A 115,343-nucleotide genomic window follows, 5' to 3' on the forward strand; every position below is an offset into this window, starting at 1 on the left:
AATGAAATTATACTGATTTGAGTATGGTCCAAACTGGATAATTTGATTGAATTTCATAACGTTATGATAAGTAGATCATGATTTTTACGGATGATATTCACAAGGATGACGGACTACTGACAATATCAGACACTGAAAATGAACCCACTGTTATAAAATACCCATTGAATGCTCTTGGTATATTGATGTTAATTATCATCACTATCCAGAACGTATTTGAGAGAACCTTAATAACTGGAGTGGAGAGATGCCAACAACCGATCAAGCGATAGCCATTACTTTGCCTTCTTTGATTCATCGTATAGGTAGCGATACCGTTAAGCGATTGAAACTGCAGGCACAGACTTTTGATTGCGAGTTAAAGCGTATTCGTCGCTCGCGAAATTGGCAGTTATTAGGTGAAGCTGCCTCGATGCAGAATTTTGTTTTCCAAATCAAGCAGACCGAATATCAAGTTGCTGAATATCTGATTCGACGCGTGGAAGCCGGTTTAAGGCTGCCGAGCGACAAGATTGAATCCATCGAAGTCCAGTTGCAGCGTTTAGTTCAGCAAAATCCGTCCATAACCTTAGCGGAACTCATGGCAGCTACACATTGCAGCTTGATGCAGGCGCGAGCGGCTCGTTTTGCAGAGGAGAGCTTTGAGTGACCCTTTTGATGAAGTAAGATTCAATAGAATCTTTGCTTTATGTGTCGAATATAACTAGTCTTTAATGAGTCTATAATTAAGGCATAGTCAAATGCATATTATTCCTGTGGCGTCAGATCCCAAAACTTGTTCATGTGGTGTGAATGAAAATTCGCTCGATTTTGATTTTACTATGGCATTTCAACCTATAGTAAATTGCAGAACGCAAGAAATATTTGGCTATGAAGCTTTAGTGCGAGGTTTAAATAACGAATCGGCTTATTCGGTTATTTCAAGAGTTAATGAAGATAATCGCTATTTATTTGATCAAATGTGTAGAGTTAAAGCGATTGCTCTTGCCGCCAAGTTAGGACTGACCAGTAAATTAAGTATAAACTTTCTCCCCAACGCTATTTATGTGCCAGAGCGTTGTATTCGTACTACGTTAGAGGCCGCGAAACGTTACCAGTTTCCGATCGAAAATATTATGTTCGAATTTACCGAGGCTGAGCGGGTAGAAGATGTTAATCACATAAAAAGGATTGTCGAATACTATAAATCTTTGGGTTTTCAAACAGCAATTGATGATTTTGGTTCTGGCTACTCAGGGTTAAATTTATTGGCTGATTTTCAAACCAATATTGTAAAAGTGGATATGGGGTTGATTAGAAATATCCATGCCGATCAGGTTCGTCAGTCGATCATGAAAAACTGTTTAAAGCTGTTTAGTGATTTAAATATTCAACCGCTGGCTGAAGGTGTGGAGAGTCATGCTGAGTTTGCTTGGTTAAAAGCGGCAGGCGTTGAGTTAATGCAAGGCTATTATTTTGCAAAGCCCGGCTTTGAGAGCCTACCAAGTGTCAATCCTGAGTTCAGCGAAGCGTGAATTGTAAATTAGATTGGTTCTAAAACGGTGAAACCCCGACAGTTGGTAGCTATCGGGGTTTCGAATTTTTAGATTTCTCGGTTGGTAATGCCGATGATCTTATTTATGCAAAAGGCTGGATTTAATCCGAGTAATTCCTTGGTAGGGAATTAGATACGGATGAAGTCCATGTGCTCAACTTTTGGCTTGTACGCGTGGCGTTGAACGTCTTGAGGCTTCACTTTCACTTCTTGGCCGTCGATAACCAGAACGATAGCTTCGTAAAACTCAGGCTTGTCCATTTGGTTCATCACGTCATCGTGGTTCAGTGAGATAGAAACTGGAGCTGCTTCACCACCGTAAACGATCGCTGGGAAGTAACCAGTGTTACGTAGGCGGCGGCTCGCACCTTTACCTAGATCAGTACGTAATACTGCTTCGAATTTCATAGTATTTACTCTCAAATTAGTAAAAAACAGAGTGACAGGGCAATGCGACCTTGCCCGTGTCGTAGAGTTTCCAAACCTATAGGAGGGTCAGAAACGAGCGCGGATACTAGCATTCATTGCTCTCTCGGGCAACTGAAAATCCGTTTTTGCACCGCATTTAATAGGATTTGACGGCTTTGGCAGGGCGAGTGAGTTGTTTTAAGGTCAGTGTGGCTTTTAAGCCGCCTAACTGACTCTCTCCCAAAGCCAATGCTCCACGATAACTGTGCGCCATTTCACTCACAATATTAAGTCCAAGCCCAGTGCCGGGCGTGGTTTCATCCAAGCGCACTCCGCGTTTGAGGGCTTTTTCGCGGTTCGTTGCGCTGATGCCTGCGCCATCGTCTTCCACGCAAATCTGTACCCAATCGTCACTCAGTATTTGGCTGTGTACACGAATTAAGCTGTTGGCCCATTTGTAGCTGTTTTCCAGAAGGTTACCGATCATTTCATCTAGGTCAGTCGGTTCAACGGCCACTTCTAAGTCCGAATCCAGCTCATTCACCAAGGTGATTCCACGTTCAGCGTAAACCTTATCAAATGCTTGTGAAATAGCATCGACTCGCGCACTGGGTGCGGTTTTGACCGAAAGAATATTGGCGGAACCCGCCATACGAGCACGCCCTAGATGGTAGTCAATTTGCTGCTGGATCTGCTCAACAGAAGGCTGTAACTGGCTTCTGAGCTGGGCATCATTCAACTGAGCGACTTCGTTTTTGAGCACAGAAAGTGGTGTTTTTAATGCGTGGGATAAGTTTCCCGCATGGTGTCTGGCTCGCTCAAGCAGCTCTTGGTAATGAAAGAGGAGAGCGTTGAGATCATTGACTAGCGGTGAAATCTCTTGTGGGTAATCGCCATTCAACGCATTTTGCTGGCCATCTCGCAAGGCTGAGAGTTCGCGCTGCATTTTCGAAAGTGGGCGGAGTGACCACGTCACTTGTACGCCGGTTAAAACGAGTATTCCGCTGAACAATAGAGCCAGAATCATCCACAACTCTTTGCTCACGCGCTGTAGCGTGGCTTTTAGCGGGGCATCGTCTAAGCCTATCGTGATTGTGATGGGTTGTGAAAATTCGGGCAGATAAACCGTACGCTTTAATACAATTAACGATTCCTCTTTCGCGCCAAGATAAATCGTACCGTGAACATGGGTTTCTTCGGTCAAAAAGCGATCCCACAACGAGCGTGAGCGAAGCGTTTGATCGCCTAAAGTGGCTGACCAGTAAAGGCCACTATAAGGCTGGGTAAAACGGGGATCGGCAAGTCGAGTGGTGAGGGTTAATTGTCCTTGTGGATTGGCTTCCAAGTTGGCGGTGATCTCATCCATCGACAGTTGCAACTGGTTTTGCACATCTTCCAGCAAATATTGATGGATGAGATTGGGGATCAAATAACCGGCGGCCAAGATCATCGCGCCTAGCCATAGTGCCGCAGCAAGAAGCAAGCGGGTCTTTAGGCTGAGATGACGTAACGCCCGAGATTTAATTGGCATGCAGCTGATACCCAAGACCGCGCACGGTTTTGATCACATCCGGCGCAATTTTCTTACGAATGCGCCCGATGAATACCTCAATGGTATTGGAATCGCGGTCAAAATCTTGCTTATAGATATGTTCGACAAGTTCAGTGCGTGAAATTACTTTCTCAGGGTTATGCATGAAATAGGCGATCACTTTATATTCGAGGGCGGTGAGGCTAACCGCTTGCCCTTGCCACATTACTTTGGAAGTGCGCGTATCTAAACTCAGGTCACCGACTTGCATCACCGGGGAGGCATTGCCAGACGCACGGCGCAGTTGGGCGCGAATACGAGCAATCAACTCAACCATTTCAAAGGGTTTGGTGAGGTAATCGTCCGCTCCTGCATTCAAACCTTCGACCCGTTGAGTGAGGGTGTCGCGTGCACTCAAAATCACCACAGGAGTGTTGATGTTTTCGTCTCGAATGCCTTTAAGTACGGTCAAACCATCCAATTTCGGTAGGCCGAGATCGAGTACGATGACGTCCCACTCTTCCGCGGTGGCGCGGTATAAGGCATCGATACCATCTTGTGCCAGTTCGGGAACCCAACCTGTTTGCTCTAATGCCGAGAGGATCTGCTGGCCTAACTGAACATCATCTTCAACAACTAATATTTTCATGGTCTGCTCGATTATTTTTTGATGGCACGAATCACATTACGCCCGCGAATGGACATCAGCTCCAACGTAGCGGCGTTGTATTCGACACGAAAGACTTGATTGTCATACACCAATTTCAGCTCATAAATCCACTCATCGTCATCTTCGTCAAGCTCGACTTTGATCAAACGCCCATTCAACTGCTGATCGACCGTGGCATAGAGTTCGGCAAAAGGACGAATCAACCCTTTTTGGACGGCGCGATAAACGTCATCTTGGTCTTCATCAATTTCAATTTGCGTCCCTTCACGATACGAGCCTTGTTCCCAGTCTCGCACCTTGTTATCAGCGTGAGTGGGCAGTGCAAACCCTAGCAACAACAATAGGAGTAGGAGGCTGGCTTGCGGTCTTTGCTGCATACGAAAAATCTGCATAGTCAATACCTGAATGTTGAATCTGTTGCCGAGTATAACGAGATAAAAATGAACAGAAAGTGAATTGTGAAACCCCCATCGCTATGGTTTAAATGATGAACGTCTGCTTTGGGTTTGCCTAGTCTCGCCTTTCCCACTCTCTGTCTAATTTTGGTTTGTCTATACCAGAACTACTTAGAGTTGCAGGTAGGCGGCAAGAGAGTGAATCCCCATGAGCATAGATAAACTATGTGATTGGGGTGAGCGAACGTAGCTAACACCGCTGCAGCTTCAAGTAGGAAGGGTATAAGCTCGGTTTGATAAGTGAACGTCGGTTGGGGAGGCGAACTCATCGGCAAATACTTTGTCTCGAATGGCCCAAAAGCGGCCCGATTTTCGCGCAATCACAAACAGGGGTGGACGAAAACGGTGCTGATGATCCACGACTTTGGCGGGCGTTGCTGCCTCAAAAGGCCGATGTTTGTCAGCCAGATGTGGACGTACAAATTGGTCGTGAAATTGCTGCTTTTGGCGCGGCGTATTCAGTGGCCAAAACTGGTGTACTTGCACCGCATCTTGCCCGTGGTAAGTCACTTGAAGCTGGCTTTTCCCTTTGGCGTCTTTATGAACTTTTAGGCTCATGTCGGTACATTCAAACACCAGCGCATCTTTCAGGTTGAGTGCCTCTTTGAGTTTCTTATCGGGGTCCACTAACGTGGCGTCACACTCATGGCAGATGCGAGCGGCGATGTCGTTATCCGCACCACATTCATTGCAGTATTTGGCACGAAAACGGTAGCCACAATGCTCGCGCTCACCCGTCTCATCATCGGTGAAATAGCCTTGGCAGCGGCGGCCATAGTGCTCAATCAGAAAGCCGTTCGCATCGAGCTTGCCCCAGAAGTTATTGTTAAAACCGCAAGCGGGGCAGGGAATGGTGATGATTTCGCTGTCTGAATCGGGTTTCGGATCGCCCACTTCAGGTTGATACAGATCGTACTGATTACCCGCATAGTCGAGCACCAAACAGTCGGATTTGCCCGCCGCAAGGCGTAGCCCGCGGCCGACAATTTGTTGATAGAGACTGACCGATTCCGTTGGCCTTAAAATCGCAATCAAATCGACATGCGGCGCATCAAATCCGGTGGTGAGTACGGAAACATTGACCAAAAACTTAATCTGTTGCTGTTTGAACGCTTGGATAATGCGATCACGCTCTGGCGTCGGGGTATCCCCGATCACTAAAGCAGCGTGCTCGGTAGGCAGTAAACGGTAGATCTCTTCGGCGTGACGCACGGTCGCCGCAAAAATCATCACCCCTTGTCGCGCTTTGGCAAGCTCGATGATCTGGGCAACAATTTGCGGAGTGGCACGCTGTGACTGCTCAATCACCAAATCGAGTTCTGATTCACGATAGCGCCCGGTATTGGCCGGTTTCAACTGCGAAAAGTCATAGCTCATGACGGGGGTATCAATCAATTGAGCGGGGGTGAGAAAACCTTCATCCAATAAATAGTGAATGGGTAGCTCAAAAATACAGTCGCGGAAAAAACGCGGCTCTTCACTGCGCACTAAACCACGGGTGTGATACTGGTAAATCCATCCCATCCCGAGCCGATAGGGAGTTGCGGTCAGTCCGAGCACTTTCATGCCCGGATTGAGTTCCAGCAAATGGGTGATCACTTTTTGATAACTGCTGTTTTTGTCATCGGGGACGCGGTGGCACTCATCAATCACCAATAGAGAGAACTGATTTTGGAACTCGGATAAGTTGCGCACCACCGATTGCACTGAGGCAAACACCACTTGTTGATCGGTTTCTTTGCGCCCCAAGCCTGCGGAAAAAATCGCGCCGGTTAAGCCATAGCCTTCATATTTGGCGTGGTTTTGCTCAACCAACTCTTTGACATGGGCCAACACCAATACGCGGCCACGGGCAAGGCGCGCAAGCTCTGCGATCACTAAGCTTTTTCCTGCGCCGGTCGGGAGCACAATCACGGCCGGGGTAGAGTGCTGGCGAAAATAGTGCACGACGGCTTTCACTGAGTCGGCTTGATAAGGTCGTAACGTATACATCCGCTGGGAGTTACCGAGGTTATCTGGGCAATTGACGGCTTTTGCATCGTTTGATGTCGGCCGCAAACAATTGCGCTGGGTAATTATTGTGTGAGGTCTGTATAATAGCCGACTTCCAGCAGATGAGGTAAGCATGCGTTTAGACAAATTCCTGTGTGATGCGCTCGGTACAACGCGCAAAGAGGCCACTCAACTTCTCAAAAGTGGTGAAGTGACCGTCGATGATGTGGTGCAAAAAAGTGGTGCATTCAAACTCAAAGAGACGTCGTGCGTTGAGTGGCAAGGCCGTGAAATTACGTTGCATGGCCCGCGTTACATCATGATGCATAAACCGGATGGTGTGGTCTGTTCACATGAAGATGGTTTTAACCAAACGGCGTTTACCTTGCTTGATGAAGTGAATGTTGAAGATTTGCACTTTGCAGGCCGCTTGGATGTCGATACCACAGGTTTACTGCTGATCACTGATGATGGGCAATGGTCGCACCGAGTCACATCACCAAAACATAAGTGCGAGAAGACCTACCGCGTGTGGTTGGCGGATCCCATTCAAGCTGATTACGCAGAGCAATTTAACCGAGGTATTGAATTGCGTGGTGAACGTGAGCTGACTTTGCCTGCGCAACTGGAGGTGATCAGTGAAACGGAAGTGCTATTGACCATCCATGAAGGAAAGTATCACCAAGTGAAGCGTATGTTTGCCGCTTTAGGTAACAAAGTCATAGGGTTACATCGTGAACGCATTGGTCAGATTACCTTAGATGAAACCCTTGAACCGGGGGAATACCGCTATTTGACGGAAGAAGAAGTGGCCTCAATCTGGAAATAAACCAAGATTTAGGAAATAGATTGTTTCTGAATTAGCACTAGTTAATCGCGGCGATTATTAAGATCATATACCCAAACAACTTGGAGTTGCAGGTAGGCGGCAAGTGAGTCCCCATCAGCATAGAGAGACTATGTGATTGAGGTGAACGAACGTAGCCAACATCGCTGCAGCTTCAAGTAGGAAGGGTATAGACCGATAGGGCTTAGCGCTGAATTTAAGCGTTAAGTCCTCCCACGTTTTATTGCCTCATCAAGCAATCTCTAATTCGCATACACTTATGGTGGTACGCGAAAAACCCAATTTAACTCTACGGAGAAGTATGTCTACCTCAACCGTGAATACCCAACAAACACCGCAAATGAGTTTGTTGCTTTATATTGTGCTCGGTGCGCTCGGTGCGTTGACACCGCTGGCGATCGATATGTATTTGCCAGCCATGCCGACCATTGCCCGTGATTTCGGCGTTAACGCTGGTGCGGTGCAGATTACTCTAACTGCCTATACGGCAGGCTTTGCCATTGGCCAATTGCTGCATGGTCCGCTGGCCGATAGTTATGGTCGCCGTCCGGTGATGCTGTGCGGTATCTTCCTCTTTGGTATTGCTGCTATGGTGAGCGCGACGACCAATGGTATTGAAGCCTTAACCTACATTCGTGCCGCGCAAGGTTTTGCGGGTGCGGCGGCGGCCGTGGTCATTCAAGCGGTGGTACGCGATATGTTTGACCGCGAAGATTTTGCGCGGGCGATGTCGTTTGTCACTTTAGTGGTGACGCTGGCTCCTTTGGTTGCGCCTATGATTGGCGGGCACTTGGCGATTTGGTTTGGCTGGCGTTCTATCTTCTGGGTGCTGGCGCTGTTTGCGGCACTCGTTATCGCGATGGTGATGTGGAAAATCCCAGAAACGCTGAGCCCTGAAAATCGTCAGCCGCTGCGTTTTCGTAGCACCATGCGCAACTATTTTGATTTGTGCAAAAACCCTGTAGCTATGGGGCTGATTTTCTCTGGCGCATTTTCGTTTGCGGGTATGTTCGCGTTTTTGACAGCCGGCGCGTTTGTGTACATCGATATTTATGGTGTTAGCCCAGACGGTTTCGGATACCTGTTTGGCCTTAATATTGTCGCGATGATTGCGCTGACCACGATCAATGGCCGTTTTGTCAAAAAAATCGGCTCACACAACATGCTACGCTTCGCACTCTTTTTACAGTTGATGGCGGGGATTGGTCTGTTTGTTAGCTGGGTTCTGGATTGGGGATTATGGGGAACCGTACCATTCGTGGTGTTGTTTGTCGGTACAATCTCAACCATTGGCAGTAACTCGATGGGGTTGTTGCTGAGTAAATACCCGCGTATGGCGGGAACCGCATCATCATTAGCGGGCACATTGCGTTTTGGTACGGGCTCAATCATCGGCGCTGTCGTGGCAGCGTTGCCGGGTACTGAAACATGGCCAATGATATTTGTGATGGCGGCTTGTTCTGTGTTATCAGGTGCCTTTTACTGGACGTTAGGAAGAAAAGCGTAATGGCGAATTACCATTTAGAAATTCAAAATGTGGTCAATACTGCACTGGCAGAATTAGAGGCCGAACATAAAGCGGGCAAGCTTGCCAATGCGCCAGTGGCTAACAACCATTTTTTAGTGCATTGGGTGACGAAAGCGCTGAAAGCACAACGTTTTCACCGCTGCGTGGGTGATGATTTAACTCAGTGGCAGAAAGCGGGGCGCTCAAAAGGAACAGAATCACAACTGTTACCGACCTTTCAACGCATCTCCGCGTATTACGCGCATTTTTTTGCAGAGCAAGAGCACACACCGATCACGGATAAACAAATAGAAGCGTTTTTGGATGAGATGGAGCAAGCAGGTTGGGAAGTTTCCACCTCTGAGCCGTTAGTCAATGCAGGAAAAGTGCAGATTTTTACTGACGGCCAGAATTCATTGGCTCTTTGCTCTGTGCAGTGTGAAGCTTGTTTTGATGGTGAACGGTTAGTGAAACCAATGAACTGGTTTGTGCGCGGTCACCACGCTGGCTTTATTGAGAAAGCCTTTGCGGCGGGATTTATGGTACACAAGCAAACCGATTACAAATCGAATGTGAAATACCATGGTGAGTACCTGATTTTCCCCGCCAACCAAGGTACTCAGTTGGCGGAAATTCCGATTTCTTTTCGTGCTAACTAACTTTTCGTGCTAACTAAATAGCTCAGTTAGATCAGTTTGAAAAACGGCGCTCAAAAGCCTGACTGCAGGAAAACCTCATCCCGTCGCTTAATCTCGGCGGGATTTTTTTATGATGGCTTTTACCATGCCACGAAAGATAAACAGATGCGCTGGCATCATGGCATACCAGTACATCAAGCCGAGAAAACCTTGTGGATGCCACCACGCCGTTACATTCAGGCGTCGCTTATCGCCCAAATCATCAATGGTAAATTCCAAACGTCCTAGCCCCGGGCCTTTCATACCAAACAGTAAGGACAAAAACTGCTGTGGTTGGCAGCGGATCACCTTCCAAGAGTCGATATAATCTCCCACTGCGAGCTCAGCACCAGCGGGATAGCGACGAATCGGCTTACCACCACCAAACAGCACATCCAACCATTCACGAGTACGCCACAGAATATTGGCAAAAAAATACCCTTGATCGCGGCGGCCTATGGTGCGGATCACTTTCCACAGCTCGTAGCTGCTTAACTCGGTTTCGATGCTGGCCCCCGCTTGCTTGGGGTAATAACCAAAACCCGGTTGCCAACGGACAATCGCGTGAGGGTCAAATCCCCATACTTGGCTACGCACAAAGGTTCCTTCACTGCTGATCGCCGCTTTGACCGCCTCTCGATAGGCGATCAAGGGCTGTGGATAGCGTGCTTCAATCGCTTGGGTGTCGGCAATAAAATCATGTGTTAACCCTTCCAGCAGCGAGCGTCCAATTGAGCTTGGCACCGAAGTCACCATACCGAGCCAGCGTGCAGCCATGCTTGGAGTGAGAAAGCGCGTCGACCATAAGCGATAGGGTTTCCCGGTCAATTCACACAGAATCTGAAACTGTTCGCGATAGCTTAGAATATCAGGCCCGCCAAGCTCAAACGTCTGATGCATCTTTGGCTGCTCTTCGGCAAATTTCAGTAAATAGGTGTTGAGATTAGCTAGAGCAATCGGATTGGCTTGGGAGTCAACCCATTTAGGCGTAATGAGTACTGGCAAGTTGTAGACAAAATCGCGCATGATTTCGAATGCAGCCGAGCCAGGGCCGATGATAACCCCCGCTCTCAGCTCCGTTATCGGGATCCGTGACTGGCGCAGTATCTGCCCAGTAGCGTAACGCGCTTGTAAATGAGGGGAGCGACCAGACTCCGGTTGGAGCGAGCTTAAATAGATCACATGTTGTACTTGGCTATGCGCAAGATCGAGCGCGTCTTTTACGTTTTGTGCCAATGAAAGCTCGTAATCGACAAAATCCCCGCCATGCGCCATGCCATGAACCAAGAAAAAGACCAAATCATAATTGGGGATGGTGGCGAGCGTTTTCTGACGATCCGCTAAATCCAGAGTGAGCCGAGTTAAGTTGGGATGAGTGGGCAAGCGCGCATGCAATGTCTCGATATGACGAGAGGCGGCCGTGGTATGGTATCCCGCATTCAGTAGCAGTGGCAGCAACTGCGCCCCTACATAACCTGATGCACCTAACACTAATACCTTTTTCATCCGACGGTCCTTTTTAATCGTTTGTTGTGCTTATGCGTGCGTGAGTATAATAGCGGCTGTTTTTTCTGCCTACTCTGTCCTTAACCTTAACAGGTAATAGGGAGTCCTCACACTTTGGAGTGATACTGTGTCTGTTGTCTCTCAAGTTTTATCCCACATGAGAGGGGATTTCTTCCGCCGCTTGATCGCGATTGCTCTGCCGATCACGCTACAAAATATCATGTTCTCCAGCCGCGGTTTGGTCGATGTGCTAATGCTCGGACAACTGGGAGAGGCCGAAATTGCCGCAGTAGGTGTCGCGGCACGAGCGACCTTTGTGACTACGATCATGCTGGTGGGCGTGACCACAGGCGGCGCACTGCTCACGGCGCAATATTGGGGCGCGGGCGATCGCAAAGGTGTGCGTGAAAGTACGGCACTGACTTGGTTAGTCTCTAACTTCTTTGCCTTTTTCACGGTATTGCTGTTCCTGTTTTTCCCACAGCAAATCATGTCGTTAACCACCGATTCCGAGCAAGTTAATGCGCTGGGTAGTCAATATCTGATCATCACCTCGTTCACCATGTTTGCGGTGGCCTGTGTCAGCAGTATGGCAGTCGGACTTCGCGCGATGCACAAGCCCGGGGTAAGCACGTTTTTCAGCGGTATCGGCATTGTGTCTAACGTGGTACTGAACTGGATCTTAATTTTCGGTAAATTTGGATTCCCAGCGATGGGTATTCAAGGGGCGGCGATTGCCACCGTGTTGAGTGGCGCGATTGAAATTGCTTGTTTGTACAGTTACTTGTATGGCAAAAAACATTTGATTGCCTTTGGTCTTCAGGACATCAAAGCGGTCATCGATTGGCCGAAAATTAGCCGTTTTCTGCGTTTGTCATTACCCACCACCTTTAACTTTTTGATCTGGGCTGCCGGTTTATTTACCTACCACGCTATCATGGGGCAGACGGGGGTTCAGGGGCTTGCTGCGCTATCCGTCATGACGCCGGTTGAATCGATTTCCCTGAGTTTACTGATTGGCATGTCTACTGCGGCTGCAGTCTTGGTGGGCAATCAACTTGGCGCGAAAAACTATGAAGCGGTGTACTACCAAGCGATAGGTGTAACCACATGCAGTGTGCTGGTCGGTATTGTTGTCGCGATTGGTCTGTATCTGGTGCAAATTCCGGTGCTTGGTGCGTTTACGGCGTTAACACCTGAAACGCGCGAGTTATCAGAAAAATTCATGCTGATCTTGTGCTTAGGCATCGTGCTGCGTTCATTCCCGATGACCGCGATCGTTGGCGTGTTGCGCGCGGGCGGCGATGTAAAATTCTGTCTCGGCCAAGACATCGTCGCGCAGTGGTGTATTGGTATCCCGTTAGCCGCCTTTGCTGCGCTAGTGTTAAAGGTCGAACCGGAGTGGATTTACCTGCTGTTTTTGACTGAAGAAGCGGTGAAGTGGTTTGGTTCACTACACCGTATGAAAAGCAAGAAGTGGATGAAGAATTTGATTGAAAATTAGACACCCATCGTTCGGTTGCAGCAAATTAATGCATATAGTGTGATCTGCTAGCCAAAATACTTTCTACGCTTAGGGTTTTGGTGTAGATTCTGTGTCCGGTTTCATTTTCGGCAATGAGTGGTTCGATGTTACAGCTAATAGACCTATGCAAAGGCTATGTAGATGGTGATGAATTTCATCCTGTTTTGCAGGGAGCTGAGTTGACGTTGAACCAAGGCGATCAGTTGGCGCTCATGGGCGAGAGTGGATCTGGTAAAAGTACTCTACTGAACTTGATCGCCGGTCTGGATAGTGCTGACTCGGGGGAAATCTGGTTTCCCGGATTTCCCATGCATCACACTTCTGAGCACCATCGCACGGCATTTCGTCGTGACAATATTGGCCAAATCTTCCAGCAATATAACTTGCTACCCACACTCAACATTGCCGATAACATTCGTTTCTGTCGTCAACTGAAAGGCTTACCTGAAGATGCCAGTTTGTGGCGACAAATTCTGTCGGCTCTCGATCTTATGCCTTTGTTGGGTCGTTACCCAGAAGAGGTGTCTGGTGGTCAACAACAAAGAGCGGCGATTGCGCGCGCTTTGTATATGGAACCGAAAATTTTACTTGCTGATGAGCCGACCGGCAGCTTAGATGAACGCAATGCCGAAGCGGTAATGCGCTTGCTCACGACTCTGACTCGTCAGCTCAATTGTGCTTTGCTTTTGGTGACGCACAGTGAAAAAGTTGCGCAGCATATGGATGGCTGTATTCGTCTGCAAGGAGGACAGCTGCATGTTATGGCCCGTAGTTAAGGCGCTATTGGGTCATTATCGTCGCTATCCATTACAGATTTGTCTGGTCTGGCTTGGTCTGACTCTCGGTGTCTCTCTATTGGTGGGCGTTACAGCCATTAACCATCATGCCAGACAAAGTTATGAGCATGGTGAGAAGCTATTTTCTAATCCTTTACCCTATCGTATCCGCTCCAAGCATATTGCTAATAAAATTCCGCAAGGCTTATATATTCAGTTACGTCGTGACGGTTTTCAGCAGTGTGTACCTTTCGATGATTACCGTTTTAGTACTACCTCAGGTTTAGATCTGATTTTACAAGGGGTTGATCCCGTCGCTCTACTCTCTCTCGACAACGGCAAGCCTTTAGCTCAACAAAGTGGTTTGCAACTAATGAACTCACCATATCCGGTGATGGTGAGCCAAGAGCTAGCCAAACTGCAAGATTGGCAAGAAGGGGGCTACATTGCGCTGACGGATGGTTCTCAGCTTGGCCCGATTGTGATTGATAGACATAACCAAGTCACGGGAATGCGAGTAGTGGCCGACCTATCTTTGGTCCGTATGCTCAAAAAAGGCTCTGGATTGACGGTGATCGCGTGTGCGGATATGCCACCGGCCAAGCTCGATAAACTGAAAAAAAGCTTGCCCAATGGCTTAACGCTCACCCGAAGTACACGTTCAGAGTTGGAGTCTTTAACGCAAGCTTTCCATCTCAACTTAACCGCGATGGGCATGTTGGCCTTTTTAGTCGGTATCTTTATTTTCTATCAAGCGATGTCACTGTCCATGGTGCAGCGTCAGCCTTTGGTGGGCACGCTAAGACAAATTGGTGTTAATGGTTGGCAACTGGCCAAAGCATTGCTGATTGAACTGTTGGTATTGGTATTGGTGAGTTGGGTATGCGGTAACGTCTTGGGTTTACTGCTTGCCAATCAATTAATTCCATCTGTCGCGAGCAGTTTGGGTTATCTGTATAACGCCAATGTGGACTTAGCGATTGGTTGGGATTGGTCATGGAGCAGTTACAGTCTTTTAATGGCACTATTGGCGGCCTTTGCTTCTTGTACATGGCCTTTGGTGCGTTTGTTGCGTTCTCAACCCATTCGCTTATCGGCACGCCTGTCACTGGTTCGCTTTGCGGGGAAAGAGTTTAAGCTACAAGCGCTATTGGCCTGTGCTTTGTGTGTGGCGGCGGTCGCGATTTATCAAGCCCCGAAAAGTCAGCAATCAGGGTTTGCGATTATTGGCTTAATGCTGCTGAGCGTTGCGCTGTTTACTCCCTACATTATCTGGACGTTATTCACCAGCTTTTCTTACACGCTGCGCTGGGTCAAAGTGCGTTGGTTTTTTGCCGATGCCGCCGCGAGTATGAGTTATCGTGGTGTCGCCACGATGGCATTTATGGTCGCTTTAGCGGCCAATATTGGTGTTGAAACCATGGTCGGAAGTTTCCGAGACACCACAGATCGCTGGCTGAGCCAGCGCCTTGCGGCCGATATCTACCTTTATCCGAGTAACAGTGTCGCTTCTCGTATGAGCCAATGGCTTGGCCAGCAACCTGAAGTTGATGCGGTTTGGTGGCGTTGGGAAAAAGATTTCGCATCGCAACACGGGCCAGTACAAATCGTCAGTACGGGCGCTTCGGATGGTGAGCTAGACTCACTCACCGTCAAACTGGGAGTGCCTAATTATTGGTACCATTTGCATCATGCTCGGGGGGTAATGATCAGTGAATCGATGGCGTTGAAGCTTGGGATTCGCCCCGGTGACCTGATCGATTTACCGGAGCCGATGGGCTCGGGGTGGGCGGTTTTTGGGGTCTATTACGATTACGGCAATCCTTATCATCAAGTGATGATGTCCCATCAAAACTGGATGAAAGCCTTTGCCGGCACTGGCAACGTGGCTTTGGCGGTTGTGCTCAAAGAAGGGCTCACCGGAGAAAGCGTCAAAAAACGCCTTGATACCATTTTCAGGCTGGATGCGGATCGTATCTTTGATAACACCAATATTCATAGCCATGCGATGCGGGTTTTTGATCGCACGTTTTCGATTGCGGGAACGCTGGGCAATATCACCTTATTTATCGCCGTCTGTGGCATTTTCTTCTCAACTCTAGCGGGAGAAACATCGCGTTTACGCCATATCTCTTTGTTGCGTTGCCTTGGTGTGTCAGGCAAAGAGCTGGTGCTGATCGGCGGAATGCAGTTATTTGTTTTCGGCGCTATCTCTTTATTGATTGCACTGCCTTTGGGATTAACTTTGGCCAAATTAGTGATTGATGTGGTGATCAAACATTCGTTTGGATGGACTATGCAGTTGCAAATGGTGCCGGGAGAGTATGTGTACACAGTGGTGTGGTCTATGATGGCTTTAATTTTGGCGGGCGCTTTGCCGATTATTCGCTTGGCAAGAAAATCACCGATGAAATCACTGCGAGAGGCTTTGTAAATGCGCCGCTTTCGTTTGCGCTTGAAACCTTGGGTATGGCTCTGCCTTGGCGCTCTGTTTTTTATGGTGGGCTTTATTGGCTATGAGCAGGATGAGTATCACAGCATGTTACTGCACTCGGCTGATCCTGAACACTCGACGGTACAGGCAGTGTTTGAACCCGTTTTACCCAATCATCCCGTTCGTTTACCGGCTGATTTTGCCTCTCGCCCTGAATTTGAACAAGAGTGGTGGAAGCTATACGCGTTGCTGGAGGATGAACAAGGCAATCCGTTCAGTGTGCAATGGAACTTGTTGCGTTTGGCGCAAGATGAGCGTGATACGTTAGGATGGCAGACGCCTCAGCTTTATTTTTCTTCTATCGTGATTAATGGCAAGAAAGTGAGCCTACGCGATCAAAAAATAGCTCGTGGCGGCATTGGTCAAGCCGGAATGGGCGATCAGCCTTTTCGGATGTGGATTGATAACTGGACTTGGCGTTCATTGGGCATAGGGCCTTTACCCGGTAATTTGCACCTCAGCGCCGATCACTTCGCCCTAAATCTGCAACTGCGTGCGCTTGGTCCTTATGTGTTATCGGGGGAGCGCGGTTATCAGGTCAAACAAGAACTGCTTTCTCTTGCGAGTTACCAGTTTCAACTGCCCTATATCGCAGTTCATGGCGATTTGGTGGTAAGTCCTGAGCTACCCGCATTGAGAGTCCGCGGACGCGCTTGGTTGAGTAAAGAGTGGGGCAGTGAGTTAGTCGCTAACGATCTGGCGGGCACGGATAGTTTCGTCATCCCACTCAATGATAAGCAGTGGTTGACGGTGAATCGCTTTCGCCACCGTGGAGTGCCAGATTCTGTGTACGGCATGCTGCATAACCTCAACGGTAAGAGTGTCGCGTTGTTGAATCAGGATATTCAACTCGAAGCGCTTTCTTCCTCTTCATTGAGTAATGGAAAGCGAGTCCCTCTACGTTGGCGGTTAGCGATTCCTAAGTATCAAGTGAATGTATCTATTGAGCCATTGGATCGTGACGCTTGGCAGACATTCTTAATTCCGTATTGGGAAGGGCGTATTAAAGTGCTTGGAAGCCACAATCAGACCGGTTTTATGCAGTTATCAGGCTATTAATTTCCTGTGATGATTATTTAGGGTTTGACAAAAAGGCGCGTTAAGCGCTTTTTTGGTTATGAGAACAAGATAAAACAATCAGTTACTATTTTTGATCTTGGTATGAAACTGAGACTGTCTATACTCAATTAAGGTGAAATTCGCAGTGAAATACTCATGGATTCGAAAAAACCGAAGTAAATCCTCATTACAATCGATTTTTCCATTACACTAAGCCTAGCTACACTCTGGAACATTCTTTTGTTAATCAATTATTAACATAATTTAAGGACAAACCTATGTCTGACATGATTCGAGATTTCTTCAAGATGGAATCTGCGGGGGGCATTCTGCTGGTGATTGCGGCGGCCATTGCTATGGTCATTGCCAATTCAGCAATGGGTGAAGGGTACCAAGCATTTTTACATACCTATGTCTTTGGTATGTCGGTTTCACACTGGATTAATGATGGCCTAATGGCGGTGTTTTTCTTATTGATCGGTTTAGAGGTCAAACGTGAACTGCTGGAAGGGGCGCTGAAATCCCGTGAAACGGCGATTTTCCCTGCGATAGCGGCGGTAGGCGGTATGCTCGCTCCTGCATTAATCTATGTAGCCTTCAACTTTAACGATCCGGCTGCCATTCAAGGTTGGGCGATTCCTGCGGCCACCGATATTGCGTTTGCGCTCGGGATCATGGCGCTACTGGGTAAGCGTGTGCCTGTGAGTTTGAAAGTGTTTCTGCTGGCGCTGGCGATTATTGATGACCTTGGCGTAGTAGTGATCATCGCTCTGTTTTACAGCAGTGATTTATCAACCATTGCACTCACCATCGGCTTTATCATGACGGGTGTGCTGTTTATGCTTAATGCCAAGCACGTCACTAAATTGAGTATTTATTTGGTGGCAGGTCTCATCCTATGGATCGCCGTATTAAAGTCGGGTGTTCACGCCACATTGGCTGGAGTAGTGATCGGTTTTGCTATCCCGCTGAAAGGCAATAAGGGTGAGCATTCACCGTTGAAACACCTTGAGCATGCACTGCATCCTTATGTTGCCTTTGCGATTTTACCTGTGTTTGCTTTTGCGAATGCTGGTATCTCACTGCAAGGCGTGTCATTAGCAGGGCTTACTTCTATGCTGCCACTGGGTGTAGCGCTGGGTCTGCTCCTTGGTAAACCACTCGGCATCTTTAGCTTCAGTTGGGCCGCGGTCAAACTCGGGGTAGCAAAACTGCCAGAAGGGATCAACTTCAAGCATATTTTTGCAGTATCGGTACTGTGTGGTATTGGTTTTACTATGTCGATCTTCATTTCATCACTGGCCTTTGGTCAAGCGAATGAAGCTTATGATACTTATGCGCGCTTAGGTATTTTAATGGGGTCAACCACCGCGGCATTACTTGGTTATTCTTTACTGCGACTCTCTCTGCCGCTCAAAAAAGCGTAATCATTTCATCAGGCTTTGAACAATTCTAGCCTCCGCAATGCGGGGGCTTTTTTGTAGTTTCACACTATGACAGTGTGCTGAGTTTGCAACTCAATTGAGAACCTAGAGTGAAGTTAAAGTGCAGAAATTCTTATAACCATTCATATCAATAAGGCTATGCAACCGATGCGAATAATTATTAAAAACGATTGCGCTTGACTTTCTTTTTATGATAAGGTTCGCGCCAATCTCGGACTGAGCTTCTGGGGGACACGCGTGGTGACCATTCAGGCTGATTGTGACACCACGTAGGGTAGGTATCGACAAGTCCTTTTGTCGATAGACGGGATACTCTTGCTGCGGAGCGGCATGTGAATGGGAAACCCAACATTGAACTCACTTAACTTATACACATTAATCAGCTTTGTACTTCCTTTATGCCCTGTTCAACAGGACAGTAGCATTACTGAACCTTGATTCTCTGATTTAGCAATTCGTCATCCAAGCGATGACCCACATTCCGGCTTGCCTATGCGCAAACGCGGAGCATTTTGCTATTCGCCATTTCCATAACCTAAACCGGAAAGGCGGAAACGAATCATCTCAAGGGGAAAAAAGATGAGTACAGCCTTTGAAGTCGATAACCAAATCGCAACTCTGTTTTCAACTCAAGTGCCGTTGCTAGACGGTCTTTACGATCTCACTCCAGACCAAGTGCTGCTTGATCAAGCTGCGCATGAATCTGAAGTGCGTTCTTATCCACGCCGTATTCCTATTGCCATTAAGCAAGCCTATGGCTGTTTGGTGGAAGATACGCGTGGGCAGATTTTCTTGGATTGCTTAGCCGGTGCAGGTACTTTGGTGCTCGGTTATAACCATCCAGAAATCAATCAAGCACTGAAAGCACAACTCGACTCTGGTCTGCCATACCAAACTCTGGATATTGCAACCGAAGCGAAAACCCATTTCATCAAGACCGTGAAAGGCTTTTTGCCTAAGGCCTTGGGTGAAGATTGTGTGATCCAGTTCTGTGGCCCATCGGGTGCCGATGCGGTTGAGGCTGCAATTAAGCTTGCCAAACAAACCACGGGTCGTAACACCATGTTTGCCTTCCGTGGTGCCTACCACGGTATGACTAACGGCACGATGGGGATGATGGGTAACCTCAATACCAAAGCGCGCCGTACGGGCTTGATGTCTGATGTGCACTTTATGCCTTTCCCGTACAGCTTACGCTGTCCGTTTGGTTTAGGGGGTGATGAGGGGGCGAAAGCCAGTATCCGCTACATCGAACGTCTGCTGAATGATGATGAAGCGGGGATCATGAAACCTGCTGCGATCATCGTTGAACCCGTACAAGGTGAGGGTGGTGTTATACCTGCGCCAGCATTCTGGTTGCGCGAACTGCGCCGCATTTGTGATGAGCATGGCATCCTGTTGATCTTTGACGAAATCCAATGTGGTGTAGGCAAAACAGGCCACAACTTTGCATTTGAAGAGTCCGGCATTATTCCTGATGTGCTTTGCTTATCAAAAGCGATCGGCGGCGGTTTACCCATGTCGATTCTGGTTATCAACAAAAAGCACGACACATGGCGTCCGGGCGAGCACACCGGAACCTTCCGTGGCAACCAGCTTGCAATGGTATCTGGCGCTAAAGCGCTTGAAATCATTCAGCGTGATAACCTCGTTGAGCACGCGCGTATTGCGGGTCAATACCTACGCGCTGGCCTAGAAAAAATCCAAAGCCGAGTCAACTGTGTTGCTGAAGTACGTGGTAAAGGCTTGATGCTCGGTCTTGAGATTAAAGATCCAAGCGGCGAACTGAACAAGTTTGGTGAGCCAAAATCAGCACCACAACTGACACTGGCAATTCAACGTGCGGCACTTGAGCGCGGCTTGATGGTAGAAAAAGGCGGCCGTGATGGTTCCGTGATTCGTTTCTTGCCACCAGTCATCATCTCGTTTGAACAGCTCGATTTCGCGTTACGCGTGCTTGAAGAGGCGATTCTTGCTGCAGGCGGCGGCAAAAAAGATCCTGAGCAAGTTAACCAAGAGTGGAAAAAACACTTTATTCACACTGGCCACATGGGCAGCCAAGAGTTCTCACAAGTGATGAACCATACGACCGCTGCGATGAAAGCCGTGTTTGAAGAGGTGAAAGCACCCTATTCAGGCCTTGATCCTAAAGTGCTGGAAGAAGCGATTTACGCGGTGGATCTAGATAACAAAAATGCTTCACTAAAAGAAGTTATCTCTGAGACCGCAGAGTTGATCGCGAAGAACTCCATCATGGTTCAACACCCTGACTGTATCGCGCATTTGCACACGCCACCCTTAATGCCTTCCGTTGTTGCTGAAGCCATTATTGCGTCATTGAACCAATCCATGGACTCATGGGATCAATCTTCTGCAGCAACCTTTGTTGAGCAGAAAGTGGTGGATTGGATGTGTGAAAAGTATGAACTGGGCGCGCAAGCGGACGGTATTTTCACCAGCGGTGGCACGCAAAGCAACCAGATGGGCTTAATGCTCGCTCGTGACTGGATCGCCGATAAGCTCAGTGGCCATTCAATCCAGAAATTGGGTCTACCTGAGTATGCGGACAAACTGCGTATTGTGTGCTCGAAGAAATCACATTTCACGGTACAAAAATCGGCATCTTGGATGGGCCTCGGTGAGAAAGCCATTCTTGCTGTTGACGCACTACCTAATGGCACGATGGATATGACTAAGCTCGAAGCTGTGGTTGAACAAGCCAAAGCTGAAGGGCTGATTCCCTTTGCCATTGTGGGTACCGCAGGCACTACCGACCACGGTGCGATTGATGATCTGGTGACGATCGCCGATGTGGCTGAGAAGCACGCACTGTGGATGCATGTGGACAGTGCCTATGGTGGCGCGCTGATCCTGAGCAGTCATAAAGATCGCCTCAATGGCATCGAGCGCGCTCAATCCATCAGTGTGGATTTCCATAAGCTGTTTTTCCAAACCATTAGCTGTGGCGCATTGCTGCTCAAAGACAAGCATAACTTTAAGTATCTGCTGCACCATGCAGATTACCTAAACCGTGAGCACGATACGCTGCCAAACCTAGTCGATAAATCGATTTCGACTACTAAACGTTTTGATGCCCTAAAAGTGTTTATGACCATGCAAAACGTGGGACCTAAACAACTGGGCGCCATGTACGATCACCTGCTCGCTCAAACATTGCAGGTGGCGGAACTGGTACGTCAGCATCAAAGCTTCGAGCTTTTAGCTGAGCCATCTTTGTCTACCGTGTTATTCCGCGCGGTAAATGAACAAGCTGCTGATCTGGATGAATTGAACAAAGCCGTTCGTCTACAGGCGCTGGTACGTGGTGTCGCTGTGCTTGGCGAAACCATAGTGGATGGCAAAACGGCCTTAAAATTCACAATCTTGAACCCATGCTTGACGATGTCGGATTTCGACTCTCTACTGGCTAAAATTGAAGCTCTAGCTGCTGAGCTAGCGAACTAAAGGTAAAGGAACTATGTCTATTCTACAGATTGGTGCAGGCGGTGTTGGTTGGGTGGTGGCGCACAAAGCCGCACAAAACAACGATGTGCTGGGTGATATTACTATTGCGTCTCGCTCGATTGCGAAGTGTGAAAAAATCATTGAGTCGATTAAGGGTAAAAACAACCTTAAAGACTCTTCCAAGAAACTAGAAGCGCGTCAGGTTAACGCGGATGATATCGAATCACTGGTGAAACTGATTAATGAAGTAAAACCAGATTTAGTCATTAATGCTGGGCCACCATGGGTCAACGTCGCCATTATGGAAGCGTGTTACCAAGCGAAAGTTTCCTATTTGGACACCTCCGTTTCGGTCGATCTCTGTTCCAAAGGCCAGCAAGTACCTGAGGCGTATGACGCACAATGGGCGTTTCGCGACAAATTTAAGCAAGCCGGTATCACCGCGATTTTAAGTGCAGGTTTTGATCCGGGTGTAGTCAGCGTATTTGCGGCCTACGCAGCGAAATATCTGTTCGATGAAATCGACACCATTGACGTTTTAGACATTAACGCTGGCGATCACGGCAAGAAGTTTGCGACGAACTTTGACCCTGAAACCAACCTATTGGAAATTCAGGGTGACTCCATCTATTGGGATGCAGGGGAGTGGAAACGCGTACCTTGCCATACTCGGATGTTGGAGTTTGATTTCCCTAAATGTGGCAAATTCAAAGTGTACTCCATGTCGCATGATGAGCTGCGTTCGCTGAAAGAGTTCATTCCTGCCAAGCGCATTGAGTTCTGGATGGGTTTTGGTGATCGCTACTTGAATTATTTCAATGTGATGCGTGATATTGGCTTATTGAGCCCTGAGCCTCTGACTCTGCAAGATGGAACGGTTGTTAAGCCCCTGCAAGTATTGAAAGCGATGTTGCCCGACCCCACATCGCTTGCGCCGGGATACAAAGGTCTGACCTGCATTGGTACTTGGGTACAGGGCAAAAAAGACGGTAAAGCGCGTAGCGTTTTCATCTATAACCATGCTGATCATGAAGTGGCTTACCATGATGTGGAGCACCAAGCGATTGCCTATACAACGGGTGTGCCTGCGATTACCGCGGCATTGCAGTTTTTCCGTGGTGAATGGGCAGAGCCGGGTGTATTCAATATGGAGCAGCTTAATCCTGATCCTTTCCTAGAAACGATGCCATCGATCGGTCTAGGCTGGGATGTGATGGAACTGGAGCCCGGACAGCCAGATATTCAAGTGGTGAAATAATGCACACTGAGAGTGAAAACCTCAGTGATTAACTCTATACCCTTCCTACTTGAAGCGGCAGCGGTGTTGGCTACGTTCGTTCACCCCAATCACATAGTGTATCTATGCTCATGGGGATGAACTCACTTGCCCCCTACCTGCAACTCCAAGTAGTTTGGGTATAAACAGCTATAACCGAAGGGTTATGGCTGTTTTTCCATTCTTGTTATCGAGATATTTGCCATCACAAGCATGAATGGAAACATTGCAGGATATAGGAACAAACATGCTAAAAGACGAATTGAAAACCCCATACTTCATGATTGATGAAGCAAAACTCATCGCTAACCTAGAAATTGCTAAGCACCTGAAGGAAATTTCGGGTGTGAAGATGGTGTTGGCACTGAAGTGTTTTTCAACTTGGGGGGTTTTTGACATCATCAAACCCTATCTGGATGGCACAACCAGTTCGGGTCCGTTTGAAGTGAAACTAGGCTATGAAACTTTCGGTGGTGAAACTCATGCTTACTCAGTAGGTTACAGTGAAGAGGATGTAAAAGAAGTCATTGATATTTGTGACAAAATGATCTTCAACTCACAATCGCAACTGGCCGCTTATCGCCATCTTGTGGAAGGCAAAGCATCGCTAGGTTTGCGTATCAACCCCGGCGTCAGCTATGCAGGTCAAGACCTTGCTAATCCCGCGCGTCAGTTTTCACGTTTAGGGGTACAGGCCGATCATATCGATGAAAGTGTCTTCGATTCGATTAATGGCGTGATGTTCCATATGAACTGTGAAAATAAAGACGTTGATGCCTTTATTGGCTTACTGGATGCCATTTCCGAACGTTTTGGTCGTTATCTCGATAAATTAGACTGGGTGAGTCTAGGTGGGGGCGTCTTCTTTACTTGGCCAGGTTACGATGTTGAGAAATTGGGCGCAGCACTGAAAGCGTTTGCTGAGCGTCACGCTGTTCAGCTCTATCTTGAACCGGGTGAGGCGATCATTACCAAAACCACGGATCTTGTGGTGACAGTGGTAGACATTGTGGAAAATGGGATGAAAACCGCGATTGTCGATTCCGCAACGGAAGCGCACCGCTTAGATACGCTGATCTATAAAGAGCCTGCATCGGTGTTGGAAGCCAGTGACAACGGACAGCACGAATATGTGATTGGCTCTTGTTCTTGCTTAGCGGGCGATCAGTTCTGTGTGGCTAAGTTTGATGAGCCGCTTCAGGTCGGGCAGAAACTGCATATCCTGGACAGCGCGGGTTACACCATGGTTAAACTCAATTGGTTCAATGGCCTGAAAATGCCGTCGGTTTATTGTGAGCGCAAAAATGGCCAAATCCAGAAGATCAACCAGTTTGGCTATGAGGATTTCAAACGCACCTTATCTTTATGGTCAATTGAGTAGCGAGTACATATTTTGTCTGGACTCGAAGCGGTGAGGTTAAGCGATTAGGATTACTCACCCTTGGTGGCGATAGCCAATAAAAAACAACAAAAAAGCCGTGAGTAATCACGGCTTTTTGATGTGTGAAGATAGTGATTACATAGGAAGTGTCGTAAAAATCGTCCACTCTTTGACCACTTCACCTTTGTAGCCAACAACCGTTGCAGTAACACGACGGTTACGAGCGTGACTCACATCATCGGTACCTTCTACTTCCAAAACGCTATCCCCGTATCCGACAATGTTCACGCGCTCTGGCGCTACGCCATAACGCAGTAATTGGTCACGAACCGCTTCTGAACGCTGCTTAGAGAGGGCAAGGTTATGTTCCGCGCTGCCTACTTTGCTCGCGTAGCCTTGTAACTCAATAGATGTTGAAGGATAGGTTTGCAAAAACTCAGCCATTTGACGGATTTGCGTTAAAAACGCAGGCTCAATCGAGCTCGAGTCATTAGCAAACAGAATATGTAATTGCTGCATCTGTGATGATTTGACAAAGGTGCCACAGCCATCATTATCGATTTCAGAGCCTTTGGGTGTATCAGGGCAAAGATCGCGAGCATTGATAACACCGTCTCTATCGTCATCTTGCAGATCCGCAATCTGATTCGCGAGTGGAGTAGGACGATAGTCGTACTCATCACCTTCGTGCTTTGTATATTGACCTTGATTTGCCAATGCCGACGTGGTTACAGTGCAAAGAAATAGTGGCAGAGCCCATGATTTGATTGACATATTAGTACTCCACCTTAGCTGTCCATTCCTGCGGGATATCGACTCTTAAGGCATCTAACAAGTTACCAGATGCATTCATGACACGATATTTTGCATATTGTTCAGCATATCGTGCATCGAGGTAGTCCTTGCGTGCCTCGAAAAGCTCATTCTCAGTGTTGAGGAGATCGAGCAATGTACGCTGGCCGATTTGATACTGTTTACGATACGAAACAACCGTTTTGGATGCAGAATCAACGTGATCTGCCAAAAACTGTTTCTGTTGCAGAGTGAGATCCAAGGCACTCCAAGATAAGCGAAGCCCTTCCTCAACGGTACGGAAGGTTTTTTCACGCAGATCCTTGGAACGATTGAGTTGATAAGCCGCACTTTCTGTACGATCACTGTCACTGCCGCCATTGTAGAGATTGTAACGCAAACGGAGCATCGCACTGAGCTCATCACTGCTGCCCTCAATACCGCCTGCATCATTACGCCAGCTTTGAGCCGCTTCGAAAGAGAGTGTGGGGTAATTTGGCGCTTTAGACTGCTTATACTGGAAGCGTGCTGCATCCACATCCGCTTGAGCAACCTTAATCACAGGATGATTTTCTTGCGCCATATTTAAAGCATTTTCTAATGACGGAGGTATCGCATTTTGATCGGCACGAGGAAACTCTAAGCTCACAGGTTCTTGACCCACTAAGCGGCGAAACTGAGTGTAGATGTCAAAAAGATTGTTTTGTGCAGCCACCAAGTTGCTGTGCGCTTTTGCTAAACGAGCCTCAACTTGAGTCACATCGGCTGTAGAGCCAATCCCTGAATCGGCGCGCTTTTTAATATCGCGGTAGATATCTTTATGAATAGCCAGATTGTTTTCTGACAGCGTTAGAATTTCAGAAGCTTTGGTTGCGTCCAGATAAATCTTGGCGACTTCCAAAGCCATGTTAGAGGCATCGGCTAATAACTGATAGCGATCCGCCTCAGCTTCCGCTGCCGTTCTATCCATATCATTCAGTGTGGCAGACCCATCCCAAATCAATTGAGTGAGGGTAAGGGTGGCATCTTTACGGGTTAAATCTGTGTTTCTATTACCACTAGATTCTGCAGGATTAATCGCCTCATAACCGATACCTGCATCAAGATCGATCTTCGGTAAGTAAGCGCCTGACGATGCCTCTGCATCATATTCACGACTTTTAAATTGATTAAATGCGCTTTTTAGCTCCGGGTTGGATGCCAACGTGATGGATACAGCTTGCTCCAACGTTTGCGCAGAAACCGGATTGCTCAATGCGATAGCGAGCGCAATCGCCTTTAATGGTAATCCTTTCAAAACGTTCTCCCCAGTGTGGGCCATTACTCAATGAATGACCTTTAGTCTAATCCAGATTCATTATCATTTATAAGACATATAGGATATTTGACGTCAACAATATGACGCACGCGAGAATCGTATCACATATTTACTTAAATAAACCCCTGTGAACCAGTCATAACGATGTAAACTAAAAGTATTAAATCATTTCAGTTGTGGATGATTTTGGAATAAAGTTAACACTTCCAAAGTGTTGTGATGTGACTTTAGTTCAAGATTTATGTTGTTGCTAGATGAGACAGCATAAGCGGTACGTCTGTGATGTAAAGATTTAAACATGTTTTTAACTAAAGTTAGCGTTTATCTGAACTGATTTTGTGGCGAAGGAAGAGTGTCAATTATCAATACACTCAAAAGTATTAGGGTCTGAGGCTTTATATGGGAATTCATGCTTTGTTGTCTTTAACAAATCTAGCAGCAAATCAGCTGCTCGTGATTGATAAAAACGGAAATATCGCGATCATCAACGCAGGAGAGGCGGTTCCTGAAGGTGCGATTATCCTCGACCCGAATAGTAACAATTTGATGCCTGAGCAGGAGCCACTGCCCGTAGCACAACTGGTGGATGCTGAGGGTAACGTCCAGCCGATCACCGACGATATAGAGCAGATTTTAGCCGCATTAGAAGAAGACGCAGACCCGACTGCACTAGATGATCTCGCCCCAGCAGCAGGTGGCCTTCAAGGGTCATCCATCACGGGTAGCGCCTCCATTGAGCGTGATGGTGTTGAAACCATCGCGTCAACACAATTTGATACATCCGGCTTCGAAGCCATTGGCCTATCAAGAACGCAAAGCTTGAGTTTGCTGAACCTACTGCAAGCTCCTACGGCTCCAATTACCCCTATTCCACCAGTTGATCCAGAAGAGCCTGTCTCTCCCATTGTAATTAGCAGTATTACAGGCGATAACGCAGCCGAAGGTAGCAACAATACCTTTTCCGTGAGCCTATCAGGTACTACTGCCGCGGAAACTACAATTGTGCTGACACTGGCTGGTGACACTGCGACCAAAGGTGTCGATTTCAATGGTACGTCAGTTATTGTCGTTATTAATGGTGTGAGCCAGACAGTGCCAGTTAATGAAGATGGCACCTTCCAAGTAACAGTGCCGACCAATACAAACAGCTTTAGCGTTCAAGTCTCTACCATAGATGACAATATCTACGAAGGAAATGAGACCTTCACCCTAAGTGGTGCGGGCACAAATAGCATAGTCACAGGTACAGCGACCATCACTGATGATGGCAGCAACGGCGGCACAGACGATCGCCCAGCGGTATCGGGCATCAGCAGCCCAACCGTATCAGAAGGGGAAAGCGCCACGTTTGACGTTAGTCTGAGCAATGCGAGCACGATAGCGACCACCGTCACTTTGACATTGGCGGGTGGCAGCGCGACTGCAGGCACAGACTTCACTAGTAGCGAAGTGACCATCACTTATCAAGATGGCACCACACAAACCGTGGCCGTCAATGGTGATGGTACCTTCGAAGTGGCGATCCCAGCTGGTGATACTACGTTCAGCATCTCGGTTCAAACCACCGATGATAATGTTTTTGAAGGCGATGAAAGCTTTGCATTGAGTGGCAAGACCGCGACGCAAGAGACGGCGATTACCGGCACGGCGACCATCACAGACGAAGCGACGCCGAGCCCCGAAGACACGGTGACGGTGACGTTAACTGGCCCAGACAGCATCGTTGAAGGCGAAACGAGCGGCGAGTACACCGTGACATTGAGTGACGCGGCGCCAGAAGGCACGATGATCACCTTAAGCTACAGCTACACCACGGCGTCGGGCGACGACATTGTAGAGACTGCGCAAGCGGTGGTGGGCGCCGACGGCAAGACGGCGACCTTCACCATCGCGACGGTGGATGACAAGTTAGCGGAAGGCAGCGAAGCGTTCACAGTGAGCGTGAGTGACGTGCAAACGCCAGAGGGCGAGGCGGTGTTCGAGGCGCTGAACCTTGACAACGCGAGCAAGCAGACCACCATCACCGACGAGACGACAACCGACCCAACGGATCCAAACCCGAGAGACACGGTGTTTGCGCAAATCAGCGTAGACCAAGCGAGCGTGACGGAAGGTGGCGAACTGACGTACACCATTACGTTAGTGGACAAAGACGGCAACGCGGTGAGCGTGCCAGCGGGTCAATCGGTGGAAGTGGCTCTGAACTGGAGTGGCGCAGCGGCAGGCGGCGCGGACACCAGTGCGTTGCCAAGCAGCGTAACGGTGATGGGCGGCAGCAGCAACGCCAGCTTTAAGGTGCAGACAACCGACGATGCGTTGAATGAAGGCAGCGAAGCGCTGAACGTTCAAGTGACGGGCGTGACCGACACCAACAACAGCTTCGAGCACGTGGCGGCGGCGACAGGCAACGCTGGACAAGCGAGCAGTGTGATCACCGACGAGACGACAACCGACCCAACGGATCCAAACCCGAGAGACACGGTGTTTGCGCAAATCAGCGTAGACCAAGCGAGCGTGACGGAAGGTGGCGAACTGACGTACACCATTACGTTAGTGGACAAAGACGGCAACGCGGTGAGCGTGCCAGCGGGTCAATCGGTGGAAGTGGCTCTGAACTGGAGTGGCGCAGCGGCAGGCGGCGCGGACACCAGTGCGTTGCCAAGCAGCGTAACGGTGATGGGCGGCAGCAGCAACGCCAGCTTTAAGGTGCAGACAACCGACGATGCGTTGAATGAAGGCAGCGAAGCGCTGAACGTTCAAGTGACGGGCGTGACCGACACCAACAACAGCTTCGAGCACGTGGCGGCGGCGACAGGCAACGCTGGACAAGCGAGCAGTGTGATCACCGACGAGACGACAACCGACCCAACGGATCCAAACCCGAGAGACACGGTGTTTGCGCAAATCAGCGTAGACCAAGCGAGCGTGACGGAAGGTGGCGAACTGACGTACACCATTACGTTAGTGGACAAAGACGGCAACGCGGTGAGCGTGCCAGCGGGTCAATCGGTGGAAGTGGCTCTGAACTGGAGTGGCGCAGCGGCAGGCGGCGCGGACACCAGTGCGTTGCCAAGCAGCGTAACGGTGATGGGCGGCAGCAGCAACGCCAGCTTTAAGGTGCAGACAACCGACGATGCGTTGAATGAAGGCAGCGAAGCGCTGAACGTTCAAGTGACGGGCGTGACCGACACCAACAACAGCTTCGAGCACGTGGCGGCGGCGACAGGCAACGCTGGACAAGCGAGCAGTGTGATCACCGACGAGACGACAACCGACCCAACGGATCCAAACCCGAGAGACACGGTGTTTGCGCAAATCAGCGTAGACCAAGCGAGCGTGACGGAAGGTGGCGAACTGACGTACACCATTACGTTAGTGGACAAAGACGGCAACGCGGTGAGCGTGCCAGCGGGTCAATCGGTGGAAGTGGCTCTGAACTGGAGTGGCGCAGCGGCAGGCGGCGCGGACACCAGTGCGTTGCCAAGCAGCGTAACGGTGATGGGCGGCAGCAGCAACGCCAGCTTTAAGGTGCAGACAACCGACGATGCGTTGAATGAAGGCAGCGAAGCGCTGAACGTTCAAGTGACGGGCGTGACCGACACCAACAACAGCTTCGAGCACGTGGCGGCGGCGACAGGCAACGCTGGACAAGCGAGCAGTGTGATCACCGACGAGACGACAACCGACCCAACGGATCCAAACCCGAGAGACACGGTGTTTGCGCAAATCAGCGTAGACCAAGCGAGCGTGACGGAAGGTGGCGAACTGACGTACACCATTACGTTAGTGGACAAAGACGGCAACGCGGTGAGCGTGCCAGCGGGTCAATCGGTGGAAGTGGCTCTGAACTGGAGTGGCGCAGCGGCAGGCGGCGCGGACACCAGTGCGTTGCCAAGCAGCGTAACGGTGATGGGCGGCAGCAGCAACGCCAGCTTTAAGGTGCAGACAACCGACGATGCGTTGAATGAAGGCAGCGAAGCGCTGAACGTTCAAGTGACGGGCGTGACCGACACCAACAACAGCTTCGAGCACGTGGCGGCGGCGACAGGCAACGCTGGACAAGCGAGCAGTGTGATCACCGACGAGACGACAACCGACCCAACGGATCCAAACCCGAGAGACACGGTGTTTGCGCAAATCAGCGTAGACCAAGCGAGCGTGACGGAAGGTGGCGAACTGACGTACACCATTACGTTAGTGGACAAAGACGGCAACGCGGTGAGCGTGCCAGCGGGTCAATCGGTGGAAGTGGCTCTGAACTGGAGTGGCGCAGCGGCAGGCGGCGCGGACACCAGTGCGTTGCCAAGCAGCGTAACGGTGATGGGCGGCAGCAGCAACGCCAGCTTTAAGGTGCAGACAACCGACGATGCGTTGAATGAAGGCAGCGAAGCGCTGAACGTTCAAGTGACGGGCGTGACCGACATCAACAACAGCTTCGAGCACGTGGCGGCGGCGACAGGCAACGCTGGACAAGCGAGCAGTGTGATCACCGACGAGACGACAACCGACCCAACGGATCCAAACCCGAGAGACACGGTGTTTGCGCAAATCAGCGTAGACCAAGCGAGCGTGACGGAAGGTGGCGAACTGACGTACACCATTACGTTAGTGGACAAAGACGGCAACGCGGTGAGCGTGCCAGCGGGTCAATCGGTGGAAGTGGCTCTGAACTGGAGTGGCGCAGCGGCAGGCGGCGCGGACACCAGTGCGTTGCCAAGCAGCGTAACGGTGATGGGCGGCAGCAGCAACGCCAGCTTTAAGGTGCAGACAACCGACGATGCGTTGAATGAAGGCAGCGAAGCGCTGAACGTTCAAGTGACGGGCGTGACCGACATCAACAACAGCTTCGAGCACGTGGCGGCGGCGACAGGCAACGCTGGACAAGCGAGCAGTGTGATCACCGACGAGACGACAACCGACCCAACGGATCCAAACCCGAGAGACACGGTGTTTGCGCAAATCAGCGTAGACCAAGCGAGCTTGACGGAAGGTGGCGAACTGACGTACACCATTACGTTAGTGGACAAAGACGGCAACGCGGTGAGCGTGCCAGCGGGTCAATCGGTGGAAGTGGCTCTGAACTGGAGTGGCGCAGCGGCAGGCGGCGCGGACACCAGTGCGTTGCCAAGCAGCGTAACGGTGATGGGCGGCAGCAACAACGCCAGCTTTAAGGTGCAGACAACCGACGATGCGTTGAATGAAGGCAGCGAAGCGCTGAACGTTCAAGTGACGGGCGTGACCGACACCAACAACAGCTTCGAGCACGTGGCGGCGGCGACAGGCAACGCTGGACAAGCGAGCAGTGTGATCACCGACGAGACGACAACCGACCCAACGGATCCAAACCCGAGAGACACGGTGTTTGCGCAAATCAGCGTAGACCAAGCGAGCGTGACGGAAGGTGGCGAACTGACGTACACCATTACGTTAGTGGACAAAGACGGCAACGCGGTGAGCGTGCCAGCGGGTCAATCGGTGGAAGTGGCTCTGAACTGGAGTGGCGCAGCGGCAGGCGGCGCGGACACCAGTGCGTTGCCAAGCAGCGTAACGGTGATGGGCGGCAGCAACAACGCCAGCTTTAAGGTGCAGACAACCGACGATGCGTTGAATGAAGGCAGCGAAGCGCTGAACGTTCAAGTGACGGGCGTGACCGACACCAACAACAGCTTCGAGCACGTGGCGGCGGCGACAGGCAACGCTGGACAAGCGAGCAGTGTGATCACCGACGAGACGACAACCGACCCAACGGATCCAAACCCGAGAGACACGGTGTTTGCGCAAATCAGCGTAGACCAAGCGAGCGTGACGGAAGGTGGCGAACTGACGTACACCATTACGTTAGTGGACAAAGACGGCAACGCGGTGAGCGTGCCAGCGGGTCAATCGGTGGAAGTGGCTCTGAACTGGAGTGGCGCAGCGGCAGGCGGCGCGGACACCAGTGCGTTGCCAAGCAGCGTAACGGTGATGGGCGGCAGCAGCAACGCCAGCTTTAAGGTGCAGACAACCGACGATGCGTTGAATGAAGGCAGCGAAGCGCTGAACGTTCAAGTGACGGGCGTGACCGACACCAACAACAGCTTCGAGCACGTGGCGGCGGCGACAGGCAACGCTGGACAAGCGAGCAGTGTGATCACCGACGAGACGACAACCGACCCAACGGATCCAAACCCGAGAGACACGGTGTTTGCGCAAATCAGCGTAGACCAAGCGAGCGTGACGGAAGGTGGCGAACTGACGTACACCATTACGTTAGTGGACAAAGACGGCAACGCGGTGAGCGTGCCAGCGGGTCAATCGGTGGAAGTGGCTCTGAACTGGAGTGGCGCAGCGGCAGGCGGCGCGGACACCAGTGCGTTGCCAAGCAGCGTAACGGTGATGGGCGGCAGCAGCAACGCCAGCTTTAAGGTGCAGACAACCGACGATGCGTTGAATGAAGGCAGCGAAGCGCTGAACGTTCAAGTGACGGGCGTGACCGACACCAACAACAGCTTCGAGCACGTGGCGGCGGCGACAGGCAACGCTGGACAAGCGAGCAGTGTGATCACCGACGAGACGACAACCGACCCAACGGATCCAAACCCGAGAGACACGGTGTTTGCGCAAATCAGCGTAGACCAAGCGAGCGTGACGGAAGGTGGCGAACTGACGTACACCATTACGTTAGTGGACAAAGACGGCAACGCGGTGAGCGTGCCAGCGGGTCAATCGGTGGAAGTGGCTCTGAACTGGAGTGGCGCAGCGGCAGGCGGCGCGGACACCAGTGCGTTGCCAAGCAGCGTAACGGTGATGGGCGGCAGCAGCAACGCCAGCTTTAAGGTGCAGACAACCGACGATGCGTTGAATGAAGGCAGCGAAGCGCTGAACGTTCAAGTGACGGGCGTGACCGACATCAACAACAGCTTCGAGCACGTGGCGGCGGCGACAGGCAACGCTGGACAAGCGAGCAGTGTGATCACCGACGAGACGACAACCGACCCAACGGATCCAAACCCGAGAGACACGGTGTTTGCGCAAATCAGCGTAGACCAAGCGAGCGTGACGGAAGGTGGCGAACTGACGTACACCATTACGTTAGTGGACAAAGACGGCAACGCGGTGAGCGTGCCAGCGGGTCAATCGGTGGAAGTGGCTCTGAACTGGAGTGGCGCAGCGGCAGGCGGCGCGGACACCAGTGCGTTGCCAAGCAGCGTAACGGTGATGGGCGGCAGCAACAACGCCAGCTTTAAGGTGCAGACAACCGACGATGCGTTGAATGAAGGCAGCGAAGCGCTGAACGTTCAAGTGACGGGCGTGACCGACACCAACAACAGCTTCGAGCACGTGGCGGCGGCGACAGGCAACGCTGGACAAGCGAGCAGTGTGATCACCGACGAGACGACAACCGACCCAACGGATCCAAACCCGAGAGACACGGTGGCGGTGACGTTAACTGGCCCAGACCGTATCGTTGAAGGCGAAACGAGCGGTGAGTACACCGTGACGTTGAGTGATGCGGCGCCAGAGGGCACGGTGATCACCTTAAGCTACAGCTACACCACGGCGTCGGGGGGTGACATTGTGGAGACTGCGCAAGCGGTGGTGGGCGCCGACGGCAAGACGGCGACCTTCACCATCGCGACGGTGGACGACAAGTTGGCGGAAGGCAGCGAAGCGTTCACAGTGGGCGTGAGTGACGTGCAAACGCCAGAGGGCGAGGCGGTGTTCGAGGCGCTGAACCTTGACAGCGCGACCAAGCAGACGACCATTATCGACAACGACGTCCCACCAACGGTCTCTATTAGCTCTAAAGCTGTAGTGTCAGAGGAAGGCCTAGATCTCGGACTTAAAGATGAACAAGGATCTCCAGATACCACAAATAGTGCTGCTGCTTCTGGCATGATTACTATAGGCGATGTTGATAGTGACGCGGTAACTGTAACGTTATCTGGTCCAAATGGCATTACATCTGGAGGTGAGAATGTGGGATGGGCATGGAATGAAAGTTCTCATACGTTGATTGGTTTCACTGGCTCAGTAGCTGCTGGTAACTATCAAGCTGTGATGGAAGTTGTCCTCACCCCGCCAAATGACAGTACGAAGGGCGATTGGGGCTATGAAGTTAAATTGTTAGAGCCTATCGATCACCCTACAAAAGATGTAGAAGATGCCCTTAGCTTTGATATCACAGTTTCGGTCTCTGACGGTCAAACTACAACGGATACTAAACTCAATGTCACGATCGAAGACGATGCGCCAATTGCCGTTGAGATGGAGCCTGTATCTTTAACAGTTGCAGATATCCCTGATGTTTTGGTAGGTAAATTCAATTTAACCAATTACAGCGGTAACAAATCTTCTATTGATGGCGGTAAGTTTACGATCACCGCAAAAGGTTTTGAATCTGCGAACTCTTCTAAACTGGTTGATGCATATGTCAATGGTGGTTCTGAGGGGCTAGGTGTAAGTAGCAATAGCTCGCCTTATCATAATCTTGAAAATGAAGTTGATTTCCGTAAGTTTGCTGATGGAACAACCGCTTCTGAAGAGATCATAGTTAAACTCGATCCCAATACCGTTGCTTATGGCGCTAAGATTGAATTTAGCAAAATGTTCGGTGGGGAACGTGAGAGTGGAGTCGTTGAATTCTGGCGTGATGGTAAGCTTGTAGCGACTCAAGTGTTTACTTCTGAAGAAACCAGCGGTAATTACGCTAAGAATTTCTCAGTACAACAAGGTGGCTTTGATACGATGGTAATCAAAGCTACAGATAATGGTAAGCCCTTTACTCATAAGGATAACAGTGACTTTACTGTTAAAAGTATTGAGTTTATCGGCTCCGATTCACCCGCAGTAATTGCTTACGGCTCTGGTACCGTTATCCCTCAGTGGGGGGCTGATGGTCCTGGAACACTGAAACTTATTGGATTAAATGAATCAACGACTTTAGAGACAGCCAACGGATCACCCGTTAATGTGGTTGCAGAAAGCGCGAACACTATAGTGGGTAAAGATGCCAATAATAACTTGGTGTTTAAACTTGAGTTCACTCCGGCAACCGGTAAGTGGGAGTTTTATCAGTATCAAAATATGAAATCGCCAATAGGTGATGCAGATATTGACTTTAAAGTACAAGTCACAGATGCGGATGGAGACAGCGCACAACTTGGTTTTGCTGTTAAGCCGATGTCTCCACCAGTGATCGGTGAGCTGACACTTAATATGTCAGAAGAGGGATTACAAGGCGGTATTGCTGATGGTTCGTCAATATCAAATTCCCAAGATACGACAAACAATACTAGTGCAGATGGTCAACTGAATTTGTCTAACGTTGCTCAGTTATCGATGGGAATACCCACTGGTAACTATACGTCGAATGGAGCCGCAATCAGTTGGGTATTATCTGCGGATAAACAAACGCTCACTGGGTCTGCGGGAGGTAATAAAGTCGTTGAATTTACTTTAGATAACCAAGGTAAAGTGCACAGTACCCTCCACTCTCCAATTGATCATACCAATAAGTCGGGTGAGGATAGCTTGGCTATCAATATCCCACTTGAGGCGAAAAACGCTGCAGGTGCGATTGGAACAGGCAAAGTCACTGTTGTTATTGAAGATGATGCACCTGTTGCGAAAGAAGTGTTCCACGTTGCAGAGTCTGAGCTAAAACAAGGTGCCAATGTTCAATTGATTCTAGACATTTCTGGCTCAATGGATACCAGTGCAGGAAATGGCAAGAGTCGTCTGGATGTGATGAAAGAATCAGCTAAACAGCTGTTAGAACAATACCAAGCGATGGGACAAACCAAAGTTCAATTGATTGTTTTCCACAGTGAAGCAGAAGTTAAATCACAAGGTAATTCAGTCTGGATGACTGTTGAACAGGCAATAAATCATATTAATGAGCTATCTACTAAAGGAACTACTGATTACGATCACGCAATTGAGTTAGCAGAAGACAATTGGTCAGGTCTCAATACCGGTGGATTACTAAGAGGAGCTACTAATGTTAGCTATTTCCTCTCTGACGGCGAACCTTATGGTGATGATGACGGTAATTCAAACGCTATCAATAGAAATGAGCTAAAGAGTTGGATAAAACATCTAGAAACTCAGGAGATCACTGCGCTCGCTTATGGTATGGGTAATGATGTTCCTCAAGGTGAGCTGGACAAGGTAGCTTACGATGGCTATCTAAAGTCCGATACCAATGCCGTTGTAGTACCTGATGTTAATAAGTTGCCTCCAATTCTATTGCAATCAGTCATTCAACCGATTGGCGGTAATTTGATCAATTCTGGTGATGGCTATGGTATTGGTGCGGATGGTGGCGTAATTAGTACAATCACTATCCAGGGTATTACGTATTCATTTGATGGTCATTCGGTTAGCACATCAGGTCAGCCAACGTCACTCAAGTATGATTTTGACGCCTTGGCTAAAACGTTATCAATTTATATTGATAATAAGCATTCGTTGATTGTTGATTTGGATGATGGTAACTATCAGTTCTTTGGCGCGTCTGTAACGCCTGCGATTAAGCTTGAGTTCGGTTATACCCTAAAAGACAACGATGGGGATGTCAGTTCCAACACCATGACTTTTGTGGTAGGGCACGATGTGAAGTCTTCGGGGGATATTATTGATGATGTTCGCCTAGACTTTGCTGGTACCAGTTACGAAAAGCTTTTATGGTCACAAGCTCCAGCAGGAAAAGACAATGCGCTTGTTAAAGAACATCAAGATGGCGTTGTTGTTGATGTTGGCGCTGGCGGTGACAGTGTCTACTTGGGCAAAGGTGATGACATTATTTTCCTCGGAGATAGCCATGCGTTGCTTGATAACAACGCCAACTCTCAGATCAATATCGACAACGCCCAAGCTAAACTTGAACTCTTTATGAACGGCCCGGATAGCACTATTTTACTGAATCCTGACCAAGGTGAAGATAGTGCGCTGAGTACAGCCGCGTTTAGCACGGCTCACATTGATATTGCTCACGGTGGTGGAGGTGATGACCGAATTTACGGACAAGGTGGTGTTGACCTGATGTTTGGCGGATCTGGTAATGACCAGCTTTATGGTGGTGAGGGTAACGATGGTCTGCGTGGGGGTACAGGAAACGATACTCTTGATGGTGGCGCAGGCAACGACATTCTCATCGGTGGCTTTGGCAATGACATCCTAACTGGTGGCTCAGGTGACGATCTTTTTAAATGGGTTGATGGCGATTTAGATAATAGTAAAGATAGGATTACCGACTTTACGATTGGCCAAGACAAGATCGATTTAAGCGATTTGTTCTCTGATGAAACCAGAACGTTAGATCAACTGCTTAATAGCAATGTTATTGAGATTACTGATAAAGGACAAAACTCGGAAATCGTTATTAATAAGGGACCTACAGAGCATGTCACAATCCAGCTCGATGGAGTAACCGCGGGTGATTTACTCTCCAAATTGGAAAACATAATCCAGATAAAAGATTAGCCACGCTTAAATAAAAATCCCGCCGACTGGCGTAATGCATGTGAATTAAGCTGAGTTACGCTTTCTAGAAGGCCTAGTCGCATAGCGACTAGGCCTTTTCTTTACTGCTCTTGGATATGTCCTCTCCCGCCTCTCTGGAAGCACAAAGCTCTCTGCCATGTCGAGGATATATCGGAGCACTTCTGGATATCTTCCAGGTGCGACAGCCGGGAGCATCTGCAACTGACTAACCAAAAATATCGATGCCTGCTTAAAGCCTATTTGGTATGGCATTACCGTGTCCAATGAATACGCCATCTGACACATCATAAAACGCAGCAGGTTGTAGGCGAGCAGCATCCCCCAAAGCTCCTGTTTGACTAACGCCGGCGTTTTACTTCTTAGCGTTAGGCTATTTTGAAGCATGTACTGCTTCATCTCTCGATAACCTAATTCGATTTCCCAACGATGACTGTAGAGCTCTGCAATATCTGCCCCTATGTACCGCTTGGGGTCGGTCATTGAAGTCAGCAGTTGGACCTCTTTCCCTTTTACCTTGGTGGTAATGAGTCTGGCTTCCAGTGTATCCGGCGCATCTGCCCATTTCTTTTTCGCTTGAGCAGTCAGCGAGAGTTCAATCAGCTCCTGACCGCGTCCCAGTTTTCTCAATGTCTTATATTGCGCCCCTTTACGCAGGGGAATTAGCCAGTGCCTTTCCTTACCTTGGCTTTGCCAACGATGGAGAAGTCCTAAGGCATAAAAGCCTTTGTCAAACGGGGTAAGGCTATTATCTGGGGCTTTGTCGATAAGCTGAGCAGTGAGGTCAACCTCACTGACGGAGACGGAGTCAAAGGCGGCACTGTTGAGCAGATGGCTCGTTAATTCCATGTGGCAGACCATGGGAACTTGAGGATAGTCTGACGTCGTGGTTTGATTACCTGTTCGGCTAAAAGCCTTATCGTTGTCGGCCGTATCTGGTGTTCGCCAGACCACGCCATCAACAGCATGTAACGTGAGCCCGTACCAGTCAGGATGTGGGGTTTTGTCATGCCACAATTGCTGAGTTTGGTTGAACACCGCTTCTACTGGCTCATGCCCCAACTTCTTACGGGCATGGATAATCGCACTCGGCGCAACAAAGGGTTTCTTACCCGGAAGTAATATATCTAGCTGAGAGACAACTTTACTCATCGATAGATGCCGATAAAGTGACATACCCACAATGCTCCATACCATCAATTCCATGGGGAGCCTACGCTTACGAAGCGTCGCGACGCCTGTGTCCTCAAGACATTGATTAATGAGTTCAGGGCAAAGAAGATCGGATAGACCATTGAGTTGGTCAGCAGAGAATTGATGTATTCGGTCGAGGGCTTGTCTTAAGAACATAAAAAAATCCGAGTGCGTAGAAACACTCGGATTTTGACATCCTCTCAGGATCGTTCAACCGATCATTTTTTGCTTAACTGATCGGCATTGCGCCGACTGGCGGGATTTTTGTCTCTGGAGAGAATGAAGTCTACTTAGTATTAGCTTGCACGATTGTGGAGATCAATACGCTGATGTGTTTAGCGAAACAGATAAGGGAAAAGCTGTTTTCTTTCTTGTGCAGAAAGGCTGCTGACTCTTGCGATATTGGTCTCTGGGATGGCTTCTGGATTTGGGTAGTGTTTTAGCACTTTTTCCATGCTCTCTTCGCGGATCAGGTGAAAGATTGGGTAGGGTGAGCGGTTGGTGAGGTTCTCATCATCCTCTGGATCTGTGCCTGCAAAGCAGTAATCAGGATGAAACGTCGCGACTTGAAAAACACCTTCCCAGTCTTGTTGGCGAATTAACGCTTCCACCCAGTCGATGTAAAAATTGTAATCAACAAAATCGTGCAGCAGGTTTGGTACAACGACGAGAGTGGTTTCAAGCTCTTGCGGCTCTTTAGTATCAAGTTCAAGCAACTGATCGTAAATATCTTGCAGCAGCGCTTCTTCATCACGGGCTTCACTGACATAGATTTTAATTTGCTGATTACGCTGCGGTTTTGCGGCAAATGGGCATAAGTTTAAGCCGATCACGACCTGATTAAGCCAGTGATCGACTTCTTGAATAATGGTTTCTGTTGACATGTTGAGCTCAGATTCTTCGTTTTACTTGTATCATGTGGCGCTGAGCATAGCACAACTTAGGCCGAAGGGCTGGCCAAAGCCTGACTACCCTGTGGCGTTTGTTTCTTTTGTCGGCTTAAGCGCCAACCAAGGATAAACAAGATGAAGTAAAGTCCCAATCCGCCGAGTGTGACCATTTCCCAACCACCGTGTTGCCAACAGTACAGCAGGTAAAAACCACCTAAACTACCGCCGATGTAGTAGTGAACCAAGTAAAGTGCAGTCGCGGTGGCTTTGGCTTGTGTGGCTTTTTGACTAACCCAAGCGTAAGCCAAAGTGTGGGTGAAAAAGGCGCCGAAGCTAATCAAAATCAAACCGGCCAGCATGGCGGGTATCGCTTCAATCAACGCAATCAACATGCCCGCCATACTGATGAGTGCGCCAAGCATCATGCCGGGAATCGCTGAGAAACGCCGGTTCCAGTTGGCGGTGAGCTTTGAGCTCAGTGTTCCAGCCAAATAACAGACGAAAATCAGTGAAGCAATACCGATGGGCAGTGAATAGGGTTCGGCGACTAAACGAAATCCCATGACGGAATAGAGGTTAACAAACAGCGCGAAGTTAACTCCGCCAATCAACATAGCGAGCCAGAGTGTGCGGTTTTGCAGATGTTTGACCAACGCACGATTGTGATGGAAAAACAGCCCACGCTGTGGTTTGAAATGCTGTTGAACGGGCAGCAAATACGCGACCAAAAGTGCGCCGAGCAGAGTAAAAACGGCCATTGCAACGACTGCATGTTGCCAACCAAGGGCATCGGTGAGTAACCCTCCAGCAATGCGGCCGGTAATACCGCCCAATGAGTTTGCCGCAATATAGCCACCAATCGCCTTACCAAACGCTTGCGGAGAAAGCTCTTCCACCATGTACGCCACCGCAACCGAAGCAAAAGCCGCTAAAGCCACGCCCATTAAAGCGCGGGTGAGCACTAAAAACCAAAATTGCTCAGTATAAAGCATGGCTAAGCCAATCACAGGCATAGCAAATAAGCCAGTCAGCATCACTAAGCGTCGCCCAACGGCTTCCGAAGTGACTGCCCAAGGCACGAGGCAAAGTGATAAGGCTAAGGTTGACGCTGCAAACAACCAGTTAATTTGGGTTTCCGAAACCGCAAAGTGATTCGCCAAATAAGGCAGCATAGGTTGGAAAAGATAAAGATTGCAGAAAACTAAAAATGAGCCGAAGGCGAGGGCAAAGGTCACTTTTAAATATTGAGGAGAATGCAGTTCAATCATACAGCGGATCCAAGATGCAAAAAGGCGGTGATGTGATCACGATAGCAGTGGCATCTCGATTAATGAAATATATTAAAAATATGGTTGCGATATACAGGATATATGATGGAAGTTCGACAACTGCGTCACTTTGTGACCGTGGCAGAATGGGAAAGTTTTACCTTAGCCGCGCAGCAACTGCATATTGCGCAGCCTGCACTGAGCATTTCGATTAAGAAATTTGAGCAGCAGCTGGGTGTTACCTTATTCAAAAGAGATGAAAGAAAAGTCACGCTAACTCATGAAGGTGAAGTGTTGCTTGAGCATGCCAAGCGCATTTTGCAGCAAGTCAGTGACGCGCAATTGGCGGTTGATGAGCTCAACGGCGTCGTGAAAGGTGAAGTGCGCCTTGGCACGCCAAGCATGATGGGCTCTTACTTTTTCCCGCAAATCATTATGGCGTTTAAAAGCCACTTTCCGAATCTGAAAATGACGGTGATTGAAGCGGGTACTCAATCGATCCGAAAAATGCTGCTCTCAGGCGAGTTGGATATTGGGGTGATTTTGAATCACGATCTGCCGGACGATTTGGCAGCGGATCCGCTGCTCTCTTCGCAAATGGTTGCTGTGGTTGGCAAAAATCATGAGTTAGCTGAACGTCGTCATCTTACTTTTGCCGAGTTTTTTGAGCATGAACTGGTGATGTTTAAACCCGGTTATTTTCACCGAGACTTTATCGATAAAGTGTGCCGAGAACATAAGTTTACTGCAGATTTTTCTTTTGAAACCAATTTGTTACCTATGATTTTAAGCATAGTGAAACATGAATATGCGATTACCGCGCTGTTGGAGTTGGTGACCAGCAATGAACCGGAAGTGAAGGCGATTCCGTTTGAACCGCCGGTGTGGCTTGATCTTGCATTGGCTTGGCGTAAAGAAGGTTATCTGTCCAATGCCGATCGTACTTTTATCGAGTTTGTGAAAAAGTACGTTTAGCGCCAAGAAGAGCATTCATCTTTGCTGCTATTAATCTTTACTGCTGTAGATACGTTCAAAATTGGTGTGGTTCCAGCCGATCATCAAACGATCACCAATTTTTAGTACTGGTACACTGCGAGCGCCGAGAGCATCAAGCTCTTTGCGGCCGCGTTCCATTTTTGCGTTGCATAAGCGGTACTTAATGCCTTTTGAGTCCAGATAACGCTGGGCGTCTTTGCAATGTGGGCATTTATCTTTTATGTACAAAACCACGCGTTTCATTGGAATCTCTCATGTATCAAAAGGGCGCAAAGTGTATCGAGAGTCGGCTGGAGATGCAAATATCCCCTTCCTACTTGAAGCGCTCATACTTATTGGTGTAAGTGATTCTTGAGTGGAAATTGAGTAAACTTGCCGACCTTTTTTGTAACCCGAACTGAGCACGCGAAATGAGTATGCACCCTGCACTGAAGTACATTCAGGGATATCCCCAACACATTGTTGAACAAGTTGCTCAACTGATCGCAAACGACAAGCTGATACCTTGGTTTGAGCAGCGTTATCCTGAGCGGCACGATATCCAGAGTGAAAAAGCGCTGTTTGACTTCACCATGGCTTTAAAAAACCAATATATGAAGAAAACGGCTCCGCTCAGTAAAGTGGTGTATGACGGAAAAATTCATCTAATTAATAATGCGCTGGGGTTACACAGTTACGTTTCTCGGGTGCATGGCAATAAACTGAAAGCGAAAAATGAAATACGTATTGCCAATGTGTTTAAACAAGCACCTGAACCGTTACTGCGCATGTTAGTAGTGCATGAACTGGCGCATTTAAAAGAGAAAGAACACAACAAAGCGTTTTATCAGCTCTGTTGCCATATGGAACCGAATTATCATCAGCTTGAACTGGATGCACGGCTATACATGATGGTGCTAGAGCTCAAGGCAGGCAAAGCATGAACACTCCACTTAAGCCAAAACATGGGCAAAAAACAAATCGAAAACCGAAAGCCAATAAGCCAGTTGTGAAAAAGCAGCAAACTAAGAAGCCGCCAACCCACAAAGCACAAGGTGAAGAAGTCGCTGCCGTTAAATCTGGGTTGCATCCACGCAATCGTCATCGCGGGCAGTATGATTTTCCGGCACTGATTAAGGTCGTGCCAGAGTTGCAATTCCATGTGATGAAAAACCCTAAAGGGCAATGGACGATTAATTTTGCCGATCCGATCGCGGTCAAGTTACTCAATAAAGCGCTTTTGGCTCTGCATTACGGTGTCACCTATTGGGATATTCCAGAGGGCTTCTTATGCCCGCCCATTCCGGGTCGTGCGGATTACATTCATCGCGTGGCCGATCTGCTGCTTAAGGAGAATCCAAAATTAAACCCTTCGCAAGTCACAGCACTGGATATTGGCGTGGGCGCAAATTGTATCTATCCGATTGTTGGAGTGACGGAATACGGATGGTCATGGGTTGGCAGTGATGTCGATCCTGTCTCAATACAACAAGCGAGTTTGATTGTTCAAAGCAACTCGAAGCTGCAAGGCCATATTGAATTTCGCCTGCAAAAGAACAGCCAACATATTTTTAACGGCATTATTGGGGCGAATGAGCTTTATACGCTGACGACTTGCAACCCGCCTTTTCATGCATCCTTAGCTGACGCTCAGCAAGGAACCCAGCGAAAGTTGACCAACTTACAGGCAAATCAGCGCAAGAAAGGCCGCTTAGCAACGCCAACGTTAAGCCACTCAAGGTTAAATTTTGGTGGTCAGAAAGCCGAGTTATGGTGTCCAGGAGGAGAAGCGGCTTTCATTGGTAAAATGGCGGTAGAAAGCCAGCAGTTCGCGCAGCAAGTGCTTTGGTTTAGCACTTTGATTTCTAAAGGTGATAACGTTCGTGGCATGAAAAAACAGCTGGAAAAACTCGGGGCTCAGTCGATACATGTAATAGAGATGGCACAAGGGCAGAAGATAAGTCGCTTTATTGCTTGGAGTTTTCAAAATGCAGAGCAGCGCAAGCTGTGGTGGCAGGCAAAATGTTAAGCTTTAAACAAGTTACTGAACATGAAAAGTAAAAAGCCAATCGCTCCTAAATAAAAATCCAGGAGGGGCAAGATGAGAATTGAAGACGTTCCACTCTACGCACCCTGCCAGCCTCATTGGCTGTGTGTTCCTTTTATGAGTATTTTTGCGTTATTGCTCTTGATTGGGTTGGTTTTCTTTATTCGCATTATTTATCGCGAATACTTAAAAATTCAGCGCGCACAAAAAGTGCGCCGATTGCGGCGCACTCATTATCGAGATCGTCAGGGCGGTGGTCGTCCGACCAATATCAAATAAAGCTTAAGAGAGTGAATTTAATAGGGTTTGATATTTTTGCTCTAACGCTGAATTTCCAGCGCGTTTTTCTAATTCAATCAGTAGTTTGAGTGAGGCTTTTTGATAGCCATAACGCTGATTCAAGTCCATTAAACGTAAGCGAGCGGGTGTGTAGTCGCCGGCTTCGATCTCCATTTTAGTCAGCTGTAAAATGGACAGAAGACGATTTGGATCGTGATCGATAGCACGTTTGAAGTATTCACGAGCGTTATCCGTTTTCCCTGCTTTGAGAGCACACAATCCGGCGTTCTCGTAACTGGCTGAAATTAAGTAGTAATAAGGTTGCTCGACCGCTCGGCGAAAGTATTGATCAGCCGTGTCATACTCACCTTGCTTACACAAAAAGGTACCGAAGTTATTCAGCACATTACCGTTTTTCGGGTGCTCGCTTAGTGCCGTACGGTACATTTTCCGCGCAGAATCATTCTCACCAACAGCCTCATAATAGTGCGCCATTGAAAGTTGTGAGCGGTAATAATCCGGCGCATGCTGTAGTGCTTTTTCTAAATTTTCCCGTGCTTTGATCATGCTGCCATTTTCTAAATAGCCTAAACCAAGGGCAATGCGCGCCTCTGCCATCTCAGTTGGGTCACTTTGCGTTGCGTTACCCGCCGTTTCAGTGACGGTGACGCAACCTGCTAAGGCGATGATGAGCCCTAAACCAAACACATTTTTCATACATCCCTCCCGTTAACGCACCAATGATAGGCAATTCAATTGGGAGGCCGAGCGGTGAGGGTTAAGTCTGCGAGTCAGTTGGCAAATCTATTTATGTATCCCCCTTCTGGCTTGAAGCTGCAACGCCAAGTGGATGGGATATCAGGCAGAAGTTAAAGGCGGAAAGGCGAGTAAAGGGATAAAAGGCCGCACATGGCGGCCGAAAGGATTATTCGTCTTTGGTAAAATTGGCTTCGCTGAATTTTTCCAAATCATACGGTGTTTGTTGATAAACGCAGTAGTTAAGCCAGTTGGCAAACAGCAAGTGCCCGTGGCTACGCCAACTGGCACAAGGTTTGTTATCTGGGTTGTCATTGGGGTAGTAATTGACGGGGATCGCAGGATTAAGCCCTTCGCCCAGATCACGCACATATTCACCATGTAGGGTGTAAGCATCGTACTCAGGGTGGCCAGTCACAAACACGTTACGCTTATCTTTGGTCGCTGCGAGATAAACGCCCGCCACATCGGACGTTGCCAGAATATCGAGATCAGTATGCTCAGCCAAAAATTCCGCATCAAAATCTGCGTAGCGAGAGTGCGGAGCGAGAAAGCGATCATCAAACCCACGCAGTAGAGGGTGAAACGGCTTGTGGATGTCGTGGTAATAGACACCGGACAGTTTCTCTTCACGCGTACGTTTGGGCAAATTGTACAGCAGCTTCAGCCCAGCTTGCGCCGCCCAACAGATGTAAAGAGTGGAGGTCACATGCGCTTTAGCCCAAGCCATGATGTTTTGTAGATGCTGCCAATAGGCGACATCCTCAAATTGTACTAAGCCCAGTGGCGCGCCCGTGATGATTAACCCATCGAAGTTGCGATTTTTGACCAGCTCAAATTGGCGATAGAAGGTGTTGAGATGCTCTTCTGGAGTATTTTTGCTTGGCCTGTCATCGATGCGCAGTAGCTCGATATCGACCTGCAAAGGGGAGTTGGACAAGAGGCGTAAAAACTGAGTTTCCGTCTCAATTTTTTTAGGCATTAAGTTTAACAATAGCACCTTGAGTGGGCGTATTTCCTGCGTCGAAGCACGCGATTCGGACATAACGAAGATGTTTTCGTTACGTAGCACATCACTCGCCGGTAATTGGTCGGGGATTCTAATCGGCACAGCTTTCTCCCTAAGCATTAATTTGGACGTCTAAACATCCAGACTTATAACTCAACCGAAAATTATTGTCGATAGCAAAATGCAACGAACCTCAATCTAAGTTAGTATCTCTCGGCACAATTGACTACTGTGAATCAAGTATGCGACCTCATTTAACCCTTATTCGCGGTTTGCCAGGTTCGGGGAAATCAACCTTGGCGAAGACCTTGTCTGCTGTACATCTGGAAGCAGACATGTATTTTGTTAATCCACAAGGTGAGTACCATTTTCGCCCCGAATACTTGGCGCAAGCCCATGAATGGTGCCAACAACAGACGGAATACTGGCTGCAACAAGGCAAAGACGTGGTGGTATCGAATACTTTTGTTCGGCATTGGGAGATGGCGGTATACCGAAAACTTGCCCGACAATATCGAGCTAAGCTGACGATTCTGGTGTGTCGAGAGCGTTATCAAAACGTGCATGGGGTGGATGAAGCCACTGTCGAACGCATGCGTCAACAGTGGCAAGAGTAGACATTATTGTGGGTGTTTAGCGGTACGCTGAAGATCTCGGCGTAAAAGATAAAACGCCAAACCGCCCCATACCAAAGCCTGTGCCCAAAGGAGTGTCCATTTTGGTGCTATGGTTGACCAACTGGCCGCCATTTGGTTTAAACCCAGAAAGCCTTGGATTGCCGGCGTGCTTGGGAAGCACTGCGCAAGCCAGACTAAAGGCGCGGGGATCATTTCCAACGGCCAAATAAATCCAGCGGTAAAAATCAGTGGCATGGAGCTAATTAACACCACCAAAGTGACCAGTTCGCGTCTCGGAGTCACTGCACCTAACGCAATACCGACAAAATTACAGGCTAATAAAAACGGCAAGAGCAAACTGATGAGATCACTTGGCTTTGCTAACGTATTTACGCCGTGCAAATCAAAACTGGCACCGAAATAATAAAGACTCAGCAAGTAGTAGACTGCAACCAGCACAAAACTACGCACTAACAACAGTTTGGCAGGAGCGACTCGGCTCCAATAGCCGTGACCTTGCTTTTGTGTCCCAACCATCAATCCAGCCGCCATGATCAGCGTTTGCTGCAGGATCAATACAAAAACGGCGGGTACGACGTAATCGACATAGCCCATACGTGGGTTAAAAGTGGGTTTCAGGTTGGCACTAGTTGGCGAGAAATGCTGCGCGGCAAACGCCATCGGTTCACCTTCGATGACCAAACGACTGACTTTGGTTTGTGCTGCGAGTGTGCCGCCCGCTTGAGCTAAACCTTCAACAATCGTACCGTAAACCAGAAAATAGGAAGCATCACCCGCATAAGCGAGCGTTGGGCTTTTCCCTAACAATAAGTCTTTGTAGAAATGCTCAGGGATAACCAGTATGCCAGCCACTTTCTTGTCTAAGAAAGCTTGTTTGGCATCGGCAATGGTGTGATCACGCTGAACAATTTTGACTTGCGGCGTGGCATCCACCATCCGCTCCAGTTGAAAACTGGCCTGACTTTGATCGAGATTGACCACAGAAATGGTCTGTTCACGGGGGATCTGCTTGGCGTAAGGAAGCGGGTAGAGGAAAGAATAAAACACCACACCACCAAAAACGGTCAGCACGACAACAGGGTTGGTGAAGAGTGCTTTTAATTCTGCTTTAAATAGCTCAAATAGGGTCATACGGCAGCTCCCATTTCCCGCGCTAAATGTTTGCGGATCAGAAGTAGCGCCAAACCAAGCGGCAGAAGATAGCCCCACATATTGACCATAGGTTGTAAAGAACTTAAGGCCTCAAGCCCATAGCTCACTTGGTTCACTTGCACTTCAATGTAGTGGCTGATCGGTAATAAATTGCGCCACGCTTGAGCAAGCGTGTTCATATCGCTTGCCGGAAAGGTGATCCCCATAAAGGCAAAACTGGGCGCAGTGAAAGCGCCAGCAAAGCTCATCGCGCGAGCGGGATCGAGCGTGAGGAAGTAGAAAAATGCCCCCATGATCACGCATGCCACCACGGTAATCGATTGAGCAAACAGCAAAGTGGAAAAGTGACCAAACATAGGCCAGCGCAGTACATCATAAAACCAGCTCAAAAAACCAAGCCCTTGCAGCATGAAAATGGGGAGATAGGGCAATAGGGTTCGGGTTAACTGGGTTAAGGGAGACTGCGCGAGCCAAGACTTTAACCCGTAATGACGATAGTTGGCTGCCAGAATCAAAATGGTGCTAACGACAATGGTGATTTGCCACAATGCGGGGACAATCGCCGACACTAAAAATTGCGCGTAGTTGGTATTTTGGTTAAAGAGTGGCGTTATTTGCGTGCGCACGGGCACCGAGCGCCCCATGGCCGCAAGGGTAGTATGCGTTTTGGTGGCGAGATTTTTTATAACATCCACTTGAGCATTAAATGTGCCTTGTGCTTGCACCACCGCTGAGTTAACGAGCTTACCGACCAAGATCATTTGGCTGTTGTAGAAGGTCGTTACTTGCGGCTGCTCTTGACGATAAATGGCTTTATCGAATTGTGCGGGGATCACCATAAAGCCATAGATCTGATTACTGCGCATTGCTTGGCTGGCTTCATCGACGCTCGCAAAATGCTGACTGACAAGCAGTGTCGATGTCGCATCGACCTCACGAATAAGCTGGCGTGAAAGCTGACTGTGGGAAAAGTCCACCACACCAAACGGCAGATCGCGCGCTATGCCTTGGGAAAAAATCCACCAAATGGAGACGGCGAGCAGAATGGGCACCCATGTTAAACAGGAAAGTAACCATTTATCGTGACGCAGTAACGTCCATTGGCGGGGGATGGCGTGCTTCATTTTAAGTTCAACCACAACTTATAACTTAACAACAACGCTCATGCCCATGCGCAGGCCTTCGGTTGGCGTGACTGGACGTGCTTCCACTTCAAACGTACGTAGGTCAAACCCTTGAGTGGCATCGGTTGAGCGCCAAGTGGCGAAATCGCCCATCACGGCGACGTGAGTAACTTTAAACTCGATGGATTTATCCAGAGCCGGTAAATAAGCCGTAAACTGAGCACCTTGGGTAAAGTGTTTGAGCAGATCTTCACGCACGTTAAATACTGCCCAAGTGTCTTGCGTATCGACCACTGTGACGACAGGGAAACCTTGCGGAGCCAGCTCACCACTGTGCATCAAGACTTGTGATACTTCACCATCAAACCAGCTCTGGATTTTGGTATCTGCTGCATACGCCTCGACTTCGGCGACAGCACCAGCAGCCATGCGTGCTTTTTCGAGCGCGGCTTGTTTCGTTTCTTCTCGTGCACCTTCTTTGGCTAATTGATACATCTGCAACGCTGCACTTTCGGTGTATTTGGCAGCTTGCCATTGGGTTTGCGCTTCGTCCCGTTTTTGTTCGGACACCACACCATCGTTGTAAAGGTTATTGACGCGCAGATACGTTTTTTCAGCCAGTTCTGCTGCCGCTTGGGCTTTGAGCCATTGATCTTTGGCGGCCTGAATCTGCTGTTCACGCGCACCATTTTCTGCTTCTTGAGCCAGTGCCCCCGCGGCTTTCTGGCCGGCGATCGCTTGTTCCAACTTGGCATCAATTTCAGGGCTGAGTAGAGTGAAGATCAGTTGGCCTTTTTCCACTTGATCGCCCTTGCGCACCAAAACTTGGTCAATGCGCCCCGGCACTTTAGAGGAGATGCTGTACTGCTGAGACTCAATCTGGCCTTGCAATGTGACTGGTTCAGGTTGATAGGCTTGATAAAAGCGATAGCCAATCCAGCCAACAACAGCGACAGCGGTGAGCGTCATTAAGGTCGTTTTTACCGTTTTCATTTGGATTCCTTTTACTTAGCCGTGGCGCTTTGGTGCAGTGAAGAGAGAGCAACTGCGGATTGATGGTAAGTGGAGAAGCTGCTCATCTCGCTCGACAGAGCCAATAATTTGTTTAGTGAAATGAGATAGTTAAAGCTCGCTAGCGATTGTTGGGTGCGAATGCTGGCCAGATAAAGCTCGGCATCCACCACATCGACAGAGGTGGATAAACCTTGGCTGAACGCTTTTTGGCGTAAACGCAGGTTCTCTTGTGCCAAATTCAGACTGGAATTGAGTCCTGTGACTTCTTCTAACGCTTGTTCTGCTTCGAGATAGGTCTTTTCCACCAGCACGCTGAGATCTTGTTTCGCTTGCGCTTTTAAATAGCGCACTTGATTCACTGCGCTATTGGCTGCTTTGACTTGTTCACTACGCCCGCTGTTTTCAATCAGCGGAATATTGACGCCAACGCCAACCAACCAATCCGGTTTCATTTGGCTAGCGAGTGAGTCATCTTCATGCAAGCTATAATCGCCATACAGATAGACTTCTGGGTAGTATTTCCCTTGCTCAGCTTTAATGAGACTGCTGGCTTGCTTTTCTTTGGCATCGAGCAGGCTTAAGCCGGGATAGGTATTGAGTGTTTGTTCGATGAAGGCGTGCATGGGCGGTAAGCTGGTATTGATGAACAGCATGCCACTCGGTTCTACGGTTTCTGTAGCGCCTAAAATTTGGGTTAGCGCACTTTGCGCAATGTCCAAGGTTTTTTGTGCTTTTTTACGCTCAACTTTGGCTTTATCCAGTGATGCATCTGCTTGCAGGCGCTCGACATGAGCAATTTGTCCTTGTTGCTCAAGTTTAAGGGCATTATCTCTGTGTTGCGTGAGTCCCTCTTCAACCGCGATTCGGGTAGCGAGCACCTCTTTGGCCAACACCACGCTAAAGTAATATTTGGCTAAATCTTCATATCGCGCTTGTATTTCCATCGCGAGCTGACTTTGCGCTTCATCTTCTTTACCTGCGGCGGCATCTTGCGCAGCAGTAATTCGTCCGCCAGTAAAAATTGGCCAAATCGCCCGGATCGAGGAAGTGAAAATATCGCGTTCAGTTATGGTAGATTGAATAGAGCCAATACCCGCAACCAATTGAGCAAGTGTTGGAGGAAGTGCAGGCAGTACCTGACCCGTACTATCAAAAATCTGCTTGCCGGAAAGTGTTACATCCTGATCAAGCCGCGTAAAATTGGCTCCCACACTGACCGAGGGTAGATTGAGATTTTGTGTGGCATCTTTCAGATGAGCGTAACGTTCCACATTGGCTCTTTGCGCCGCAAGCGAGTTGTTTTGTTGTTGCAGCAAGTCCCAAGCTTCTTGAAATGAGAGAGGCGCTGCATGAGCAATCGGCATAAATAATATAGAGCAGATCGCCAGAGAGAGAGATTTCACTTTCATTTTGAGCTCGACAGAATGAATTTAGAGCTAATGCTCTATTTTTTGGATGATGAAGTCAAACAAAGAGTTAAGGGCTGCAGTATAAAAAACTGACTTGCAAGAGCAAGCCAGTTGTTTGAGTAATCGGTTTTGACGCCCAAAAACGTGTCTTGAACGTAGGAAAGTGATCAACAATGAGGGTAGGAGGGGCAATAGTAATCGGCTCTCCAAACTAACTTTTTGGTTCCCTGCATGGTCGTCAGTACGTCTTTGCCTGACATTTGAGGAAAAGCGAACAAAACACGCATCTCATCATGCGTTTCTGGCTCGATTTCGTAAGCCCTCACATGAGTAAATGTCGAGTGTAAATGCTCACAAAGCATGTCTTTGGATAGGCAAATTCCAAAAGCATCTCTTCTCATGTCTCTATTCCTTCTGACGTGTTATTGAGTGAACTTGGCCGCAATTTCTATTCTCAGTCTTATGCCTGAATTGCATCCCAGTTAGGTTTATGCTCACTGCGCATTAAGTATACTGCTTAACCTAGAAAGGTGCCGGAGCAAAGTGCCTATTTGTTGTGACCTGTGCCATAAAACAGATATGCAATTGGTTTTATTTTTTTTGATGCCATGATCTGCCTTGCTGGCATATCGCTAACGTGAATCTCGTGCCAGCCTCACAGTTATGTATTGCGAGCTTCGCCCCAATGTTAAATTGATGTTAGCTTTCACTCGCTAGCAAGGAGTGAACAATGGTGTGGAGCAGTATTACCTTCCGCAAGAGAATGCTGATCATCATGACCTTATCGGGTCTGATTGAGCTGCTACTTTTGGTTGCCGCAGGGTTTATGTACGTCAAACATTCTCAAGAGCAAGAGGTTGGCCAGAAAGCGTTGGGCGTTGCGGCATTCCTTGCACAAACGCCAGCGGTCATCAACATGATCAAGACCGGCCGTGCTTCAGATGACCAGCAGCAAAGCTATCGTGAACTGACCCAACTGATAGGCGCAGCATTTATTGTGATTGGCGACAATCAAGGTATTCGATTAGTTCATCCCATTGATGAAAGGATCGGTAAGCCTATGGTTGGGGGCGATAACGAGAGAGCGCTAGTGGAAGGCGAAGCTTATGTCTCTTTCGCTCAAGGTTCGTTAGGCAAATCGGTTCGTGGTAAAGCGGCGGTGGTGGATCAACACGGTCAAATCATCGGTGTCGTTTCGGTTGGCTATTTAATTGAGCGGCTACAAGACCGCGTTGAGCCATTTTTATTCTATCTGATTGCTACCGCGTTACTGGTGGTTGGCGCCAATGCACTGGTTTCTAGCTATGCCTCGCGACGTTTTCAGCGCGCTATTTTGGGGTTTGAGCCGGAAGAAATTGCCCGTTTGTACGTGGAACTGGATGTGACCATGAGCACCCTCAAAGAGGGGATCATCAGTATTGATGACAAAGGGATCTTACGTTCGATCAATAAAAGTGCCTGTGAAATTTTGGGATTACGCCGCGAACAAGCTCTTAATCGACGCTTGACCACCATTCTGCCAGAAAGCGATCTCTATACGGTTTTGGCGACCGGAAGAACCGATCACGATATTGAGCTCTATCTGAATAAGCATTGGATAATTGCCAACCGCAGCCCGATCGTGGTTGAGGGAAAAGTCGTCGGGGCGGTATCCAGTTTCCGTCTCCGTGATGAAATTAATGAACTCACTGAGCAGTTGGCTCAAACCCGTGAGTACGCAGAGATGCTGCGTTCTCAGACCCATGAGCACAGAAATAAATTGAATACTATCAGTGGGTTATTGCAAATGGGTGAATTGGATGCCGTGCAGCAACTGATTGGTCAAGAAACCGAGCACTATCAAGTGTTGATTGAGTTTTTACGTGAAACAATTAAAGACCCTCTGATTGCAGGGATGCTGCTTGGCAAAACAGAGCGCGCTCGTGAGCTAGGCTTGGAACTCATGGTGGAAGAAGGGGCGCGCTTAGAAACGCTGCCGATTCATATCAAAGCGGAAGATGTGGTGACCATTCTCGGTAACCTTATAGACAACGCGTTTGAAGCGACCTTAACCGCGATACGCACGCTGTCGCCGGTTCCACCGGAACGCAGAGTGATTGAGGTCTCGATCAGTGATTTTGGTAACGAAATCATTTTGGAAGTGGATGATCAAGGTTGCGGTTTACCTAAAGAGCTGGAACATTGGCAGCTAACGGAAAAAGGGGTGTCGAGCAAAGCCGTGCAAAACCGAGGGGTGGGGCTGTTTTTAGTCAAACAGCTTGCCGATCGTTATCAAGGACAACTGGACATGCACAGCAAAGCGCAAGGTACTCGAATGACAGTGTATTTACCCAAGGATGAGTTGTAATGAAAACCCGACTCCTAATCATTGAAGATGATGCTGCGATAGCGCAGCTTCATCATCGCTATTTGAGTCAGTTAGAAGGCTTTGAGGTAGTGGGGATCGCGATGTCTCAAGCGGATGCGCGTTTACAGATGGAAGTGCTTAACCCCGATTTGGTGCTGTTGGACGTTTATTTACCGGATGGAACGGGCCTTGAGCTGTTGCAATGGATTCGTGGACGTAATGTTCATTGCGATGTGATTTTAATTACGGCGGCGCGCGAGGTGGAGACACTGCAACAAGCGATGCGTGGTGGTGTGGTGGATTATCTGCTCAAGCCTGTGATGTTTCCAAGGCTGGAAACCGCACTAAGAAAATACCAAATGCGGCAAGCTGAGCTAAAACAGTTGGCGGATTTTGATCAGCAAAAAGTCGACAAAATGTTCACCACACATTCCTCAGAAGCCTTACCGCAACGTTTACCGAAAGGCATTGACGCCGTGACATTGGATAAGATTCGGTTGTTATTTCAAACGGCTACCATGCTGACGGCGGACGAGGCAGGTGAAAAAATTGGGGCTAGCCGCACAACAGCCCGACGCTATCTTGAGTATCTTATCACTGCTGGAGAGTTGGAGGCCGATCTCAGTTATGGTACGGTGGGACGCCCAGAACGAACGTACCGTAAATTACATCGTCACACATCCTGATTAGACGGATTGGATAACTGCATCTAAAGTTTAAACAGATTACACGAATGTGATGAGGTCGACAGATGCAATGGCGTTTTTGTTTGACAACAGTACTGGGTGTCGTTCTGAGCTTTAGTCCTAGTGTGAAGGTTCAGGCTCAGGGGCTGGAATCGTTAACCTACTACACAGAAAACTATCCACCACTGAATTTTGCTAAAGAAGACGGTAAACCCGCGGGGATTGCGGTGGATTTACTCCTAGAAGCCGCGGCAGCGGTTAATGTTACCTTGAACTTGGAGCAGATTTTTGTTCAACCTTGGCCACGTTCTTATCGGTCGGCGTTGTTAAAACAGGATGGAGTACTTTTTTCTACGACACGTACAACACATCGTGAAAATTTATTTAATTGGGTCGGCCCTATTGCCGATATCAAAGTGGTAGTGCTGGCACGAAAGTCGAGTCAGATCAAAGTGAATGACCCTATCGAGTTAGGAAATTACCGAATTGGTGTGATCCGTGATGACATTGGAGAACAGCAATTACTGCAACTCGGTGTACCACGGGAATCCATGGTAGAAGGTTCCACCGTCAGTAGCTTGGCCGAGCAATTGCTAAAAAAACGCATTGATCTGCTCGCTTATGATGAAAGAACCGCACTTTGGTGGATGAGCCAAGATAGCTATCCCGTTGAAGAATTTGAAACGGTATACGTTTTGATGCAAGGTTCACTGTATTACGCATTTAACAAAAACATAGATAAGTCGGTATTGAACGATTTACAAAAAGGCATTGAGCTGATCAAAAACAGCGTCAATGAGAATGGTGTAACTCGTTATCAGGCAATACTGGACAAATATTGATAACCATCCCGAGAAGATGTGACGATTATGAGCAACCCAAGCAGTACTATTTTGACTGAAAGCGGCACTAACGAGCTAGAAATCATTGAGTTTCATCTCGAAAAAGTGCTTCCCGATGGGCGGACCAAAACCTGTTATTACGGCATTAACGTTGCCAAGGTTCGTGAAGTTATTCGGGTTCCAGAGACGACTGACTATCCGAATGCCCAGCCACACATGATTGGGGTATTTTCTTCACGGGAAATTTTAACCCCCTTGGTGGATTTAGCCGGATGGCTCGGTGTGCCGACTTCAACGGATATCAGTAAGAAATACGTGATAGTCACCGACTTCAACCGTATGACAAATGGTTTCTTGATCGACAGTATCAGCCGTATTCATCGTATTTCGTGGAACGATGTGGAATCACCTAGCCAGTTCCTCGAAGCGGGTGAGCAAGATTGTGTGGTTGCGGTCGTTCGACAAGACAAAAAGCTCATCATGATCCTGGATTTTGAGAAGATCATTTCTGATATCAACCCTGAACTGAGTATGGAAAAATACGATGTGACGGTGGACAGAAAAGTCGATCTCAACCAGCGTATGGTGACCAAGCGTAATGCGAAAACCATTATGGTCGTTGATGACTCTGCCTTTATACGAAGCTTAATCCAAGACACATTGAGTTCAGCGGGTTACAACATTATCGCTTGTAAAGATGGTGGCGAGGCCCATGAAAAGCTGATGGAACTTAAGCAATCGGCAAAAGAGGAGAATATTCCTGTTAGTGAACTGGTCGATGCCGTCGTCACGGACGTGGAAATGCCAAGAATGGATGGTATGCACCTTATTAAACGTTTACGTGATGATGATTCGTATTCCTCGATGCCTATAGTCATGTTCTCATCATTGATGAGTGATGATAACCGTGCCAAAGCATTAGCACTTGGTGCTAATGATACGTTGACGAAACCTGAGATCGGTAAAATGGTCGCGATGATGGATAAATATATCCTGAATATGTGAGATGGGTGGAGCGTTGCTCTGCTTTTCTCAGGAGCGAGAATGTCGCCATCACTCATGTGTTCTACAGTAAAGAATAATCTGTATCTTGCTGGCAGATGAAAGGTAGAAGATGAAGTCGCAGTGGAGGCGATATGCGCATATCTTGGTTATCCATTCTCCTATGGTTCTCGACAAGTGCTTTTGCTAACCATCAAACCATTACTTTGGTTTTAGCGGCACAAAACGATAGCGGGCATGCCTATTATCATGAGTTGTTGGCTCGTGCTTTAGCCGATCAAGGCATCTCTCTAGTGGTGGAAACGCCATATACTCATTTGCCGCAGAAACGAGTGGTGAAAATGGTTGAAAACAATCAACTGTCACTCACTTGGTTATTGGAAACCCCAGAGCGCAATAAAAAGTTTGTTCATGTCGATGTGCCCCTAACCAATGGTTTGATAGGGCAACGCATTTTATTAATTCCGCCCAGCTTACAAAGCCGTTTAGATAAAGTCTCTAACCTAAATGAATTTCGTCAAACACGGCTGGTGGCTGGGCTAGGTGAGGGATGGCTGGATATTGCCGTCTGGCGCTCCAACCATTTACCTTTTTATATCCAAAATGGAGAGTGGCGTGGCCTATACAAAAAGCTTTCTGTCTCGGGGGCGGTGAACTACTTCCCGCGCGGTGTGACTGAAATCTATCAAGAATCCATTCTCAATCCGCATTTAGCGATAGAGCAGCATCTATTATTTCAATATCAGCGAGATTTTAAATTTTACCTCAGTCCTCAAGCTGCTCAGTATCAAGCGCTATTGGAACAAGCACTGAAGGCGGCGCAAGAGTCCGGCTTAATGCGTGAACTAACCGAGAAGTATTGGGGAGAATCGCTCTCCTTATTAAGGCTTGATCAAAGACAGGTGATTGAGTTGCAGGTACCTGTTGAAGATAAATAACCCGTGTTTCCCTAACCACTTTATTTTCCGCACAAAATCAGCAATAGAAACTGGTTTTTCAGTACAACATCAGTTATCAATGACACTAACTCTTTTCTTTGGCTCAAATACTTTATGGTTGAAATTTTTATTGTCGTCATACTGTTAGTTCTGTTCTTTTTCGTGATTCAAAAATATGTCATTCGTCACGATGACACAAAGGACTATGCCTATAAAAAGAAAGGCCCACTACTGGATATGAAGGAAAGCGCTTTCTTTAACGCACTAGTGAGTGCGGTTGGCGATCATGGTGTGGTCTTAGCGAAAGTGAATATGACCAATGTGATCACTCCAAGTAAAGTCGCGAACAAAAAGCATTGGTTTATTGCTTACAACAAGATCTCAAAAAGCTACTTTGACTTTGTGGTGTGCGATGCAAGAACGCTTGAACCCAGAGTCGTGCTCGAATTGGATGATGGGAAAGAGCTGCAAAAGGGCAAAGTAGAACGAGAAAAGTTGCTGCTGCACGTTTGTAAATCGGCCAATATCCCATTGATTGGCACCAATATTCGCATGAGTTATCAAGTCGGTAAGTTAAGGCGTTTACTCGCCGCGCACATCGATTTAATTCAAACCGAGCAGGAAGTGCGTTTTTGTAAACGCTGCGGCAGTCCTATGGTGATTAAAGTTGCCACACAAGGAGAATACCGAGGAAGACGCTTCTTTACCTGTAGTCGACAACCACACTGTTCCTACACGGAAAATTACAACGTGGTTTATGAATTTGAAGAAGAGGACAACGCCAGCAATACCAGCGTCTAACCTCACACGTTTTCGGTTTGTTGATTAACCACAGTGGCATTGGTTGAGGCATGTCTGAATAGACGAACCTGATTTCTTCCCGCCTTTTTGGCTCGATACAATTCCATATCCGCAAATTTCAGGAGATCGTTCAGTTGATCTCCTGCTTGATATTCACACACCCCGATACTGATCGTCACTTGTACTCGTTTCTCTCCAAACGCGAACAGATGCTGGCTGACAATCGCTCTTAAGCGTTCGCAAACTCGCCCTGCTTGCTCAAGCGATTGATCAAATAAAGTAACGCAAAACTCTTCACCGCCAATTCGATATAAATTGTTGTCACCGACAACTTGAGTAAAAAGGCGAGTGGTTTCAATCAGCACTTTATCTCCGGTGTCATGGCCGAATTGGTCATTAATCGATTTGAAAAAATCCAAATCAATGACGAGCAAACAGAGTGAGGTTTGATCACTAAACCGTTCAAAATGTTGAAATGATGTAGTGAGTGACAAACGGTTGTGTGCGCCAGTTAAAGGATCACGCGAAGCAAGATAGAGTAGGGAGTTTTCAATTTTACGTCGGTTATCTTCGTAAACATGAGCAACCACCCAAATTCCGATATAAGCAAAGCAAAGATGCAGGAGCACTGACCAAGAGATGGCCGCGCCAGTTTGCTGCAACTGCCAGTAAATAATGTTGCTTTGTATGATCAAAAACAGGCAAGAGGTAACAAAGGCAAAGCGAGCAGAGGTAAAAATGTAAAACAGGATGGGAACGAAGCAGCTCCAAATATAAACCCCCATCATTAAAGGCTTCATATAGGTCGCGAAAAGCGTTGTGCCAGTTAATATAAACAAATAAAGATAAACTTGTTGTTTTGTATGAATACGACGCTTAGCCAGAGAATAAATATACAGGGAGTAGAAAGCGCAAACGAGCTCAAGTGACGCGAGTTCGACTAACTGTGTTGACCAGAAATTGATCAGCGCCATCAAGAAAGCGATCAAAGCCCAAAAGAAACTTAGGCCGCATAGCACTGAAGCTCGAAGCGTTTGTGTATTGTCAAATAACCTAGCATCCATGCACTCACCCTCTCCGGGGCTAAACGTAAGCGTTTATAGTACAGAGTTGAATATCTTGATCAATATTGATCTTGAATGCATGTCACAAAAGTAGACGGCGCTCTAATTCTGCAAACTCTTCGCGGTTCAGTAAACTCAGGCCGTAAAAGAACACTAAAAGCACAAAAAAACATCAAAATGATGACAGAAAAGCCAAACGATTCAAAAACAAAGAAATTGGGCTTGCACGTCAGAAAAACTGCCGCTAATATCCACCTCGTTCTCAAGCGATGCGTCCGTAGCTCAGTTGGTTAGAGCACCACCTTGACATGGTGGGGGTCGGTGGTTCGAGTCCACTCGGACGCACCATGAGAAGCTTAAAAACAGTATGCGTCTATAGCTCAGTTGGTTAGAGCACCACCTTGACATGGTGGGGGTCGGTGGTTCGAGTCCACTTAGACGCACCAGAATTTGTTCAAGATGAACACCCCACAAAGCCCGCTTAACGCGGGCTTTGTGCTTTTCGTCACTACAACTATTTGCGGTTGCTGTGCTCTTGGCAACGCTGATTGTTGGTCTATCTATGCTCATGGTATGAGTTCACATGCCTCTTACCTGATATTCCAAGTCTATCGCTACTGTTTTTTCTTCTTCTTTTGCGTTTGAACGAGGTAATGATTAAACACGCCTAATAGCTCTTGGCTGCGCGCACCTTGCTTGGGAAACAGCAGATAATTACTGTTAGTGAGAAAAGGTGTGGGGTGGTGGGTGATCAAATCTTGCAAGTGTGGAATTTGTTGGTTGATGAGGTAGTAGCCAATATGTTTTTCCTCCGGCACCAGATCGACTCGGCCTTTAGCGAGTTTTTCGAGATTTTTTGCCGCTAAGCCATCGCGTTCCATCGTCAGTACGCCAGAGTCGAGTAGGGCATCCAACTCTTTACCATAGCTGTAGGCCAGTACGCCGCCTAACTTATAAGGGGCTAAATCACTTAAGGTTTTCCAATCAAATGGCTTTTTAACGGGATAAAAGAAAACAAACTCTTCTTGGCTCACTGGCAAGCTATAGAAAAAATCGACTTCACGCTCCGCGCTGTGCATCCAGATCGCAGTGGCATCGTACAAACCGCGTTGGGTTTCAGCATAAGCTCTTGCCCAGGGTAAAAACTGGAATTCCACTTGATAACCTTGCTTGGTAAAAGCTTGGGTGATGATTTCACCAACAAAACCATAGTTAGGTAAATCACTGCCGATAAAAGGTGGCCATTCGCCGGATGCAATACGCACGAGTTTATCCTCTGCGTTGGGGGAGGATTGTGCATACAGCAGCGCGGGACATAATCCTATGATGAGCAAGCAGCAGCGCACATAACGTTTTAAGTATCCGTTGCTCAGCATGACGGTTCCTTGGTGGTCTAGGCTAGTCTTTGAATCATGGGTAAGTTGACTCCTCACTGTCAAATCATAGGTTTAATTTTTATCGGCTTTTTTGATTCAGTTGACGAAATTTAAGGAGTAAGCTTGACCGCGAGATGTCCACATCATGCTGATTTTATGAATATCTTAAGTGGATGTTGTCGTGTTCTAGTGAGTTATCGATGAGGAAGGTATGTCGCAGCCTGTAGATAGAAAAACCTTTTTGGGCATCTTTTTTACGGTTTTTTTGCCAATGTTTTTGGCGGCCGTTGATCAAACCTTGCTGGCTACCGCGACGCCTGCGATTGTGCGCGATCTGGGCAACTTGCAACTTTCTTCTTGGATTGCGATTGGTTACATGCTGGCAAGTGCGGCCAGTGTTCCGGTTTACGGCTGGTTAGGGGATCAGTATGGACGTAAACCGATGTTAATGATTGCACTGAGTATTTTTGCCTTAGGTTCAGTCATTTGTGCTTTTGCAATGAATATGCCGTGGTTGGTGGCTGGGCGCATTGTTCAAGGATTGGGTAGCGGCGGCTTAATGAGCTTATCACAAGCCTTGATCGGGGAATTAGTACCGCCCCGCGAGCGTGCCCGTTTTCAGGGCTATTTTTCCTCACTGTTTGCGGTGGCCAGTATTGGGGGGCCAGTGTTAGGCGGTGTATTGGTAACCTACCTTTCTTGGCAATGGCTGTTTTGGTTTAACCTGCCGCTTGTGGGCATCGCTTTGTATCGACTGGCACGATTTCAATTTGTGCAAAGTTCGCGTAAGTCTGAGGCTTCAATTGATGTGGCTGGGCTTATCCTGTTTCCCAGTATGATGACTCTCATCATCTATTGGCTTTCGGCTGGCGGGCACTATTTTCCGTGGTTCTCGGTCACCAGCATAAGCCTAGTGAGTGCATTTGTTTTAACGAGCTTGCTGTTTATCGCCCAGCAAAAGCGAGTCACGGCTTCCTTTTTGCCACTCCGTCTATTGGCGCGTCGTGAAATACATATTCCGCTGCTCTCCACGTTCATTTTCGCGGCCTGTTTGTTTGCGCTGATCTTCTTTTTACCGATTTTTTTACAGCTCGGCTTACGAGTTAACGCAGCACAATCGGGACTACTGCTTATCCCCCTGTCGTGCGGCATTATTGGTGGCGCCTATACGACCGGTAAAGTGATTGCTAAAACAGGAGTGCCCAAATTTTTGCCTGTGTTTGGTATGAGTTTGAGTAGCTGCGCCTTTGCTGTGTTGGCGATGTTTTCACTCTCTGCGCCCGTGGTGAGTGCGATTGCCGCCTTATGTGGTTTAGGCTTAGGCACTGTGATGCCCTCAACCCAAGTTTTAGTTCAAACATTGGCAGGCAAAGCCAATTTAGGGCGGATCACCGCGATGGCTTCACTGAGCCGCTCGTTAGGGGCATCGGTCGGCACCGCTTTCTTTGGTACATTGATTTACTCCTTACTCCCCGGTTTATCGCCAAACAGTGGTTTGCAGGCGATTGCCGCATTGCCACAAAGTGAGATTTTGCATGCTTTTCAAATTGGCTTTGCGGTTGCGGCGCTGCTTGCGTTGCTCGGGGCATTGAATGCGTTGCGCGCTCCGAAAATTCAGTTGGATGATTACGCTTTTGACTCTTAAATATCACTATATCTAAACGATTTGGAGTTGTAGGTGCAGTAACCAGATTGACTCGCCCTGTACGCTTTGTGTAAACGTTTAACTTTGATGCTTGATGAGAGCATGACATCTCTCCCTCAATTTGGCGGAGTACCACGCGCAATGCGCTGTCACTGACCGTCAAACATTCCCGTTGATTGGGTGTTCCTTGTCTGCTATTGCTTTGACATCCATTACCTTTTTATCAGACTTCACAATATGCGGCGTTTAGAGCAGATGAGTTTGGCTGCCTTAGTGATAACTTGTGAAAGCGTTTACACTGTGCGATTCACTTCACAGAATGTTCGATAGTAGGATTGCTATGCTTGGTAAAAGGCTGGACTGTGCGTCGTGAGCCTACTGTTTGATCTTTGCTAACTGCCTTCTCACTCGATTGTTGCAGTGGAGGGCGTGAGAGAGTGTTCATGTCTGAGCTTAAGTTTAATCCTGTCGATCATCCACACCGTCGATATAACCCATTGACTGGGCAGTGGATCCTCGTTTCACCTCACCGAGCAAAGCGTCCATGGAGTGGGGCCGATGAGAAACCGGCGCTCGCTGAGTTGCCCAGCTATGATGCGCAATGCTTTTTGTGTCCAACCAATGCTCGTATTTCTGGGGATGTCAATCCCAACTATAGCGGCACTTATGTGTTCAATAACGATTTTGCTGCGCTGATGACGGATTCTCCAGCAGCGCCAGAGTCCGATAATCCGCTGTTCAAAACTCAAGGCGTTCGTGGTTTGAGTCGGGTGATCTGTTTTTCACCTGATCACAGCAAAACGCTGCCAGAGTTACCCGTGCATAAGATTCGTGGCGTGATAGAGACATGGAACGAACAAATCGAAGAGCTCGGTAGAGAGTATATTTGGGTGCAAGCTTTTGAGAACAAAGGTGAAACTATGGGCTGCTCTCAGCCGCATCCCCATGGACAGATCTGGGCGAACAGTTTTTTACCCAACGAAATAGAACGCAAAGAGCAGCACCTCAAGGCTTATTACCAACAATATGGCCGCAATTTGCTGGTGGATTACGTACAAGCGGAGCTAAAAGATGGCGCGAGAACCGTGGTGGAAACCAAACATTGGTTAGCGGTGGTGCCTTATTGGGCGGCTTGGCCGTTTGAAACCCTGTTGTTGCCCAAAACTCATATTCGCCGGATGAGTGAGCTCAATGATGAGCAGCGTGATGATCTTGCACTTGCCATCAAAAAACTGACTAGCCGCTACGACAATTTATTCCAATGTGCTTTTCCGTATTCGATGGGCTGGCACTTTGCGCCATTTTTTGAAGCGGGTACCGACATTCACCACTGGCAGTTGCACGCGCTGTTTTATCCGCCGCTGCTACGTAGCGCAACCATTCGCAAGTTTATGGTTGGCTATGAAATGCTGGCAGAAAGCCAACGTGATTTAACCGCAGAGCAGGCCGCAGAGCGTTTACGCGCGGTGAGTGATATTCACTACAAAGAACAGCATAACCATCAATAACAGATATTTTGAGCGGAGCAGCACCAACGCCAGCGCCGCTCTCCCCATTTAAAGTGAGAAGCCCTATGTCTGAATTAATCCAAAACGTGACTACAACCTTTGCACAACTCTTTGGCTATGATGCTACACACCTTGTGCAAGCTCCGGGGCGGGTCAATTTGATCGGTGAGCACACCGACTACAACGATGGCTTTGTGCTGCCTTGCGCGATTAACTACCAAACCGTCGTAGCTGCAGCCAAACGGGAAGACTCACGAGTGCGTTTGGTCGCCGTCGATTACGACAATGACACGGACGAATTTGACCTGCGAGAAGAGATTGCCTTTCAGCCTAAAAAAATGTGGTCGAACTACATTCGCGGTGTCATTAAGTGCTTGATTGAACGTGGTTTTGAGTTTAATGGGGCCGATATTGTGGTCTCAGGTAACGTACCTCAAGGGGCGGGTCTCAGTTCCTCGGCGGCTTTAGAAGTCGTGATTGGGCAAACTTTTAAAGAGCTTTACCAGCTAAAAATCAGTCAGGCGGAGATCGCCCTCAATGGCCAGCAAGCGGAGAACCAGTTTGTCGGTTGTAACTGCGGCATTATGGATCAGATGATCTCGGCGCAGGGGCAAGCGAACCATGCCATGTTGCTTGATTGTCGTAGCTTGCAAACCGAGGCCGTTGCGATGCCAGAGCAGATGGCAGTGGTGATCCTCAATTCCAATAAAAAACGCGGCTTGGTGGAGAGTGAATACAATACCCGTCGTCAGCAATGCGAAGCCGCAGCCAAAACTTTTGGTGTGAAAGCGCTACGCGATGTCACTTTGGCGCAATTGACTGCAAAGCAGGCCGAACTTGATCCTGTGGTGGCCAAACGTGCGCGCCATGTCATCACGGAAAATGAACGCACTTTACATGCCGCTCAGGCCCTGCGTGAAGGAAACATGCCGCGCTTAGGCGAGTTAATGGCCGCTTCTCACGCTTCGATGCGTGATGATTTTGAAATCACTGTCAAGGAGATAGATACGCTGGTCGAGATTGTTCAATCTGTGATTGGCGATCAAGGCGGTGTGCGGATGACTGGCGGCGGCTTTGGTGGTTGTGTGGTGGCCCTTGTACACCCGAAGCAAGTAGAAGCGGTGCAGCAAGCGGTGGCTGAACACTATGAAGCTGCGACAGGGCTGAAGGCATCGATCTATGTCTGCAATGCAACTTCGGGCGCGGGATTGGTTGAGCTTGCATAAGGTTAGAGATGAACGCGTTATTCACCAGCATGACAGCGCAGGCCGCCTATGATGGTCAGCCTGCCAAGCTTATTGAGCTCACTAACCGCCGCGGTATGCGTGTGGTAGTGATGGATATCGGTGCCACTTGGCTCAGTTGCACTCTACCGATGGGCGATGAATCAAGAGAAGTGCTACTTGGCGTAAGCAACATGGATGATTTTGTGCGCCAAGGCAGTTATTTAGGCGCAACGGTGGGGCGTTATGCCAATCGGATTGCGCGTGGCGAACTCAAGATAGGGACACAAACATATGCTTTGTCGGTCAATCAAGCTGGCAATACGTTACACGGTGGCGTTGTAGGGTTTGATCGTCGTCGCTGGCAAATCACGCAGCAAAGCGCACAGCATGTGACCTTTCAACTGCTTTCTGCTGACGGAGAACAAGGCTTTCCGGGCAACCTCCACGTTGCAGTGACCTACCGGTTGGATGAGCAAGGTGGGGTGAATATCGACTACCAAGCCACCACCGATCGTGCGACCGCCGTGAATCTGACGAACCACGCCTACTTTAATTTGAATGGCGCTGAGCAAGGTAGTGATTGCCTCAATCATCAGCTCTGGATTGATGCAAAGCAGTTCTTACCAACGGATGCCTCGGGTATCCCGCTCGGGGAGTTGCAATCGGTACTGGGTAGCGGTTTTGATTTCACTCAACCGAAAAGGGTTGGGGAAGATTTGCTTCAAGATAAACAGCAAATCCGTGCGAAAGGCTATGACCACAGTTATTTCTTTGCGCCAGAGCGTGATATGCACACACCCATCGCTAAGGTCTGGTCTGCCGATGAGAAAGTGCAACTGCTCGTCAGTACGGATAAACCTGCTATGCAGCTTTATACCGGTAATTGGTTGGCGGGAACACCCAATCGCCTTGGTTCGCACTACAAAGATTATGCAGGCCTCGCTTTAGAAACGCAGTTTTTACCCGATTCCCCTCGTCATCCAGAATGGCCGCAACCGAGCTGCATCTTGCAACCCGGAGAAGTTTATCGCTATCAAACACGCTATCAGTTTGTTTTTTAACATCTTGGGCATAAGGCTCAGCACTGAATTGGTAAATCTGCTGCTGAGTCATTCTCTTTCTCGCTGTCGGCAATCACTTGGTTACGTCCTGCTTCTTTTGCTTGATAGAGTGCAGTATCTGCCCGCGAAATAGCAGCGGGTAAACTACCATCGATAAAAGTAAAACCAATCGAAATCGTTGTTCCGTACAAGCTATGATCGTCTTTAACTCGCTGACGCAATCGGTCGAGCATGTGCCAAGCTTCTTTGTTTGAATGGGCTTGGAACAATAGTAAAAACTCTTCTCCACCAAAGCGGATAATGGTGTCTCCATCTCGGACATTTTTGCGCAGACAAGAGGCCACCGCCTGTAGAATGCGATCTCCGGTAATGTGCCCATATTGGTCATTAATTTTCTTAAAGTGATCGATGTCGATCATCGCGGCAATGGAGTGAGGGTGTTCAATAAACTTAGTACTGATTTTATTCAGAAAATGTCGGTTATTGAGCCGAGTTAAGTTGTCGATATAAACATGACGCTGCGCCGCCACTTTTTGTAGATTGAGTCGAGTGAGGAACCAAGTCAAAGTCAGTAACAGGGTTAAACTGGCCGACATTACCCAGTAAATAAGATTAAACAAGCGTACTTTGTCGTTAAACACACTGATCAATTGATATTCACCAAAGTGCCAACGAAGAAAGCTCAACTCCATGTTTTCAAACTGCAAAGTCCCGTAATCATCTCGGTGGCGCAAAATCGTGTAATTCAGTAGAGCGTTATAGTGTGCAATCGGATTATCTAAGAACTGAATGTGATTACCGCGAACCAAGACCAAGCTGATGTTTTTCTGTGGTGCTGGCCAAAATGAAGCATGGTTGAACCATAGCACTCGGATCTGTTTGCCTTGCACTTGAAAAAATAGGATAGAACCTTCTGCAAACGTGATGTTTACTGAGGTAGAAGCGACAAAATCACTTGCTGAAGTGGTGGATTGAACCGCATCGATAATGCTCAACGGGCATTGTTGTGGGGAATTCTCATCCAGCACACATAAATTGCCATGGTACAGATTGAAGAATTCTTGCAACTGTGGAGTCAACGAGTGGGTTTTTAGATGTTCTAGAATCAAGCTTGCGTAGTCAATACGGGTTTTCTGTAGTGCGACAGTCAGTTGCAATTGCTCTTTTTCATAAGCGTGGATCTTATCTTCAAACAATAACTTAGGCGTGTTAATCAATACTATGCTGACCGCTATCATCCCGATAATGATCAGTTCTCCGCGTATAGAGCGAAGCGCAATTCTCCAGCGGTTATCTGTATCCATCATTCTTTTTATTCATCACATCCGGTGTATATACGCTAATCCCAATCCTTGGTTTCCCAGCAAGTAAGCACGAGATAACTTGAGGCTATAACGCAGACATACGTGGAGTATCTTGAAACATTAGGTACTGAAGAGGCGTTTCTGTACGAGCTGACTCGATGTTTAAGACCGTGGCAGAGGAAAAACTCTGCGAATGAGATATTCGCTGAGGCGTAAGTTGAGGGCGACCGAATAAATACCCTTGGACTAACTCGATACCTAAATCCGCTATGGCCAAAAGTTCGGAGCGCGTTTCTACTCCCTCTGCAATTAATTGGCAATCAAGTTGTTCTGCTAGTTGTACCAAACTACGCACAAATTTCAGTTTGATTGGGTTACTGTCAATGTTATGGATAAAGTAGCGATCAATTTTCACAAAATCCGGCTGTAATTCAGACCACAGTTTTAATCCTGAATACCCAGAGCCCATATCATCAATCGCTATTGAAAATCCTTGTGCTTGTAGATGTTGAACCGAGTTTTTCAACTCATCCAACTGCAATGCAGGGGTGCGCTCAGAAATTTCAAACACGACCTGATTGGCGGATAGACGGTGACGCTGCATCAATTGTGGTAATTCCCACTGGTGCTGTTGTGAATGCAGCAACATATCTGGGCTCAGGTTGATAAAAAGCTGTGAATCGATTCCGAAGCTTGACCAAGCTGCCGCCGCCTTGTGTACACAAATTTTCTCTAACTCGGGTAAGCGCTGGCACTGTTCAGCCGCTTCAAACAGAGAACCCGCCGTATGAAGAGGACTTTGTTGAGGGCCTCGACTGAGCGACTCGTACCCTATAGCACGCTCGCTCGCAAGGTGCACAATGGGTTGGAATAACGGGGTAATGCGCTGTTTGCGCAAAATATCACTCAATTCATTTTGGTAGGGGTGGATGTGATTCATGGTTGTCCACTAGTACTTATGCATTAAACGGCTCAAACACTAGTCGGTTGTTGTGACATTTTTATTAATTAATGGCCGATTTTTTGCGGTAAAGGATCCAGTGTGTGCTTTTGTTGTTTTAAGTCAAAGTCCGTGATGCTGACGATATGAACACTCAGTAACGGAGATCTTGTGGCGATAAAAAGAGCGCCTTTCGGCGCTCTCAGATCTGGCTAGGGTTATTCATCACGAGGCCAATGAGGCTAAACGATTTTAGGTTGCCCGTCGGAGGCGGTGGCACCGCCATCAACGGGAAGATTCACCCCATGGACAAACGAGGCATCATCACTGGCTAAAAAGGCGACGACGGCGGCTATTTCTTTTGGTTCTGCGGCTCGGCCTAAAGCGATGCGTTCATTGAATTGATCGCGGATCGCTTGTGGCCAGCCGTTGGTCATATTGGTTTTCACCAAACTTGGACATACCGCGTTAATGCGTACACCTTGCGCACCGTGATCCAGTGCTAGAGCGCGAGTGAAATTGACTACCGCACCTTTAGTCGCGCAGTAGAAGGCTGCGCCCCAGTCACCGCCTAAGCCGGACACGGACGCCGTATTCACCATGCAGCCGCGCGTTTTTATTAGCTCAGGTAATGCATGCATTGCGCAGTAGACCACTCCATCTATATTAACCGAGGCGATGCGTCGCCAATCTTGCACGCTGCACTCCAACACTGTGCCCGGAATATGAATCCCTGCGTTGTTGACGAGAATATCTAGACGCCCGAAACGCTCGACCGTTTTACGTACTAAATCTTGCACCTGTTCGGGATCCGAGACATCGACTTTTTGCGCGTAAACTCGCGCAGAATCAAACTGCTCAATCACAATGGCTAACTGCTCTTCATTCCAATCAGCCAGCGCTAAGGTTGCGCCTTCTTGATATAAACGTTCGGCAATCGCCAGTCCAATACCGTTAGCGGCACCTGTCACTAAGGCGACTTTATGGGTTAAACCTCTCATGCGAAAACTCCTTCTAGGGTTTGAAATACGGGATCTTGATTGGCTTCGGTGCGCGCTTGCATCAATTTGGGGTTATCCGAGTAATCGACTGGAATCGCGACGACGGCAGGGCCCTCGACTTCCATCGCTTGGCGCAGAGTAGGGAGCAACTGATCGGGTTGCGTGATGGCGTAGCCTCGAGCGCCAAAGGATTCGGCGTAGGCTTTAAAATCAATAGGGCCGAATTTTACCCCAGCAGCGCGACGGTATTTCTGCAATTCCTGCATCTCGACCATGTTGTAAGCGTTATCGGCCCAAATGATGTGTACGATATTGCATTTGAGGCGCACCGCGGTTTCGATCTCCATGCTTGATTGCATAAAGCCGCCGTCACCGGATACCGAAACGACTTTATGGCCGGGTTTGAGTAAGCTGGCCGCAATCGCCCAAGGTAGGGCAACGCCCATGGTCTGCTGTCCGTTAGATACCAGCATCTGCCGTGCACGAAAACAGCTCAGATAGCGCGCAATCCATATGTGGAAACTCCCCATATCGAGACAGAGGGTGGTATCGGGTTTGATGATCGCTTGCATGGTCTTAATCAAGGTTAGCGGATGAAATCCCGCATTTTGATAGCGCAAAGGATAGGCTTTGATGGCGTGACGCTGCTGAGTCACTTCTTCCAAAATCGCTAATGCAGTCGGGGAGAGGCGAGTAAAACCGGGTAGTGGGCGGCAGAGTGCCGCCAAATTACTGGCAATGTTACCGACAATTTGTAGGCATGGCTGGTAGTGGATTTGATACTGCGCAGGCTCAATATCGATATGAACGATAGGGCAGCGCTGGCTATTCCATAGCTCAGGATCGTACTCGATCGGATTAAAACCGATGGTGATGATCAAATCGGCCTCTTTAAGCAGCACATCTCCGGGCTGATTATTGAATAAGCCGACTCGTCCGGCGAAATGGTGATAGTAGTTGATGTCTACTGCGCCAGCGGCTTGGTAGGTGCCCACGACAGGTAACTGGGTTTTATGTAAAAAAGCGCTGACCGCTTCAGCAGTGGCTTGGTGGCTGGCATGCAGTCCGAGTAATACGACGCAGCGCTGCGCTTTTTGAATCCGTTCTACGGCTTCCTGCAAACTGTCTGGGTCGGCTTCAGCCGTGGGCTGGTAAGCACTGGGGATAATAATTTCGCTTGAGGTTTTATCGGCCAGCACATCTTGCGGTACGCTGATAAAACACGCGCCTTGGCGACCCGATTCGGCGAGACGAAATGCATTAGCCATGATTTCGCTGGTGGCATCGACATGTTGAATTTCGGCACTGTATTTGGTGATAGAACGAAAAATACTCACCGTATCCATGCTCTGGTGGGTCTGCTTTTGTTGATAGTCACGTTTGACTGCGCCGCCAATAGCGATCATCGGATCGCCTTCAGAATTGGCTGTCGCAACGCCTGTTACAAGGTTGCCGCAGCCGGGGCCAGATGTGGCTAAGGTAACTCCCGCTCGACCTGAAAGACGCCCCATAATACCCGCCATAAAAGCGCCATTCGCTTCATGACGGACTGGGATCATTTGGATTTTGGTATCCTCAATCGCGTCGAAAAGACGGTCGATTTTGGCCCCCGGAATGCCGAAGACATAACGCACACCAATAGCTTCAAGCTGTTGGGCGATAAGTTGTGCTCCGCTGCGCAAGTGAATGTTGGATTGCATAAGTGATCCTTAGTTACCTGACGTTACACCCTAAGTGAAAGTTGTTTCGCGCTAGGTGGATGGGCACTTCCTGCACGGAGATAATCGCAACAGGAGAGCGCTTTCGCCGCCAATCACAAGCATTTCACGGTTGGGCGATTATTTTTCCGCTGCTTCGATGGCAGTACGGATGTTATTAGGGGTGAGGTTCGCCTCAAGAAAGTCACGAGACACCGGAGTGTCGACCACCAAACGCGAAACTCGCCCAATTTGTAAGAATCCAGAACGGATGATGTAATCTTGAATGTGTCCGCCACCCGTACGTTGCTGAGTAATAAAATGTTCGTGGTAGCCGGGCACGTTGATACCTGTGGTGTATTGCGGGCTGCGAAATCCGGCAATCACGCCATGTTGCTGTTGAAAACGAAAAACGGGCTGCTGTTTAACCACCTCTAACATAGGTCGATAGGGCCGCTGCTGTTTAGGTACAGTACGGGTCTGCACACTCGGAAAGGTGCCATCAATGCGAATCGCACAAAATAGGTTGTCGCTCGGGACTAATCGGTCAATCAACTGATGCACTTGTTCACGGGTCATGCGCTCGGTAATGGGCAGCTCAATATCCGCTTTAAAAAAAGTAAAAACGGCGAAAGGCGTTTGCTGCTCAGGATGTGCGGGTTGGGCAGAACCATCAGCGCGCAGTTGAAAGACTTGCCGATCAAATGCGATCAATTCGCCATCCAGTTCATTAAACGTACCAAGACCAAAGTCCCCATGTTCTAAAAGTTGCGCTATGGTGGTTGCACCTTCATAAACCCCAGCGATTAAGGCGCTCATCAATGAGGTTTGATAAATCTCGCCTTCACCACTGATGTGTTGATAGTGGGCAAATTGCTGAGCAATCTCTTGTGAGCATGAACAGTGGGCAGAGAGTAAAGGGTTCATAAGTCAACTCTAATATGAATCTGTGTGTATATTTAGGTTGACTTCTTAGTGGCGCTAAATCCAATATAAATAAGATTTATTTTGATATAGAAAATATATGGGTGGTTGATGGAATTTCGTTACATGAAGTACTTTGCGGCCGTCGCAGAGGCAAAACATTTCACGCGTGCGGCGGAGCAACTTGGCATAGCCCAGCCACCTTTAAGTCAGCAAATCAAAAAGTTAGAAGAAGAGCTTGGCGTCAATCTTTTCAAACGATTATCACGAGGCGTTGAGTTGACGCCCTCTGGTGAGCTTTTTTATCAGGATGCGACCAGCATTCTCCAACAAGTTGAACGAGCCAAAGATCGAGTTAGACAAAGGGCAAGGGGAGAGCATCTTGAACTGCGTTTAGGCTTTGCTGCCTCAACCGCCAGCAGTTCTGTGGTATTAGAAAAAGTGCGCCAACTGCATGAAACGATTCCAGATCTACAATTGATCGCCGTAGAACATCCGATGCCAGAGTTGGCTAGAATGATCCAAGAAAAACAGTTGGATATCGCATTTATGCGTTTACCTTGTTATGCCAGTGAAGCGCTACGGCGAAAGATATTATTTGATGACCCATTTGTGGCGGTGCTCCCCGCCGTGCATACGTTAGCGGAAGTGGAAAAGATTCAGCTCATCCAGCTTAACCATGAAAATGTATTGATGTTTCCACGAGAGGTCGGCCCGGCCCTGTACGACAATATTGAAGCCGCATTCAGCGCAGCCGGTGTCAATATCGCGCGATCGTATGCTGCGCCACAGTTAAGAACGGCAATTACTATGGCGCAAGCTGGGTTTGGCATTGCGATCGTTCCTTTATCGCTCACAGATCATCTTGACCATTCGGTGGTGGTGAAGACGATTCAAGATATGCCGTTTGTCAGTCAGGTTGCTATCGTTTCCGATGCCGGACATCACCACCCCTTACTCAATCGCTGCATTGCGTGTATGGGGGAGTGAATTATCCAGTTCTCTCTCCCTCTCTACCGAGATTGTGGACAACCTGAGCTGGGCTGAGTGATGCGTTGCCAAGTGCCTTGGCGATATATCTCAATCCCTTGATCAGCAAAACGGGCCAGATAGAGCCATTCATGCTTAACCAAATGTTCAACCACGCGGTGTGAAGCCATCACTTGCTCAATCCGTTCGCGTGGCGCATCAATCACCACAGTGAGGCGTAAGGCTTCATGTCGCCATCCTTGTCCATCATGCAGCGATTGCAGGGCTAAGCCACAGCGCAGATCGCCGCCGTTGCCTTCAAAAAGGCCGATATTTCCTCCTACCACATTATGCAAAGTTTTATTGCCACTGCCGAAACGGCGATTATCGACGGTGGAGGCAAAATACTGCATGTTAATCCAGTGTGTGACCAACATCGGGGCCGTCATAATTTGTGTCAGTAATTGCCCTTCGGGATCGCGCTCCGGTTGGTATTCATGCAAAAACACTCGGCCATCGAGTTTCGCCTGCTTTGAACGTTGCCGCGGTGCAATGATAAAAGCGGCATTGTTGGTCAGACCCCACTCAGGGCGAGTTTGCGCCCAATCATGGGCTCGACGCAGAAACGCTTGCTCCAATTGCGGGGCAGATAGGGCGTTGTCCTTGCTCTGAGGCGCTTGGTGGTTGTGATTCAATTCAAGACTTGGCGCGCGTTCTTGACGTGCGCCATGGCTGGCGGCAGTGAGCTGCTGATCAAGTTGTTCTAGCGCCTCGCGATGGCTTGTTGGGATCTCATGGCGATCAAAAAGCGTCATCGATTCTGTCGTGGTGTTGTGTAGCGCCGCGATAAAGTGGACGTCATCGCGCAGCGAAATTCCATATTCAGGCAACGCTTGGCGCACCGCCTGATCATTCAGTAATGCTGCTAATGTGCGAGCGTTGACTTCACCGCTTTGACCGCAGCAGGCTCCACAATCCAGCCCTGCACGCTGCGGATTATTTTGCGTCTGTGAGCCGTGTCCCACGAGTAGCACCAAGCGTGCTTGCTCGGTGGCGATCCCCAACGCTTGCAGAATGTTGGCCGCCATTTGAGCACGCTGCGCTAACGTCTGTGGATCGCGCGTGAATTGCGGTTTGACACTCTGCCACTCATGTTCCGTAAAGGCGAAACGCTCCACCGATGCGCTTGATGCAGGGTAGGATAAGGTGCGTTTAAGGAGCTTGGTTAAATAAGCCAACCCTGTGGTTTCCACCAGAGTAAACGTGGAGGCGGGGAGGTGATGAAACGCGCGCCAGCTAAAGTGTCGCTTGAGTCGAGCACGGCGACGCAAGGCCAATTTCGCGTCTTGATCTTCATCCCCTGTGCTGTCAGAGACGGTCAAGCTCGGCGCTAATAAGCCCGGTAACTGTGGGCGGCTTGCTTCGGTGCCCAATAACTGATAGCGGATCGGTAAGCCAAAAAAGCCTGCGAAGCCAAGAGTTTGAATATTGGGTGATTGCGCTTCTAAGTGGCGGCGAATGACTTCTGAACGCACATCGATACAAAAAGCCGCTTGCACCTCGGGATAACTTGATTGGGGAGCCGACTCTTGTACTGATGTCAGCGCAGCAAAGAGCTGGCGCTGATAGGCGATTTCCGCACTGCGTTGCCACAGTAGCGCAATGCGTAGTGCGCGATCCTCCTCGCACGATTGGCGCGGTGCCCAAGATTGCTGCCACTGTAACCACACAGAGCCCATGCCGCGCTCACCATCATCAAGTAAGTTCTCCCAGCAGAGACGAATCGCCAACAGATCGCGAAGGTGCTCATCGTGCCGACCCTCAAACCCTGCCTGCCATGCGAGATAAGCACACCAGGATGCCCAGCCACTGATGCGCATTAACACGGCTTGTAAATACGTTTCTTGCTGCGTAGGGGCAATAGCGAGTTGCGCTAGAGTTTGCTCGATGGCGGCCATGGCATCCTCGGGAAGCTTGGTGGCTTTTTGTTTTACGCTTGTCTCGTTGAGCAGCAGCGTAATGCTGCGATCGTGGATCATCGCCTCACGCCAAGTGGCAAAGAGTCCGGTTTGCTGATCTGGGCTCCAATCGGCTTGATGATGGTCAAAATAGGCGGCGCAAAATTGCGAAATTTGATGGGTGATGGCGTCATTCCATGCGGGATGATGCTCAAGATCACGCTGGCTATCGACGGTGTCGCACAGCAATGGCCAAGGATGACTCGGCGCTGTTGGCTGTTGTAAAGCGGCAATCAAGGTGGATTCGCTAAGGTCACTGTTTTGTTCAGCGATGGCTTGTTGCAAATCCGCTGATTGGATTTGCTTATTTTGCCAACGAAGGTGGTAATCACTGAGCGTCATGGTCATGGGTGAGGCGGCCAATTGTTTGAGCTCGGCGGCAGCTTGTGCAAAGGGCTTATCAATCCGTTTCCAATAAGGACTCACCGCAATCATGCGATCCAGCGGCCAGTTAGGAGCAATCAAGGCGCAGACTTGTTCGACAAGTGTTGATAATGCTGGGTTAGCGGTGGTGCTTAAAGCTGAGAGCGAACGTGGCGCATTCATACGCGTTCTCCTGTCGTCGGTTGCGCTTGAGTTGATGAAAGAGCGGTAGGCAGAGTTAATTGCACGGGCCAATATTTGAAGGTCAGGCGCGTAAAAGTCTCATCAAGATAAAAACCATGGTAAACCCAAGGATAGAGCCACAGTGATAAACGGCTTTTAGGATAGAGGCAGAGCAGCACTTGCATCAGATACAAAGTGATAAAACAGAACATCACAAAGCTCAGCGCGAGTGGGCTAGCGGGGCGCAGCTCGGGTGCTAAACCCGCAAACAGCAGATGCCATACGAAATAGAGTTGTGTGAGTAGGGCAACCCGCAGCACACCGAGGCTCAAGCCACTTGGTGTAAAACGTCCACTTTGCCAAAGTAGCGGAGCAAAACCTAAGGCGAGAATCGCGACCACCGCATTGGGTAGATGCAAATTGGGTGTTAAGGATTGCCATAAATGGTGCAGTATCAGGATAAGCGCTGCGCTGAGCCCTACCGCGAGCAAAGCCCCCACGGCTTTACCATTGACACTTTGTGGGGCTTGAAAATCATGCAGACGTGCTCGCTCCACCGCTTCGCCAGAACTTAGGAAGGCATAAGCTTTATAAAGTGAATGCGCCACCAAATGGAGCAGGGCGAGCTCATATAAGCCTAAGCCGATTTCCATCAGCATAAAGCCCATTTGCGCGCACGTTGACCAAGCTAAACGAACTTTAATGCTGATCCGAGTCAGCATGACCATGCCAGCGAGCACCGCAGTGAGGCTACCGACGATCACCAGCAACCATTGCGCCGAAGGAGCAAGCCCAATCAGTTCTGCGACGCGCAGCAGAACGAATCCCCCCATGTTAACCACACCCGCATGCAATAACGCCGAGACTGGCGTTGGCGCTTCCATCACCTGAATCAGCCAGCCGTGCAGAGGTAACTGAGCGGTTTTTAAGATAGCAGCGAAGGCGAGTAACAACGCAGCCCCAGTTAAGCTAAGTGGCAGCGAATCCTGCGCGTTTAACGCGAAGTGAATCTCTTGTAGCGACAAGCTACCGACATCGAGATAGATCAAACCGAGCGCTAACAACAAACAGATTTCGGCAAAACGGCTGACTAAGAATTTTTTGTGTGCCACCACGCGTGCGGCTTTGCGCTCTGGGTAAAAGGTCAGGAGACGATGTAGGCCAACGCTGGTTCCGCTCCACGCCAGCACGATCACAAGCAGATGCTGACTGGTGACCAACAAGGCTACGCAGCTTAGGGTAAACAGCGTGGCGGTGACAAAACGCGCTTGCTGCGCTTCGCCTTGCAGATAACGATGGGCGAAGCGGGTTATCACCCAGCCTAGGAGCGAGACGAGTAGCACCATCACGACACCTAATCCATCGACAGGGACTAGGTTGATGCTCGCTTGCCCTATCGCAAAAAGGGTATTTCCAAGCATGGCGATGAAGCCGGCGAGAGTGGCGAACTTGGCGATACGCCACTGCTGTTGAGGTAACCATAAGCTCAATACAAGGCCACCAAGATACAAACTAACAAGGAGCCACTGGGGTGACAGTTCCGACATGGGTCGGCCTCCTGATTGAAAAATAAGATGTTATCGGTGGTGCTATTGTGGTTGCGAAGGAATGAGTAAGTAAAATATATTGTTATTAACAAAACGTTCTATAAAAGAGAACAAAGCGATGCGACATCTGAATTTTCACCATTTACATTACTTCTGGACTGTGGCTAAAGAGGGGCATCTCACTCGTGCTGCGCAGCAACTCAATGTGTCACAATCGGCGCTTTCTTCACAAATTCGTCAGTTAGAAGGTCAATTGGGGCATGATCTGTTTGTGCGCCAAGGGCGCAGTTTGCAGCTCACCGAAGTTGGGCATTTGGTTCTGGAATATGCCGAAAGCATATTTAACTTGAGCGGCGAGCTGCTTTCGATCATGGAGAGCGGTGAATTACAACGGGTACAGCAATTAAGGATTGGCTCGGTGGCGACCTTATCGCGAAACTTTCAGGAAAACTTTTTACGTCCTGTGCTCGGTAAATCGGATGTGCGGCTTATCTTGTCTTCCTCTACCTTGGAAGATCTTCTAGGTCAGTTACAAATGCATAAGCTCGACCTGATCCTTTCCAATCGTCCGGTACCGAGTGACTCAACGCAGCCTTGGCGTTGTAAGCGCATTGCACAGCAAAGTGTCTGCCTTGTCGGACCGCCGAGCGACACTTTGCGCCGTTATCAATTTCCGCAGGATTTACCTAAAGTGAAAACCTTGGTGCCGGGGGCAAGCAGTGAAATTCGGCTGCAATTTGATCTGTATTGTGAACAGTTAGGGTTAGCGGTAACGCCCTACGCGGAAGTCGATGATATGGCGATGTTGCGTCTATTGGCGCGCGATGTGGAAGGCGTCACTGTGGTGCCCGAGGTCGTGGTACAAGATGAAATTGAAACAGGGCGGCTGTGCAATTACGGAACACTGGACGCGGTGACCGAAAGCTTCTACGCGATCACCACGAAACGCCATTTTGATATGTCTATTGTCAATCGGTTGCTCGACAACTAGTTGCGATTATAGGTTGTAGACCTTCGCGCCATAGAAAGGAGGTCGGGCGCTCGGTAGCTGACAATGCCATACAATTCTGCGACAGATTTGTTACAGAGAGAGGGTTATGGTGTCGTGCATAACCAATTTATCAATAAAATGGCGATGTACTGCGAGACAAGACACTCTATTTTGGCGGCTATTCAGGCTAACCGACATGCCCCTGCATTATGGGTTAAACAGAAAACCTACACCTATCAAGAGATGACCGATATGGCACTCTCATTGAGTGACTATTGGCATTTACAGGGCGTGCAGCGAGTTGCGATCCTTTCGGTACGCGATCTCGCGGCTTATTCTGCGATTTGGGCGAGCTATTTGGGCGGTATGACTTATATTCCGCTCAATGCGCGAGCAACAACAGAACAGCTTCAAGAGACGCTGATCGCGACACAATGTGATTCCATCATGGTAGACGCGCAGCAATTGAGTCGTTTGTCCTCCTTACTTGAGACTTGCATAGATCGATTACACATTTATGCGCTGCCTGATGTGGATATGGAACTGTTACGTCAGCAATATCCTCAGCACACTTTTCACACAGTGCAGATAACCGAACAAGATGTGGAATTACTGGTAGCGAAATACCATTTAGATAATGAACATGAGTACGCTTATATCATGCAAACCTCAGGTTCGACTGGTAAGCCCAAACGTATTGCGGTCAGTTACAGTAATTTGCATAGCTATATCAGCCAAATTGACAAACTATTTCCACTCAATGCGCAAGATCGAGTGGGACAATATTCTGATTTGACTTTTGATCTTTCGGTACATGATATTTTTTACAGTTTGATCTCTGGTGCTTGTTTATATGTTGTGCCTGAATTAGCGAAATTAAGTCCAGCGGAATTTATTCGTCACCATCAATTAACGGTATGGCTTTCTGTGCCTACTGTTATTGAGTTGGCCCTACAAAGACAAACCTTAACCCCACACAGTTTACCTTCTCTGCGACTGAGTTTTTTCTGCGGACAAGCCTTGCTGCATGATTTAGCCGAACAATGGCAACAAGCCACTCAGCAGTCGGTGATCAATCTGTATGGTCCAACAGAGTGCACGATTGCCATTACCTATCATCGATTTGTCGCCCATTCAGGTATGGCATCGGTGCCGATTGGCCGTGCTTTTGAAGAGGAGTGTTTAGCCATCATCAACGAACAAGGTGAGTTGATGCGCTTTGAATCTGCACCCGAGGGGTATCGCGGAGAATTACTTCTGTCGGGCAAACAATTAGTCAATGGTTATCTGAATGATCCGCTGAATACGCAAAATGCCTTTTTCCAGCACGAAGGGCGTATTTGGTATCGTTCAGGTGACATTGTCACTAAATCAAATGGCGTGCTGATTCATCTTGGGCGCCGCGATCACCAAGTGAAAATTGCCGGACAACGGGTGGAATTAGAAGAGATTGAAACCGTTGTTCGCCGCGTGACTCAAGCGCACAGCGTGGCGATTGTACCTTGGCCTTTAAGTGAGTCGGGCTATGCCAGCGGCACGGTAGCGTTTGTGGATACCCATACCCAATGGCAACCAGATCTGTGGTTGAGCCAATGCAAACAACAATTAAATCCGACTTTTGTGCCTAAGCGTTGGTATGCCATTGAACAATTACCAAGAAATGCCAATGGCAAAACCGATATTAAAGCTTTACAACAACAATTAGCGAGTCAGACATATGAAACAAGCCATTGAAAATATTCTTATTGAGCGATTACAAACCAGTATTGAGGGTATTTCATCGATACTCACCAATAAATTTTTCGATGAGTTTGATTCCTTCTCTTTCATCGATATTGTCGCCAAAGTAGAAAGCCAGTTTTCGGCACAAATTAATCTATTTGATATGCCATTAACCATGGAATCGTCAGTCAATGAAGTCATTGATTGGTTAGTGAGCGAAGTAGGGGAATAACGTGCGTATTTTTTGGTTAAAAGCGTTAACCTCAGGCTTATTTTATTTACCACTGTCGATAAAAAATGGTTTATGCCGCCTCGTGGCCAAGCCGATAAGTCGGAAAAAAATGGCAGCGGCTTTAACACAACTTAATTACGCGTTACCTGATTTGAGTGACGTAAAAAAGCAGGCCATTGTTGAGCAATCCACGCGCTTATCATTGAAGAATTTACTCGGGTTTTGCCATCTTCAGCGTTACCAATATCAAGTTGAACAGCCAGACTTGGTTCAAGAGATCCTAGATAACCAAGGCGGCGGTATTATCGTTTGTCCTCATATGGGCGTTTACGATGGGGTGACTTGGTGGCTTAACCAGCAAGGTAAAAAAGCCGTCACCATTTTTGGTGCGGGCAGTTCAGGCGATCGTCCGGATGAAAATGCCATGATCTCCCAAGCCGCGAAATTAGCCGGAGTTCCCTATCTGCTACGCAAACAAAACTTGATGTTGGAGTTAGCACAGCGGATCAAACAAGGTGAATGGGTGGTGTTACATACGGATATGCGAACGGAAGGTGTGCCTGTTCGTTGGTTTGGGCAAGCCACACAATTGTCGGCAACGCCTTTTTTCCTTGCGCATAAACTCGCATGCCCGATCTATTTTCATTATGCGCTCAGTGAGGGGATGACGCAAAGACTGCATTTCTCGCGCTTTGCCTTGCACCAAACCGATGACTTAAGTCGCAATATTGCGCAGGATGCGCAGCAGTTAGCCGACATGATGCAGCAAGCGATCACCGCACATCCCGAGCAGTGGATCTGGCTTTATCGGCGTTTTAAGTAAAAGCAATTCGGTGTATCTAAGAAGTTGATGTGGATGATTGAGCGCCACGCGCGATTCGCTGATTCATCACACAAACAGCCTCGATAATCCCTTGACCTCATTAGGGGAATGCTTCATAAAGCCCCCCTGATACGCGATTTATCGAGGCTCTTAATATGTCCGTCCCAACTCAAATTACCTTTTTTGAATTTTTGACCCCCTTGGTGGCCTCTGGCCAGAAGACCATCACCATCCGTGATAAATCGGAGAGCCATTACGTGCCCGGCACTCGCGTTGAAGTGTTCACTTTAGAAACCCAGCGTAAAGTGTGTGAGATAGATATTCTGGCGGTTGAACCGCTCAAGTTTGATGAGATCAACGAGTTTCACGCTGAGCAAGAAGCGATAGAATTACCCAAACTCAAGGCGTTGATCCAAGAGATTTACCCCAATATCGATGAGCTGTATGTCATTACTTATCAACTAGCGAAGTAATCGAGCGCAAGAATCATGGTGAAATAAGCATGTCGAATACACACCAAGGCTTAAAAGCGGTCGCGATTTTAGAGTCGACCAAAGGGATTGTGTCGCTACTGTTGGGATTAGGGCTGCACCATGTTGCCGGCGATAGCCTACAGCAGTTGTTGCTAGATCTGTTGCAGCACTTGCACCTCAATCCTGCCAGTTATTGGTCAGAAAAATTACTGCACCAAGCGGGGCTTCTCACCCATTTCAATTTGAACTGGGTGGCCGCAGGCGCGCTAGTGTATGGTGCGATCCGTTTGATTGAAGCTTATGGTCTTTGGCACAACTTATTATGGACGGAGTGGTTTGCACTGCTCAGCGGAGCAATCTATCTGCCATTTGAAGTGTATGAGTTGTTTACCCATCCTGGTGTATTCAGTATGGCGGCTCTACTGATTAACCTAGTTATTGTGCTTTATATGTATCGGATTATCCGCAATAAAGTGCCGCAAAGGTAAGATGCAAACGGCATGGCGCTCCTATAGACTAGCGGCGCCGTAGTTTGGGACGGTTATCCAAAGAGGACAGAGTAAAAATGAATCCGATTGTGGTCAGTGTCGGTCTGCTGATTTGCAGCAATGTGTTTATGACTTTTGCTTGGTACGCGCATCTTAAAGAGCTGAATAACAAACCGTGGATTATTGCGGCGTTGGTGAGCTGGGGCATTGCGCTGTTTGAATACTTACTGCAAGTACCCGCCAATCGAATTGGTTATACCGCGCTAAATGTTGGGCAACTTAAAATTTTGCAAGAAGTGATTACCTTAATGGTGTTTGTGCCTTTCTCAGTCTTTTATCTGCGTGAACCATTAAAGCTCGATTATTTGTGGGCTGGGCTTTGTCTGGTTGGGGCGGTCTATTTCGCCTTTCGCAGCAAGTTTGCTTAACCTTGATCTAGGCTCCTTATCGATCGTTTAGCGGCATAAAAACCGTAATGATATCTAGAATTCGCCCCTCCAATGAGGGGCGAATTGTTTTATGGCTAAGGTTTTATGACTAGGGTTTTATGGCTAAGGTTTAATGGGCAATCCCACCTTGTGTGAGCTTTTTCGGGTCAAGCAGCGCTTCAAGCGTGGCGCGATCGAGATCCGTCTCTTCCGCAGCGACATCCAAAATCGCGCGGCCTTGCTGGTAGGCTTTTTTGGCAATATCAGCCGCTTTGAGATAACCAATGACAGGGTTCAAGGCGGTGACGAGAATCGGGTTTCTAGCCAAGGTTTTTTCCAGATTATCATGACGAACTTTAAAGGTTGCGATGGCTTTATCGGCGAGCGCATGGCAGGCATTGGTCAATAATTCTATTGATTCTAGTAGGTTGTGCGCGATCACAGGCAGCATCACATTAAGCTGGAAATTACCGGATTGGCCAGCCACGGTAATGGTAGTGTCATTGCCAATCACTTGCGCAGCGACCATAGTCACGGCTTCGGGGATCACAGGGTTAACTTTCCCCGGCATGATCGAGGAGCCCGGTTGTAAGCCTTGCAACTCAATTTCCCCTAACCCCGCCAAGGGACCAGAGTTCATCCAGCGCAAATCGTTAGCGATTTTCATCAGCGCGACCGCGGCGGTTTTCAACTGACCAGAAAGGCCGACCACGCAGTCTTGGCTGCTTAGGTTATAGAAAAAATTGTCGCTGGGCTGAAAAGCAACATGACTCAATTGACTGAGGTTATCGGCAAAAATACGTGCAAAGCGCGGATCCGCATTAATGCCTGTGCCGACCGCTGTGCCGCCTTGCGCCAAGGCTTTGATGGGGGAAAGCGCATGGCTGATGCCTTGCGCGGCGTGGTCGATTTGGCTTTTCCATCCACCCAGTTCTTGTGCGAAAGTCACGGGCATCGCATCCATCAAATGGGTGCGGCCAGTTTTGACCACATCAGCCAACTCTGACTGTTTATCCGCGAGAGTTTGACTTAAATGCGCCAATGCGGGGAGCAGTTGCTGTTCAATATTGATGGCCGCACTGACTTGGATTGCTGTCGGGATCACATCATTACTGCTTTGTCCCATGTTGACATGATCGTTTGGACTCACCGCATAGCCCAACTCACGCGAGGCGAGGGTGGCAATCACCTCATTGGCGTTCATATTGGAGCTGGTGCCTGAACCTGTCTGGAAAACATCAATCGGGAACTGTTCGGCATACTGGCCATCAATCACCGCTTGCGATGCATTGGCAATCGCTTGGGCGATGTCCCCTTCTAAATGACCTAACTGCGCATTGGTCATCGCCGCCGCTTGTTTAATGTAGGCGAGGGCAGCAATAAACGCGCTAGGCATGGTGTAGCGGCTTAACGTAAAGTTATCTACGGCACGTTGAGTTTGTGCTTGATAAAGCGCATCAGCAGGGACTTTGACCTCACCCATGCTGTCTTTTTCAATTCGGTATTCGCGAGTCATAACAGATCCTTTTGGTTAATCAAGCGGGGCTTGAATTCGTTGTAATTGTTGTTTGAGTTGGCGTAAACGCAGTTCACCGTTATCCACTTGTTGATAACATTTGTTGAGCTCCATCAAGAGGATATAGATGGAATCAAGGCAGACGCGGCGGAAAATGCGGCTACGTGTAGGGTCTTGAATGGCATCTAAAAAATGGAAGTAGATTTGGCGTAGAAACAGTTCACACAGCAGGAAGTTTTGCTCTTTTGAACCTTGGTAATGGTGTGAGGCGAGTAAGCGCGCGCAATGAATGTAATCATAGATCACTTCGGGTTCAAAACCGCTCTCCACCTCATGCGCTAGAAATCGATCCTGCGCCTTAAAAAAGGCGTTGTATAACCACGTTCTGTTTTCCATATCCCCCCTCCACTTATTCAAATGATAATTATTATCACATTGATGGTGATTGCAACCGACTTTTGCGTTTATGGACGAAAAAAACAGTCCAACCCGAACAGGAGTGGCGAATCGTGTATACCCAAACTACTTGAAGCTGCAGCAGTGTTGGCTACGTTCGTTCACCCCAATCACATAGTGTATCTATGCTCATGGGGGTGAACTCACTTGCCGCCTACCTGCAACTCCAAGTAGTTTGGGTGTATAAAAATCCTTGGACTATGGCGTTGATGGTTTGATCGCTCACTTAAGGCGTTATTTCTTATCCTTATCAGGTAATGTTTTGTCATTATTTCTCTGAGTTTAGATACACCTTTTCTCTCGGTTTCCCTCATCAAAATTGATACAAATCAAATTTGTCTGGCACGGGCAATTTGCGCTGCGCGGACTAAACCAATCCAGTGCCAATGACGTATGAGTCACTAAAGATGGTGGTTAGTGTTAACCCCATCACTGGTTTGTTTCATTTTTTGAGGAAAAGAGATGTTAGATACCCTCATGCTGTCGCGGATCCAATTCGCTGCCAATATCAGCTTTCATATACTGTTTCCCACCATCACCATTGCGTTGGGCTGGATATTGGTGTTTTTCAAATGGCGTTATTTACGAACACAAGTCAGTGAATGGCTCGATCTCTACTATTTCTGGGTAAAAGTGTTTGCGCTGACTTTTGCTCTTGGGGTGGTGTCGGGCATTACCATGAGTTTTCAATTTGGCACTAACTGGCCGGGCTTTATGGAGCGGGTGGGCAATGTGGCAGGTCCCTTACTTGGCTATGAAGTGATGACCGCCTTCTTTATGGAAGCGACGTTTCTTGGTGTGATGCTGTTTGGCCGAGGGCGAGTACCGGAATGGTTGCACACCTTATCGACTGTGCTGGTGGCTGTGGGCACCAGTTTATCTGCGTTTTGGATTCTGGTGCTCAACAGTTGGATGCACACTCCAGCCGGTTATGAAGTGATTGATGGCGTGGTGCATGTCACCAGTTGGAAGGAGGTGATTTTTAACCCCTCGATGCCATATCGCTTAGCGCATACTTTGCTGGCATCGGCATTGACGGCAAGTTTTTTGATTGCCGGGATCAGTGCTTATCAAGTGTTGCGTAATGCCAAACATCAAGCCGCCAAAATGGGCTTAAAAGTGGCCGTGAGTGTGGCCGCGTTAGCGATTCCTATGCAGATCTTGGTGGGGGATTTACACGGCCTCAACACCTTAGAACATCAACCCGCGAAAATTGCGGCGATGGAGGGTGTATGGCAGACCGAGCGTGGCGCACCGCTACTGCTGTTTGCTCTGCCAAATGAAGAGACTCGCAGCAATGATTTTGCTCTTGGTATTCCGAATTTGGCCAGCTTGATTTTAACCCACGATATGAACGGGGAAATTGTTGGACTTGATGCCTTCGCGCCAGATCATCCCCCCGTCGCACCGCTGTTTTTTGGTTTTCGCGTTATGGTGGGAGTGGGCGTGCTGATGCTGTTGGTCAGTTGGTTTGGCGCTTGGCGTGTATGGCGTAACAAACCGCTACCCAAACCCTATATGTATGCCTTAATTGGCATGACCTTTTCGGGTTGGGTCGCCACGATTGCGGGCTGGTATGTCACGGAAATTGGTCGCCAGCCTTGGTTGGTGAGTGGTGTATTGCGTACCGCTGAAGCCGTGACCCCCGTAGCCAGTAGCTCGGTTGGGATCTCGCTGACGCTTTATCTCATCACTTATGTTGTGTTGTTGGTCGCTTATGTTCACACCCTGTTTTACCTTGCGCGTAAAACCGGACACGCACCGCAAGTTTCACCAAGCTCTACAAAGGCCGCGTTATGATGCAGTATTTGCCAGAAATTTATTTGTTGTTGTTGGGTTTCACCGTGTTTATGTACGCGGTGTTGGATGGTTATGACTTAGGCGTGGGCATTTTACTGCCGCGTAATGATGTGGCGCAGCGCGATCGAATGATCGCCTCGATTGGCCCATTTTGGGATGCCAATGAAACTTGGTTAGTGTTGGCGGTCGGTATCTTGCTGATTGCCTTTCCTACGGCACATAGCCTGATATTTACTGAGCTTTATCTGCCGACCGCGTTGATGCTGATTGCGCTTATCATGCGTGGAGTCGCGTTTGATTTTCGGGCAAAAGCCAAAGCCGACCACAAAGATCATTGGGATTTGTGCTTTAAAATCGGCTCTCTGCTGGCCGCGCTTACCCAAGGCTATATGATTGGCCGCTATGTCGTCGGGTTTGAATCTGCGCCTGAAGCTTATGCTTTTGCGGTGCTGAGTGCGCTCTGTGTGGCCGCCGCCTATGTTTATATTGGTGGCGCTTGGTTGGTGCTCAAAACCGAAGGGGATCTGCAAGTGCGTGCCGCGCGTTGGTCGCGTAAAGCAGGATGGCTGGCGGCGTTAGGGGTGCTGTCGGTCAGTTTGGTCAATCCATGGGTGAATTCTGCAGTCGCAGAACGTTGGTTTAGTTTTCCTGAGGTGATCCTACTTGCGCCGATCCCTATTATCGTTTTTGCCACGATTTTAGTGGTGGATCGCTATCTCAAACGCGTACCGACGGTAAATGATGCGGGTGTGCAATGGCCTTTCTTTGGTGTGGTGCTGATTTTTGGATTGAGTTTCCTCGGGCTCGCGTACAGCTTCTTTCCTGAGATCGTCCCCGGAATCATGACTGCGCAGCAGGCTGCGTCATCACCTGAAACCTTGATGGTGGTGGGGGTTGGCGTGGTGATCGTCATGCCAACCATTCTGCTGTACACCTTTTTTGTGTATCGGATTTTCAAAGGCAAAGCGACCGATCTAAGCTATCTGTGACCTTTCTACACTTGAATCCAAACAAACGGCGCATCACGCGCCGTTTGTTTTATCCGCACCATTAGGTGGTAGTTAAGCCGTGGGCTCATCACAGACGACTTGCCCATCTCGAATGGTCACAATTCGCTTAGTACCTTTGGCTAGCTCATTATCATGAGTGACGACGATAATGGTGCGACCTTCGCGGTGCAGTTCATTGAACAGCGCTTCAATTTCGGCGCCGGATTTTGAATCCAGCGCACCAGTTGGCTCATCTGCCAGCAGAATTTGTGGCTGATTTATCAGCGCGCGCGCAATAGCAACGCGCTGTTTTTGTCCGCCTGACAACTGATTGGGCTTGTGATCTAAGCGATCCGCAAGGCCAACTCGAGTCAAGAGTTCTGTGGCGCGTCGACGGCGATCTTTGGCTTTTACTCCCGCATACACCAAAGGAAGGGCGACATTATCCAGAGCACTGGCGTATTCCAATAGGTTGAAGCTTTGGAACACAAAACCAATCTTTTGATTGCGGATCGCAGCCAGTTGTTGAGTGCTTAGGCTATCGACCGGATGTCCGTCCAATTGATAGCGGCCCGCGGTAGGTTTATCCAAACAGCCCAGTACGTTCATCAGGGTTGATTTACCCGATCCCGAAGGTCCGAGAATTGCCAAGAATTCACCGTGACGAATGGTTAAGTCGACGCCATCAAGCGCTTTAACCACGTTTTGCCCACTAGTGTAATGTTTACAAATTTGCTGTAGCTCCACCAAAGGAGCAGGAGATAAAGACTTCATTATTCACTCTGTAATGCTTGTAACGGTGTCACTCTTGCTGCGTGATTGGCGGGTAACCAAGCAGCAACAATGCCCATGACGGTTAGGGTGACAATCACTATCACAATGACGCTAAGCGACAGCTCTGGAACCGGTTGGCCTAAGTGGTCATAAATCGGATTACCTTGCAAAGGAATGGCGGCGAGTAGGCGAACCATCGCAAATGTCACACCTAAGCCGGCAATTCCTCCCAATCCCATCGTGATCAAAGATTGAGCCAAATAGTGGCAGCGAATGGTATTGGGGGTTGCACCTACGGCCATGCGTACGCCAATGTCGCGTGTGGCCCGCTTCACGGTAGCAAACATCACATTGGTAATGCCTAAACTTGCTACGGCTAAAGTGATAAACCCAATAATGCCAAGGAAGCTTTGTAGTTTCAGCAGAAACTGCTGCATACTTTTCTGGCTCAAAAAGTGGTCTTGCACCATGACAATTTGCTGATCTTGCAAGCTCGCGGCGTATTTGCGTTTTAACACTTGCTGTACCGTGGCTGCCAACGCTTGACGGTCACTGCCCACCCTCGGTTCAAGATTAATTCCGCTGATCGCTTGGTTGGGGTGAAAACGCTGCCAAGTACTGAATGGCGTAAAACCACTGTAATCAATGGGCGAACCCTGCTCAATGTTGCCGCTGTTTTTGGCCAGCACTCCGATCACCGTAAATTCGTGTGCGCCTATTTTGGCAATCTGACCGACAGGATCTTGCTCTAATTCGCCGCCGCTAAACCAGTCGCCCTCTTGCTGATTAAACAGTTGTAACGCGAGTTGATAGCCGAGCACGACCACTTTACGTTGCTGTGTTTCATCAACGGGATTAAACCAGCGCCCGCCGGGTAACAAGCGCAGTTTATTCATCGCCTGATACTCACTTTTGACCGCGTAAGGCATCATCCATGAACGCTTATCTGCAAACGTGATCAGCTCTTGCCACTCGGCCGAAGGAAGTGCGTGTTTGACCATAGGCAGAGCGGCCAAGACTTGGCTATCTTGCTCGGTGAGAGAAAGTGCTTGCCCCTCATGAAAACGGCCATGGGTTTGCGTGGAATAACCGCCGCTGACATGAATCAGGTTACCATTGCCATTTTGGATGGTGCGTACAATTCCACTACGGATCCCTTCTCCGACCGCAAGTAGCCCTGCGATACATAAGGTTGACCACGCAACGGCCAAAATAGTGAGGCTCAATCTGAGCTTTTCGGTCGCCATTTCCTGCATAATTTGTCTTATTGGCAACATGCATTAACTCCGACTACTGAGCGCAATGACGGGCTCTAATTGCGCCGCTCTGCGAGCTGGGAAGTAGGCCGCCGCTAAGGCTAAAATGCTGGTCACCAACATAGAAAGCCAGACGGTGGTGGAAGTGATCACCGGCTCGCCAAGCCACGTGGGTAGGCCAAGGTGATTAAGCAGCAACACGCCAAAGTAGGCCAGTAGTAAGCCGACTAACGCCCCGATGACCACCAGCAGCAATCCTTCTAATAAAAACTGCTGTTGAATTCGTTGCGGTGTAGCACCAATGGCTAAACGTACTCCGATTTCTCGCGTACGCTCGGTCACCGCTAAAAACATCATATTGGCAACGCCTAAGATGCCGACAGCCATAGTCATCATGCCACTGGCGGCGAGAAAGGCTTGAATTCCTCGTAAAATGGCAGTGATCACCTCAACACCACTGCCGAAATCGGGGAGAAAGACCGCCTCTTGATCCTCAGGTGAGAAATGTAATCGCTGAGCAAAAGTGTGACGTAACTGCTCGCGTAACGCCCAGCTTGAAACACCTTGAGCGGGCAGTACCAACATCATGTTCGGTTGGGTATCCCAAATGTCTTTAAATGTGGAGCTTGGAATAAACACTTTTTGGTTATCACCAAATGAAAAGCGGCTGCTTTCATCATCCATAATGCCAATCACTCGAAAAGCGATGCCACGAATTTTGAATTCATCCCCAACCTTAAGCTGGCTGGTGGCAGCAACGTGATCGCCAAGAATGGCCACACGGCGGTGGTTGTGTTGATCATGAAGGCTGAAATCTCGTGAACCTAAGGTGAGTTTTAATCCAGCAAGAGAGAAATACCCTCTATCCACACCACTGACCATACTGCCAATCGCTGTCCCTCGCTGTTGGGTGATGGAGACTTCCCGATGCTCATAGACGATGGAGTAACGCTGGATCTCCGGACGTTGTGCGACTTCACGCATTAACGATTCGGTCAGTTGAATCGGGCGTCTCGCAGGCATGCCTTGCCACACTTCGCTGGTCTGGCCGGAGGCGACCATTTGTGTTTCTTGCAACAGAAAGCGAAAGGATTCGGTTTGAGCACGATAAAACCCTTCGCCGAGCGCCATCAAGATCACCACAGAAATCACCCCCCAGCTAATCGCGGTGATCGCCAATACGCTTTTCAGGCGATGAGCGAGCAAAGTTTGCCAAGATTGCTGTAACAAGAGGCGCATTAACGAAAGGCTCCTGAAAGCTGAGCGATGGCATTATCGTTCAACTGACCTGTTAATTTGAGTAGCTCAATGCGCTGACGCCAATAGCTATACCAACGACTGGCCAGATTATGTTTGGCTCGAAATAGGCTGTTGTGCGCATCGATTAAATCGGAGGCTTCGGCTAAGCCAGCATCAAACAGTTGCTGTTTACTGCGCAGCACTTTTTCGCGATGGGTCACTTGCTGATCCGCCATGGTAATTTGCTGCCATTCAATCTCAACCTGCTGAATTTGTTGACGCAAATTTTGATCTAATCCGATCTCGACTTTGCGTTGCTGTTGCTGAGCCATCAACCAGTTGAGATGAGCTTTTTCGTTATCACTGCGGGTTGCTCCATTTAAATCAATCGGGATGGAGAGCATGAGACCGGCATTGAATTCACCGTTTCGTTGATCGCCGTCTTGATAGCCTGCAGAGGCGCGCAAACTCGGATAATACCCACTTTGACTCTGCTGCTTAGCAATTTGGCTGATCGCCACTTTTTGGATAGCAATCAAGAGCTCAGGGCTGTGATCTTTGGCGGCGGTAAGCCAGTCATCCAGTTCAGCACTGAATGGCCAACTCGGTGTTGGCGTGTGGGTATCCACTTCATCCACTTGCGGGGCTGAGGCATTGATCAGTATTGAGAGTTGGCTGCGTTTGGTTTCGAGTTCAGCCTGCGCATTGAGAATGGTTGACTCTTCATCAAGTTGGTTGACACGTAGCTCTTCCAACTCCACAGATTTTATTTTACCCGCCAGATAACGCTGTTCAGCGATGGCTAATAATTGTGCGCCATCCGCTTGTTTTTGCTGGGCAAGAGTCAAATTACTTTGCGCTTCCGCTAAGGCAAAATAAGCGCTGAGTAACTGATGAGCGAGCTGGTTATAAGCTTGGTTACGTTCAAGTTGGGCCAACACCCAGTCCGCATCGGCTTTATCCAACGCGCTCCATTTTCGGCTATCCCACAAGGTTTGCTCAATGGTGGCGCCATAACTGCTCGAGCCATTTTGGCTTTCTGACCAGTTCATTCCGGCACTGCCTGAGAGTGAAGGAAGGAGATCGCTTTTGGCGAGATACTTATCTTGCACGCTGAGCTGCACCGAGAGTTCGGCAATGTGTGCATCGGGTGACTGTTGTTTGGCTTGCTGCCACGCTTGCTCGATGGAGAGCGCTAAAGCAGAAGAAGATGCCATCAGGCTAGTCAGTACACACGCGGTGAGAAAGCCCTTATTCATGCTGGCCTCCCAGCATGCTGTTATCCACTATGCTGTCTTTTTCGACTACGCCTTCTAAGATCTCAACCTGTACGCCGTCAGAAAGCCCAAGCTTGACCGGATGAGCGGTATAGCCTTGTGCAGAGCCATCCGCAATCAGCACCATGGGCGTTTCGCCCTCAAACTGTAATGCGCGCTCCGGAAGGGTAATAACATCCGCGGCACGTTGTAAGGTGATTTTTGCGCTGGCAGAGAATCCAGAACGTAATGTCATGTTTTCAGGGATGTCTAATTGTCCGATTTCGACTTGAAATCCGTTATCAAAACTTTTGCCATCTTTGTTTTCCGGATTATTTAAGCGCTCCGATTGAATCGCAACTTTGGTCAACTGACCATTGATCACCTGCTCAGGGTAGGGGGCAACGGTAATACTGGCGGGCATGCCGGCATTCAACTGCGCAGCATCATGTTCACTGACACTGCCTTTGAACACGATATTTTTCATATCCGCTAACTGGATCATTTCTGTTGCCGCTTGGCTCGACTCGGTAGAGATGATCGGCTCTCCGACCTCGACTTTGATATTTAAAATCGTGCCACTGATCGGGGCATATAGAGTAGAGGAGAGCTTGGCTTGCCCAATCGAAGCTTCACCGCTGCGGATCAACTCTAGGTTTTGGCGTTTTTGCTGCACTTCGGCTTGCTTAGCTTTGACGTCGGCTTTCGCGCGGACGTAATCATCATAATTGGCAGGAATGATTTGCTGTTTCACTAAGCGCTCAAGGTTGGCTAAGCGTTGTAAGTCTGATTCAAGATTCGCTTCACTTTGCATCAGTTCTGTGGAGGCATCGGTCAACGCCTGTGGTGTTGGATTCGGACGAACCTTAATCAAGGGTTGTCCTTGCTCAACATGTTGCCCTTCACGCACATAAATTTCACCGACAATACCGTTGATTTGCGATTTAATTGCCACCGAATGTGAAGGCATGATTTGACCAACCGCGACCGCCTGTTTCTCTATTGTTCCCCGGCCGACGTTGAGGGTCGGTAATGGGGATGAAGACTCTGGGGTATAAGCGAGAGTGTAATAACCGCCTGCCAAGCCAACACCTACTAAGGTTGCAAGAAGTGTCCAACGTTTTGCCATAAAAAACTCATTTATTTCATCAATCAATTAGAGACGGGATTCAGACTAAGGATGATAAGGAAAGTTCAAAAAAACGTTGTTTTTTAACATGCGAAGGGAAAAATAAAAAGCCCTGTCCATGCTGTATGAACAGGACTTAGTCCGTGAGAATAGAAGAGATAGAGAAGGTCGTCTAATTAGTGATCAATCATATCTGCGAGAATCATTGCCGCGTGTGTTTCAACCACGCCTGAATCGAAACCGTACATGTGGCCATACTTGTTTGCCAGTGCGGTATGTACATTGTTAGTGATCTCATCTTGCCAGCGTTTGAACCAAACAAAGTGGTTACCGTCACTCAACACTGGAGTGTAGGGGGCGACTTCTAGCTGCTTGCCCACTTCAGTTCTGATGTCCGCAATATACTCAAGCAGATCTTTTACATCCTGTTTCGAACCTATATTGCCATGGCCACCGTTAATAAAGTCCCACTGTTTGCTCAGCGGTTTGCTCAGAAGGCTTTGTAGATCTTCTTCGTAACCGTGGAAATGTTCTGCTCCCGCGAAATTGTAAAACGGTAGTTGATCGGGATTAATCATGTCCGCGAAATGCAACACGCGATCGCTTGGGATCAGAATCATGGTGTTATCAGGTGTATGGCCAGAGCCTTTTGGTGCCATCATCTTGATTTTCATTGAGCCAAATTGAACCGTTTGAGGCTTCGTCAGGTCGTATATGTCATTCGGCGCTGGAACTTTCGGGGTTTTCACACCGTTTTCGCCTACTTCGGCGTGTTGGTTGATCTTGTCCGCAACGGTTTGGCTAGCAATAACGCGGATTTTATCTACTTTTGGATAATTTTTCTTAATTAAGTCAACCAGTTGGTTGCCACCACCTAAATGATCTAAGTGGTAGTGAGAATACATAATCGTAGTGATCGGTTTATTCGTGATGGATTGCACCCCTTTAAAAAGCGCATCAATACGACCATCGCCTAGTGGGTCAATCAGCAAGACAGAGTCTTCGTTAACCACAACGGTAGCGTTGTAATAATTGACCCCTATCCAGTAGGTATTCTTGCCCAATTTTTGAACGGTGGCTTGGCTGTTATCAAACTGGCGCTCATACAGATTATTAATTTTTTGTCCCAGTTTCAGAGACTGAGTCGCAGAAGGCTCAACTTCGACTTTCACAGTGTCTTGAACAGTTTCACCAGGGAAAAAAATCGCGCGTTGATTGTCGTGGTCATGGCCTTTAGCACTTGCATTAAAAGTAAGTAGTGCTGCAGCAATAGGGGCTAAAGCTAAGGTGGATAGTTTCATTTTTCTCTCCTCAATCAGGTGGGGAAAAGATAAATGAGAAACAAACATATCAAAAATGCATGCTTGTTATAGTATGTATATCATTTACGCACGAAATTATTAGGTGATGAGATGGTCGCCCCCGAAATCAATTTGCGCAGCATTGATTTAAATTTATTAACGATTTTAGAAAAGTTATTGATTCATAAGCATATTAGCCAAGCCGCACAAGCATTGAATATGAGCCAACCCGCCGTCAGTCGAGCCCTCATGCGTTTGCGTGAACAATTTGGTGATCCACTGCTGGTGAAAGTAAAAAATGAGTACCGATTAACCGCAAAAGGTGAGCGCCTCTGCAGTGAACTGGAGAGAACGCTCAATACCATTCGACACATGTTGGTAGATGACAAGTTTGACCCAATGCACTATTCCGGTGTGTTCACTATTGGTGCATTGGATTTCGAGATGATGATGATTGTGCCGAAATTGTTGGCGCGTTTTCAACAACGTGCCCCTAATTTGAAGTTACAAATCGTACCGTATAACGCCTATATGCCGCTGCATGATTACTTGGAAAAGGTGGCGGATTTACTGCTGTATTCCACTGATGAGTCACCCACCAATGTGTTTAAGCAGCGTTTATTTAATGACAACTATGCTGTGGTCATGTGTAGAAACCATCCATTAGCCAATCAACCGATGACACTGGAGAGTTATTGCCAGAGTCGACATGTGATCATTTCCGGTAATGGTTTGGGCAAAACGGATATGGATCATGAGCTGAAAAAGCTCAATTATCAGCGCGAAGTGGTGGCATCGTTGCCACATTTTTCGATGGTGCCGGAGTTACTGATCAACACCGATCTGATTGCCACCTTACCAAGACGTTTGGTGACTCACTTAGGCCAGCGTTATGAGATAACCGTGGCTGATTTACCTTTCTATACTGCCGATTTTCGAGTGGAACAATTTTGGCATATTATTCATCACAGTAGCCCGATTCATCAGTGGGTGAGGCAAGAGATCAAAAATTTAGTCTATGAAGAGATCGATAAGAAATAATCTCCTATCAAATTTAAAACAAAAGGCTGCCATTCGGCAGCCTTGAAAGGGATGGTGAGATGGATTACACCAGATCAAATCGATCCGCATTCATTACTTTGGTCCATGCGGCAACAAAGTCTTTGACGAATTTTTCTTTGTTGTCGTCTTGTGCGTACACTTCCGAATAAGCACGTAGGATGGAGTTAGAACCAAACACCAGATCAACACGAGTGGCTGTCCACTTCACTTTGCCGCTCTTACGTTCAACAATCTCGTAAGAGTTGCGACCAGTTGGTTTCCAGGTGTAACTCATGTCGGTTAGGTTAACGAAGAAATCGTTGGTCAACGCACCCACGCGGTCGGTAAACACACCGTGTTGGCTGCCACCGTAGTTAGTGCCAAGCACACGCATGCCACCAATTAACACCGTCATTTCTGGAGCGGTGAGGCGCAGCAGTTGCGCTTTGTCGAGCAACATTTCTTCCGGTGTGACCACATAATGCTTTTTCTGCCAGTTACGGAAGCCATCCGCGAGAGGCTCAAGCACTTCAAAGGACTCAACATCGGTTTGTTCGATTGTCGCATCGCCGCGTCCCGGTGCGAATGGTACGGTCACATTCACGCCCGCGGCTTTGGCCGCTTGTTCGATACCTACGTTACCAGCCAGAACAATCGTATCGGCGATACTGATGCCAGATTCAGCGGCAATTTTCTCTAATACCGCCAGAACTTTACCAAGACGCGCAGGTTCGTTGCCTTCCCAATCTTTTTGTGGAGCGAGGCGAATACGCGCCCCGTTGGCACCCCCACGTTTATCAGAACCACGGAAAGTACGAGCGCTATCCCAAGCGGTGCTGACCATTTCACTGATGCTTAGACCGCTTGCCGCGATTTTTGCTTTCACCGCATTGACATCATAGTCTTTACGACCTGCTGGAACAGGGTCTTGCCAGATCAAATCTTCTGCCGGAACATCTGGGCCAAAGTAGCGCGCTTTCGGTCCCATATCGCGGTGAGTGAGCTTAAACCAAGCTCGCGCAAACACTTCTGAGAAGTAAGCGGGATCTTGGTAGAAGCGCTCTGAAATCTTGCGATATTCAGGATCGATTTTCAGAGCCATATCGGCATCGGTCATCATTGGGTTGTAGCGAATACTTGGATCTTCCACATCAACTGGTTTGTCTTCCTCTTTGATGTTGATAGGTTCCCATTGCCATGCACCCGCAGGGCTCTTAGTGAGCTGCCATTCATAGCTGAGCAGTAAGTAGAAATATTCGTTATCCCAACGGGTTGGGTGAGTGGTCCATGCACCTTCAATACCACTAGTGACGGTGTTTCGACCAATCCCACGGCTGGTGTGGTTGTTCCAACCTAAGCCTTGTTCGTGCAGTTCAGCGCCTTCAGGATCAGGGCCAAGGTTAGAAGCTTTGCCATTACCGTGCGCTTTACCCACCGTATGGCCGCCAGCCGTCAGAGCAACGGTCTCTTCGTCATTCATTGCCATGCGAGCAAAAGTGACACGCATGTCTTGCGCCGTTTTGAGTGGATCTGGGTTTCCATCCACACCTTCTGGGTTGACGTAGATAAGCCCCATCATGACGGCCGCAAGTGGGTTTTCGAGATCACGTTGACCAGAGTAACGGCTATTTTCACCGCCAGATTTGGCAAGCCACTCTTTTTCAGAACCCCAGTAAATGTCTTTTTCTGGATGCCAGATGTCTTCGCGGCCAAAGGCAAAACCAAAGGTTTTGAGGCCCATCGATTCATAAGCCATGTTCCCCGCGAGGATCATCAAATCCGCCCAGCTGATTTTGTTACCGTACTTTTGTTTGATAGGCCACAGCAAACGGCGTGCTTTATCTAAGTTGGCGTTATCAGGCCATGAGTTCAGTGGGGCAAAACGTTGGTTACCGGTACCGCCGCCGCCACGACCATCGGCAATACGGTAGGTGCCCGCAGAGTGCCATGCCATACGAATCATCAAACCGCCGTAGTGTCCCCAGTCGGCCGGCCACCACTCTTGGCTATTGGTCATTAACGCTTTCAGATCGCGTTTTAGCGCTTCTACATCAAGCTTTTTCAGCTCTTCGCGATAGTTGAAATCAGCACCAAGTGGATTGGTTTTGCTGTCATGCTGATGAAGGATGTCTAAGTTTAGCGCTTTAGGCCACCAGTCCATGTTGGACATGCTCGCCGAAGTCAAGCCACCGTGCATGACAGGGCATTGACCGCTTGAACCCGCTTTATTGTGCTCCATTGATTACTCCTTGCTTCGCATTATTCCCTTTCAGTTGAAAGTTGCTGCGTGTTGGCCATTTTCATGAGACCCGCACTCATATTGGTGTAGGTGCACAGTTGGCCATTTTGCGACAACCCCAAGTGTCTGGGGATTCTTTGATGAATTTCATCACTCGAAAGCAGAAAATCAGCTTGTATTCGAATGAGTTGAGATACTGTGTTGACGTTTAGAGTCTAGACACGGATCCCCACTAAGACTAATTAGAATTGCCGATACTTGTGATAGGTAACATTGACCATGGTCATATTGCGGACATTTTGTTTTGTAACCGGTTTCGGAAACCGGTTACATTGTAAAAAAGTTTAAGTTATAGTGTCAGCAGTTTGAACTGGCTAAAAATGAATTGCCAATTTTGTGAGAGAGGTCATCTATGGCTAAGTCTATTTTTCCTAACGATTTTTTGTGGGGTGGTGCGGTAGCGGCGCATCAAGTGGAAGGCGGTTGGGATCAAGGTGGTAAAGGCGTGAGCATTGTTGATGTGCTGACTCGTGGTGCGCACGAAGTGCCACGCCGTATTACCGATGGGGTTATGGAAGGCGAATTTTACCCAAACCATCAAGCGGTCGATTTTTATCATCACTATAAAGAAGATATCGCGCTGTTTGCTGAGATGGGCTTTAAGTGTTTCCGCACGTCTATTGCGTGGACACGAATCTTCCCGAATGGTGATGAAGCCGAGCCCAATGAGGCAGGATTACAGTTTTATGATGATCTGTTTGATGAGCTGTTAAAGCACAATATTGAACCTGTCATTACGTTGTCACATTTTGAAATGCCACTGCATCTAGTAAAGCAGTATGGCAGTTGGCTCAACCGCGACTTGATTGATCACTTCACCAAATTTGCGCAAGTCGTGATGACTCGTTACCAGCATAAGGTGAAATACTGGATCACCTTTAATGAAATCAATAACCAACGTAACTGGAAGCTACCGATCTTTGGTTATTGCAACTCAGGTATGCTTTACGCTGAGCAAGACCACCCAGAACAAGCCATGTACCAAGTGCTACATCACCAATTTATTGCCAGCGCATTAGTGGTGAAACTGGGGCACGAGATCAATCCGGATTTTAAAATTGGTAGCATGATCCATATGATGCCGCTGTATCCTGCCACCTCACGTCCGGAAGATGTGTTGTTGGCGCAAGAGTTGATGCGTGAGAAATATCTGTTCAGTGATGTACAGGTTCGTGGCTATTACCCCAGTTATCTGCGCAAAGAGTGGCAACGCAAGGGGATTGAAGTTGTGATGCAAGATGGTGATGAGCAGATCCTGCGCCAAGGCTGCGCCGATTATCTCGCCATCAGTTACTACATGACTAATATTGTCTCTGCAGCGCCAGAACAAGAGGGCGAAACCACCTCTTTGTTTGAAACCAGCCGCTTAAACCCGTATCTTCCTGCGTCCGATTGGGGATGGCAGATTGATCCACAAGGTTTACGTTATGCGCTTTCTGAGCTGTATGAGCGTTACCAAAAACCGATTTTTGTGGTAGAAAATGGCCTCGGCGCGCTGGACACCGTCGAAGCGAATGGTTCAATCAACGATGATTACCGAATTCGCTACCTCTCTGAGCATATCGCGGCAGTCAAACAAGCGATCGACTATGACGGTGTTGAAGTGATGGGTTACACCCCTTGGGGCTGTATCGACTGTGTATCGTTCACCACTGGCGAGTACAAAAAACGCTACGGCTTTATCTATGTGGATAAACACGATGATGGCAGTGGCACCATGGCGCGCGCTAAGAAAAAGAGCTTCTACTGGTATCAACAAGTGATCGCCAGTAACGGTGAGAAGCTATAAATCGTGTCGGCGGCCTTTGGGTCGCCGCTTAATTTTTGTGGATTCAGTTTGAAGGATTGTGATGGCAACCATAAACGACGTGTGTAAATTGGCGGGTGTCTCCAAAGCCACGGTATCACGAGTGCTGAATGAGACAGGCCAAGTCAAAGCACAAACGCGTGAAGCGGTACTTGCCGCCATGCAGCAGCTCGGTTATCAGCCCAACAGTTTGGCGCAGGCGCTCGCCACCAATACCACAAACTCAATTGGCTTGGTGCTGCCGCATTTTGAGAGCAGCTATTTTGGTTCGATTTTGTTTGAAGCCGAACAAGGTGCGCAGAAAGCTGGGAAAAAACTGCTGGTCGTGAACAGCAAAAACAGTGAGCAAGGCGAAAAAGAAGCGGTCGCCACATTAGCGGCGCAGCGTTGTGATGCGATCTTGCTGTACAGTCGTCATTTGAGTGAAGTGCAATTACTTGAATTACAGCAGCAATATCCATCGCCCTTAGTGATCCTCAATCGCCGTTTACATCATCCGCAATTACACAGCTTTGGTCTCGATCAAACGCACATTGCTGAGTTAGCGATGCAGCATTTGTTGAATTTAGGGCATCGTCAAATTGCCTGCATTACATCGCCGCTGGTGAGCGAGACGGGAAAAATTCGTTATCAGGTGTATCAACAAGCGTTACATGAGCAAGGGATTGAGTTGAACTCGTCCTTAGTCATTGAAGGGGATAACACGCTGCTTGGTGGTTATCAGGCAATGCAACAACTGCTGCAACAAGGCATTTCCATGACGGCGGTTTTTGCCTGTAACGATGATATGGCGCTCGGTGCAATGCGCGCCATGCATGAACATGGTATTCATGTACCCAAGCAAGTTTCCTTAATCGGGATTGATAATGAACCTGCGGCGGCATTTGCTATCCCGAGTTTATCGAGCGTGAGTCTGCCGATCGGCGAGTTAACTCAGCAAGCAATCAGTTTGGCTGTCGAGATTGCTAATAAAAAACCACAAGATGCACAGCACAGGCTCTATCAAGGGAATTTGATCGCCCGTGAATCCACCATAGCGCTCAAACTATGAGTAAAACAGCAAATTGTCAGTAAAATTGCGGGGACAGAGCGCGATTTTACGCTTCATCTTGGCTATCCTGCTCCCCGATATTAATAAGTGAAGAAGCGGCATGCTTCTTAGCGAATAACGTAAAAGAGAACACCATGACAATACATCGTATTAATCCAGGCACTCGTTGGTCTGACATCACCGTGTTTAATGGCATTGCCCATTTTGTTGAAGTCGCCGATAGCGACACGTCGGCCGATATGCAAGGCCAAGTTGAGCAGGTTCTCGCGCAAGCAGAACGCCAATTGGCGAAGATTGGTAGCGATCGTTCACGCATCTTATCGGTGACGATTTATATCACGGATTTTGCCGACCTCCCAGTGCTTAACCAAATTTGGGATGCTTGGTTCCCAGAAGGTTGCGCCCCAAGCCGAGCGTGCGTGAAAGCGGAGCTGGCTGACCCAGACTATAAAGTGGAAATGGCTTTTGTGGCGGCTGCGGGCGAGCAGTATCAATAAGGAAACGCCGATGTTTATTGGTCATATCACGCAGCGCCAGTTTTGCGCTGCATTGTCACCTCAGTTGCAACGGCTGATTGATGAAGCATTAGAGCGTATAGCGACACCGCTACCGACGGGTAAACACGAGTTGCAGGGAGAGTCGGCGTTTTTTCTGGTGATGGAAGATCATACCCAACCGCTCGCTCTGCGTCGTAGCGAGTGCCATGCTCGGTATCTCGATGTACAGATTTTACTGCAAGGGCGTGAGCGCTTTGGTTACAGTCTCGCGCCGTTCAATGGCTTGGACGAAGATTGGCTGGCAACACGTGATGTAGCGTTCAGTGCACAACTGGTCGAAGAGCGCTTTGTCGATTTGGCGGCGGGAGATTTCATTGTGTTCTATCCCGGTCAACCTCATCGCCCTTTGATTGCGGTAGAAGGTGAGGGTGAGCCTGTACGTAAAGTGGTGATCAAGGTTGATAAAGCTTTCTTTGAGTAAAAGCTGAGTCGCTGAAGTGAAACCATGAAAAACGCCCATTTGTATGGGCGTTTTGCTGAAGTCCGAAAGCAGAAACTAGTTGATAAAGCGCTCTGGGAAGTCGGAGAAAATGGCATCGACTTTGTCTAAATAGCGGAATTTATCCACTTGATTGAGGGTGTAACACCAAATCTGATAGCCACCATTTTTCAAATCGCGGATGTGTTTTTCTGTGATCCAGCGGTAGTTGAGGTTACAGCTAAACGCATTCACCTGTTTAAGCACTTGGCGATCCCGCTGAGTCAAACGCTCACTCAAAATCCCCAATTTATAACCCGGACAATGCTGGTGCAGTTGTAAAATAATGTCGTGGCTAAAGCTCGACAGTAAGATTTTGTCGGCAACCAGTGGGCTCTGGTCAAGTTGCGCTTTCAACTGTTGTACAACACTGGCCACATCATGCTTATCGACTTTGACTTCAATATTGAGTCCTAAATCGTGCTCGGCGGCGAGCCCCAGCAGCTCTTCCAGCGTCATGATGGTTTCGCCCGCAAAACGAGGATCAAACCAAGCACCGAAATCAAGTTGCTTGAGTTCGGCGAGTGTGTACTCATCAATGCGACCTTTGCCATTACTGCAACGGTCAATCGTATGGTCGTGACACACAACCAATACATTGTCTTTGGTCGGTTGTACGTCAACTTCCACCCAAGATAAACCAAGGTTGATAGCGGCTTGTACACTGACACGGGTATTTTCTGGATACGTTCCAGCCACCCCACGGTGGCCGACGATGATTGAAGGCATCATGCTTCCTTAGTGAGAATCACACTCAAATCACGATTCAATAAGTTCGACGTGGTGCAAAAGGGACAACTGTTGAAAAGCAGGCGTACTTTTATCGACGAAGAGGCGATGCATTTCAGACAGTTCACCACTGACCACGGGAGCATAACGCTCTAATTTGCTTTTGTCTGCAACTAACCAACACTGTTCGCTATGTTCTATGATGGCGCGGGTTAAATTGGCTTCTTCTGGCGTAAAATCAAGCAATTGACCGAGAGAATTGAGCCCGCCCACACCAAAAATTCCAACCTTAATATTAAAGCTACGATAAAAGCGGGTTGTCGCTTCACCGACGGTATCTTCATCGGAATGGCGAACCAGCCCGCCCGCGAGGTGCAAATTGATGTTGGGGTTACGGCTTAAGGTCAGTGCGGCATTGAGGTTGTTGGTTACCACAGTCAAGCCGGGATGATCGAGCAGCGCTTGCGCCACTTGTTTCGGGGTTGTCCCGATACCCAGAAAAATACTGCATCCTTCCGGTAATTCTTGCGCCACCCTCTGCGCGATTCGCTGTTTTGCGGAGAGATTGATCAGATCGCGATTACTGAACGATAAATTATCATTCGGACTAGGTAGCGAAATCCCGCCATGTACGCGGCGTACCATACCTTTGTCGCTCAAATCGTTCATGTCTTTGCGAATGGTTTGTACCGACACCTCAAAGCGTTCAGAGAGTAGGGCGCTCGAAAGCACCCCGTGGGTTTGTTGTAAATATTCCAAGATCTGTTTTTGGCGGGATGATAATAGGCTCACAACTTTCCTTATTGTCGCTATTAACGTGTAGCGATTTTACTGTTTAAAGAACAAGCATGCGGCTGAGTAATAAGCCTTTTTCCTTGTTGATCAAAAAGATGCAGCTGATCAAAGGCAACCCAAATCGGCAATGTTTGATGCACATCGAGCGGAATTTCTGCGGTCACCGCGATGAAATCCTGCTCGCTATCTAGGCCTAAAATCTTGCCATGCACGAGTTGATTCGGGCCTAGCGGCTCTACCACTTGAATATCCAGTTTTAACTCAATGGCATTGGCTAGCGGTTGCAGCGAGGCGTGTTCAGGGCGAATACCTAACGTGATGGTGTGATGGTCGGCCGATGCAAGCTGAGGTAACGAGCAGGATTTACCTGCAATCTGCAGTTGTCCTTGTTTGATGGACGCTGGGAGGAAATTCATGGCAGGGCTGCCGATAAAGCTCGCGACAAAGGTGCTGGCTGGCTGATGGTAAACTTCGGCGGGTGTGCCGACTTGCTCAATTTCGCCCTGTTTAACCACGACAATTCGGTCCGCAAGCGTCATCGCTTCCACCTGATCATGGGTTACGTAAACACTGGTTACGCCAAGTTCACGCTGTAGTTTTTTGATTTCTAAGCGCATGTGCGCACGCAGTGCCGCATCCAAGTTCGAGAGCGGTTCATCAAATAAAAAAAGTTGCGGATCGCGCACAATCGCCCGTCCCATTGCTACGCGCTGGCGTTGTCCGCCGGAAAGTTTGGCTGGTTTTCGGTCCAAGTACTCTTCAATCTTTAGGGTTTTCGCAACCTTAGCAATTTTCGTTGCGATGGTTTGCTTATCTACACCACGATTTTTAAGGCCGTAGGCGAGGTTATCGTAGACACTCATATGCGGATAGAGCGCGTAGTTTTGGAACACCATAGCGATGTCGCGATTGGCCGGTTTTTCGTTATCGACGCGGCGTCCCGCCAGATGAATTTCGCCGGAAGTAATGCTCTCTAAGCCTGCGATGGAGCGCAGAATGGAGGATTTTCCGCAGCCCGATGGGCCGACTAAAACGATAAACTCCCCTTGATGAATCGACAGATCCACGCCTTTCACCGCTTGATGGCCGTTATCGTAAGTTTTGACCAGTTGTTTGATGTCTAACATAACAGGCTCCGCGTGTTTGGCGCTGCGTAGCAGATGAATATTGGAGTTCTGATTATTTTTCACTTTCGACTAATCCTTTTACAAACCAACGTTGGAAAATCACCACCACCAAAACCGGTGGTAGCATGGCGAGGATCACCATGGCAAACGCGTAGTCATAACGCGGCAAGCTGGTTTCATTGATGTTATTGAGAATCTGTTTTATGCCCATCACTATGGTGTTGTACTGCTCATCCGTGGTCATCATGATCGGCCACAGGTATTGGTTCCAACCCACCACAAACATGATGATGAAAATTGCGGCCATCATGGTTTTCGAGAGGGGAAATAAAATATCGATAAAAAAGCGCACCGGTCCTGCGTTATCAAGCTGAGCCGCTTCCAACAGTTCATCCGGTATGGTTTTAAAAAACTGACGGAAGAAAAACGTCGCGGTAGCGGAGGCGATGAGTGGCAGCACTAAGCCTGTGTAGCTATTGAGCATGCCTAAATTGGACACCACTTCGTAAGAGGGAATAATCCGCACTTCGAGCGGCAGCAGTAGGGTAATGAAAATCAGCCAGAACCACGCGCTGGCATAAGGCAAACGAAAGTAGACCAAAGCGTAAGCGGCCATCATCGAAATTACGATTTTGCCAATCGCAAAACCCAAGCCCATGATCATTGAGTTAACGATCATGGTTTGCGCGGTGACATTACCGGCAAAACCGAGGCTTTTATTCCATGCTTCGCGATAAACTGCGCTGAGATTATCGCCAAGAGTCCATTGCAAACCTTCCGAGACAATGGTGTTTGGCTGATGGGTTGAGCTTGCGAAAATCAGCCACAGCGGCACTAGCATAAACAGTGCGCCAGCGATAAGGATCAAATGATCGGAGAGTCGATTACTTTTCATCGTAACTCCTTAGTAATGAACACGTTTTTCAACAAAACGGAACTGCAACCAAGTCAGCGCCAGCACCAACACGAGTAACACCACCGATTGCGCCGAGCTGCCGCCAAGGTCAGCACCAACAAAACCATCGCGATACACCTTGTACACCAGTGAGGTGGTACTGCCGCCGGGGCCGCCATTGGTCATGGTGTCAATCACGCCGAAAGTGTCGAAAAAAGCGTAAGTGAGGTTGATCACCAATAGGAAAAATCCCGTCGGGGCGAGCAGCGGAAAGGTGATGCTCCAAAAGCGTTTGCTGTCGCTTTGGCAATCGAGCAGCGCCGCTTCGCGTACCGCGTAGGAAATTGACTGCAAACCCGCCAGAAAATAGAGGAAGTTGACCGAAACCTGTTTCCAGACTGAGACCAAAATCAGCGCAATCGTGGCATCCACAGGATCGGTCTGAAAGCTAAATTGCCAGCCGATGTATTGGAAAAAGTCGGACAGGACACCAATGTGCGGATTAAACAGAAAACCGCCAATGATGCCCGCGACGGCAGGCGCAACGGCATACACCCACGTTAGCGTGACGCGATACGAACCTTGGCCATGAATGATGTTGTCGGCTTTTACCGCGAGTAACAGCGCAAGTGCCAGCGAAAGAAAAGAGACAATCACCGAAAACAGCAGAGTAAAGCCCAGTGAGTCAAGATAGTCGGTTGAGCTAAACAGTACCTGATAGTTTTCAAACCAAACAAAAGTTGAGGAGAGCCCCCAAGGATCTTCCAACATAAAAGAGAGATAAATCGCTTGTGCGGCAGGATAAATAAAGAATACCGCGATGATCACGATTTGCGGCGCAAGCAGCAAATAGGGCAGCGGAGTGTGAGCGAAATGTTGTCGACGTTGCACAGGAAAACTCAAATTAGACAGTAAAAATAACAAGCCGCCAGCAAAATCTCAGGATAATGCTGGCGGCGTTTGGGGTTATTGCACGGTACGAGCAAAGCGATTCAGTAACTTAGCGCTTTCATCTTCGACTTTATTCAAGCTGCTCTCGACAGTTGAGCGGCCAGAGAAAATGTTATCGAACTCGCGATGCATGACTTCGCGCACTTGTGGGTAGTAACCGAGGCGATAGCCTTTGGTCCATTCACCATCAGGCAAGCTAAGCTGCTTTACACCCACTTCTGCATCCGGGTTTTCTTGGTAGTAGCCCGATTGTTTGGTCAGGTCGTAGGCTGCATTGGTGACGGGCACATAACCTGTGGTTTTATGCCAATTCATTTGCGTTTCGGGCTTGGTCAGGTAAGCGAAGAAAGCCGCGACACCTTTATCTTGCGCTGGGGTGTGACCCTGCAGTGCAAACAGCGCAGCACCACCAATAAAGGTATGGGTTGGGTTTTTGGTGACCGATTCCCAGTAAGGCAGGTAGGTCGTACCGAGATTGAATTTCACGCGGTTACGTAGACCACCGAATGAGCCAGAAGATCCCATCCACATTGCCACTTCGCCGCGCTCGAATGGCGTTTGGTTGGCATCCCAATCACTGCCGTAATACTTGTAGTAACCTTTATCTGACCACTCTTTGAGTTTTTTCACATGCATCAGCATATCGTCAGAGTTAAACATGATTTTCGTCGAGAGATCTTGATAGCCATTTTGCTTATCAGAAAGCGGTAGGTTGTGGCGAGATTTGAAGTTCTCAAACATGATCCACGGCGTTAAGGATTGGGCAAATCCCGCTTGACCTTTTTCGGCTAACTTAGCAGCAACTTGTTCTAGCTGCTCATAAGTTTGTGGCGCTTGCGCGTTAACGGAAGCTAACATGTCTTTGTTGTAGTACAGCACAGGCGTTGAGCTGTTGAATGGCATGCCGACCATTTTTCCCGTGTTATCGGCATAAAAGTTACGTACCCCAGCAATGTAATCTTGTGCGGTGAACGGATAGCCTGACTCGATCATCAGATCTTGCACGGGTTTGGCAACGCCTTTGCTGCTCATAATGGTGGCGGCACCAGCATCAAACACTTGCAAAATATTGGGTGCTTGGCCAGCACGAAACGCCGCAATACCTGCGGTCAGTGTTTCTGTGTACGAACCTTTATAAACGGGAGTGAGCTTATAGTCGTTTTGTGAGGCATTAAAGTCAGTTGCCAACTGATTGACCGTTTCACCCAGTTGACCACCCATGGCATGCCACCAAGTAATTTCGGTTGCCGCTAATGTTGAGGCTGAAAAAACGCCAGAAGCGGTTGCTGTAAGCAAACCGGTTAACCATACCTTATTCATTGATTCATTCCTTGTAAGTTTCGAACGAGACTGTTTGTGTTTCGTTAGAAGGTATAGTGGCGAGCAAAAGTTACAGTGCCGTGGCTGAAAAATGGCAAAAATATGAAAGATTTATGGAAAAGGTATGACAGATACACGGGAGTATTTCACCGCGAATAAGACGATGGCGTGCGCGATTTGGCCGCCAGAATAGACTTAAGACGGTTACGAAGCGCGAATTAAAACGGTATGAATGGAAAACAATGGTTGAACTTGGTTGATAATGAGAGCGTTTCTCAATAGAATCCCAACCATTCCTTAAACGGCTAATCACAACCCATGAAAAGATGTCTCTCACTTCTTTGCGTTTCGGCACTTTTGCCAGCGCATGCCGCTTCGCTCGATCAAGCGCAAGCGATTCAAAACAGTACTAACCAAGCTTCTGCACAGAGCCAGCAAAAAATTGACCGCAGTGCCGAGCAGAGTTTGTTACTGCGTGCGGAAATCGAACAGTTGAACGAAGAAGTCAAAAATCTTCAGGTCTACCGTAATCACTTACAATCTTTGGTTGCCAATCAACAGCAAGAGATGGCCAGTCTTGAACAGCAAACCGAAGAGATCAAACGCACGCGCCAAGGCATAGTTCCTTTGATGTATGACATGATTGAAGGACTGGAGGAGTGGGTTGCACAAGATAAACCGATTCGTCTTGCGGCACGTCAAGAACGCATTGAGAAACTCAAAGAACTGATGCCTCGGGCAGATGTCAGTGATGCTGAAAAGTACCGTCGTATTCTCGAGGCATATCAGATTGAACTCGACTACGGCAATAAACTTGGCACCTATCAAGCCAAAATCACTCTCCCTTCTGCACAAGAAGTGGAAGCGGATGTGCTCTATTTAGGTCGTCTGTCGCTATTAGCACGCAGTTTGGATGGCGAGCAGTTCTGGACTTGGAATTCCAAGCAGAACGCATGGCAAGCAATCACGGATGCCAACAAAAGCGATCTCACTGCCGCTTACCAATTGGCTCAGCAACAGATTGCGCCGACACTGTTGAACTTGCCTGTTTCGTTGACCGCTGCGGAGGCTAAATAATGACACTTAGAAAGACCACCTTAGCACTGGCATTAAGTCTGCCATTTGCCTTTGCAAGTGTTGCTAACGCATCAAATAGTCTCGTCCAACAAGCGACGCAGGAAAAAGCGCAACAGCAACAACACAACCAGCAGCGTGAAGCGGGTTTTGTACAAACGGCGCAAGAATTACAAGCCGCGAAAGCCGAGTTACTGGCTGAGCGTAACCGTCTACAGAAAGAGGCGGATCAGCTATCTAGCCAGTTCAGTGATAACGAAAATACGCTCGCGCGTCTTGAAGAAACGCTGCGTTTGGAAACCGGTAGCTTAGGTGAGATGTTTGGCGTAGTACGCCAAAACGCGAAAGAGCTGCAAAGTGAACTGGATCAATCAGTGACTGGCGTTGAGCCTCGTGCTCATCAGCAGAGCATTGATGACGTGGTGGCCGCCAAAACCTTACCGTCAATGGCTCAACTGCGCGGTTTATGGCAAGCCATGAGTGAAGAGATCCGTGCGAGTGGACAAATCCAAACTACCGAAATTCAGTGGCTCAACGGGCAGGGTGAAACGCAGACCGTACCCGCGTTACGTTTAGGTTCGCTTGGATTAATTTCCGAGCAAGGCTATGTGAAGTGGGATAATGCACGTCAGCAAGCATTGAGCTATCAACAGTTACCATCCGATTTCCCAACCTTCAGTCATATTCGTACTTTAGTTGATGGTGACGTTGTCACCATGAAAGTCGACCCATCACGCGGTGTGTTGCTCGAACAACTGGCGCTCACCCCAACACTTAGCCAACGCCTACAAGCGGGTGGTGTGATTGGTAACGTGATCCTCGTGTTACTGGGTGTGGGATTAATTATTGCTTTGTACCGTGGCGCGATATTGGCCACTCTGCGTCAAAAGATCAAAGCGCAACTCAAAAACCCAGAGCAGCCGGGGAATAACCCTCTCGGACGTATTTTGGCGGTTTACAACAAAGAGCAGCAACGCAGTGTCGAAGCGCTCGAGCTGCGTTTACTTGAAGCTGTTGTGGATGAGCAAAATCATCTTGAGACGGGCCTGTCGATGCTGAAATTGCTGGCCGCACTGGCTCCTATGCTTGGATTACTCGGCACCGTGACCGGGATGATTGAAACCTTCCAAGTGATCACCCAGTTTGGTAATGGCGACCCGAAAGTAATGGCGGGGGGGATCTCGATGGCCCTAGTCACTACCGTGGAAGGCTTGATTGCGGCGATTCCACTGCTACTGGCGCATAATATTTTGAGCGCGCAAGCGGAAGCGATCCGCAACATCCTCGAGAAACAAGGGATTGGTCTTGTGGCACAGCAAGCAGAACGTGATTGTGGTGCCGCGGTTACTCAATCTCGTGTTGAACAAGCAGCATAAGGGCGAGTGATGAATTCAGCATTCTCTTTCCTACTGGATTACTGGCAACCGCTGGATGAGTTTATGGCTCAAGGCGGCGCTGTGCTCTGGTGGTTAGCGGTGGTTGTTTTGCTCTGTTGGCTGTTAGTGATTGAGCGTCTGTTATTTTTGAGCGTTACCTTTCCTAAACAGCGCCAACATTGGGTTGACCTCTGGTTGCAACGTGCGGATCAACACAGCTGGTTTGCTCGCTCCATTCGTGAACAATGGCTGGGCGAAGCACACAATGCGCTCAATCAGAATCTCAACTTAATTAAGGTTCTGGTAGCCATTTGTCCTATGCTTGGCTTACTTGGTACCGTCACCGGAATGATTTCCGTGTTTGATGTGATGGCCACACAAGGCAGTAGTGATCCAAAGTTGATGGCATCCGGTATTTCATTGGCCACACTGCCGACCATGGCGGGCATGGTGGCCGCATTAGCGGGACTCTTCGTCCACGCACGTTTGAGCAAAACCTGTCGTGGACTTGAAATGAAATTAGAACAAGCGTTAAGGAGCCAATCATGAGGCTAGGGCGCAGAACGTCAAAGCAAGAAGAAGCGCAGATCGATCTGACTTCGATGCTCGACATCGTCTTTATCATGTTAATTTTCTTCATTGTGACCAGCTCGTTTGTGCGCGAATCGGGTGTGGAAGTCAATCGCCCGACAGCGGCGCATGCCGTAAGCCAAAAACAGGCTGGGATTTTTGTGGCGATTACCGCGGCCAACGACATCTACATTGATAAACGTCAGGTAGACGTGGAGCGAGTGCAAGCGACTTTAGAGCATCTGTTGTTAGACCAACCGGATGCTTCCTTAGTGATTCAAGCTGATGAGCATGCCTTTAACGGCACCGTGGTCAAAGTGATGGATGCGGCGAAAGGCGCTGGAGTAAAAAGCATTGCATTAGCGGCGGAGAAACCCTAATGGGACGCTTGATCTTAGCCAGCCCGATTGCGTTGTTAGTGACACTGGCGCTGTTTAGCTTGATGGCTTGGATGGTGGATAACGGCGGAAAGAGCATTCCTAAACCGACCGCTGCGCTCAGCTTTACCATGGTCATGGCTGAGCAGGAGCAAGATGTACAACGCAGACAACGTAGCGTACCAGAGCAGCCACAAGTCCCGCAGGTGCCGACACAAGCGCCTGCAAAAGCTGAACAAACGGCGGCACTCGATGTTTCAGACCTCAATCCGTTGATGGACTTAAACCTCAGTACCGCCATGGAAGGGGTCGCCGTTAACGCGCCTCAGTTTGGTGATTTCGCGGTTAACCAGCAGGTGATGCCGCTACACAGGGTTGAGCCCAACTATCCAGCGAAAGCTCTGCAACGGGGAGTGGAAGGTTACGTTATCTTGCGTTTTACCATCGATGAGTTGGGAAAAACGCGCGATATCGAAGTGGTGGATGCTAACCCGAAACGCTATTTTGAGCGTGAGGCGATGCTGGCTCTGCGTAACTGGAAATACCAGCCTAAGATAGTGGATGGTCAACCCGTAAGCCAACCCGGACAAACGGTTCGACTGGAGTTTAAACTGAACAAATGAAACGACGAATCTTAAGTTATCTCTTGCTCTCTTGCCTATCCGTGACGACTTACGCCGCGGAGCTGACACCGTACACGGCCAGTAAAGTGGTGAAAGCGAATCAGCTAGCACAAGAGAATAAGGTGAAAGAAGCGATTCAGATCCTAAAACAAGCAGAACTCAGCCGTAGTTATGATCGCGCTTATGTGGCGCGTATGCTTGGGGTGTTTTATTGGCAGAATGAGCAAATCCCTGCGGCGATAGCATCCTTGAAATTGGCGGTAGAGAGCAACGAGTTACAAGATGATCAAGCGTGGACAACACGCAAAATGTTGGCTGATCTTTTGATAAGCCAACAAGAGTATCGTTCAGCACTCAAACATTACTACACGCTAGCGCAAGCCATTCCCGCCGATCAAAAAGGGGATGAACTCTGGCTGCGCATTAGTCAGTTGCACTTCCAAATGCAAGAGTGGAAGGCGGTACTGAATGGGATGCAACAGTATGCTCAGTTCCAAACCAAGGATGCGGTATTGCCACTTTCACTACAATTAGGCGCACAGCTTAATTTGGAACAGTGGAAGCCGGGAATTCTCACCCTAAAACGCTTATTGGTGTTGGAGCCACAGAAAACCGAGTGGTGGCGTCAGTTAGTCAGCCTAGAGCTGCGAGTTGGCCAGAAGAAAGAGGCGCTCAGCACACTGGCATTGGCGAAGATGCAAAAAGTGGCACTTAACCAACAAGATTTGCGTTTGCTTGCTCAGCTCTATGCGCAAAATGGCATTCCAGAGCGTGCTGCACAAGTGATGGAAAGCCTAGATGAGGCACAGAGCAATCAACAGCTTATTACTGAGCGAGCCATCTACTGGCAACGTGCGAAAGAGTGGGATAAAGCGATCGCTACGTGGCGTTTAGCGGCGACAAAAGATGCTAAATATCACTGGCATGTCGCACAGTTATTGCTGCAAGAGGGCCATTATCAACAAGCACTTGCTGAACTGGATCAGGTCAAAGAGCGTGATAAACAAGCGCAAGTCGCTTTAGCGAAAACGCGTGCTTTGTATAAGCTCAATCAATTTGAGGCCGCATTGGTGCAAGCTAAACGAGCAGACAGCCTCCAATCATCAGAGAGCGCCAAACAGTGGATCAAATATTTGTCGCAGCAGCGTCAAACTCAATCCACCCAAGATTCGTAGCGATGTTCTAGAGTTCGAGATATACCCTTCCTACTTGAAGTTGCAGCGGTGTTGGCTACGTTCGTTCACCCAAATCACATAGTTTGCCTATGCTCATGGGGATTCGCTTATTTACTGCCTACCTGCAACTCCAAGTCGTTTGGGTATAGATGCAATAAACAGGTGATACAGTCAGCTTTGCTATGTAATTCTCTGTTTGCTCAATAACGAGATTTAATGAACTGTTTCGCATCGTGAATGCTTCGCTCTTCCACACATCAGCGTCCCTAATGACAATGTTTGCGCATTCTCATTAGGGACGTGACCATGCTGATACGACTGACGCTCACTGCTGCCGCGATCATGCTGGCCCAGCAAACGCTGGCCAATGATGGGCCGCTGGCTTTTATTCCAATTACTTACGCCAACAACTACCAACACGGCATTGATATTTTCGATTACTGGAAAAGTGAGAAGCTTGACGGTATCCGCGCGATTTGGACGGGGAAACAACTGGTCACACGTAACGGCAATCCTATCTCTGCCCCCGCTTGGTTTACCGAGTCGTTACCCTCTTATTCACTCGAAGGTGAATTGTGGGCAGGGCGCGGCAATTTCTCACTGGTACAGCAAACGGTTTTAGATAGCCAACCAGCTGAGTCCGCATGGCGCAAAATCAGCTTAATGTTGTTCGATATGCCTGATGCGGCGGGCGATTACAGTAAGCGCTATTACAACCTCATCCATTTGGTGAACAGCCTTGATCTCAAGCATATCCGATATGTCGAACACACCCCGATAAAATCTGAGGCGGAACTGCTTTCCTACCTTGATAACATCAGTGAGAAATCGGGGGAAGGGGTAATGCTGCGCAAAATCAGCGCTCGCTATCAGGCAGGGCGAAGTAATGATTTGTTGAAGCTGAAAAGGCATCAGGATGCAGAAGCAACCGTGATTGGTTATCGGCTCGGCATGGGAAAATACAAAGGTAAAATGGGCTCTATGCTGGTGCGGACCGAGGACGGGCTGGAATTTTATATCGGCAGTGGATTTAGTGATGTCGAGCGCGCCGAGCCACCCAAGATTGGTAGTGTTATCACCTACCGCTACAACGGACTCACAACGGAAGGCAAACCAAGGTTTGCCCGTTTTGTTCGGGTCAGAGAAAACTATTGAGGCAAGCTACTGAGCTTGCCCAACCGTAATATGACAACGCGCAAACAGCCGCTGCCAATATTGGGCATGCTGCTGAGTCGCAAGACGGAAAGTTTGATGGCTGGCTTGAATCGGAAACGGTGAGTGAGGTTGCTCAAACAGACCAAGTTGTGCTGATAACTGGTAGTAGGTTCGATCCAGTGAAGCGAGATAAGGTTGTATTTTTTCAACGTATTGGCTTTGGAATACATTGCGTAAGTAGTTGAGTTTGGTCTTATCACGATGAGGCCCACAGACAATCGCATCATCATGCTTCTCTAACTGCTGCGTCATCACATTTAACCAGACGCTCGCACGATCCAACGAAAATTTTAAGTGGCCTAATAAGCGCTGTTTCTCTAGCACTTCTTGCTGAGAGGCTAATGGTTCGGAAACTATGGATTGCTCTGAAACGAGTTGGTGTTGAATCGTGTTGAGTTGGTCTAGTGCTAACAGCAGCTCACTGTGGCTCCATTGTTCATCGTACCACTGCGAACCACTGAGTTGAGTACGCATGGTATCACTGGTGTAAAGCAAATTATGCCAACGTGAAGCCAGCTCCTGCTGTTTGATGTTTTGTATATCGAGCAACTGTGCTTTCAAGGATTGGCTAAGTTGCGGTGAGGTTAAGCAGCCTTGAATGCCATTTAATAAAGCGACCTGGTAATCCCATTCGCGAAATTCATCCTGCACTTTACCTAAAATCGAATTACGCTCGGCAATCAACTCAAATAAGCCGCATTGACGCAGTTCGTAACTGTCGAGCAAGCTAATGGTTACGGGGTCTATAGCTATCAACAACTCACGTTTTTCGGGAAGCGATTGAGCGACCATCGCCGGTGGTGATAAGGCATCACGCTGCTGAACATTGGCGATACGCGATAAGTAGCGATCAAAATCCGCGTCGATTGCTAGACGTGGTTCGCATCCAGTAAGCAGCAAAAGTGCAGCCAGTACAACGCTTAAACGCATAATTCCCTCTCAATGGGTCCTTTTACTTATCCCTTCTTAATCGAAGCTGCAGCTTGAAGTCGGTAGGGGATAATTTGTCAGTCACAGATTGTCTACTTATAACGCTAAGTCCTTTAGATATACGTAATACTGCGCTTATGGTTCTTCTCAATCAATAAAAAGGCCAGCATAGATTGGCTGGCCTTGATGGGATTTTCTATCGATTATTTTGCTGCAAGGTGTAACTGTACGTCATCACTCTGTTTTTGCAGCCAGTACAAACGCTGTCCTAGCATCAGTGCGGCCGCCGAGAGTCCGATGATAAATCCGAGCCAGAAACCTTTAGCACCTAAGGGTTGCTCCGTCAGCCAGTTGGTCATCCCTAGGATATAACCGGTGGGCAAGCCAAGTACCCAGTAGGAGATAAATGTACGATGGAAAATCGCTGTCATATCTTTATAGCCACGCAGTGATCCTGCGGCGACAACTTGTACTGCATCCATACATTGATAGATTGCCGCAAACAGTAAGAGCTGCATCGCCAACGCCACCACCACTTGGTTTTCGGTATACAGCAGCGCGATCTGTTCACGAAACAACACGGTGAGCAACGCGGTAATACAAGCGGTAGCAAGGCCAGTCATTAAACCCACATTGGCAGCAATTGCAGCGCCTTTCGTGTCTTGCTCACCTAACTTATGGCCAACACGAATAGAGACCGCGGCACCAATACTCATTGGGAACATAAACACCAAAGAAGAG

Annotated in this window: 97 protein-coding genes and 2 tRNA genes (1 of these 99 running past the window's edge); 53 read left to right on the forward strand and 46 right to left on the reverse strand. The window is 48.5% G+C overall.

The window, feature by feature from the left end:
• Window positions 1-247 precede the first annotated feature (247 nt).
• Together F0316_RS06090 and F0316_RS06095 are read left to right on the forward strand one after the other, a co-directional pair.
• Complete coding sequence (locus tag F0316_RS06090; protein ID WP_001143312.1) at window positions 248-649, forward strand: ribosome recycling factor family protein; 402 nt, start codon at window positions 248-250, stop codon at window positions 647-649.
• A gap of 91 nt (window positions 650-740) precedes the next feature.
• Window positions 741-1,514, forward strand: coding sequence for an EAL domain-containing protein (locus F0316_RS06095; protein WP_000547547.1), 774 nt, complete (start codon window positions 741-743; stop codon window positions 1,512-1,514).
• A 149-nt stretch (window positions 1,515-1,663) separates the two neighbouring features.
• Here F0316_RS06095 and rplY read toward each other — a convergent pair whose 3' ends face one another.
• From rplY to F0316_RS06120, 5 genes are all read right to left on the reverse strand, one after another.
• The gene (gene rplY, locus F0316_RS06100) at window positions 1,664-1,942 is read right to left on the reverse strand and encodes a 50S ribosomal protein L25 (RefSeq protein ID WP_000667185.1); all 279 of its coding nucleotides are present in this window, start codon (window positions 1,940-1,942) and stop codon (window positions 1,664-1,666) included.
• Window positions 1,943-2,099: 157 nt separating this feature from the next.
• Entirely contained in the window at window positions 2,100-3,473 is a 1,374-nt protein-coding gene (locus F0316_RS06105) for an ATP-binding protein (protein WP_172625969.1), read from the reverse strand.
• Complete coding sequence (locus tag F0316_RS06110) at window positions 3,463-4,122, reverse strand: response regulator transcription factor (protein WP_000699609.1); 660 nt, start codon at window positions 4,120-4,122, stop codon at window positions 3,463-3,465. Before F0316_RS06110 ends, F0316_RS06105 begins: the two co-directional genes overlap by 11 nt.
• Window positions 4,123-4,133: 11 nt before the next feature.
• Entirely contained in the window at window positions 4,134-4,535 is a 402-nt protein-coding gene (locus F0316_RS06115; RefSeq protein ID WP_001165432.1) for a PepSY domain-containing protein, read from the reverse strand.
• 270 nt (window positions 4,536-4,805) lie between these two features.
• Window positions 4,806-6,590: a DEAD/DEAH box helicase gene (locus F0316_RS06120; protein WP_142728319.1), complete on the reverse strand. Its 1,785-nt coding sequence runs from the start codon at window positions 6,588-6,590 to the stop codon at window positions 4,806-4,808.
• Window positions 6,591-6,723: 133 nt separating this feature from the next.
• On the opposite strand from F0316_RS06120, the gene rsuA reads away from it, so the two are divergent.
• The 3 genes from rsuA (at window position 6,724) to F0316_RS06135 (ending at window position 9,603) form a co-directional block, all read left to right on the forward strand.
• Window positions 6,724-7,419 (forward strand): 16S rRNA pseudouridine(516) synthase RsuA, encoded by a 696-nt coding sequence (gene rsuA / locus F0316_RS06125; RefSeq protein ID WP_001897241.1) that lies wholly within the window; start codon window positions 6,724-6,726, stop codon window positions 7,417-7,419.
• A gap of 319 nt (window positions 7,420-7,738) precedes the next feature.
• Window positions 7,739-8,944 (forward strand): Bcr/CflA family multidrug efflux MFS transporter, encoded by a 1,206-nt coding sequence (locus tag F0316_RS06130; protein WP_000108086.1) that lies wholly within the window; start codon window positions 7,739-7,741, stop codon window positions 8,942-8,944.
• Entirely contained in the window at window positions 8,944-9,603 is a 660-nt protein-coding gene (locus F0316_RS06135; RefSeq protein WP_000024969.1) for a DUF2913 family protein, read from the forward strand. Before F0316_RS06130 ends, F0316_RS06135 begins: the two co-directional genes overlap by 1 nt.
• Before the next feature lie 87 nt (window positions 9,604-9,690).
• Here the strand turns inward: F0316_RS06135 and F0316_RS06140 are convergent, their stop codons facing one another.
• Window positions 9,691-11,127, reverse strand: coding sequence for a DUF2867 domain-containing protein (locus F0316_RS06140; RefSeq protein WP_095471011.1), 1,437 nt, complete (start codon window positions 11,125-11,127; stop codon window positions 9,691-9,693).
• A gap of 127 nt (window positions 11,128-11,254) precedes the next feature.
• On the opposite strand from F0316_RS06140, the gene F0316_RS06145 reads away from it, so the two are divergent.
• The 8 genes from F0316_RS06145 (at window position 11,255) to nspC (ending at window position 24,548) form a co-directional block, all read left to right on the forward strand.
• On the forward strand, window positions 11,255-12,631 hold the full coding sequence (locus F0316_RS06145; RefSeq protein WP_149560304.1) for an MATE family efflux transporter: 1,377 nt from the start codon (window positions 11,255-11,257) through the stop codon (window positions 12,629-12,631).
• 125 nt (window positions 12,632-12,756) lie between these two features.
• Window positions 12,757-13,428, forward strand: coding sequence for an ABC transporter ATP-binding protein (locus F0316_RS06150; protein ID WP_095471010.1), 672 nt, complete (start codon window positions 12,757-12,759; stop codon window positions 13,426-13,428).
• Entirely contained in the window at window positions 13,409-15,862 is a 2,454-nt protein-coding gene (locus F0316_RS06155; RefSeq protein ID WP_172625970.1) for an ABC transporter permease, read from the forward strand. The genes F0316_RS06150 and F0316_RS06155 overlap by 20 nt, the downstream gene beginning before the upstream one ends.
• Window positions 15,863-16,981: a lipocalin-like domain-containing protein gene (locus F0316_RS06160; protein WP_149560306.1), complete on the forward strand. Its 1,119-nt coding sequence runs from the start codon at window positions 15,863-15,865 to the stop codon at window positions 16,979-16,981.
• Window positions 16,982-17,259: 278 nt separating this feature from the next.
• The gene (gene nhaA / locus F0316_RS06165; RefSeq protein ID WP_032480680.1) at window positions 17,260-18,408 is read left to right on the forward strand and encodes a Na+/H+ antiporter NhaA; all 1,149 of its coding nucleotides are present in this window, start codon (window positions 17,260-17,262) and stop codon (window positions 18,406-18,408) included.
• A gap of 597 nt (window positions 18,409-19,005) precedes the next feature.
• Window positions 19,006-21,891 (forward strand): pyridoxal phosphate-dependent class III aminotransferase, encoded by a 2,886-nt coding sequence (locus F0316_RS06175; RefSeq protein ID WP_149560307.1) that lies wholly within the window; start codon window positions 19,006-19,008, stop codon window positions 21,889-21,891.
• Window positions 21,892-21,904: 13 nt separating this feature from the next.
• Window positions 21,905-23,149, forward strand: a complete 1,245-nt coding sequence (locus F0316_RS06180; protein ID WP_000025716.1) for a carboxynorspermidine synthase — start codon at window positions 21,905-21,907, stop codon at window positions 23,147-23,149.
• 265 nt (window positions 23,150-23,414) lie between these two features.
• Complete coding sequence (gene nspC, locus F0316_RS06185) at window positions 23,415-24,548, forward strand: carboxynorspermidine decarboxylase (protein ID WP_162807548.1); 1,134 nt, start codon at window positions 23,415-23,417, stop codon at window positions 24,546-24,548.
• A gap of 135 nt (window positions 24,549-24,683) precedes the next feature.
• On the opposite strand, the gene F0316_RS06190 is transcribed toward nspC, so the two are convergent.
• Both F0316_RS06190 and F0316_RS06195 read right to left on the reverse strand, forming a co-directional pair.
• Window positions 24,684-25,322, reverse strand: a complete 639-nt coding sequence (locus tag F0316_RS06190) for an OmpA family protein (protein ID WP_000023794.1) — start codon at window positions 25,320-25,322, stop codon at window positions 24,684-24,686.
• Between the two features lies 1 nt (window position 25,323).
• Window positions 25,324-26,637 (reverse strand): TolC family outer membrane protein, encoded by a 1,314-nt coding sequence (locus F0316_RS06195; protein ID WP_001972764.1) that lies wholly within the window; start codon window positions 26,635-26,637, stop codon window positions 25,324-25,326.
• Between the two features lie 420 nt (window positions 26,638-27,057).
• Between F0316_RS06195 and F0316_RS19855 the strand changes: the two genes are divergently transcribed.
• Window positions 27,058-38,124 carry a Calx-beta domain-containing protein gene (locus F0316_RS19855; protein WP_233447424.1) on the forward strand — a complete coding sequence of 3,689 codons (11,067 nt, stop codon included), beginning with the start codon at window positions 27,058-27,060 and terminating at the stop codon, window positions 38,122-38,124.
• 45 nt (window positions 38,125-38,169) lie between these two features.
• Here the strand turns inward: F0316_RS19855 and F0316_RS06240 are convergent, their stop codons facing one another.
• The 3 genes from F0316_RS06240 to F0316_RS06250 all read right to left on the reverse strand — a co-directional run bounded on the left by F0316_RS06240 (window position 38,170) and on the right by F0316_RS06250 (window position 41,494).
• Complete coding sequence (locus F0316_RS06240) at window positions 38,170-39,492, reverse strand: IS4 family transposase (RefSeq protein ID WP_149560308.1); 1,323 nt, start codon at window positions 39,490-39,492, stop codon at window positions 38,170-38,172.
• A 179-nt stretch (window positions 39,493-39,671) separates the two neighbouring features.
• Window positions 39,672-40,220 (reverse strand): DUF1415 domain-containing protein, encoded by a 549-nt coding sequence (locus F0316_RS06245; RefSeq protein ID WP_000102802.1) that lies wholly within the window; start codon window positions 40,218-40,220, stop codon window positions 39,672-39,674.
• Between the two features lie 56 nt (window positions 40,221-40,276).
• Window positions 40,277-41,494 (reverse strand): MFS transporter, encoded by a 1,218-nt coding sequence (locus tag F0316_RS06250; protein ID WP_149560309.1) that lies wholly within the window; start codon window positions 41,492-41,494, stop codon window positions 40,277-40,279.
• A gap of 105 nt (window positions 41,495-41,599) precedes the next feature.
• Between F0316_RS06250 and F0316_RS06255 the strand changes: the two genes are divergently transcribed.
• Window positions 41,600-42,469: a LysR family transcriptional regulator gene (locus F0316_RS06255; protein WP_057567947.1), complete on the forward strand. Its 870-nt coding sequence runs from the start codon at window positions 41,600-41,602 to the stop codon at window positions 42,467-42,469.
• A 30-nt stretch (window positions 42,470-42,499) separates the two neighbouring features.
• Here the strand turns inward: F0316_RS06255 and F0316_RS06260 are convergent, their stop codons facing one another.
• A complete protein-coding gene (locus F0316_RS06260) occupies window positions 42,500-42,733 on the reverse strand; it encodes a glutaredoxin family protein (RefSeq protein ID WP_000832721.1) in 234 nt (77 codons plus the stop codon).
• A gap of 173 nt (window positions 42,734-42,906) precedes the next feature.
• Here F0316_RS06260 and F0316_RS06265 point away from each other — a divergent pair, with 173 nt between their 5' ends.
• The 3 genes from F0316_RS06265 to F0316_RS06275 all read left to right on the forward strand — a co-directional run bounded on the left by F0316_RS06265 (window position 42,907) and on the right by F0316_RS06275 (window position 44,795).
• A complete protein-coding gene (locus tag F0316_RS06265) occupies window positions 42,907-43,413 on the forward strand; it encodes a M48 metallopeptidase family protein (RefSeq protein ID WP_000553153.1) in 507 nt (168 codons plus the stop codon).
• On the forward strand, window positions 43,410-44,498 hold the full coding sequence (gene rlmF, locus F0316_RS06270) for a 23S rRNA (adenine(1618)-N(6))-methyltransferase RlmF (protein WP_149560310.1): 1,089 nt from the start codon (window positions 43,410-43,412) through the stop codon (window positions 44,496-44,498). The genes F0316_RS06265 and rlmF overlap by 4 nt, the downstream gene beginning before the upstream one ends.
• Before the next feature lie 72 nt (window positions 44,499-44,570).
• Entirely contained in the window at window positions 44,571-44,795 is a 225-nt protein-coding gene (locus F0316_RS06275; protein WP_001217307.1) for a hypothetical protein, read from the forward strand.
• A 3-nt stretch (window positions 44,796-44,798) separates the two neighbouring features.
• Here the strand turns inward: F0316_RS06275 and pilW are convergent, their stop codons facing one another.
• Together pilW and metA are read right to left on the reverse strand one after the other, a co-directional pair.
• On the reverse strand, window positions 44,799-45,512 hold the full coding sequence (pilW, locus tag F0316_RS06280) for a type IV pilus biogenesis/stability protein PilW (protein WP_000799875.1): 714 nt from the start codon (window positions 45,510-45,512) through the stop codon (window positions 44,799-44,801).
• Between the two features lie 208 nt (window positions 45,513-45,720).
• Window positions 45,721-46,662, reverse strand: coding sequence for a homoserine O-acetyltransferase MetA (metA, locus tag F0316_RS06285; RefSeq protein WP_001122740.1), 942 nt, complete (start codon window positions 46,660-46,662; stop codon window positions 45,721-45,723).
• A gap of 140 nt (window positions 46,663-46,802) precedes the next feature.
• On the opposite strand from metA, the gene F0316_RS06290 reads away from it, so the two are divergent.
• Entirely contained in the window at window positions 46,803-47,177 is a 375-nt protein-coding gene (locus F0316_RS06290) for an ATP-binding protein (RefSeq protein WP_001247362.1), read from the forward strand.
• A 3-nt stretch (window positions 47,178-47,180) separates the two neighbouring features.
• On the opposite strand, the gene F0316_RS06295 is transcribed toward F0316_RS06290, so the two are convergent.
• The 5 genes from F0316_RS06295 to F0316_RS06315 form a co-directional block, all read right to left on the reverse strand.
• On the reverse strand, window positions 47,181-48,329 hold the full coding sequence (locus F0316_RS06295; RefSeq protein WP_114717548.1) for an ABC transporter permease: 1,149 nt from the start codon (window positions 48,327-48,329) through the stop codon (window positions 47,181-47,183).
• On the reverse strand, window positions 48,326-49,474 hold the full coding sequence (locus tag F0316_RS06300) for an ABC transporter permease (RefSeq protein WP_172625971.1): 1,149 nt from the start codon (window positions 49,472-49,474) through the stop codon (window positions 48,326-48,328). The genes F0316_RS06295 and F0316_RS06300 overlap by 4 nt, the downstream gene beginning before the upstream one ends.
• Window positions 49,475-49,492: 18 nt before the next feature.
• Window positions 49,493-50,467, reverse strand: coding sequence for an HlyD family secretion protein (locus F0316_RS06305; protein WP_000859623.1), 975 nt, complete (start codon window positions 50,465-50,467; stop codon window positions 49,493-49,495).
• A gap of 11 nt (window positions 50,468-50,478) precedes the next feature.
• Window positions 50,479-51,897 (reverse strand): TolC family protein, encoded by a 1,419-nt coding sequence (locus tag F0316_RS06310; protein ID WP_114743389.1) that lies wholly within the window; start codon window positions 51,895-51,897, stop codon window positions 50,479-50,481.
• Between the two features lie 167 nt (window positions 51,898-52,064).
• Window positions 52,065-52,298: a hypothetical protein gene (locus tag F0316_RS06315; protein WP_001250487.1), complete on the reverse strand. Its 234-nt coding sequence runs from the start codon at window positions 52,296-52,298 to the stop codon at window positions 52,065-52,067.
• A gap of 329 nt (window positions 52,299-52,627) precedes the next feature.
• Between F0316_RS06315 and F0316_RS06320 the strand changes: the two genes are divergently transcribed.
• The 5 genes from F0316_RS06320 (at window position 52,628) to F0316_RS06340 (ending at window position 57,712) form a co-directional block, all read left to right on the forward strand.
• The gene (locus tag F0316_RS06320; RefSeq protein ID WP_000262313.1) at window positions 52,628-54,244 is read left to right on the forward strand and encodes an ATP-binding protein; all 1,617 of its coding nucleotides are present in this window, start codon (window positions 52,628-52,630) and stop codon (window positions 54,242-54,244) included.
• Window positions 54,244-54,930 (forward strand): response regulator, encoded by a 687-nt coding sequence (locus F0316_RS06325; RefSeq protein ID WP_000857631.1) that lies wholly within the window; start codon window positions 54,244-54,246, stop codon window positions 54,928-54,930. The genes F0316_RS06320 and F0316_RS06325 overlap by 1 nt, the downstream gene beginning before the upstream one ends.
• A 65-nt stretch (window positions 54,931-54,995) precedes the next feature.
• Window positions 54,996-55,772, forward strand: coding sequence for a substrate-binding periplasmic protein (locus F0316_RS06330; RefSeq protein WP_001198757.1), 777 nt, complete (start codon window positions 54,996-54,998; stop codon window positions 55,770-55,772).
• Window positions 55,773-55,799: 27 nt separating this feature from the next.
• Window positions 55,800-56,777 carry a chemotaxis protein gene (locus F0316_RS06335; protein WP_046121557.1) on the forward strand — a complete coding sequence of 326 codons (978 nt, stop codon included), beginning with the start codon at window positions 55,800-55,802 and terminating at the stop codon, window positions 56,775-56,777.
• Window positions 56,778-56,908: 131 nt separating this feature from the next.
• Window positions 56,909-57,712, forward strand: a complete 804-nt coding sequence (locus tag F0316_RS06340) for a hypothetical protein (RefSeq protein WP_046121558.1) — start codon at window positions 56,909-56,911, stop codon at window positions 57,710-57,712.
• Window positions 57,713-57,732: 20 nt separating this feature from the next.
• On the opposite strand, the gene F0316_RS06345 is transcribed toward F0316_RS06340, so the two are convergent.
• Complete coding sequence (locus tag F0316_RS06345) at window positions 57,733-57,852, reverse strand: hypothetical protein (protein WP_001890013.1); 120 nt, start codon at window positions 57,850-57,852, stop codon at window positions 57,733-57,735.
• On the opposite strand from F0316_RS06345, the gene F0316_RS06350 reads away from it, so the two are divergent.
• Window positions 57,827-58,513, forward strand: a complete 687-nt coding sequence (locus F0316_RS06350) for a DUF2726 domain-containing protein (RefSeq protein ID WP_000229272.1) — start codon at window positions 57,827-57,829, stop codon at window positions 58,511-58,513. The genes F0316_RS06345 and F0316_RS06350 overlap by 26 nt on opposite strands.
• 2 nt (window positions 58,514-58,515) lie before the next feature.
• Here F0316_RS06350 and F0316_RS06355 read toward each other — a convergent pair whose 3' ends face one another.
• Window positions 58,516-59,577 carry a GGDEF domain-containing protein gene (locus tag F0316_RS06355; protein WP_046121559.1) on the reverse strand — a complete coding sequence of 354 codons (1,062 nt, stop codon included), beginning with the start codon at window positions 59,575-59,577 and terminating at the stop codon, window positions 58,516-58,518.
• A 271-nt stretch (window positions 59,578-59,848) separates the two neighbouring features.
• Here F0316_RS06355 and F0316_RS06360 point away from each other — a divergent pair.
• Window positions 59,849-59,925 (forward strand) — tRNA-Val (locus F0316_RS06360).
• 21 nt (window positions 59,926-59,946) lie between these two features.
• Window positions 59,947-60,023 (forward strand) — tRNA-Val (locus F0316_RS06365).
• Window positions 60,024-60,191: 168 nt separating this feature from the next.
• On the opposite strand, the gene F0316_RS06370 is transcribed toward F0316_RS06365, so the two are convergent.
• Window positions 60,192-60,953: a substrate-binding periplasmic protein gene (locus F0316_RS06370; RefSeq protein WP_000950478.1), complete on the reverse strand. Its 762-nt coding sequence runs from the start codon at window positions 60,951-60,953 to the stop codon at window positions 60,192-60,194.
• Window positions 60,954-61,164: 211 nt separating this feature from the next.
• Between F0316_RS06370 and F0316_RS06375 the strand changes: the two genes are divergently transcribed.
• From F0316_RS06375 to galM, 4 genes are all read left to right on the forward strand, one after another.
• Window positions 61,165-62,598 carry an MDR family MFS transporter gene (locus F0316_RS06375; RefSeq protein ID WP_000082298.1) on the forward strand — a complete coding sequence of 478 codons (1,434 nt, stop codon included), beginning with the start codon at window positions 61,165-61,167 and terminating at the stop codon, window positions 62,596-62,598.
• A 443-nt stretch (window positions 62,599-63,041) separates the two neighbouring features.
• Window positions 63,042-64,106 carry a UDP-glucose--hexose-1-phosphate uridylyltransferase gene (locus tag F0316_RS06380; RefSeq protein WP_053034502.1) on the forward strand — a complete coding sequence of 355 codons (1,065 nt, stop codon included), beginning with the start codon at window positions 63,042-63,044 and terminating at the stop codon, window positions 64,104-64,106.
• Between the two features lie 65 nt (window positions 64,107-64,171).
• Window positions 64,172-65,332, forward strand: coding sequence for a galactokinase (gene galK, locus F0316_RS06385; RefSeq protein WP_172625972.1), 1,161 nt, complete (start codon window positions 64,172-64,174; stop codon window positions 65,330-65,332).
• A gap of 8 nt (window positions 65,333-65,340) precedes the next feature.
• Window positions 65,341-66,393, forward strand: coding sequence for a galactose-1-epimerase (gene galM, locus F0316_RS06390; protein ID WP_172625973.1), 1,053 nt, complete (start codon window positions 65,341-65,343; stop codon window positions 66,391-66,393).
• Window positions 66,394-66,410: 17 nt separating this feature from the next.
• Here the strand turns inward: galM and F0316_RS06395 are convergent, their stop codons facing one another.
• The 5 genes from F0316_RS06395 to budA all read right to left on the reverse strand — a co-directional run bounded on the left by F0316_RS06395 (window position 66,411) and on the right by budA (window position 72,262).
• Window positions 66,411-67,631, reverse strand: a complete 1,221-nt coding sequence (locus F0316_RS06395) for a GGDEF domain-containing protein (RefSeq protein ID WP_172626041.1) — start codon at window positions 67,629-67,631, stop codon at window positions 66,411-66,413.
• Between the two features lie 151 nt (window positions 67,632-67,782).
• Window positions 67,783-68,637, reverse strand: coding sequence for an EAL domain-containing protein (locus F0316_RS06400; RefSeq protein WP_142727069.1), 855 nt, complete (start codon window positions 68,635-68,637; stop codon window positions 67,783-67,785).
• A gap of 242 nt (window positions 68,638-68,879) precedes the next feature.
• A complete protein-coding gene (locus F0316_RS06405; RefSeq protein WP_149560314.1) occupies window positions 68,880-69,638 on the reverse strand; it encodes an SDR family NAD(P)-dependent oxidoreductase in 759 nt (252 codons plus the stop codon).
• Window positions 69,635-71,338 carry an acetolactate synthase AlsS gene (alsS, locus tag F0316_RS06410; RefSeq protein WP_149560315.1) on the reverse strand — a complete coding sequence of 568 codons (1,704 nt, stop codon included), beginning with the start codon at window positions 71,336-71,338 and terminating at the stop codon, window positions 69,635-69,637. The genes F0316_RS06405 and alsS overlap by 4 nt, the downstream gene beginning before the upstream one ends.
• A 138-nt stretch (window positions 71,339-71,476) precedes the next feature.
• Window positions 71,477-72,262 (reverse strand): acetolactate decarboxylase, encoded by a 786-nt coding sequence (gene budA / locus F0316_RS06415; protein WP_001068896.1) that lies wholly within the window; start codon window positions 72,260-72,262, stop codon window positions 71,477-71,479.
• Between the two features lie 108 nt (window positions 72,263-72,370).
• Here budA and F0316_RS06420 point away from each other — a divergent pair, with 108 nt between their 5' ends.
• Window positions 72,371-73,249 carry a LysR family transcriptional regulator gene (locus tag F0316_RS06420; RefSeq protein WP_002023111.1) on the forward strand — a complete coding sequence of 293 codons (879 nt, stop codon included), beginning with the start codon at window positions 72,371-72,373 and terminating at the stop codon, window positions 73,247-73,249.
• 23 nt (window positions 73,250-73,272) lie between these two features.
• On the opposite strand, the gene F0316_RS06425 is transcribed toward F0316_RS06420, so the two are convergent.
• Together F0316_RS06425 and F0316_RS06430 are read right to left on the reverse strand one after the other, a co-directional pair.
• Window positions 73,273-75,792, reverse strand: coding sequence for a YbcC family protein (locus tag F0316_RS06425; RefSeq protein WP_000993482.1), 2,520 nt, complete (start codon window positions 75,790-75,792; stop codon window positions 73,273-73,275).
• Window positions 75,789-77,339, reverse strand: a complete 1,551-nt coding sequence (locus F0316_RS06430) for an NADH-quinone oxidoreductase subunit L (protein ID WP_149560317.1) — start codon at window positions 77,337-77,339, stop codon at window positions 75,789-75,791. Before F0316_RS06430 ends, F0316_RS06425 begins: the two co-directional genes overlap by 4 nt.
• 118 nt (window positions 77,340-77,457) lie before the next feature.
• On the opposite strand from F0316_RS06430, the gene F0316_RS06435 reads away from it, so the two are divergent.
• From F0316_RS06435 to F0316_RS06465, 7 genes are all read left to right on the forward strand, one after another.
• Window positions 77,458-78,330 (forward strand): LysR family transcriptional regulator, encoded by an 873-nt coding sequence (locus tag F0316_RS06435; protein WP_001216246.1) that lies wholly within the window; start codon window positions 77,458-77,460, stop codon window positions 78,328-78,330.
• 63 nt (window positions 78,331-78,393) lie between these two features.
• A complete protein-coding gene (gene almE / locus F0316_RS06440; RefSeq protein WP_149560318.1) occupies window positions 78,394-80,064 on the forward strand; it encodes a lipid A modification system glycine--protein ligase AlmE in 1,671 nt (556 codons plus the stop codon).
• Window positions 80,048-80,284 (forward strand): lipid A modification system glycine carrier protein AlmF, encoded by a 237-nt coding sequence (gene almF, locus F0316_RS06445; RefSeq protein ID WP_000806242.1) that lies wholly within the window; start codon window positions 80,048-80,050, stop codon window positions 80,282-80,284. The genes almE and almF overlap by 17 nt, the downstream gene beginning before the upstream one ends.
• A 1-nt stretch (window position 80,285) precedes the next feature.
• Window positions 80,286-81,107, forward strand: a complete 822-nt coding sequence (almG, locus tag F0316_RS06450; RefSeq protein WP_002023107.1) for a glycine--lipid A transferase AlmG — start codon at window positions 80,286-80,288, stop codon at window positions 81,105-81,107.
• 155 nt (window positions 81,108-81,262) lie between these two features.
• Window positions 81,263-81,580, forward strand: coding sequence for a N(4)-acetylcytidine aminohydrolase (yqfB, locus tag F0316_RS06455; protein WP_000115899.1), 318 nt, complete (start codon window positions 81,263-81,265; stop codon window positions 81,578-81,580).
• 29 nt (window positions 81,581-81,609) lie between these two features.
• The gene (locus tag F0316_RS06460) at window positions 81,610-82,068 is read left to right on the forward strand and encodes a DUF2127 domain-containing protein (protein WP_000072372.1); all 459 of its coding nucleotides are present in this window, start codon (window positions 81,610-81,612) and stop codon (window positions 82,066-82,068) included.
• A gap of 77 nt (window positions 82,069-82,145) precedes the next feature.
• Complete coding sequence (locus tag F0316_RS06465) at window positions 82,146-82,496, forward strand: DMT family protein (protein WP_001068360.1); 351 nt, start codon at window positions 82,146-82,148, stop codon at window positions 82,494-82,496.
• Window positions 82,497-82,626: 130 nt separating this feature from the next.
• Here the strand turns inward: F0316_RS06465 and F0316_RS06470 are convergent, their stop codons facing one another.
• The gene (locus tag F0316_RS06470) at window positions 82,627-84,012 is read right to left on the reverse strand and encodes a class II fumarate hydratase (protein WP_000196492.1); all 1,386 of its coding nucleotides are present in this window, start codon (window positions 84,010-84,012) and stop codon (window positions 82,627-82,629) included.
• A 15-nt stretch (window positions 84,013-84,027) separates the two neighbouring features.
• Window positions 84,028-84,408, reverse strand: coding sequence for a hypothetical protein (locus tag F0316_RS06475; RefSeq protein ID WP_000431618.1), 381 nt, complete (start codon window positions 84,406-84,408; stop codon window positions 84,028-84,030).
• A 522-nt stretch (window positions 84,409-84,930) separates the two neighbouring features.
• Here F0316_RS06475 and F0316_RS06480 point away from each other — a divergent pair.
• Together F0316_RS06480 and F0316_RS06485 are read left to right on the forward strand one after the other, a co-directional pair.
• Window positions 84,931-86,268, forward strand: coding sequence for a cytochrome ubiquinol oxidase subunit I (locus F0316_RS06480; RefSeq protein ID WP_000887573.1), 1,338 nt, complete (start codon window positions 84,931-84,933; stop codon window positions 86,266-86,268).
• The gene (locus tag F0316_RS06485; RefSeq protein WP_000984099.1) at window positions 86,265-87,257 is read left to right on the forward strand and encodes a cytochrome d ubiquinol oxidase subunit II; all 993 of its coding nucleotides are present in this window, start codon (window positions 86,265-86,267) and stop codon (window positions 87,255-87,257) included. Before F0316_RS06480 ends, F0316_RS06485 begins: the two co-directional genes overlap by 4 nt.
• A 72-nt stretch (window positions 87,258-87,329) precedes the next feature.
• On the opposite strand, the gene F0316_RS06490 is transcribed toward F0316_RS06485, so the two are convergent.
• From F0316_RS06490 to F0316_RS06515, 6 genes are all read right to left on the reverse strand, one after another.
• Complete coding sequence (locus F0316_RS06490) at window positions 87,330-88,031, reverse strand: ABC transporter ATP-binding protein (protein ID WP_000839103.1); 702 nt, start codon at window positions 88,029-88,031, stop codon at window positions 87,330-87,332.
• Window positions 88,031-89,308, reverse strand: coding sequence for an ABC transporter permease (locus tag F0316_RS06495; protein ID WP_149560319.1), 1,278 nt, complete (start codon window positions 89,306-89,308; stop codon window positions 88,031-88,033). Before F0316_RS06495 ends, F0316_RS06490 begins: the two co-directional genes overlap by 1 nt.
• Window positions 89,309-89,311: 3 nt before the next feature.
• Entirely contained in the window at window positions 89,312-90,526 is a 1,215-nt protein-coding gene (locus F0316_RS06500) for an ABC transporter permease (RefSeq protein WP_149560320.1), read from the reverse strand.
• On the reverse strand, window positions 90,526-91,785 hold the full coding sequence (locus F0316_RS06505; RefSeq protein WP_149560321.1) for a TolC family protein: 1,260 nt from the start codon (window positions 91,783-91,785) through the stop codon (window positions 90,526-90,528). Before F0316_RS06505 ends, F0316_RS06500 begins: the two co-directional genes overlap by 1 nt.
• Window positions 91,778-92,911, reverse strand: a complete 1,134-nt coding sequence (locus F0316_RS06510) for an efflux RND transporter periplasmic adaptor subunit (protein WP_149560322.1) — start codon at window positions 92,909-92,911, stop codon at window positions 91,778-91,780. The genes F0316_RS06505 and F0316_RS06510 overlap by 8 nt, the downstream gene beginning before the upstream one ends.
• Window positions 92,912-93,087: 176 nt before the next feature.
• On the reverse strand, window positions 93,088-94,212 hold the full coding sequence (locus F0316_RS06515; protein ID WP_000778173.1) for a VarG family subclass B1-like metallo-beta-lactamase: 1,125 nt from the start codon (window positions 94,210-94,212) through the stop codon (window positions 93,088-93,090).
• Between the two features lie 111 nt (window positions 94,213-94,323).
• Between F0316_RS06515 and F0316_RS06520 the strand changes: the two genes are divergently transcribed.
• The gene (locus tag F0316_RS06520; RefSeq protein WP_000226383.1) at window positions 94,324-95,253 is read left to right on the forward strand and encodes a LysR family transcriptional regulator; all 930 of its coding nucleotides are present in this window, start codon (window positions 94,324-94,326) and stop codon (window positions 95,251-95,253) included.
• Window positions 95,254-95,317: 64 nt separating this feature from the next.
• Here the strand turns inward: F0316_RS06520 and katG are convergent, their stop codons facing one another.
• Entirely contained in the window at window positions 95,318-97,492 is a 2,175-nt protein-coding gene (gene katG / locus F0316_RS06525; RefSeq protein ID WP_000400800.1) for a catalase/peroxidase HPI, read from the reverse strand.
• Between the two features lie 412 nt (window positions 97,493-97,904).
• Between katG and F0316_RS06530 the strand changes: the two genes are divergently transcribed.
• The 4 genes from F0316_RS06530 (at window position 97,905) to F0316_RS06545 (ending at window position 101,388) form a co-directional block, all read left to right on the forward strand.
• Window positions 97,905-99,341, forward strand: coding sequence for a 6-phospho-beta-glucosidase (locus F0316_RS06530; protein ID WP_001129892.1), 1,437 nt, complete (start codon window positions 97,905-97,907; stop codon window positions 99,339-99,341).
• Window positions 99,342-99,402: 61 nt separating this feature from the next.
• Complete coding sequence (locus F0316_RS06535; RefSeq protein ID WP_000201206.1) at window positions 99,403-100,410, forward strand: LacI family DNA-binding transcriptional regulator; 1,008 nt, start codon at window positions 99,403-99,405, stop codon at window positions 100,408-100,410.
• Window positions 100,411-100,544: 134 nt separating this feature from the next.
• On the forward strand, window positions 100,545-100,907 hold the full coding sequence (locus tag F0316_RS06540) for a RidA family protein (RefSeq protein ID WP_000152364.1): 363 nt from the start codon (window positions 100,545-100,547) through the stop codon (window positions 100,905-100,907).
• A gap of 10 nt (window positions 100,908-100,917) precedes the next feature.
• On the forward strand, window positions 100,918-101,388 hold the full coding sequence (locus F0316_RS06545; RefSeq protein WP_000469776.1) for a YhcH/YjgK/YiaL family protein: 471 nt from the start codon (window positions 100,918-100,920) through the stop codon (window positions 101,386-101,388).
• Between the two features lie 75 nt (window positions 101,389-101,463).
• Here the strand turns inward: F0316_RS06545 and F0316_RS06550 are convergent, their stop codons facing one another.
• The 6 genes from F0316_RS06550 to F0316_RS06575 all read right to left on the reverse strand — a co-directional run bounded on the left by F0316_RS06550 (window position 101,464) and on the right by F0316_RS06575 (window position 107,262).
• Complete coding sequence (locus F0316_RS06550) at window positions 101,464-102,174, reverse strand: glycerophosphoryl diester phosphodiesterase (RefSeq protein WP_001139219.1); 711 nt, start codon at window positions 102,172-102,174, stop codon at window positions 101,464-101,466.
• Between the two features lie 30 nt (window positions 102,175-102,204).
• Window positions 102,205-102,966 (reverse strand): DeoR/GlpR family DNA-binding transcription regulator, encoded by a 762-nt coding sequence (locus F0316_RS06555; protein ID WP_000055355.1) that lies wholly within the window; start codon window positions 102,964-102,966, stop codon window positions 102,205-102,207.
• A 20-nt stretch (window positions 102,967-102,986) separates the two neighbouring features.
• Complete coding sequence (locus tag F0316_RS06560; protein ID WP_149560323.1) at window positions 102,987-104,159, reverse strand: sn-glycerol-3-phosphate import ATP-binding protein UgpC; 1,173 nt, start codon at window positions 104,157-104,159, stop codon at window positions 102,987-102,989.
• Window positions 104,149-104,991: a sn-glycerol-3-phosphate ABC transporter permease UgpE gene (ugpE, locus tag F0316_RS06565; protein WP_000841544.1), complete on the reverse strand. Its 843-nt coding sequence runs from the start codon at window positions 104,989-104,991 to the stop codon at window positions 104,149-104,151. The genes F0316_RS06560 and ugpE overlap by 11 nt, the downstream gene beginning before the upstream one ends.
• 9 nt (window positions 104,992-105,000) lie before the next feature.
• A complete protein-coding gene (locus F0316_RS06570) occupies window positions 105,001-105,882 on the reverse strand; it encodes an ABC transporter permease subunit (RefSeq protein WP_001189750.1) in 882 nt (293 codons plus the stop codon).
• 75 nt (window positions 105,883-105,957) lie between these two features.
• Window positions 105,958-107,262: an extracellular solute-binding protein gene (locus F0316_RS06575; protein WP_033928535.1), complete on the reverse strand. Its 1,305-nt coding sequence runs from the start codon at window positions 107,260-107,262 to the stop codon at window positions 105,958-105,960.
• 318 nt (window positions 107,263-107,580) lie between these two features.
• Here F0316_RS06575 and F0316_RS06580 point away from each other — a divergent pair, with 318 nt between their 5' ends.
• From F0316_RS06580 to F0316_RS06610, 7 genes are all read left to right on the forward strand, one after another.
• Window positions 107,581-108,339, forward strand: a complete 759-nt coding sequence (locus F0316_RS06580; protein WP_001884818.1) for a DUF3450 domain-containing protein — start codon at window positions 107,581-107,583, stop codon at window positions 108,337-108,339.
• Complete coding sequence (locus F0316_RS06585) at window positions 108,339-109,712, forward strand: MotA/TolQ/ExbB proton channel family protein (protein ID WP_000175315.1); 1,374 nt, start codon at window positions 108,339-108,341, stop codon at window positions 109,710-109,712. Before F0316_RS06580 ends, F0316_RS06585 begins: the two co-directional genes overlap by 1 nt.
• Window positions 109,713-109,721: 9 nt before the next feature.
• On the forward strand, window positions 109,722-110,261 hold the full coding sequence (locus F0316_RS06590) for a MotA/TolQ/ExbB proton channel family protein (protein ID WP_001083290.1): 540 nt from the start codon (window positions 109,722-109,724) through the stop codon (window positions 110,259-110,261).
• The gene (locus F0316_RS06595; protein ID WP_001236425.1) at window positions 110,258-110,662 is read left to right on the forward strand and encodes an ExbD/TolR family protein; all 405 of its coding nucleotides are present in this window, start codon (window positions 110,258-110,260) and stop codon (window positions 110,660-110,662) included. The genes F0316_RS06590 and F0316_RS06595 overlap by 4 nt, the downstream gene beginning before the upstream one ends.
• Window positions 110,662-111,282, forward strand: a complete 621-nt coding sequence (locus F0316_RS06600; RefSeq protein WP_149560324.1) for an energy transducer TonB — start codon at window positions 110,662-110,664, stop codon at window positions 111,280-111,282. Before F0316_RS06595 ends, F0316_RS06600 begins: the two co-directional genes overlap by 1 nt.
• Window positions 111,279-112,457: a tetratricopeptide repeat protein gene (locus F0316_RS06605; RefSeq protein WP_000829065.1), complete on the forward strand. Its 1,179-nt coding sequence runs from the start codon at window positions 111,279-111,281 to the stop codon at window positions 112,455-112,457. The genes F0316_RS06600 and F0316_RS06605 overlap by 4 nt, the downstream gene beginning before the upstream one ends.
• Before the next feature lie 306 nt (window positions 112,458-112,763).
• The gene (locus F0316_RS06610; protein ID WP_057568002.1) at window positions 112,764-113,612 is read left to right on the forward strand and encodes a DNA ligase; all 849 of its coding nucleotides are present in this window, start codon (window positions 112,764-112,766) and stop codon (window positions 113,610-113,612) included.
• A 6-nt stretch (window positions 113,613-113,618) separates the two neighbouring features.
• On the opposite strand, the gene F0316_RS06615 is transcribed toward F0316_RS06610, so the two are convergent.
• On the reverse strand, window positions 113,619-114,602 hold the full coding sequence (locus tag F0316_RS06615; protein WP_149560325.1) for a DUF3080 domain-containing protein: 984 nt from the start codon (window positions 114,600-114,602) through the stop codon (window positions 113,619-113,621).
• A gap of 203 nt (window positions 114,603-114,805) precedes the next feature.
• Window positions 114,806-115,343 carry the end of a sodium-coupled multidrug efflux MATE transporter VcmA gene (gene vcmA / locus F0316_RS06620; protein ID WP_000555127.1) on the reverse strand. Its footprint extends 836 nt past the window's final position, so the window shows 538 of its 1,374 coding nt (coding positions 837-1,374); its start codon lies beyond the right edge, outside the window; it ends in the stop codon at window positions 114,806-114,808.

The sequence above is a fragment of the Vibrio cholerae genome (assembly GCF_008369605.1).
In the GTDB taxonomy this organism is placed as follows: Bacteria; Pseudomonadota; Gammaproteobacteria; order Enterobacterales; family Vibrionaceae; genus Vibrio; species Vibrio cholerae.

Excerpts from the sequence above, each read along its gene's own strand:
- F0316_RS06480 (WP_000887573.1), top strand. The coding sequence starts at position 84,931 with ATGTTAGATACCCTCATGCTGTCGCGGATCCAATTCGCTGCCAATATC.
- F0316_RS06275 (WP_001217307.1), top strand. The coding sequence starts at position 44,571 with ATGAGAATTGAAGACGTTCCACTCTACGCACCCTGCCAGCCTCATTGG.
- F0316_RS06580 (WP_001884818.1), top strand. The coding sequence starts at position 107,581 with ATGAAAAGATGTCTCTCACTTCTTTGCGTTTCGGCACTTTTGCCAGCG.
- almF (WP_000806242.1), top strand. The coding sequence starts at position 80,048 with ATGAAACAAGCCATTGAAAATATTCTTATTGAGCGATTACAAACCAGT.
- F0316_RS06130 (WP_000108086.1), top strand. The coding sequence starts at position 7,739 with ATGTCTACCTCAACCGTGAATACCCAACAAACACCGCAAATGAGTTTG.
- F0316_RS06110 (WP_000699609.1), bottom strand. The coding sequence starts at position 4,122 with ATGAAAATATTAGTTGTTGAAGATGATGTTCAGTTAGGCCAGCAGATC.
- rlmF (WP_149560310.1), top strand. The coding sequence starts at position 43,410 with ATGAACACTCCACTTAAGCCAAAACATGGGCAAAAAACAAATCGAAAA.
- nspC (WP_162807548.1), top strand. The coding sequence starts at position 23,415 with ATGCTAAAAGACGAATTGAAAACCCCATACTTCATGATTGATGAAGCA.
- F0316_RS06140 (WP_095471011.1), bottom strand. The coding sequence starts at position 11,127 with ATGAAAAAGGTATTAGTGTTAGGTGCATCAGGTTATGTAGGGGCGCAG.
- F0316_RS06090 (WP_001143312.1), top strand. The coding sequence starts at position 248 with ATGCCAACAACCGATCAAGCGATAGCCATTACTTTGCCTTCTTTGATT.
- F0316_RS06520 (WP_000226383.1), top strand. The coding sequence starts at position 94,324 with ATGGTCGCCCCCGAAATCAATTTGCGCAGCATTGATTTAAATTTATTA.
- F0316_RS06160 (WP_149560306.1), top strand. The coding sequence starts at position 15,863 with ATGCGCCGCTTTCGTTTGCGCTTGAAACCTTGGGTATGGCTCTGCCTT.
- F0316_RS06190 (WP_000023794.1), bottom strand. The coding sequence starts at position 25,322 with ATGTCAATCAAATCATGGGCTCTGCCACTATTTCTTTGCACTGTAACC.
- F0316_RS06150 (WP_095471010.1), top strand. The coding sequence starts at position 12,757 with ATGTTACAGCTAATAGACCTATGCAAAGGCTATGTAGATGGTGATGAA.
- F0316_RS06095 (WP_000547547.1), top strand. The coding sequence starts at position 741 with ATGCATATTATTCCTGTGGCGTCAGATCCCAAAACTTGTTCATGTGGT.
- F0316_RS06355 (WP_046121559.1), bottom strand. The coding sequence starts at position 59,577 with ATGGATGCTAGGTTATTTGACAATACACAAACGCTTCGAGCTTCAGTG.
- F0316_RS06255 (WP_057567947.1), top strand. The coding sequence starts at position 41,600 with ATGGAAGTTCGACAACTGCGTCACTTTGTGACCGTGGCAGAATGGGAA.
- F0316_RS06155 (WP_172625970.1), top strand. The coding sequence starts at position 13,409 with ATGTTATGGCCCGTAGTTAAGGCGCTATTGGGTCATTATCGTCGCTAT.
- F0316_RS06115 (WP_001165432.1), bottom strand. The coding sequence starts at position 4,535 with ATGCAGATTTTTCGTATGCAGCAAAGACCGCAAGCCAGCCTCCTACTC.
- F0316_RS06315 (WP_001250487.1), bottom strand. The coding sequence starts at position 52,298 with ATGAGAAGAGATGCTTTTGGAATTTGCCTATCCAAAGACATGCTTTGT.
- F0316_RS06330 (WP_001198757.1), top strand. The coding sequence starts at position 54,996 with ATGCAATGGCGTTTTTGTTTGACAACAGTACTGGGTGTCGTTCTGAGC.
- F0316_RS06575 (WP_033928535.1), bottom strand. The coding sequence starts at position 107,262 with ATGAATAAGGTATGGTTAACCGGTTTGCTTACAGCAACCGCTTCTGGC.
- F0316_RS06510 (WP_149560322.1), bottom strand. The coding sequence starts at position 92,911 with ATGGCAAAACGTTGGACACTTCTTGCAACCTTAGTAGGTGTTGGCTTG.
- katG (WP_000400800.1), bottom strand. The coding sequence starts at position 97,492 with ATGGAGCACAATAAAGCGGGTTCAAGCGGTCAATGCCCTGTCATGCAC.
- galK (WP_172625972.1), top strand. The coding sequence starts at position 64,172 with ATGTCTGAATTAATCCAAAACGTGACTACAACCTTTGCACAACTCTTT.
- F0316_RS06545 (WP_000469776.1), top strand. The coding sequence starts at position 100,918 with ATGTTTATTGGTCATATCACGCAGCGCCAGTTTTGCGCTGCATTGTCA.
- rsuA (WP_001897241.1), top strand. The coding sequence starts at position 6,724 with ATGCGTTTAGACAAATTCCTGTGTGATGCGCTCGGTACAACGCGCAAA.
- F0316_RS06105 (WP_172625969.1), bottom strand. The coding sequence starts at position 3,473 with ATGCCAATTAAATCTCGGGCGTTACGTCATCTCAGCCTAAAGACCCGC.
- F0316_RS06610 (WP_057568002.1), top strand. The coding sequence starts at position 112,764 with ATGCTGATACGACTGACGCTCACTGCTGCCGCGATCATGCTGGCCCAG.
- F0316_RS06340 (WP_046121558.1), top strand. The coding sequence starts at position 56,909 with ATGCGCATATCTTGGTTATCCATTCTCCTATGGTTCTCGACAAGTGCT.
- F0316_RS06475 (WP_000431618.1), bottom strand. The coding sequence starts at position 84,408 with ATGGAAAACAGAACGTGGTTATACAACGCCTTTTTTAAGGCGCAGGAT.
- F0316_RS06395 (WP_172626041.1), bottom strand. The coding sequence starts at position 67,631 with ATGATAGCGGTCAGCATAGTATTGATTAACACGCCTAAGTTATTGTTT.
- F0316_RS06295 (WP_114717548.1), bottom strand. The coding sequence starts at position 48,329 with ATGACCCTATTTGAGCTATTTAAAGCAGAATTAAAAGCACTCTTCACC.
- F0316_RS06175 (WP_149560307.1), top strand. The coding sequence starts at position 19,006 with ATGAGTACAGCCTTTGAAGTCGATAACCAAATCGCAACTCTGTTTTCA.
- alsS (WP_149560315.1), bottom strand. The coding sequence starts at position 71,338 with ATGCAATCCAACATTCACTTGCGCAGCGGAGCACAACTTATCGCCCAA.
- almE (WP_149560318.1), top strand. The coding sequence starts at position 78,394 with ATGCCATACAATTCTGCGACAGATTTGTTACAGAGAGAGGGTTATGGT.
- F0316_RS06380 (WP_053034502.1), top strand. The coding sequence starts at position 63,042 with ATGTCTGAGCTTAAGTTTAATCCTGTCGATCATCCACACCGTCGATAT.
- F0316_RS19855 (WP_233447424.1), top strand. The coding sequence starts at position 27,058 with ATGGGAATTCATGCTTTGTTGTCTTTAACAAATCTAGCAGCAAATCAG.
- F0316_RS06515 (WP_000778173.1), bottom strand. The coding sequence starts at position 94,212 with ATGAAACTATCCACCTTAGCTTTAGCCCCTATTGCTGCAGCACTACTT.
- nhaA (WP_032480680.1), top strand. The coding sequence starts at position 17,260 with ATGTCTGACATGATTCGAGATTTCTTCAAGATGGAATCTGCGGGGGGC.
- F0316_RS06135 (WP_000024969.1), top strand. The coding sequence starts at position 8,944 with ATGGCGAATTACCATTTAGAAATTCAAAATGTGGTCAATACTGCACTG.
- budA (WP_001068896.1), bottom strand. The coding sequence starts at position 72,262 with ATGAACCCTTTACTCTCTGCCCACTGTTCATGCTCACAAGAGATTGCT.
- F0316_RS06420 (WP_002023111.1), top strand. The coding sequence starts at position 72,371 with ATGGAATTTCGTTACATGAAGTACTTTGCGGCCGTCGCAGAGGCAAAA.
- F0316_RS06290 (WP_001247362.1), top strand. The coding sequence starts at position 46,803 with ATGCGACCTCATTTAACCCTTATTCGCGGTTTGCCAGGTTCGGGGAAA.
- ugpE (WP_000841544.1), bottom strand. The coding sequence starts at position 104,991 with ATGAAAAGTAATCGACTCTCCGATCATTTGATCCTTATCGCTGGCGCA.
- F0316_RS06435 (WP_001216246.1), top strand. The coding sequence starts at position 77,458 with ATGCGACATCTGAATTTTCACCATTTACATTACTTCTGGACTGTGGCT.
- F0316_RS06605 (WP_000829065.1), top strand. The coding sequence starts at position 111,279 with ATGAAACGACGAATCTTAAGTTATCTCTTGCTCTCTTGCCTATCCGTG.
- F0316_RS06530 (WP_001129892.1), top strand. The coding sequence starts at position 97,905 with ATGGCTAAGTCTATTTTTCCTAACGATTTTTTGTGGGGTGGTGCGGTA.
- F0316_RS06485 (WP_000984099.1), top strand. The coding sequence starts at position 86,265 with ATGATGCAGTATTTGCCAGAAATTTATTTGTTGTTGTTGGGTTTCACC.
- F0316_RS06585 (WP_000175315.1), top strand. The coding sequence starts at position 108,339 with ATGACACTTAGAAAGACCACCTTAGCACTGGCATTAAGTCTGCCATTT.
- F0316_RS06540 (WP_000152364.1), top strand. The coding sequence starts at position 100,545 with ATGACAATACATCGTATTAATCCAGGCACTCGTTGGTCTGACATCACC.
- F0316_RS06300 (WP_172625971.1), bottom strand. The coding sequence starts at position 49,474 with ATGAAGCACGCCATCCCCCGCCAATGGACGTTACTGCGTCACGATAAA.
- F0316_RS06325 (WP_000857631.1), top strand. The coding sequence starts at position 54,244 with ATGAAAACCCGACTCCTAATCATTGAAGATGATGCTGCGATAGCGCAG.
- F0316_RS06370 (WP_000950478.1), bottom strand. The coding sequence starts at position 60,953 with ATGCTGAGCAACGGATACTTAAAACGTTATGTGCGCTGCTGCTTGCTC.
- F0316_RS06465 (WP_001068360.1), top strand. The coding sequence starts at position 82,146 with ATGAATCCGATTGTGGTCAGTGTCGGTCTGCTGATTTGCAGCAATGTG.
- F0316_RS06320 (WP_000262313.1), top strand. The coding sequence starts at position 52,628 with ATGGTGTGGAGCAGTATTACCTTCCGCAAGAGAATGCTGATCATCATG.
- F0316_RS06405 (WP_149560314.1), bottom strand. The coding sequence starts at position 69,638 with ATGAGAGGTTTAACCCATAAAGTCGCCTTAGTGACAGGTGCCGCTAAC.
- F0316_RS06375 (WP_000082298.1), top strand. The coding sequence starts at position 61,165 with ATGTCGCAGCCTGTAGATAGAAAAACCTTTTTGGGCATCTTTTTTACG.
- F0316_RS06265 (WP_000553153.1), top strand. The coding sequence starts at position 42,907 with ATGCACCCTGCACTGAAGTACATTCAGGGATATCCCCAACACATTGTT.
- F0316_RS06250 (WP_149560309.1), bottom strand. The coding sequence starts at position 41,494 with ATGATTGAACTGCATTCTCCTCAATATTTAAAAGTGACCTTTGCCCTC.
- F0316_RS06260 (WP_000832721.1), bottom strand. The coding sequence starts at position 42,733 with ATGAAACGCGTGGTTTTGTACATAAAAGATAAATGCCCACATTGCAAA.
- F0316_RS06430 (WP_149560317.1), bottom strand. The coding sequence starts at position 77,339 with ATGTCGGAACTGTCACCCCAGTGGCTCCTTGTTAGTTTGTATCTTGGT.
- F0316_RS06505 (WP_149560321.1), bottom strand. The coding sequence starts at position 91,785 with ATGAATAAGGGCTTTCTCACCGCGTGTGTACTGACTAGCCTGATGGCA.
- F0316_RS06490 (WP_000839103.1), bottom strand. The coding sequence starts at position 88,031 with ATGAAGTCTTTATCTCCTGCTCCTTTGGTGGAGCTACAGCAAATTTGT.
- F0316_RS06460 (WP_000072372.1), top strand. The coding sequence starts at position 81,610 with ATGTCGAATACACACCAAGGCTTAAAAGCGGTCGCGATTTTAGAGTCG.
- F0316_RS06615 (WP_149560325.1), bottom strand. The coding sequence starts at position 114,602 with ATGCGTTTAAGCGTTGTACTGGCTGCACTTTTGCTGCTTACTGGATGC.
- F0316_RS06310 (WP_114743389.1), bottom strand. The coding sequence starts at position 51,897 with ATGAAAGTGAAATCTCTCTCTCTGGCGATCTGCTCTATATTATTTATG.
- F0316_RS06535 (WP_000201206.1), top strand. The coding sequence starts at position 99,403 with ATGGCAACCATAAACGACGTGTGTAAATTGGCGGGTGTCTCCAAAGCC.
- F0316_RS06550 (WP_001139219.1), bottom strand. The coding sequence starts at position 102,174 with ATGCCTTCAATCATCGTCGGCCACCGTGGGGTGGCTGGAACGTATCCA.
- F0316_RS06590 (WP_001083290.1), top strand. The coding sequence starts at position 109,722 with ATGAATTCAGCATTCTCTTTCCTACTGGATTACTGGCAACCGCTGGAT.
- rplY (WP_000667185.1), bottom strand. The coding sequence starts at position 1,942 with ATGAAATTCGAAGCAGTATTACGTACTGATCTAGGTAAAGGTGCGAGC.
- F0316_RS06335 (WP_046121557.1), top strand. The coding sequence starts at position 55,800 with ATGAGCAACCCAAGCAGTACTATTTTGACTGAAAGCGGCACTAACGAG.
- F0316_RS06180 (WP_000025716.1), top strand. The coding sequence starts at position 21,905 with ATGTCTATTCTACAGATTGGTGCAGGCGGTGTTGGTTGGGTGGTGGCG.
- F0316_RS06305 (WP_000859623.1), bottom strand. The coding sequence starts at position 50,467 with ATGAAAACGGTAAAAACGACCTTAATGACGCTCACCGCTGTCGCTGTT.
- yqfB (WP_000115899.1), top strand. The coding sequence starts at position 81,263 with ATGTCCGTCCCAACTCAAATTACCTTTTTTGAATTTTTGACCCCCTTG.
- galM (WP_172625973.1), top strand. The coding sequence starts at position 65,341 with ATGAACGCGTTATTCACCAGCATGACAGCGCAGGCCGCCTATGATGGT.
- F0316_RS06240 (WP_149560308.1), bottom strand. The coding sequence starts at position 39,492 with ATGTTCTTAAGACAAGCCCTCGACCGAATACATCAATTCTCTGCTGAC.
- F0316_RS06120 (WP_142728319.1), bottom strand. The coding sequence starts at position 6,590 with ATGTATACGTTACGACCTTATCAAGCCGACTCAGTGAAAGCCGTCGTG.
- F0316_RS06400 (WP_142727069.1), bottom strand. The coding sequence starts at position 68,637 with ATGAATCACATCCACCCCTACCAAAATGAATTGAGTGATATTTTGCGC.
- F0316_RS06245 (WP_000102802.1), bottom strand. The coding sequence starts at position 40,220 with ATGTCAACAGAAACCATTATTCAAGAAGTCGATCACTGGCTTAATCAG.
- F0316_RS06495 (WP_149560319.1), bottom strand. The coding sequence starts at position 89,308 with ATGTTGCCAATAAGACAAATTATGCAGGAAATGGCGACCGAAAAGCTC.
- F0316_RS06595 (WP_001236425.1), top strand. The coding sequence starts at position 110,258 with ATGAGGCTAGGGCGCAGAACGTCAAAGCAAGAAGAAGCGCAGATCGAT.
- F0316_RS06470 (WP_000196492.1), bottom strand. The coding sequence starts at position 84,012 with ATGACTCGCGAATACCGAATTGAAAAAGACAGCATGGGTGAGGTCAAA.
- pilW (WP_000799875.1), bottom strand. The coding sequence starts at position 45,512 with ATGAAAAATGTGTTTGGTTTAGGGCTCATCATCGCCTTAGCAGGTTGC.
- F0316_RS06500 (WP_149560320.1), bottom strand. The coding sequence starts at position 90,526 with ATGCGCCTCTTGTTACAGCAATCTTGGCAAACTTTGCTCGCTCATCGC.
- F0316_RS06350 (WP_000229272.1), top strand. The coding sequence starts at position 57,827 with ATGGTTGAAATTTTTATTGTCGTCATACTGTTAGTTCTGTTCTTTTTC.
- F0316_RS06425 (WP_000993482.1), bottom strand. The coding sequence starts at position 75,792 with ATGAATGCGCCACGTTCGCTCTCAGCTTTAAGCACCACCGCTAACCCA.
- F0316_RS06600 (WP_149560324.1), top strand. The coding sequence starts at position 110,662 with ATGGGACGCTTGATCTTAGCCAGCCCGATTGCGTTGTTAGTGACACTG.
- F0316_RS06345 (WP_001890013.1), bottom strand. The coding sequence starts at position 57,852 with ATGACGACAATAAAAATTTCAACCATAAAGTATTTGAGCCAAAGAAAA.